Origin of the sequence: Enterobacter cloacae complex sp. P14RS (assembly GCF_014895895.1) — a bacterium.
Lineage (GTDB): Bacteria > Pseudomonadota > Gammaproteobacteria > Enterobacterales > Enterobacteriaceae > Enterobacter > Enterobacter bugandensis.
This window is the reverse complement of the sequence record NZ_JADBQM010000012.1, coordinates 53,938-166,832: the sequence shown is the minus strand read 5'-3', so window position 1 is coordinate 166,832 and position 112,895 is coordinate 53,938. Positions and strand designations below refer to the sequence as shown.

General features: G+C 55.7%; 94 protein-coding genes, 2 tRNA genes and 1 pseudogene (1 of these 97 running past the window's edge). 51 read left to right on the top strand and 46 right to left on the bottom strand.

Annotation, left to right across the window (positions count from 1 at the left end; all coding sequences use genetic code 11):
• Positions 1-309 precede the first annotated feature (309 nt).
• The 5 genes from infA to trxB form a co-directional block, all read right to left on the bottom strand.
• Complete coding sequence (gene infA / locus IM295_RS11650) at positions 310-528, bottom strand: translation initiation factor IF-1 (protein ID WP_002211347.1); 219 nt, start codon at positions 526-528, stop codon at positions 310-312.
• A 284-nt stretch (positions 529-812) separates the two neighbouring features.
• Entirely contained in the window at positions 813-1,517 is a 705-nt protein-coding gene (gene aat / locus IM295_RS11645; RefSeq protein WP_041910636.1) for a leucyl/phenylalanyl-tRNA--protein transferase, read from the bottom strand.
• Between the two features lie 45 nt (positions 1,518-1,562).
• Entirely contained in the window at positions 1,563-3,284 is a 1,722-nt protein-coding gene (gene cydC, locus IM295_RS11640; RefSeq protein ID WP_047362713.1) for a cysteine/glutathione ABC transporter ATP-binding protein/permease CydC, read from the bottom strand.
• Positions 3,284-5,050, bottom strand: coding sequence for a cysteine/glutathione ABC transporter permease/ATP-binding protein CydD (gene cydD / locus IM295_RS11635; RefSeq protein WP_028012554.1), 1,767 nt, complete (start codon positions 5,048-5,050; stop codon positions 3,284-3,286). The genes cydC and cydD overlap by 1 nt, the downstream gene beginning before the upstream one ends.
• 114 nt (positions 5,051-5,164) lie before the next feature.
• Positions 5,165-6,133: a thioredoxin-disulfide reductase gene (gene trxB / locus IM295_RS11630; RefSeq protein WP_028012555.1), complete on the bottom strand. Its 969-nt coding sequence runs from the start codon at positions 6,131-6,133 to the stop codon at positions 5,165-5,167.
• A gap of 544 nt (positions 6,134-6,677) precedes the next feature.
• Between trxB and lrp the strand changes: the two genes are divergently transcribed.
• From lrp to IM295_RS11580, 10 genes are all read left to right on the top strand, one after another.
• Positions 6,678-7,172, top strand: a complete 495-nt coding sequence (gene lrp / locus IM295_RS11625; RefSeq protein WP_000228469.1) for a leucine-responsive transcriptional regulator Lrp — start codon at positions 6,678-6,680, stop codon at positions 7,170-7,172.
• Positions 7,173-7,307: 135 nt separating this feature from the next.
• Positions 7,308-10,997 (top strand): DNA translocase FtsK 4TM domain-containing protein, encoded by a 3,690-nt coding sequence (locus IM295_RS11620; RefSeq protein ID WP_193066718.1) that lies wholly within the window; start codon positions 7,308-7,310, stop codon positions 10,995-10,997.
• Positions 10,998-11,124: 127 nt separating this feature from the next.
• Positions 11,125-11,739 carry an outer membrane lipoprotein chaperone LolA gene (gene lolA, locus IM295_RS11615; RefSeq protein ID WP_028012557.1) on the top strand — a complete coding sequence of 205 codons (615 nt, stop codon included), beginning with the start codon at positions 11,125-11,127 and terminating at the stop codon, positions 11,737-11,739.
• Positions 11,740-11,748: 9 nt separating this feature from the next.
• Positions 11,749-13,092: a replication-associated recombination protein RarA gene (gene rarA / locus IM295_RS11610; RefSeq protein ID WP_028012558.1), complete on the top strand. Its 1,344-nt coding sequence runs from the start codon at positions 11,749-11,751 to the stop codon at positions 13,090-13,092.
• A gap of 92 nt (positions 13,093-13,184) precedes the next feature.
• Entirely contained in the window at positions 13,185-14,477 is a 1,293-nt protein-coding gene (gene serS / locus IM295_RS11605; protein ID WP_063154575.1) for a serine--tRNA ligase, read from the top strand.
• A 211-nt stretch (positions 14,478-14,688) separates the two neighbouring features.
• On the top strand, positions 14,689-17,133 hold the full coding sequence (gene dmsA / locus IM295_RS11600; RefSeq protein ID WP_028012559.1) for a dimethylsulfoxide reductase subunit A: 2,445 nt from the start codon (positions 14,689-14,691) through the stop codon (positions 17,131-17,133).
• 10 nt (positions 17,134-17,143) lie between these two features.
• Positions 17,144-17,761 carry a DMSO/selenate family reductase complex B subunit gene (locus IM295_RS11595; RefSeq protein WP_014883208.1) on the top strand — a complete coding sequence of 206 codons (618 nt, stop codon included), beginning with the start codon at positions 17,144-17,146 and terminating at the stop codon, positions 17,759-17,761.
• 1 nt (position 17,762) lies between these two features.
• Entirely contained in the window at positions 17,763-18,626 is an 864-nt protein-coding gene (locus IM295_RS11590; protein ID WP_193051765.1) for a dimethyl sulfoxide reductase anchor subunit family protein, read from the top strand.
• 274 nt (positions 18,627-18,900) lie between these two features.
• Positions 18,901-20,049: an MFS transporter gene (locus IM295_RS11585; protein WP_045261768.1), complete on the top strand. Its 1,149-nt coding sequence runs from the start codon at positions 18,901-18,903 to the stop codon at positions 20,047-20,049.
• A gap of 122 nt (positions 20,050-20,171) precedes the next feature.
• Entirely contained in the window at positions 20,172-20,702 is a 531-nt protein-coding gene (locus IM295_RS11580) for an anti-virulence regulator CigR family protein (RefSeq protein WP_193066717.1), read from the top strand.
• Between the two features lie 36 nt (positions 20,703-20,738).
• Here the strand turns inward: IM295_RS11580 and pflA are convergent, their stop codons facing one another.
• From pflA to ycaO, 4 genes are all read right to left on the bottom strand, one after another.
• On the bottom strand, positions 20,739-21,479 hold the full coding sequence (gene pflA / locus IM295_RS11575) for a pyruvate formate lyase 1-activating protein (protein WP_028012563.1): 741 nt from the start codon (positions 21,477-21,479) through the stop codon (positions 20,739-20,741).
• A gap of 203 nt (positions 21,480-21,682) precedes the next feature.
• Positions 21,683-23,965 carry a formate C-acetyltransferase gene (gene pflB, locus IM295_RS11570; RefSeq protein WP_023332542.1) on the bottom strand — a complete coding sequence of 761 codons (2,283 nt, stop codon included), beginning with the start codon at positions 23,963-23,965 and terminating at the stop codon, positions 21,683-21,685.
• 51 nt (positions 23,966-24,016) lie between these two features.
• The gene (gene focA, locus IM295_RS11565; RefSeq protein ID WP_028012564.1) at positions 24,017-24,874 is read right to left on the bottom strand and encodes a formate transporter FocA; all 858 of its coding nucleotides are present in this window, start codon (positions 24,872-24,874) and stop codon (positions 24,017-24,019) included.
• A 406-nt stretch (positions 24,875-25,280) separates the two neighbouring features.
• Positions 25,281-27,041 (bottom strand): 30S ribosomal protein S12 methylthiotransferase accessory factor YcaO, encoded by a 1,761-nt coding sequence (ycaO, locus tag IM295_RS11560; protein ID WP_049136587.1) that lies wholly within the window; start codon positions 27,039-27,041, stop codon positions 25,281-25,283.
• Positions 27,042-27,168: 127 nt separating this feature from the next.
• Between ycaO and IM295_RS11555 the strand changes: the two genes are divergently transcribed.
• The 13 genes from IM295_RS11555 (at position 27,169) to IM295_RS11495 (ending at position 42,095) form a co-directional block, all read left to right on the top strand.
• On the top strand, positions 27,169-27,861 hold the full coding sequence (locus tag IM295_RS11555; protein WP_028012566.1) for a DUF421 domain-containing protein: 693 nt from the start codon (positions 27,169-27,171) through the stop codon (positions 27,859-27,861).
• Between the two features lie 162 nt (positions 27,862-28,023).
• On the top strand, positions 28,024-29,112 hold the full coding sequence (gene serC / locus IM295_RS11550; protein ID WP_063449166.1) for a 3-phosphoserine/phosphohydroxythreonine transaminase: 1,089 nt from the start codon (positions 28,024-28,026) through the stop codon (positions 29,110-29,112).
• A gap of 69 nt (positions 29,113-29,181) precedes the next feature.
• Positions 29,182-30,465 carry a 3-phosphoshikimate 1-carboxyvinyltransferase gene (gene aroA, locus IM295_RS11545; protein ID WP_045261765.1) on the top strand — a complete coding sequence of 428 codons (1,284 nt, stop codon included), beginning with the start codon at positions 29,182-29,184 and terminating at the stop codon, positions 30,463-30,465.
• Positions 30,466-30,650: 185 nt separating this feature from the next.
• The gene (gene cmk / locus IM295_RS11540; protein WP_013097305.1) at positions 30,651-31,334 is read left to right on the top strand and encodes a (d)CMP kinase; all 684 of its coding nucleotides are present in this window, start codon (positions 30,651-30,653) and stop codon (positions 31,332-31,334) included.
• Positions 31,335-31,445: 111 nt separating this feature from the next.
• Positions 31,446-33,119, top strand: a complete 1,674-nt coding sequence (gene rpsA, locus IM295_RS11535) for a 30S ribosomal protein S1 (RefSeq protein WP_008499966.1) — start codon at positions 31,446-31,448, stop codon at positions 33,117-33,119.
• A gap of 170 nt (positions 33,120-33,289) precedes the next feature.
• Positions 33,290-33,577, top strand: a complete 288-nt coding sequence (gene ihfB, locus IM295_RS11530; protein WP_008499965.1) for an integration host factor subunit beta — start codon at positions 33,290-33,292, stop codon at positions 33,575-33,577.
• A gap of 214 nt (positions 33,578-33,791) precedes the next feature.
• Positions 33,792-36,056, top strand: coding sequence for a ComEC family protein (locus tag IM295_RS11525; protein ID WP_193066716.1), 2,265 nt, complete (start codon positions 33,792-33,794; stop codon positions 36,054-36,056).
• Between the two features lie 36 nt (positions 36,057-36,092).
• Positions 36,093-37,841, top strand: coding sequence for a lipid A ABC transporter ATP-binding protein/permease MsbA (msbA, locus tag IM295_RS11520; RefSeq protein WP_028012570.1), 1,749 nt, complete (start codon positions 36,093-36,095; stop codon positions 37,839-37,841).
• Entirely contained in the window at positions 37,838-38,815 is a 978-nt protein-coding gene (gene lpxK, locus IM295_RS11515; protein ID WP_193066715.1) for a tetraacyldisaccharide 4'-kinase, read from the top strand. Before msbA ends, lpxK begins: the two co-directional genes overlap by 4 nt.
• A gap of 44 nt (positions 38,816-38,859) precedes the next feature.
• Positions 38,860-40,089: a winged helix-turn-helix domain-containing protein gene (locus IM295_RS11510; protein ID WP_193066714.1), complete on the top strand. Its 1,230-nt coding sequence runs from the start codon at positions 38,860-38,862 to the stop codon at positions 40,087-40,089.
• 45 nt (positions 40,090-40,134) lie between these two features.
• On the top strand, positions 40,135-40,317 hold the full coding sequence (gene ycaR / locus IM295_RS11505) for a protein YcaR (RefSeq protein ID WP_006174474.1): 183 nt from the start codon (positions 40,135-40,137) through the stop codon (positions 40,315-40,317).
• Positions 40,314-41,060: a 3-deoxy-manno-octulosonate cytidylyltransferase gene (gene kdsB / locus IM295_RS11500; protein ID WP_028012573.1), complete on the top strand. Its 747-nt coding sequence runs from the start codon at positions 40,314-40,316 to the stop codon at positions 41,058-41,060. Before ycaR ends, kdsB begins: the two co-directional genes overlap by 4 nt.
• Positions 41,061-41,201: 141 nt before the next feature.
• A complete protein-coding gene (locus IM295_RS11495; RefSeq protein ID WP_193066713.1) occupies positions 41,202-42,095 on the top strand; it encodes a YcbJ family phosphotransferase in 894 nt (297 codons plus the stop codon).
• On the opposite strand, the gene elyC is transcribed toward IM295_RS11495, so the two are convergent.
• The gene (gene elyC / locus IM295_RS11490; RefSeq protein WP_028012575.1) at positions 42,072-42,851 is read right to left on the bottom strand and encodes an envelope biogenesis factor ElyC; all 780 of its coding nucleotides are present in this window, start codon (positions 42,849-42,851) and stop codon (positions 42,072-42,074) included. The two genes, IM295_RS11495 and elyC, sit on opposite strands and share 24 nt — an antisense overlap.
• Positions 42,852-42,975: 124 nt before the next feature.
• Between elyC and cmoM the strand changes: the two genes are divergently transcribed.
• The 7 genes from cmoM to IM295_RS11455 all read left to right on the top strand — a co-directional run bounded on the left by cmoM (position 42,976) and on the right by IM295_RS11455 (position 53,616).
• A complete protein-coding gene (cmoM, locus tag IM295_RS11485; RefSeq protein ID WP_028012576.1) occupies positions 42,976-43,755 on the top strand; it encodes a tRNA uridine 5-oxyacetic acid(34) methyltransferase CmoM in 780 nt (259 codons plus the stop codon).
• 3 nt (positions 43,756-43,758) lie between these two features.
• Positions 43,759-45,081 carry a chromosome partition protein MukF gene (gene mukF / locus IM295_RS11480; RefSeq protein ID WP_015570962.1) on the top strand — a complete coding sequence of 441 codons (1,323 nt, stop codon included), beginning with the start codon at positions 43,759-43,761 and terminating at the stop codon, positions 45,079-45,081.
• The gene (gene mukE / locus IM295_RS11475; RefSeq protein ID WP_008499954.1) at positions 45,062-45,766 is read left to right on the top strand and encodes a chromosome partition protein MukE; all 705 of its coding nucleotides are present in this window, start codon (positions 45,062-45,064) and stop codon (positions 45,764-45,766) included. Before mukF ends, mukE begins: the two co-directional genes overlap by 20 nt.
• Positions 45,766-50,217, top strand: coding sequence for a chromosome partition protein MukB (gene mukB, locus IM295_RS11470; protein ID WP_126300387.1), 4,452 nt, complete (start codon positions 45,766-45,768; stop codon positions 50,215-50,217). Before mukE ends, mukB begins: the two co-directional genes overlap by 1 nt.
• Positions 50,218-50,395: 178 nt before the next feature.
• Complete coding sequence (gene ldtD, locus IM295_RS11465) at positions 50,396-52,222, top strand: L,D-transpeptidase (protein WP_193066712.1); 1,827 nt, start codon at positions 50,396-50,398, stop codon at positions 52,220-52,222.
• A gap of 174 nt (positions 52,223-52,396) precedes the next feature.
• Positions 52,397-52,948 (top strand): YcbK family protein, encoded by a 552-nt coding sequence (locus IM295_RS11460; RefSeq protein WP_028012580.1) that lies wholly within the window; start codon positions 52,397-52,399, stop codon positions 52,946-52,948.
• Between the two features lie 20 nt (positions 52,949-52,968).
• Positions 52,969-53,616, top strand: coding sequence for an MBL fold metallo-hydrolase (locus IM295_RS11455; RefSeq protein ID WP_047368219.1), 648 nt, complete (start codon positions 52,969-52,971; stop codon positions 53,614-53,616).
• Between the two features lie 47 nt (positions 53,617-53,663).
• Here the strand turns inward: IM295_RS11455 and IM295_RS11450 are convergent, their stop codons facing one another.
• The 4 genes from IM295_RS11450 to pncB form a co-directional block, all read right to left on the bottom strand.
• Positions 53,664-54,854: an amino acid aminotransferase gene (locus IM295_RS11450; protein ID WP_116340932.1), complete on the bottom strand. Its 1,191-nt coding sequence runs from the start codon at positions 54,852-54,854 to the stop codon at positions 53,664-53,666.
• Positions 54,855-55,038: 184 nt separating this feature from the next.
• Complete coding sequence (locus IM295_RS11445; RefSeq protein WP_275991486.1) at positions 55,039-56,157, bottom strand: porin; 1,119 nt, start codon at positions 56,155-56,157, stop codon at positions 55,039-55,041.
• A gap of 605 nt (positions 56,158-56,762) precedes the next feature.
• Complete coding sequence (gene asnS / locus IM295_RS11440; RefSeq protein WP_048960458.1) at positions 56,763-58,163, bottom strand: asparagine--tRNA ligase; 1,401 nt, start codon at positions 58,161-58,163, stop codon at positions 56,763-56,765.
• 167 nt (positions 58,164-58,330) lie between these two features.
• Positions 58,331-59,533 (bottom strand): nicotinate phosphoribosyltransferase, encoded by a 1,203-nt coding sequence (gene pncB / locus IM295_RS11435; RefSeq protein ID WP_049136522.1) that lies wholly within the window; start codon positions 59,531-59,533, stop codon positions 58,331-58,333.
• Positions 59,534-59,787: 254 nt separating this feature from the next.
• Between pncB and pepN the strand changes: the two genes are divergently transcribed.
• On the top strand, positions 59,788-62,400 hold the full coding sequence (pepN, locus tag IM295_RS11430) for an aminopeptidase N (RefSeq protein WP_193066711.1): 2,613 nt from the start codon (positions 59,788-59,790) through the stop codon (positions 62,398-62,400).
• 100 nt (positions 62,401-62,500) lie between these two features.
• Here the strand turns inward: pepN and ssuB are convergent, their stop codons facing one another.
• Genes ssuB through ssuE form a run of 5 tightly spaced genes read right to left on the bottom strand, consistent with a single transcriptional unit; the run spans position 62,501 to position 66,741 of the window.
• A complete protein-coding gene (gene ssuB / locus IM295_RS11425) occupies positions 62,501-63,271 on the bottom strand; it encodes an aliphatic sulfonates ABC transporter ATP-binding protein (RefSeq protein ID WP_193066710.1) in 771 nt (256 codons plus the stop codon).
• On the bottom strand, positions 63,268-64,059 hold the full coding sequence (gene ssuC, locus IM295_RS11420; RefSeq protein ID WP_193066709.1) for an aliphatic sulfonate ABC transporter permease SsuC: 792 nt from the start codon (positions 64,057-64,059) through the stop codon (positions 63,268-63,270). The genes ssuB and ssuC overlap by 4 nt, the downstream gene beginning before the upstream one ends.
• A gap of 9 nt (positions 64,060-64,068) precedes the next feature.
• Complete coding sequence (gene ssuD, locus IM295_RS11415) at positions 64,069-65,214, bottom strand: FMNH2-dependent alkanesulfonate monooxygenase (protein ID WP_028012589.1); 1,146 nt, start codon at positions 65,212-65,214, stop codon at positions 64,069-64,071.
• A complete protein-coding gene (locus tag IM295_RS11410; protein WP_028012590.1) occupies positions 65,211-66,173 on the bottom strand; it encodes a sulfonate ABC transporter substrate-binding protein in 963 nt (320 codons plus the stop codon). The genes ssuD and IM295_RS11410 overlap by 4 nt, the downstream gene beginning before the upstream one ends.
• A complete protein-coding gene (gene ssuE / locus IM295_RS11405) occupies positions 66,166-66,741 on the bottom strand; it encodes an NADPH-dependent FMN reductase (RefSeq protein ID WP_028012591.1) in 576 nt (191 codons plus the stop codon). Before ssuE ends, IM295_RS11410 begins: the two co-directional genes overlap by 8 nt.
• A 249-nt stretch (positions 66,742-66,990) precedes the next feature.
• Between ssuE and pyrD the strand changes: the two genes are divergently transcribed.
• Positions 66,991-68,001, top strand: coding sequence for a quinone-dependent dihydroorotate dehydrogenase (gene pyrD, locus IM295_RS11400; RefSeq protein WP_045261711.1), 1,011 nt, complete (start codon positions 66,991-66,993; stop codon positions 67,999-68,001).
• Positions 68,002-68,166: 165 nt separating this feature from the next.
• Entirely contained in the window at positions 68,167-68,709 is a 543-nt protein-coding gene (gene zapC, locus IM295_RS11395) for a cell division protein ZapC (RefSeq protein ID WP_028012593.1), read from the top strand.
• Here the strand turns inward: zapC and IM295_RS11390 are convergent.
• Positions 68,706-69,815, bottom strand: a complete 1,110-nt coding sequence (locus IM295_RS11390; protein ID WP_045261710.1) for a YcbX family protein — start codon at positions 69,813-69,815, stop codon at positions 68,706-68,708. The two genes, zapC and IM295_RS11390, sit on opposite strands and share 4 nt — an antisense overlap.
• A 98-nt stretch (positions 69,816-69,913) precedes the next feature.
• On the opposite strand from IM295_RS11390, the gene rlmKL reads away from it, so the two are divergent.
• The 6 genes from rlmKL to rmf all read left to right on the top strand — a co-directional run bounded on the left by rlmKL (position 69,914) and on the right by rmf (position 77,840).
• Complete coding sequence (rlmKL, locus tag IM295_RS11385) at positions 69,914-72,022, top strand: bifunctional 23S rRNA (guanine(2069)-N(7))-methyltransferase RlmK/23S rRNA (guanine(2445)-N(2))-methyltransferase RlmL (protein ID WP_193066708.1); 2,109 nt, start codon at positions 69,914-69,916, stop codon at positions 72,020-72,022.
• Positions 72,023-72,034: 12 nt separating this feature from the next.
• On the top strand, positions 72,035-73,942 hold the full coding sequence (locus IM295_RS11380) for an ABC transporter ATP-binding protein (protein WP_028012596.1): 1,908 nt from the start codon (positions 72,035-72,037) through the stop codon (positions 73,940-73,942).
• A 12-nt stretch (positions 73,943-73,954) separates the two neighbouring features.
• Positions 73,955-75,208, top strand: a complete 1,254-nt coding sequence (gene pqiA, locus IM295_RS11375; protein WP_100170519.1) for a membrane integrity-associated transporter subunit PqiA — start codon at positions 73,955-73,957, stop codon at positions 75,206-75,208.
• A 4-nt stretch (positions 75,209-75,212) separates the two neighbouring features.
• On the top strand, positions 75,213-76,853 hold the full coding sequence (gene pqiB, locus IM295_RS11370; protein WP_028012598.1) for an intermembrane transport protein PqiB: 1,641 nt from the start codon (positions 75,213-75,215) through the stop codon (positions 76,851-76,853).
• Positions 76,850-77,416 (top strand): membrane integrity-associated transporter subunit PqiC, encoded by a 567-nt coding sequence (pqiC, locus tag IM295_RS11365; RefSeq protein ID WP_028012599.1) that lies wholly within the window; start codon positions 76,850-76,852, stop codon positions 77,414-77,416. The genes pqiB and pqiC overlap by 4 nt, the downstream gene beginning before the upstream one ends.
• Positions 77,417-77,672: 256 nt before the next feature.
• Positions 77,673-77,840, top strand: a complete 168-nt coding sequence (gene rmf, locus IM295_RS11360) for a ribosome modulation factor (protein ID WP_013097261.1) — start codon at positions 77,673-77,675, stop codon at positions 77,838-77,840.
• A 71-nt stretch (positions 77,841-77,911) separates the two neighbouring features.
• On the opposite strand, the gene fabA is transcribed toward rmf, so the two are convergent.
• Together fabA and IM295_RS11350 are read right to left on the bottom strand one after the other, a co-directional pair.
• Positions 77,912-78,430, bottom strand: coding sequence for a bifunctional 3-hydroxydecanoyl-ACP dehydratase/trans-2-decenoyl-ACP isomerase (gene fabA / locus IM295_RS11355; RefSeq protein WP_000227926.1), 519 nt, complete (start codon positions 78,428-78,430; stop codon positions 77,912-77,914).
• Positions 78,431-78,498: 68 nt separating this feature from the next.
• Positions 78,499-80,259, bottom strand: a complete 1,761-nt coding sequence (locus tag IM295_RS11350; RefSeq protein ID WP_193066707.1) for a Lon protease family protein — start codon at positions 80,257-80,259, stop codon at positions 78,499-78,501.
• A gap of 185 nt (positions 80,260-80,444) precedes the next feature.
• Between IM295_RS11350 and matP the strand changes: the two genes are divergently transcribed.
• Entirely contained in the window at positions 80,445-80,897 is a 453-nt protein-coding gene (gene matP / locus IM295_RS11345; protein WP_023332611.1) for a macrodomain Ter protein MatP, read from the top strand.
• A gap of 63 nt (positions 80,898-80,960) precedes the next feature.
• Here matP and ompA read toward each other — a convergent pair whose 3' ends face one another.
• The gene (gene ompA, locus IM295_RS11340) at positions 80,961-82,016 is read right to left on the bottom strand and encodes a porin OmpA (protein WP_108780329.1); all 1,056 of its coding nucleotides are present in this window, start codon (positions 82,014-82,016) and stop codon (positions 80,961-80,963) included.
• A gap of 354 nt (positions 82,017-82,370) precedes the next feature.
• Positions 82,371-82,880, bottom strand: a complete 510-nt coding sequence (gene sulA, locus IM295_RS11335; protein ID WP_193066732.1) for an SOS-induced cell division inhibitor SulA — start codon at positions 82,878-82,880, stop codon at positions 82,371-82,373.
• A 217-nt stretch (positions 82,881-83,097) separates the two neighbouring features.
• On the opposite strand from sulA, the gene IM295_RS11330 reads away from it, so the two are divergent.
• A complete protein-coding gene (locus IM295_RS11330) occupies positions 83,098-83,724 on the top strand; it encodes a TfoX/Sxy family DNA transformation protein (RefSeq protein ID WP_028012603.1) in 627 nt (208 codons plus the stop codon).
• On the opposite strand, the gene yccS is transcribed toward IM295_RS11330, so the two are convergent.
• Together yccS and IM295_RS11320 are read right to left on the bottom strand one after the other, a co-directional pair.
• Entirely contained in the window at positions 83,681-85,843 is a 2,163-nt protein-coding gene (yccS, locus tag IM295_RS11325; protein ID WP_193066706.1) for a YccS family putative transporter, read from the bottom strand. The two genes, IM295_RS11330 and yccS, sit on opposite strands and share 44 nt — an antisense overlap.
• Before the next feature lie 19 nt (positions 85,844-85,862).
• Positions 85,863-86,309 carry a YccF domain-containing protein gene (locus IM295_RS11320; RefSeq protein ID WP_041910601.1) on the bottom strand — a complete coding sequence of 149 codons (447 nt, stop codon included), beginning with the start codon at positions 86,307-86,309 and terminating at the stop codon, positions 85,863-85,865.
• Between the two features lie 123 nt (positions 86,310-86,432).
• On the opposite strand from IM295_RS11320, the gene helD reads away from it, so the two are divergent.
• A complete protein-coding gene (gene helD, locus IM295_RS11315) occupies positions 86,433-88,487 on the top strand; it encodes a DNA helicase IV (RefSeq protein WP_193066705.1) in 2,055 nt (684 codons plus the stop codon).
• A 56-nt stretch (positions 88,488-88,543) separates the two neighbouring features.
• On the opposite strand, the gene mgsA is transcribed toward helD, so the two are convergent.
• Both mgsA and IM295_RS11305 read right to left on the bottom strand, forming a co-directional pair.
• Entirely contained in the window at positions 88,544-89,002 is a 459-nt protein-coding gene (gene mgsA, locus IM295_RS11310; RefSeq protein ID WP_041912035.1) for a methylglyoxal synthase, read from the bottom strand.
• Between the two features lie 80 nt (positions 89,003-89,082).
• Entirely contained in the window at positions 89,083-89,745 is a 663-nt protein-coding gene (locus IM295_RS11305) for a DUF2057 family protein (protein WP_041910599.1), read from the bottom strand.
• Between the two features lie 173 nt (positions 89,746-89,918).
• Between IM295_RS11305 and IM295_RS11300 the strand changes: the two genes are divergently transcribed.
• A complete protein-coding gene (locus IM295_RS11300; RefSeq protein WP_028012609.1) occupies positions 89,919-90,332 on the top strand; it encodes a CoA-binding protein in 414 nt (137 codons plus the stop codon).
• A 38-nt stretch (positions 90,333-90,370) separates the two neighbouring features.
• Here the strand turns inward: IM295_RS11300 and hspQ are convergent, their stop codons facing one another.
• Positions 90,371-90,688 (bottom strand): heat shock protein HspQ, encoded by a 318-nt coding sequence (gene hspQ / locus IM295_RS11295; protein WP_008499919.1) that lies wholly within the window; start codon positions 90,686-90,688, stop codon positions 90,371-90,373.
• Positions 90,689-90,748: 60 nt separating this feature from the next.
• The gene (rlmI, locus tag IM295_RS11290; protein WP_193066704.1) at positions 90,749-91,939 is read right to left on the bottom strand and encodes a 23S rRNA (cytosine(1962)-C(5))-methyltransferase RlmI; all 1,191 of its coding nucleotides are present in this window, start codon (positions 91,937-91,939) and stop codon (positions 90,749-90,751) included.
• Between the two features lie 22 nt (positions 91,940-91,961).
• On the opposite strand from rlmI, the pseudogene IM295_RS23295 reads away from it, so the two are divergent.
• Together IM295_RS23295 and yccX are read left to right on the top strand one after the other, a co-directional pair.
• Positions 91,962-92,193: pseudogene (locus tag IM295_RS23295) on the top strand (helix-turn-helix transcriptional regulator); the annotation flags it as partial.
• Positions 92,194-92,204: 11 nt separating this feature from the next.
• Positions 92,205-92,486 (top strand): acylphosphatase, encoded by a 282-nt coding sequence (gene yccX / locus IM295_RS11280; RefSeq protein ID WP_048999181.1) that lies wholly within the window; start codon positions 92,205-92,207, stop codon positions 92,484-92,486.
• Here the strand turns inward: yccX and tusE are convergent.
• The 6 genes from tusE to IM295_RS11250 all read right to left on the bottom strand — a co-directional run bounded on the left by tusE (position 92,483) and on the right by IM295_RS11250 (position 98,694).
• On the bottom strand, positions 92,483-92,812 hold the full coding sequence (gene tusE / locus IM295_RS11275) for a sulfurtransferase TusE (protein ID WP_028012611.1): 330 nt from the start codon (positions 92,810-92,812) through the stop codon (positions 92,483-92,485). The genes yccX and tusE overlap by 4 nt on opposite strands.
• 69 nt (positions 92,813-92,881) lie before the next feature.
• Positions 92,882-93,433 carry a LuxR C-terminal-related transcriptional regulator gene (locus tag IM295_RS11270; protein ID WP_193066703.1) on the bottom strand — a complete coding sequence of 184 codons (552 nt, stop codon included), beginning with the start codon at positions 93,431-93,433 and terminating at the stop codon, positions 92,882-92,884.
• A gap of 10 nt (positions 93,434-93,443) precedes the next feature.
• A complete protein-coding gene (locus IM295_RS11265) occupies positions 93,444-94,601 on the bottom strand; it encodes a CfaE/CblD family pilus tip adhesin (RefSeq protein ID WP_193066702.1) in 1,158 nt (385 codons plus the stop codon).
• A gap of 1 nt (position 94,602) precedes the next feature.
• The gene (locus IM295_RS11260) at positions 94,603-97,320 is read right to left on the bottom strand and encodes a TcfC E-set like domain-containing protein (protein WP_193066701.1); all 2,718 of its coding nucleotides are present in this window, start codon (positions 97,318-97,320) and stop codon (positions 94,603-94,605) included.
• A 72-nt stretch (positions 97,321-97,392) separates the two neighbouring features.
• Positions 97,393-97,899, bottom strand: coding sequence for a CS1 type fimbrial major subunit (locus tag IM295_RS11255; RefSeq protein ID WP_028012615.1), 507 nt, complete (start codon positions 97,897-97,899; stop codon positions 97,393-97,395).
• Between the two features lie 75 nt (positions 97,900-97,974).
• Positions 97,975-98,694, bottom strand: coding sequence for a fimbrial protein (locus tag IM295_RS11250; RefSeq protein WP_226859478.1), 720 nt, complete (start codon positions 98,692-98,694; stop codon positions 97,975-97,977).
• Positions 98,695-99,025: 331 nt separating this feature from the next.
• On the opposite strand from IM295_RS11250, the gene IM295_RS11245 reads away from it, so the two are divergent.
• Positions 99,026-99,787, top strand: coding sequence for a winged helix-turn-helix domain-containing protein (locus IM295_RS11245; RefSeq protein ID WP_193066699.1), 762 nt, complete (start codon positions 99,026-99,028; stop codon positions 99,785-99,787).
• Positions 99,784-100,260, top strand: a complete 477-nt coding sequence (locus tag IM295_RS11240) for a hypothetical protein (protein ID WP_193066698.1) — start codon at positions 99,784-99,786, stop codon at positions 100,258-100,260. Before IM295_RS11245 ends, IM295_RS11240 begins: the two co-directional genes overlap by 4 nt.
• 56 nt (positions 100,261-100,316) lie before the next feature.
• On the opposite strand, the gene yccA is transcribed toward IM295_RS11240, so the two are convergent.
• Positions 100,317-100,976: an FtsH protease modulator YccA gene (yccA, locus tag IM295_RS11235; protein WP_013097244.1), complete on the bottom strand. Its 660-nt coding sequence runs from the start codon at positions 100,974-100,976 to the stop codon at positions 100,317-100,319.
• 269 nt (positions 100,977-101,245) lie between these two features.
• Here yccA and IM295_RS11230 point away from each other — a divergent pair, with 269 nt between their 5' ends.
• The gene (locus IM295_RS11230; RefSeq protein WP_028012619.1) at positions 101,246-102,874 is read left to right on the top strand and encodes an ABC transporter substrate-binding protein; all 1,629 of its coding nucleotides are present in this window, start codon (positions 101,246-101,248) and stop codon (positions 102,872-102,874) included.
• Between the two features lie 144 nt (positions 102,875-103,018).
• Positions 103,019-103,106, top strand: a tRNA-Ser gene (locus IM295_RS11225).
• A 64-nt stretch (positions 103,107-103,170) separates the two neighbouring features.
• On the opposite strand, the gene IM295_RS11220 is transcribed toward IM295_RS11225, so the two are convergent.
• From IM295_RS11220 to IM295_RS11195, 6 genes are all read right to left on the bottom strand, one after another.
• Positions 103,171-103,575, bottom strand: a complete 405-nt coding sequence (locus tag IM295_RS11220; protein WP_193066697.1) for a GNAT family N-acetyltransferase — start codon at positions 103,573-103,575, stop codon at positions 103,171-103,173.
• Positions 103,576-103,744: 169 nt separating this feature from the next.
• A complete protein-coding gene (locus IM295_RS11215) occupies positions 103,745-104,581 on the bottom strand; it encodes an alpha/beta fold hydrolase (protein ID WP_028012620.1) in 837 nt (278 codons plus the stop codon).
• A gap of 225 nt (positions 104,582-104,806) precedes the next feature.
• Positions 104,807-105,025 (bottom strand): acyl carrier protein, encoded by a 219-nt coding sequence (locus IM295_RS11210; protein ID WP_028012621.1) that lies wholly within the window; start codon positions 105,023-105,025, stop codon positions 104,807-104,809.
• Between the two features lie 17 nt (positions 105,026-105,042).
• Positions 105,043-106,476: an AMP-binding protein gene (locus IM295_RS11205; protein WP_126326533.1), complete on the bottom strand. Its 1,434-nt coding sequence runs from the start codon at positions 106,474-106,476 to the stop codon at positions 105,043-105,045.
• Positions 106,473-107,591, bottom strand: coding sequence for an MBOAT family O-acyltransferase (locus IM295_RS11200; protein ID WP_193066731.1), 1,119 nt, complete (start codon positions 107,589-107,591; stop codon positions 106,473-106,475). Before IM295_RS11200 ends, IM295_RS11205 begins: the two co-directional genes overlap by 4 nt.
• Positions 107,592-107,719: 128 nt before the next feature.
• Positions 107,720-108,856, bottom strand: a complete 1,137-nt coding sequence (locus IM295_RS11195) for a D-alanyl-lipoteichoic acid biosynthesis protein DltD (protein WP_193066730.1) — start codon at positions 108,854-108,856, stop codon at positions 107,720-107,722.
• A gap of 279 nt (positions 108,857-109,135) precedes the next feature.
• Here IM295_RS11195 and IM295_RS11190 point away from each other — a divergent pair.
• A tRNA-Ser gene (locus IM295_RS11190) sits at positions 109,136-109,223 on the top strand.
• A 44-nt stretch (positions 109,224-109,267) separates the two neighbouring features.
• Here the strand turns inward: IM295_RS11190 and IM295_RS11185 are convergent.
• Genes IM295_RS11185 through hpxO form a run of 3 tightly spaced genes read right to left on the bottom strand, consistent with a single transcriptional unit; the run spans position 109,268 to position 112,419 of the window.
• Complete coding sequence (locus IM295_RS11185) at positions 109,268-110,203, bottom strand: PDR/VanB family oxidoreductase (RefSeq protein ID WP_193066696.1); 936 nt, start codon at positions 110,201-110,203, stop codon at positions 109,268-109,270.
• Between the two features lie 11 nt (positions 110,204-110,214).
• On the bottom strand, positions 110,215-111,249 hold the full coding sequence (gene hpxD, locus IM295_RS11180; RefSeq protein WP_049136545.1) for a molybdenum cofactor-independent xanthine hydroxylase subunit HpxD: 1,035 nt from the start codon (positions 111,247-111,249) through the stop codon (positions 110,215-110,217).
• Positions 111,250-111,264: 15 nt separating this feature from the next.
• Positions 111,265-112,419 carry an FAD-dependent urate hydroxylase HpxO gene (gene hpxO, locus IM295_RS11175; protein WP_088204964.1) on the bottom strand — a complete coding sequence of 385 codons (1,155 nt, stop codon included), beginning with the start codon at positions 112,417-112,419 and terminating at the stop codon, positions 111,265-111,267.
• Positions 112,420-112,658: 239 nt separating this feature from the next.
• On the opposite strand from hpxO, the gene uraD reads away from it, so the two are divergent.
• Positions 112,659-112,895: the 5' end (the start) of a 2-oxo-4-hydroxy-4-carboxy-5-ureidoimidazoline decarboxylase gene (uraD, locus tag IM295_RS11170; RefSeq protein WP_193066695.1), read on the top strand. 264 nt of this gene lie beyond the right edge of the window; only the first 237 of its 501 coding nucleotides appear in the window; its start codon is at positions 112,659-112,661; its stop codon lies off the right edge, out of view.

Here is a 112,895-nt window from a genome sequence, read left to right as displayed (position 1 = left end):
TACAGGCAGCTTAGAAATTAACGAGAGCGACGATTTCCCCGATCGAGACGGTGCACTGCCGTACAGACAGCTTAGAAATTCAATCGAATTAACCGACAGTACCGGGAGTAGTGCACTGCCGCACACGCAGCTCAGCAAAATAGAAAATAAGGCCTAACAGTCGTCGCACCGTGCACTGTCGAACAGACAGCCCTGAAGCTGGAACGAACGGCTAAATAATTGTTCAAATAATCAACAGCACCACTAAAAAATAAGGCCGGGAATATCCCGGCCTTATTTAATATTCATCTGCCATTACAGGCGAAAAAATTAGCGACTACGGAAGACAATGCGGCCTTTGCTCAGGTCGTACGGGGTCAGTTCAACAGTCACTTTGTCGCCCGTCAAAATGCGGATGTAGTTTTTGCGCATTTTACCGGAGATGTGCGCAGTTACCACGTGACCGTTTTCCAGCTCTACGCGAAACATGGTATTAGGCAACGTATCAAGTACGGTACCCTGCATTTCAATATTGTCTTCTTTGGCCATCTAATCCTCTGGGGTATCACTACCAAGTTTTGAACCGGCAAGATAATGCCGAAATTCATCAATTAAGTAAAGAATTGCGCGATTAAAACGCAGCAAAACAGTTTCGGCGCATTGCCCAAGCGTCACGGTACAACCGAACAGGAAGCGCATTCGTAAAGGGGAGACAACAGGATAAACGTCAGGACGTTATCTGAAGCGAGGGTCCCAAACGGCGGCGGGGCAACAGGCAGAAGCTACTCTGCGGCATAATTATAACACCCTCACAAAAAATATGCGGAAAACATTTAAGCATTGGGCATAAAGAGCGTTCTGGGGATCCAGAAGTCGCGCGGGAGCTTCTCCTGACGGCAGGCGTCAAGATGCTCAATATACTGTCGTCGCGGGATGTCAACTGCACCGAGAGAGGCCGTGTGCTCGTTGAGCACCTGACAATCGATCAGGCGTCCGCCGCGCTGGGCAAAGGCCTCGCAGAAGACCAGCAGCGCGGTTTTCGAGGCGTTGACCGCACGGGAGAACATCGATTCGCCGCAAAACAGCGTCCCTTGCGCCACGCCGTACATGCCGCCAACCAGTTCCCCCTTTTCCCAGACCTCAATGGAGTGGGCGTAGCCAAGCTCATGGAGCTGGTGATAGGCGTTGACGATATCGCGGGTGATCCACGTCCCTTCATGGCGATCTTCGGCACAGCCTTCTATCACCTGCCCAAATGCGTGATTCAGCGTGACGCGATACGGGGATTTAGCATGAAAACGCTTCATGCTGCGGCTCAGATGGAACTGCGCTGGCCACAGCACGGCGCGCGGGTCGGGAGACCACCATAAAATCGGGTCGCCGGGAGAAAACCACGGGAAGATGCCGCGCTGGTAGGCCATTAATAGCCGCGCAGGGCTAAGGTCACCGCCAAGGGCCAGCAGCCCGTTGGGCTCACGCAGCGCTCCCTCCGGCGAAGGAAACGCGATGTTATGACGAGAAAGCTGGACCAGGCGCATGACAGCAAAACTCCAGTACGCGAGTGAGGACGCTACAAATATAGTCTACAGACGCTGTTTGAACTGGTAGTAGCGACCCTGTTTCGCCAACAGCTCTGCGTGACTACCTTGCTCAATAATGTGTCCGTTGTCCATCACAATTATCCGATCAAAACTTGCCAGCCCGCGCAGGCGGTGCGTCACCATCAGGACGGTTTTTCCTGCCATAACGTTTGCCAGTAAATCAAGGATTTGACTTTCGGTTGTCGCATCAAGCCCTTCTGTAGGTTCGTCGAGCAGCATCAGAGGTGCATCATGCAGCAGCGCACGCGCAATGGCCAGACGGCGCAGCTCTCCGCCGGAAAGCTGACGACCGCCTTCTCCCAGCCAGCTGTTCAGTCCTTCGTCCTCAAGCAGCTTTTGCAGTCCGACCTGCTCCAGTACGGCGCGAAGATCATCGTCCGAAGCCTCTGGCGCGGCCAGCAGCAGGTTATCGCGCAGGGTGGCGCTAAACAGATGCACGCGCTGTGGAACAACGCTCACGGTCTTGCGCAGGGCCTGCTCGCTGAAATCAGTCAGCAACGTGTTATTAAAACGAATCTGACCGTGCTGTGGATCCCAGGCGCGGGTCAGCAGCTGCAGCAACGTCGACTTACCGCAGCCGGTACGGCCGAGGATCGCAATCCGCTGCCCTGCATTAACGGAAAGATTGATACCTTCCAGCGCGTTCTGCGCCTGTTTGTCATAGGCGAAGGTCACGTTATCAAGCGTCAGCGCCACCTGCTCAGGCACGGTGGTTTGCCCGGCACTGAACGTGACTTCAGGCTCCTGTTCGGCAATCTGAGTGATGCGCAGGGCAGAGGCGATCACCTGTCCAAGATGCTGGAAAGCGCCCGTCACCGGGGCCAGTGCCTCAAATGCGGCCAGCGCGCAGAAAACAAAGAGGGCAATAAGAGGGCCTGGCTGGGTATTACCGCCAATCCCGCCGGATGCCAGCCACAGCATGGCGATCACCGCCACGCCGCCGATTAACACCATCAGCGCCTGCGAGAAGGCCGTCAGTTCCGACTGGCGGCGCTGGGCTTCATGCCAGTTCAGCTCCGTACTTTCCATTCGGGCACGGTAGCGCTTGCTGGCACCAAAAATGGTCAGCTCCGCCTGGCCCTGAAGCCAGGAGGTCAGCTGCTGGCGGTAATCCCCGCGCAGCCGCGTCAGGTTTTCCCCGGTGGATTTTCCGGCGCGGTAAAAGAGCGGCGGCAGAATGATAAGCGTCAGCAGCATGATCCCGCCCAGCGTCAGCGCAACGGGAACATCCAGAACGGACAGCCCCAGCGTAACTACCACAATCACCACAAACGCGCCCACTATCGGGGAGATCACCCGCAGGTAAAGGTGGTCCAGCGTGTCGACATCCGCAACGACACGGTTCAGTAATTCGCCCTGGCGAAAACGCGCCAGCCCGGCAGGGGAGAGGGGAAGCAGTTTGCTGAAGGTGTAAATGCGCAGGTGCTGCAGGACGCGGAACGTCGCGTCGTGGCTGACCAGCCGCTCGAAATAGCGTCCGGCAGTACGGGTAATGGCGGTACCTCGCACGCCTGCCGCCGGCAGCATATAGTTGAAGCTGTATAATCCGGCGAACCCAGCTACGGCGGAGGCCGACAGGAACCAGCCGGAAAGCGTGAGCAGGCCGATGCTGGCAAGCAGCGTGACAATCGCCAGCACGATCCCCAGCGTCAGCATCCACTTGTGGCGTTTATAGAGCGCAAGATAAGGCAGCAGAGCACGCATCAGATGTCCTCCTGACGGTTCGCCAGCAGGGCGGCGAACGGCCCCTGCGCGGCAACAAGAGCGGCGTAATTGCCTTGCTCAACAATATGACCGTTTTCCATCACCCAGATCTCATCCCAGTCAGCAATGCCTTCCAGCTGATGGGTAACCATCAGGGTGGTTTGCTGCAGGGAAGCGGCGCTCAGGGCCGCCATGACGCGCTGCTCGCTGTGTGAATCCAGGCTGGCAGCAGGCTCATCAAGCAGCATCAGCTGGCACGGGTTCAGCAGCGCACGGGCGACGGCCACGCGCTGTGCCTGGCCGACAGACAGCCCGGCAGACTGATCGCCTACCACGGTATCGACACCCTGCGGGAGAAGCGGCAGAAATTCACTGACCCACGCGCGGTCGAGAACGGACTGCAGTTCATCTTCACGAGCATCCGGGCGTGCCAGGAGCACGTTTTCGCGCAGCGTGGAAGCAGGTAGCTGAGGGTTTTGTCCGACCCAACTGAGCTGCTTACGCCAGGCGTCGGGATCGAGATTACGCAGTTCAGTTTTGTTTATCCGCAGTGAACCGGTGTAGGCCATAAAACCGGATAACGCATTCAGCAGAGAACTCTTCCCTGAACCGCTGGTGCCGACCAGCACCACGCGTTTCCCAGCGGGCAGGCTAAAGTTCAGCGGGCCAGCCAGTACTTTTCCTTCCGGCGAGAGAATGCAGAAATCGCTCGCGTCGACGGTTACCGGCTCTTTAGCGTTCAGCGCCACGTCACCGCGCTCCGGGTGCGCCAGCGGCGTCTCCAGGAAGGTTTTCAGGCTGTCGGCCGCGCCAACGGCCTGCGCTTTAGCATGATAGAAGGTCCCCAGGTCGCGAAGCGGCTGGAAAAACTCCGGAGCCAGGATGAGCGCGAGGAAACCGGCAGAGAGGGTCACCGCCGTGCCGTAGTGGCCGAAATCCAGCGCGCCGAGATAGGAGAAACCGAAATAAACCGCCACGAGGGCAATCGATAGCGAGGTAAAGAATTCCAGCACGCCGGACGAGAGGAACGCCAGGCGTAACACTTCCATCGTGCGCTGGCGGAAGTCCTGTGATGCCAGGCGAATGTTCTCGGTTTCCGCTTCACCGCGACCAAAAATACGCAGGGTTTCCATCCCGCGCAGACGATCGAGGAAATGTCCGCTCAGCCGGCCCAGCGCCAGGAAGTTGCGGCGGTTGGCATCAGCCGCACCCATGCCGACCATCGCCATAAATAGCGGGATCAGCGGAGCGGTCCCCAGCAGGATCAGCGCCGCCACCCAGTTAACCGGGAAGATGGCAATAACAATCAACAGCGGCACAAAAACCGCCAGCGCCATCTGCGGAAGATAGCGCGCGTAGTAATCGTGCATATCGTCGATCTGCTCAAGGATCAGCGTCGCCCAGCTTCCGGCCGGTTTACCCTGGATCCACGCGGGCCCGGCTTCCTGCAGGCGGTCGAGCACCTGACGACGGATCTCGTAGCGTATATGCTGCCCGGCGTGGAAGCCGACACGTTCACGCAGCCACACCACCCAGGCGCGCAGGACAAAAACCAGGATCAGAACAATAAAGGGCAGCAGGAGCGCTTCGCGGGGAATGTTCTCCATGATCATGTGATTAAGAATGCGGGCCAGCAGCCATGCCTGGGCAACAATCAACAGACCGCTAACGAACCCCAGAAGACGGGAGATCGTAAGCCAGCGGCGGGAAATAACGCTTTGCTGTTTCAGCCAGCGTGTTAACTCTTGTTGACGGGTTTTTTCCATTGCGTATTTTGCAGGTGACGTTATAAGAAATTAGACATCTGCATGTTACACGCGAGCAAAAATAAAGGCGACCTGTGGCCGCCTTTATTTACGTTTGTTACTGACTTGTAAAGGTTATTTACCTTGTTCAGCCAGTCCGTCGAGGTAGCGTTCAGCATCCAGCGCGGCCATACAGCCGGTGCCCGCAGAGGTGATCGCCTGACGATAAATATGGTCCATCACGTCACCGGCAGCGAACACGCCCGGGATGCTGGTCTGGGTCGCGTTACCGTGAATGCCGGACTGCACTTTGATATAGCCGTTTTCCAGCTCCAGCTGGCCTTCGAAGATCGCGGTGTTCGGGCTGTGGCCGATTGCCACAAACAGGCCCGCCACTTCCAGCGTTTCGACGTTATCGGTGTTCTGGGTATCACGAATGCGCAGACCCGCAACGCCCATCTGATCGCCGGTGACTTCCTCCAGGGTACGGTTGGTGTGCAGCACGATGTTGCCGCTCGCCACTTTATCCATCAGGCGCTTAATGAGGATCTTCTCGGCGCGGAAGGTGTCACGACGGTGGATCAGATGCACTTCAGAGGCTATGTTCGCCAGGTACAGCGCCTCTTCCACCGCGGTATTACCGCCGCCGATAACCGCGACTTTCTGGTTACGGTAGAAGAAACCGTCGCAGGTCGCACAGGCAGAGACGCCGCGGCCTTTGAACGCTTCTTCAGACGGCAGGCCGAGATAACGGGCAGAGGCGCCGGTGGCAATGATTAGCGCATCGCAGGTGTATTCACCGCTGTCACCCGTCAGGCGGAACGGACGGTTCTGCAAATCCACTTTATTAATGTGGTCGAACAGGATTTCGGTTTCGAATTTGGCGGCATGCTCGTGCATGCGTTCCATCAGCAGCGGCCCGGTCAGATCGTTCGGGTCGCCCGGCCAGTTTTCCACTTCCGTGGTGGTGGTCAACTGACCGCCTTTTTCCATGCCGGTGATCAGTACCGGCTGCAGGTTTGCGCGTGCAGCATAGACCGCCGCGGTATATCCCGCAGGTCCAGAACCAAGGATTAACAACTTACTGTGTTTGGTCGTGCCCATGAGATCCCCATTGTTGTTGGCAGGCAATGGGCTGGATTGTAGGGAATTTGTTGCCGTAAAAAAAGAGCACTGGGATTTTGCTTTCGATATATGCAATAGCTGCGCCCGATGAATCTAGTGCCGTTACGTCACGTTTTCTACTGAAAACCGCTCGTTTATAAAGCAGTAAAATGAGGATTAATACCCCCCCGTAATGAATATCCGGCATCTTGTACTAAAAAACGATGTTTTGCTTTGACAATCCCCTGCGCATTTGCGAAAACATTCAAGGAAGAAAAAAAACCGCGTTAACCGTATGCCGCATAGGCATGCACGTAAATGCCATTTTTACCGTGTCAGTGAAATCTACGCATGGCGTGGACAGACGCCATACGTGATGTCGGTGACAGCCTTCGGGCAGCGGTCTTCTTACCAACAGAACCCGAATCCGCATCGCGTCTAATACATAACCAGGCGATGTGATGACTAACGGGTACAGGCTCTGAACAGTGATGTGCACAGGGTCCAGGCAGGAGTAGGGAAGGAATACAGAGAGACAATAATAATGGTAGATAGCAAGAAGCGCCCTGGCAAAGATCTCGACCGTATCGATCGTAACATTCTTAATGAATTGCAAAAGGATGGGCGTATTTCCAACGTCGAGCTTTCAAAACGTGTGGGACTTTCCCCGACGCCGTGCCTTGAGCGTGTGCGCCGACTGGAAAGACAGGGTTTTATTCAGGGCTATACGGCTCTGCTGAACCCGCATTATCTGGATGCCTCACTTCTGGTATTTGTTGAGATTACTCTGAATCGTGGTGCGCCGGATGTGTTTGAGCAATTTAACGCCGCTGTACAAAAACTTGAAGAAATTCAAGAGTGTCATCTGGTGTCCGGTGATTTCGACTACCTGTTGAAAACCCGTGTGCCTGATATGTCCGCCTACCGTAAGCTGCTGGGGGAAACCCTGCTGCGTCTGCCAGGCGTGAACGACACCCGTACCTATGTGGTGATGGAAGAGGTCAAACAGAGCAATCGTCTGGTTATTAAGACGCGCTAACACGGAACAGGTGCAAAATCAGCGTAGTTTGATTACACTCCTGTTAATCCATACAGCAACAGTGCCGGGGAGCCCCGGCGCTGTTGTCCGTTTTAGCAAACAGGCAGGATATGCCTGATACCTGGAGAGCCTTTCTTGAGCCAGGAATACACTGAAGACAAAGAAGTCACACTATCGAAGCTAAGCAGCGGACGTCGTCTCCTCGAGGCTTTGCTGATCGTTATTGCCCTTTTTGCCGTCTGGCTGATGGCAGCCTTACTCAGTTTCAACCCCTCCGATCCCAGCTGGTCGCAAACCGCGTGGCATGAGCCTATCCATAATTTAGGCGGCGTACCCGGAGCCTGGCTTGCGGACACGCTCTTTTTCATTTTCGGTGTGATGGCCTACACCATTCCCGTCATAATCATTGGCGGATGCTGGTTTGCATGGCGTCATCGTCAAAACGATGATTACATCGACTATTTTGCGGTTTCCCTGCGCCTGATTGGCGCCCTGGCGCTGATCCTCACCTCCTGCGGGCTGGCGGCGATTAATGCCGATGATATCTGGTACTTCGCCTCCGGTGGGGTGATTGGCAGCCTGCTGAGCTCTGCGCTACAGCCGATGCTTCACAGCAGCGGCGGCACGCTGGCGCTGCTCTGCATCTGGGCGGCCGGGCTGACGCTGTTTACCGGCTGGTCATGGGTGAGCATTGCCGAAAAGATCGGCAGCTTTATTCTTACGATCCTGACCTTCGCGAGCAACCGTACCCGCCGCGACGACACGTGGGTCGATGAAGAAGAATATGAAGATGAGTACGAAGAGGAAGACGATGCGCCGGTGCAACGTCGTGAATCTCGTCGTGCTCGTATTCTGCGCGGTGCCCTGGCGCGTCGCCAGCGCGTTGCTGAAAAATTTGCCAACCCGCTTGGACGTAAAACCGACGCGGCGCTCTTCTCCGGTAAGCGTATGGATGAAGACGAGCAGGTGGAGTACCGCGCAGCGGGTAGTGCAGTCGATCCTGATGATGTGCTTTTCTCCGGCAACCGGGCGATGCCGGGTGATTTCGATGAATACGATCCGCTGCTTAACGGCCATACCGTTACCGCGCCGGTTGCCGCGGCCGCAGCCGCAACGACAGCATCACAGGCGTATGCCGCGCCTGTCGAAGCCGTGATGCCATCCGCGCCGGTTCCGCCTCCGGAATCCGCTATTCAGCAGCCTCAGGTTGCCTGGCAGACCGCGCCGGGTGTCCACACGCCGGAGCCTGTTATCGCGCCGGAACCAGAGAGCTATATCCCCGTGCAGCAGGAGCAGTGGCAGCAGCCTTATCAGCCGCCGCAACCTGAGTATGAACAGCCGCACTATGAGCAGCCTGTGGCGCGGCCTTTTCAGGAGCACGTGCCTGAACCGGTTGAACCTGTGCAGCCTTATGTCGAGCCTCAGCCTGAACCTGAGGTGGTGGAAGAGGTGAAACCGTCTCGTCCGCCAATGTACTATTTTGAAGAAGTTGAAGAACGCCGTGCTCGTGAGCGCGAACAGCTGGCGGCATGGTATCAGCCTGTGCCTGAACCGGTGCAGGAACCTGCGCCAAAAGCCCCGTCGGTTTCGGTTCCACCGGTCGACCCGACGCCTGCTGTTGCCCCCGTAGCGGAAAGCGTGAAGCAGGCTACCGCAGCCGCAGCGGCGGCGGCACCTGTCTTTAGCCTGGCAACGGGCGGTGCGCCGCGTCCGCAGGTGAAAGAGGGAATTGGTCCGCAACTGCCTCGCCCTAACCGCGTCCGCGTTCCAACTCGTCGTGAGCTTGCCTCCTATGGGATCAAGCTGCCTTCCCAGCGGATGGCCGAAGAGAAAGCGCGTGGGACGGACTACGAAGATGATGCTGATGAAATGCAGCAGGACGAGCTGGCGCGCCAGTTCGCCGCGCAGCAGAATCAGCGCTACGGTGAAGACTATCAGCATGATGAACCTATGCTGGAAGACGAAGATGACGCTGCTGAAGCCGAATTAGCGCGTCAGTTTGCGGCAACCCAGCAGCAGCGTTACTCAGGTGAACAGCCAGCTGGTGCGAACCCGTTCTCATTATCGGATTTCGAGTTTTCGCCGATGAAAGATCTGGTGGATGATGGCCCGAGCGAGCCGCTGTTCACCCCAAGCGTGATGCCTGAAGCTGAGCCTGTGCGTCAGCCGCCTGCACCACCTGCCTACGCGCAGCCGCAACAGCCCGTTCAGCAGCCGTATACCCAACCGCAGCAGCCACAACAGCAGCCGCCGCAGTACCAGCAGCCAGCACCGCAGCCGCAGGAGAGCCTGATTCACCCGCTGCTGATGCGTAACGGTGATAGCCGTCCGCTGCAGCGTCCGAGCACGCCGCTGCCTTCGCTGGATCTGCTGACGCCGCCACCGGCTGAAGTCGAGCCGGTTGATACGTTTGCCCTGGAGCAGATGGCCCGTCTGGTGGAAGCCCGTCTGGCAGACTTCCGCATCAAGGCGGACGTGGTGAACTACTCGCCGGGTCCGGTGATCACCCGTTTCGAGCTGAACCTGGCGCCGGGCGTCAAAGCCGCGCGTATTTCTAACCTCTCCCGCGACCTGGCGCGTTCTCTGTCGACCGTGGCGGTACGTGTGGTGGAAGTGATTCCGGGTAAACCGTACGTTGGCCTTGAGCTGCCGAACAAGAAACGTCAGACCGTTTACCTGCGTGAAGTGCTGGATAACACCAAGTTCCGCGATAACCCATCTCCGCTGACCGTGGTGTTGGGTAAAGATATCGCCGGCGACCCGGTAGTGGCAGACCTCGCGAAAATGCCTCACCTGCTGGTAGCGGGTACCACCGGTTCCGGTAAATCGGTCGGCGTGAACGCCATGATCCTTAGCATGCTCTACAAAGCGCAGCCTGAAGACGTGCGTTTCATCATGATCGACCCGAAAATGCTCGAACTGTCGGTCTACGAAGGCATTCCGCACCTGCTGACGGAAGTGGTCACCGACATGAAGGACGCCGCCAACGCCCTGCGCTGGAGCGTCAATGAAATGGAGCGTCGCTACAAGCTGATGTCTGCGCTGGGCGTGCGTAACCTGGCCGGTTATAACGAGAAGATCGCCGAGGCGGCGCGCATGGGTCGTCCGATTCCGGACCCATACTGGAAGCCGGGTGACAGCATGGATGCCCAGCATCCTGTGCTGGAGAAACTGCCTTATATCGTCGTGCTGGTGGATGAATTCGCCGACCTGATGATGACCGTCGGGAAGAAAGTGGAAGAGCTGATCGCGCGTCTGGCACAGAAAGCGCGTGCGGCAGGTATTCACCTGGTGCTGGCGACCCAGCGTCCGTCCGTGGACGTTATCACCGGTCTGATTAAGGCGAATATTCCGACCCGTATTGCGTTTACCGTTTCGAGCAAAATCGACTCCCGTACCATTCTTGACCAGGGCGGCGCTGAGTCGCTGCTGGGAATGGGTGACATGCTGTACTCCGGCCCGAATTCCACCTCTCCGGTGCGCGTACACGGCGCGTTTGTTCGCGACCAGGAAGTACACGCCGTGGTGCAGGACTGGAAGGCGCGCGGACGTCCGCAGTACGTTGACGGCATTACCTCCGACAGCGAAAGCGAAGGCGGCGGTGGTGGCTTTGACGGCGGCGAAGAGCTGGATCCGTTATTCGACCAGGCGGTTAATTTCGTTACTGAAAAACGCAAAGCGTCCATCTCTGGCGTGCAGCGTCAGTTCCGCATCGGCTATAACCGCGCGGCGCGCATCATCGAGCAGATGGAAGCGCAGGGCATTGTGAGCGAGCAGGGGCACAACGGTAACCGTGAAGTGCTGGCTCCGCCGCCGTTTGATTAACCTTCAGCGATTGCAAAGAAGGGTAAATCAGCAAAAATTAAGCATATTCTTCTGTCGCCTGCCTTCGGGCAGGTCCAGAATAGAAACGGAAACCCCATTTCGGGAAGACGTATTTTAAGGAATAACAATGAAAAAAATCGCCATCGCCTGTGCATTACTCACCAGTTTTGTAGCCAGCAGCGTCTGGGCTGATGCAGCCAGCGACCTTAAAAGCCGACTGGATAAAGTAAGCAGCTTCCACGCCAGCTTCACGCAAAAAGTGACGGACGGCAGCGGCAATGCGGTGCAGGAAGGACAGGGTGATTTGTGGGTGAAACGCCCCAATCTGTTTAACTGGCATATGACCCAGCCGGATGAGAGCATCCTGGTTTCTGACGGTAAAACCCTGTGGTTCTTCAACCCGTTTGTTGAGCAGGCCACTGCGACCTGGCTGAAAGACGCTACCAGCAATACACCGTTTATGCTGATCGCCCGCAACCAGACCAGCGACTGGCAGCAGTACAACATTAAACAGAACGGTGATGAATTTGTCCTGACGCCGAAAGGCAGCAACGGCAATCTGAAGCAGTTCACCATCAACGTCAGCACCAACGGTACCATTAATCAGTTCGGCGCGGTTGAGCAGGACGATCAGCGCAGCAGCTACCAGCTTAAGTCTCAGCAAAACGGCGCCGTTGACGCATCGAAATTCACCTTTACCCCGCCGCAGGGCGTAACGGTGGACGACCAACGCAATAAGTAAGAGGCGTGAGTGAGCAACCTGTCGCTCGATTTTTCAGATAATGCGTTTCAACCTCTGGCCGCCCGTATGCGGCCAGAAAATTTAGCGCAGTACATCGGTCAGCAGCATCTGCTGGCTGCGGGGAAACCCTTGCCGCGCGCTATTGAGGCGGGGCATCTGCACTCCATGATCCTCTGGGGGCCGCCCGGCACCGGAAAAACCACGCTCGCTGAAGTGATAGCCCGCTATGCCAACGCTGACGTTGAGCGTATCTCGGCGGTAACGTCTGGCGTGAAGGAGATCCGCGAGGCGATCGAGCGCGCGCGTCAAAACCGCAATGCCGGACGCCGCACCATTCTCTTTGTCGATGAAGTCCACCGCTTCAACAAGAGCCAGCAGGATGCTTTCCTGCCGCACATTGAGGACGGGACGATCTTTTTCATCGGCGCGACCACCGAAAACCCGTCGTTTGAACTCAACTCGGCGCTGCTGTCCCGCGCCCGCGTCTACCTGCTTAAATCCCTGACCACGGAAGATATCGAAAAGGTTCTGACCCAGGCAATGGACGACAAAGCGCGGGGTTACGGCGGGCAGGATATCGTTCTGCCTGACGACACGCGACGTGCGATTGCGGAGCTGGTCAACGGCGATGCGCGCCGCGCGCTGAACACGCTCGAAATGATGGCCGATATGGCCGAAGTGGACGATGCGGGCAAGCGCGTATTGAAGCCTGAACTGCTCACGGAAATTGCCGGAGAGCGCAGCGCGCGTTTCGATAATAAAGGCGACCGTTTCTACGACCTGATCTCGGCGCTGCATAAGTCCGTACGCGGCAGCGCGCCGGATGCGGCGCTCTACTGGTACGCACGTATCATTACCGCAGGTGGCGATCCGCTATACGTTGCGCGCCGCTGTCTGGCGATTGCGTCAGAAGATGTTGGCAATGCCGACCCGCGCGCCATGCAGGTTGCGCTTTCAGCCTGGGACTGCTTCACCCGCGTAGGCCCGGCGGAAGGCGAACGCGCCATTGCGCAGGCAATTGTCTATCTGGCCTGCGCGCCGAAAAGCAATGCGGTCTATACCGCGTTTAAAGCGGCGATGTCGGATGCGCGCGAGCGCCCGGACTACGATGTGCCGGTTCATCTGCGCAATGCGCCAACCAAACTGATGAAAGAGATGGGTTACGGGCAGGAGTACCGTTACGCTCATGATGAACCCAATGCCTACGCCGCCGGGGAGGAATATTTCCCGCAGGAGATGGCACAAACGCGCTATTATCATCCCACAAACAGAGGTCTTGAAGGCAAGATTGGTGAAAAGCTCACCTGGCTCGCCGGACAGGATCAAAATAGCCCTATAAAACGCTACCGTTAGTTCAGTCGTTGCGGTAATGTTGGCAATTGTATCCTTGTGACCGCAGGCTGTGGTCACATTTCCTATTTTAATTCGATAAGCACAGGATAAGCATGCTCGATCCCAATCTGCTGCGTAATGAGCCAGACGCAGTCGCTGAAAAACTGGCACGCCGGGGCTTTAAGCTGGATGTAGATAAGCTGCGCGCTCTTGAAGAGCGTCGTAAAGTACTGCAGGTACAAACTGAAAATCTGCAGGCAGAGCGTAACTCTCGATCGAAATCCATTGGCCAGGCGAAAGCGCGCGGGGAAGATATTGAGCCATTACGCCTGGAAGTGAACAAGCTGGGTGAAGAGCTGGATCAGGCGAAAGCGGAGCTGGACGTTCTTCAGGCCGAAATTCGTGACATCGCTCTGGCTATCCCGAACATTCCTGACGAGAGCGTGCCTGTCGGCAAAGACGAGAACGACAACGTTGAAGTGAAGCGCTGGGGTACGCCTCGCGAGTTTGACTTCGAAGTGCGCGATCACGTGACGCTGGGCGAAATGCACGCGGGCCTGGACTTTGCCGCTGCGGTTAAGCTGACCGGCTCTCGCTTCGTAGTAATGAAAGGTCAGATTGCCCATCTGCACCGCGCCCTGGCGCAGTTCATGCTGGATCTGCACACCGAGCAGCACGGCTACAGCGAAACCTATGTTCCGTATCTGGTTAACCACGATACGCTGTACGGTACGGGCCAGCTGCCGAAATTTGCCGGCGATCTGTTCCATACCCGTCCGCTGGATGAAGAAGCAGACAGCAGCAACTATGCGCTGATCCCAACCGCGGAAGTGCCGCTGACCAACCTCGTGCGTGATGAGATCATTGACGAAGACGATCTGCCAATCAAGCTGACGGCACACTCTCCGTGCTTCCGTTCAGAAGCCGGTTCTTACGGTCGCGACACCCGTGGTCTGATCCGTATGCACCAGTTCGACAAAGTCGAGATGGTGCAGATCGTCCGTCCGGAAGAATCCATGGACGCGCTGGAAGAGATGACTGGCCATGCGGAAAAAGTGCTGGAGCTGCTGGGCCTGCCGTATCGCCGCATGGCGCTGTGCACCGGTGACATGGGCTTTGGTGCCTGCAAAACCTTCGACCTGGAAGTCTGGGTGCCTGCACAGAACACCTACCGTGAAATCTCCTCCTGCTCTAACGTCTGGGATTTCCAGGCGCGCCGCATGCAGGCACGCTGCCGCAGCAAATCTGACAAGAAAACCCGTCTGGTGCATACCCTGAACGGTTCTGGTCTGGCTGTTGGCCGTACGCTGGTTGCCGTGCTGGAAAACTACCAGCAGGCAGATGGCCGCATCGAGATCCCTGAAGTGCTGCGTCCATACATGAAAGGCCAGCAGTACATCGGCTAATTCTTTGCCTCACAACAAAAAAGCGCCTTCGGGCGCTTTTTTTATGCCTCTGAATTGACACGACGCAATACCCCCTCCCTCTAAAGTAGTAATACTCCTCCGAATGAAAGTCAGCATAAGACGCTGATAACGAAGAAATTCGTTATTTACAAAACTATATAGCGGTTCGTGCCGCCTCTTTTTTCTTTGTGAGCAACCAAAGTGAGTCTCTATGAAAATCAAAGCGCCTGAAGCGTTAATGGCTGCCGAGGTCACTCGCCGTGGGTTGATGAAAACCACGGCAATAGGCGGCCTGGCTGTAGCCAGCAGCGCCTTCACGCTCCCTTTTACCCGGCTGGCGTCGGCGGCGGACGCACTATCCGCAGCCGCAGCTCCGGAAAAAGTGGTGTGGAGTGCGTGTACCGTAAACTGCGGTAGCCGTTGTCCGCTGCGTATGCACGTGGTGGATGGCGAAATTAAGTATGTCGAAACCGACAACACCGGGGACGATAACTACGAAGGGTTACACCAGGTTCGCGCCTGCCTGCGCGGTCGCTCCATGCGCCGCCGCGTCTACAACCCGGATCGTCTGAAATACCCAATGAAGCGTGTCGGTAAGCGTGGGGAAGGGAAGTTTGAGCGCATTAGCTGGGACGAAGCCTACGACATTATCGCCACCAACATGCAGCGCCTGATCAAAGAGTACGGCAACGAGTCCATCTACCTGAACTATGGCACCGGGACGCTGGGCGGCACGCTGACTCGCTCCTGGCCACCGGGTAAAACGCTGGTCGCGCGTCTGATGAACTGCTGCGGCGGTTATCTCAACCACTACGGCGACTACTCTTCCGCACAGATTGCCGCAGGTCTGAACTATACCTATGGCGGCTGGGCCGACGGCAACAGCCCGTCCGATATCGAAAACAGTAAGCTGGTCGTCCTGTTCGGTAACAACCCGGGCGAAACCCGCATGAGCGGCGGCGGGGTGACGTACTACCTCGAGCAGGCCCGCGCCAAATCTAATGCCCGCATGATCATTATCGATCCGCGCTATACCGACACCGGTGCCGGGCGCGAAGATGAGTGGATCCCCATTCGGCCCGGTACCGATGCGGCACTGGTTTCCGCGCTGGCGTGGGTGATGATTACTGAAAACCTCGTCGATCAGCCGTTCCTTGACAAATACTGCGTCGGTTATGACGAGAAAACGCTGCCAGCCAGTGCCCCTGCCAATGGTCACTACAAGGCATATATTCTCGGCCAGGGCAGCGACGGCGTAGCGAAAACGCCGGAGTGGGCCTCCACCATCACCGGTATTCCGGTCGAGCGCATTGTTCAGCTGGCGCGTGAGATTGGTTCAGCTAAACCGGCCTACATCAGCCAGGGCTGGGGACCGCAGCGTCATGCGAACGGTGAAATCGCCACCCGCGCTATCTCCATGCTTTCAATTCTGACCGGCAACGTCGGCGTTCATGGCGGTAACACCGGCGCGCGCGAAGGTTCTTATGAAGTGCCGTTTGAGCGGATGCCGACGCTGGATAACCCGGTACAGACCAGCATCTCCATGTTTATGTGGACTGACGCAATCGAGCGCGGTCCGGAAATGACCGCGCTGCGTGACGGCGTTCGGGGTAAAGACAAGCTGGATGTGCCGATCAAGATGATCTGGAACTACGCCGGCAACTGCCTTATCAACCAGCACTCGGAAATCAACCGCACCCATGAAATTCTGCAGGACGACAAGAAGTGCGAGATGATTGTGGTGATCGACTGCCACATGACCTCCTCGGCAAAATATGCCGATATTCTGCTGCCGGACTGCACCGCGTCTGAGCAGATGGATTTCGCGCTGGACGCTTCCTGCGGCAACATGTCCTACGTGATCTTTACCGACCAGGCCATCAAGCCGCGCTTCGAGTGCAAAACCATCTATGAGATGACCTCCGAACTGGCGAAGCGATTGGGCGTCGAACAGCAGTTTACCGAAGGGCGTACTCAGGAAGGGTGGATGCGCCATCTGCACGAGCTCTCTCGTAAAGCAATTCCCGATCTGCCGGACTTCGACACCTTCCGCAAGCAGGGCATGTACAAGCAGCGTGACCCGGAAGGGCATCACGTGGCGTATAAAGCGTTCCGTGAAGATCCGCAGGCGAATCCGCTGACCACGCCGTCGGGCAAAATCGAAATCTACTCCGAAGCGCTGGCAAAAATCGCGTCTACCTGGGAGCTGCCGGAAGGAGATGTTATCGATCCGCTGCCGATCTACACGCCGGGGTTCGAAAACTATAACGATCCGCTGACGGCGAAATTCCCGCTGCAGCTGACCGGTTTCCACTACAAGGCGCGCGTGCACTCCACCTACGGTAACGTTGACGTACTGAAGGCCGCCTGCCGCCAGGAGATGTGGATCAACCCGATGGATGCCAAAGCACGTGGTATCCGTAACGGGGATCGCGTGCGTATCTTTAACGGTCGCGGCGAGGTACACATTGAAGCCAAAGTGACACCGCGCATGATGCCTGGCGTAGTGGCACTGGGGGAAGGGGCCTGGTACAGCCCGGATGCCAACCGCATCGACCAGGCAGGCAGTATTAACGTCCTGACCACGCAGCGTCCGTCGCCGCTGGCGAAAGGCAACCCGTCTCACACAAACCTTGTCCAGGTTGAAAAGGTTTAAGGAGTAACCGATGACAACCCAGTATGGATTTTTCATTGATTCCAGCCGTTGCACCGGGTGCAAAACCTGCGAGCTGGCCTGTAAAGATTATAAAGATCTAACCCCGGACGTGAGCTTCCGCCGCATTTACGAATACGCCGGGGGCGACTGGCAGGAAGATAACGGCGTCTGGCATCAGAACGTCTTTGCCTATTACCTGTCGATTGCCTGTAACCACTGTGAAGATCCGGCCTGCACCAAGGTGTGCCCGAGCGGGGCGATGCACAAGCGGGAGGACGGTTTTGTGGTGGTGGATGAAGATGTCTGCATCGGCTGTCGCTACTGCCATATGGCGTGCCCGTACGGCGCGCCGCAGTACAACGCCGCTAAAGGACATATGACCAAGTGCGACGGCTGCCACAGCCGCGTAGCGGACGGCAAAAAGCCAATCTGCGTCGAGTCCTGCCCGCTGCGCGCGCTGGATTTTGGTCCGATAGAAGAGCTGCGTCAGAAACACGGTCAGCTTGCCGCAGTGGCACCGCTGCCGTCAGCGCACTTCACCAAGCCGAGTATTGTCATTAAACCTAACGCCAACAGCCGTCCGACGGGTGACACCACCGGCTACCTGGCAAATCCGAAGGAGGTGTGAGATGGGAAGTGGATGGCATGAATGGCCGCTGATGATCTTCACGGTCTTTGGGCAGTGCGTAGTGGGCGGCTTTATTGTTCTGGCGCTGGCGCTGTTAAAAGGGAACCTCAATGCCGAACAGCAGCAGCGTTTAGTGTTGAGCATGTTTGGCCTGTGGGTGCTGATGGGGATTGGATTTATCGCCTCTACGCTGCACCTGGGCTCACCGATGCGCGCGTTCAACTCCCTGAACCGCGTGGGGGCGTCGTCGCTCAGTAACGAAATTGCCAGCGGGGCAATCTTCTTTGCCGTCGGCGGGCTGGGGTGGCTGCTGGCTGCGTTGAAGAAATTGCCTGCGGGCCTGCGCAGCCTGTGGCTGATCGTCACCATGGTACTGGGCGTGGTGTTCGTGTGGATGATGGTGCGCGTCTATAACACCATCGATACCGTTCCAACCTGGTACAGCGTCTGGACGCCAATGAGCTTCTTCCTGACGATGTTTATCGGCGGGCCGCTGCTGGGCTACCTGCTGCTGCGCGTGGCGGGGGTAAACGGTTGGGCAATGCGTCTGCTGCCAGCCGTTTCGCTGCTGGCGCTGGTGGTGAGCGCGATGGTCGCCCTGATGCAGGGGGCCGAGCTGGCAACCATTCACAGCTCTATCCAGCAGGCTTCTGCGCTGGTGCCGGACTACGGTTCGCTGATGGCCTGGCGTGTGGTGTTGCTGGCAGCTGCGCTGGCGTGCTGGATCGCCCCTCAGCTTAAAGGTTATCAGCCTGCACTGCCGCTCCTGTCACTGGCTTTTGTGCTGGTGCTGGCAGGGGAGTTAATTGGTCGCGGTGTGTTTTACGGCCTGCATATGACGGTCGGTATGGCTATCGCCAGCTAATTTCATTTTTCGTTATAAAAAGCCGGGACATAGCGCCCGGCTTTTCTTTTTTCATTCATGAAATTTTTCGACTGTCGTTTTGTTTTAATTTCGGTCATTGATAAATAAAAACAGACACATAATTAATATCTATAGCAGGCGCTGCATTAGCAGGATAAGTTTTTTAAATCGACAGGGAACATATTGTGCGAGCCGGTTAAATCTGTGGATTGACTTTGTTTTTGCCAGTGGCATGATGCGCACGAAATCTGAACTTCCTCACGGTTTTTAATCCATGACCACCTATACCCGGCCAGTGCTCCTGTTGCTCTGTGGCCTGCTTCTGTTGACCCTGGCGATCGCCGTGTTAAACACGCTCGTCCCGCTGTGGCTCGCCCATGAAAACTTACCGACCTGGCAGGTGGGTATGGTCAGCTCGTCCTTTTTCACCGGGAACCTGTTGGGCACATTATTAACCGGTAGCCTGATTAAGCGCTTTGGCTTTAATCGCAGCTATTATCTGGCCTCGCTGATTTTCGCTGCCGGGTGCGCCGGGCTGGGTCTGATGGTGGGCTTCTGGAGCTGGATGGCATGGCGCTTTATCGCCGGCGTCGGCTGCGCGATGATTTGGGTGGTGGTTGAAAGCGCGCTGATGTGTAGCGGTACCTCCCGCAACCGTGGACGTCTGCTGGCGGCCTATATGATGGTTTACTACGTCGGTACCGTTCTGGGTCAACTGATGGTCAGCAAACTGCCAACCGACCTGATGAGCGTGCTGCCGTGGGTAACCGGCATGGTGCTGGCAGCGATCCTGCCGCTGCTCTTTACGCGCATTGTTAACCAGAACAGCGAACATCAGGAAGCGACCCACGTCTGGCCGATGTTGAGGCTCCGTCAGGCGCGTCTGGGCGTTAACGGCTGTATTATTTCGGGAATTGTACTGGGCTCGCTCTATGGCCTGATGCCGCTCTACCTGAATCATCAGGGCGTCAGCGATTCCGGAATTGGTTTCTGGATGGCGGTGATGGTCAGTGCGGGTATTGTGGGGCAATGGCCGATTGGCCGCCTGGCGGACCGCTTTGGTCGTCTGCTGGTGCTGCGCGTTCAGGTCTTCGTGGTGATCATGGGATGCCTTGCGATGCTCAGCAACGCCGCGATGGCGCCTGCGCTGTTTATTCTCGGGGCCGCCGGCTTTACGCTCTATCCGGTAGCGATGGCCTGGGCCTGTGAGAAAGTCGAGCATCACCAGCTGGTGGCAATGAACCAGGCGCTGTTACTGAGCTATACCATCGGCAGCTTATTAGGGCCGACGTTTACCGCGATGCTGATGCAGAATTACTCTGATAATTTATTGTTTATCATGATTGCCAGCGTGTCGTTTATTTATCTCCTGATGCTGCTGCGCAAAGCGGGCGAGCATCCAACCCCTGTGGCGCATGCCTGATTAAATAAAAGCCTGTCGATGACAGGCTTTTTTGTCCCTGTCACATATAAGACTTTTACGCATTGTTTGTTTTCCCCGCCTGGCGATAATTCAAATGAGTTCTACCACAAAAGGCAACAATCATGTCTATACGTCGTTTTTCCACTACCGCACTTGCCGTAGTGTTGTCTTTAACGTTTGCAACGGCTCCGGTCATGGCTAATCCTGGAAACGGGAATGGTGGTGGTCATGGAAACAGTGGCGGACAAGGTAATGGCGGCAATCATGGTAACGGGAATTCTGGTAATTCCGGTAACCATGGTAATAAGCAAAATAGCGGAAAGGAAAACCCTGGAAAATCGGATAAGAACTTCAAAAACAGCAAAGATGTCGGTAATGACGTCGACGCTCGCGTGAGTTTCGATCATGCCCGCCACCTGGCACTGAATTATGGATTAACGGGCTATGAGTCTCTGCCTCCGGGGATTGCGAAAAACCTCGCCCGCGGTAAACCGCTTCCTCCGGGCATTGCGAAGAAGACCGTACCAGCCTCTATGCTCGGCCAGCTTCCTTCCTACCCGGGCTATGAATGGCGCGTGGTCGGGGACGACCTGGTCTTAATTGCGCTGAGTACGGCGATTGTGACCTCCGTAATTAACGGCGTCTTTAAATAGAATATAAAAAGGCCCGGTTCTTACCGGGCCTTCTCTTTAATACATGACCTTGTGGCCATACTGCTCAAGAATACCTTTCACGCGTTCCATCGTCTCTTTTTTCGGCGGCTTCACGCCATCAAGCTTGTACTCTTCGCCCATCGCCACCCATTTATGTTTACCCAGTTCGTGATAGGGCAGAAGCTCAATTTTCTCGACGTTGCCCATGTCGCGGGTAAATTCACCCAGGCGATGCGCGGAGTCATCGTCATCTGACCAGCCGGGAACAACAACGTAGCGGATCCAGGTTTTGATGCCTTTATCGGCGATGTATTTGGCAAACTCCAGCGTACGGTGGTTAGAAACGCCAACCAGATTCTGGTGGATCTCATCGTTCATTTGTTTGAGATCGAGCATGACCAGATCGGTCACGTCGAGCAGTTCATCAATGACCGGATCGTAGCGGCGTACAAAGCCGTTGGTGTCGAGACAGGTATGAATGCCTTCTTTATGGCAGGCGCGGAACCAGTCGCGGACAAACTCAGCCTGAAGAATAGCTTCACCGCCGGACGCGGTCACGCCACCGCCGGATGCGTTCATAAAGTGGCGGTAGGTCACCACCTCTTTCATCAGATCTTCCACGGTGACTTCTTTACCGCCGTGCGTGTCCCAGGTGTCGCGGTTATGGCAGTACAGGCAGCGCATCAGGCAGCCCTGGAAAAAGGTAATAAAGCGGATCCCCGGGCCATCGACGGTGCCACAGGATTCAAAGGAGTGAATGCGACCAATAGTTGACATTGCGGTGATATCTCCGAATTTGGCCCATCCGGGGGCCTGTGTAGTTGCACAGCTCAAAGGCTATGTCGAGTCTGTTTTGGCTGTTATCCATAAAGTATAGATAGCGGACAAAAGAGACTGGTGAAGCGAGGGTGTTAAAAAGGCCCCACTTGCGTGGAGCCTTTATTGTACGCTTTTTAACGCGTGATTTCAGTCAATTCCACTTACATGGACTGAGTGAAAGTACGGGTGATAACGTCCTGCTGCTGTTCTTTCGTCAGGGAGTTAAAACGTACTGCGTAGCCAGATACGCGGATGGTCAGCTGAGGATATTTCTCAGGATGTTCCATCGCGTCGAGCAGCATTTCACGGTTCATTACGTTCACGTTCAGGTGCTGACCACCTTCGATGGACGCTTCGTGGTGGAAGTAACCATCCATCAGACCCGCGAGGTTAGTTTTACGCACTTCGTCGTCTTTACCCAGCGCGTTTGGCACGATAGAGAAGGTGTAAGAGATACCATCTTTCGCGTAAGCAAACGGCAGTTTAGCAACGGAGGTCAGAGAAGCTACAGCACCTTTCTGGTCACGACCGTGCATTGGGTTAGCACCTGGGCCAAATGGCGCGCCAGCACGACGACCGTCTGGGGTGTTACCGGTTTTCTTACCATACACAACGTTAGAGGTGATGGTCAGAACAGACTGAGTCGGGATAGCGTTACGGTAGGTAGTGAGTTTCTGAATTTTCTTCATGAAACGTTCTACCAGGTCAACCGCCATGTCATCAACGCGAGAATCGTTGTTACCAAACTGCGGATATTCGCCTTCGATTTCGAAGTCTACGGCCAGGCCGTCTTCGTCACGAATTGGTTTAACTTTCGCATATTTGATTGCAGACAGGGAGTCAGCCGCAACGGACAGACCTGCGATACCACACGCCATGGTGCGGATAACGTCACGGTCGTGCAGCGCCATCAGAGAGGCTTCGTAGCTGTACTTGTCGTGCATGTAGTGGATAACGTTCAGCGCGGTCACGTACTGCTTAGCCAGCCAGTCCATGAAGTGGTCCATGCGCTCCATGACTTCGTCATAGTTCAGCACGTCGCCTTTGATTGGCTCAGACTTAGGACCCACCTGCATTTTCAGTTTTTCATCAACGCCGCCGTTGATAGCGTACAGCATGGTTTTCGCCAGGTTTGCACGCGCACCGAAGAACTGCATTTGTTTACCAACAACCATTGGGCTTACGCAGCAAGCGATAGCGTAGTCGTCGTTGTTGAAGTCCGGACGCATCAGGTCATCGTTCTCGTACTGCAGAGAAGAGGTGTCGATGGACACTTTAGCGGCGAATTTCTTGAAGTTCAGAGGCAGTTTTTCAGACCACAGAACGGTGATGTTTGGCTCCGGAGAAGGACCCATGGTGTACAGGGTGTTCAGGAAGCGGAAGCTGTTTTTGGTAACCAGCGTACGGCCGTCAACGCCCATACCGCCGATTGATTCTGTTGCCCAGATTGGGTCACCAGAGAACAGTTCATCATATTCTGGGGTACGCAGGAAGCGAACCATACGCAGTTTCATGACCAGGTGGTCAATCATTTCCTGAGCGTCTTGCTCGGTGATTTTGCCTGCTTTCAGGTCACGTTCGATGTACGCATCCAGGAAGGTGGATACGCGGCCGAAGGACATTGCTGCACCGTTCTGAGACTTAACAGCGGCCAGGTAGCCGAAGTAGGTCCACTGAATAGCTTCCTGAGCGTTGGTCGCAGGACCAGAGATATCGCAGCCGTATTTAGCCGCCATCTCTTTGATCTGACCCAGCGCGCGGTGCTGTTCAGCAATTTCTTCACGCAGACGGATAGTCGCTTCCAGGTTTACGCCGTTTTCCAGGTCAGACTGCAGGGAAACGAACTGCGCGTATTTGTCTTTCATCAGGAAGTCGATACCGTACAGCGCAACGCGACGGTAGTCACCGATGATACGGCCACGGCCATAGGCATCTGGCAGACCAGTCAGAACGCCAGATTTACGGCAGTTCAGAATGTCTTTGGTATAAACATCGAATACGCCCTGGTTATGGGTTTTACGGTATTCGGTGAAGATTTTTTTCAGCATTGGGTCCAGCTCGCGGTTATACGCTTTGCAGGAACCTTCAACCATTTTGATACCACCGAACGGGATGATTGCGCGTTTCAGTGGTGCTTCAGTCTGCAGACCAACAATTTTCTCAAGGGCTTTGTTGATGTAGCCAGCATCGTGAGAAGTGATGGTGGATGCAACGGAGGTGTCAAAATCAACTGGCGCGTGAGTGCGGTTTTCCAGTTTAACGCCTTCCATTACGCTGTCCCACAGCTTTGTGGTCGCGTCAGTTGCGCCAGCCAGGAAGGATTCGTCACCTTCATACGGGGTATAGTTTTTCTGAATGAAGTCACGGACGTTGACTTCATTCTGCCAGTCACCTTTCGCAAAACCTTCCCAGGCTGTGGCTAACTTTTCATTAAGCTCGGACATGTAACACCTACCTTCTTAAGTGGATTTTTTATTTACTGCCTGAGACAACCATTAATGATGGTCGCCGCCACGCAGGTAAATGACCCAGTATGTCAACCCAACTAACAGACCCCCACCGATAATGTTCCCGATAGTGACGGGGATCAGGTTATCAGTAATGAAATTCATAATAGTCAGGTGAGAGAAACTTTCCGGGGATGAACCAACTGCGGTCCAGAACTCCGGGCTTGCAAAGTTGCGGATAACAATCCCCATCGGGATCATGAACATATTCGCAATACTGTGCTCGAAGCCGCTGGCAACAAACATCGCAACCGGCAGAACCATAATCATGGCTTTATCCATCAGGCTACGACCCGAGTAGCTCATCCATACAGCCAGGCAGACCATCAGGTTTGCGAGGATGCCGAGAGCAACGGCTTCGATAAATGTGTGATGCATTTTGTGGTCAGCGGTTTGCAGGACATTAAGCCCCCAGCCACCGTTGGCGGTCATATACTCGCCAGAGAGCCACATCAACAGAACAAAGAGCAAACAGCCAATCAGGTTACCAACGTAGACGTTAAGCCAGTTGCGCGCCAGTTGACCCCAGGTAATTCTTCCGCTGGCTTTCGCCACAACAATCAGCACCGTTGAGGTGAAGAGGTCGGCGCCGCAAATGACGCAGAGAATCAGACCCAGTGAGAAGCAAATGCCGCCAATCAGTTTGGCCATGCCGAAAGGCATTCCGGCAGTACCGGTGGTGGCGGTGATGTAGAAGACGAAAGCGATAGAGATGAACACACCAGCGGTGATCGCCAGATAGAACGTCTTCATCGGATGTTTCGTTGCTTTATAGACACCCGCTTCTTCGGCAACTTTTGCCATCGCGGCGGGGAGTAAAAGATCAAAAGGGTTGTCAGCTTTCACACTAACTCTCTCTTTATTAAGTCGGCGACGAGATACTAACAAAGCATTATAGAAGAGAAATTGATATAGATCATATCTCGCCTGGCTTATAGGCCCGCAGTATGTATGGTTTTACAACAAATGCGGTGTAAGTATTTGATTATCCGTATAAAAATAAATTTTAAAAGTTATGAAAAGAGTTGAATTTTTTCGTTCGGCCCCCTTCGAAACAGTTAATTAATATGGAGTATTTACCATAAAAAGTAACAATAAAGCCCAGGCAAATATTATTATATTTACCCGTGTTTAACTTTATTATTACAATCAACAATCATTGCCGAAGAGAATAAAAAACGGGGCAATGAAATTGCCCCGTAATATAGCCCAGACGATTGAATACGCCTACTGCCGTTAATGTTATATGCGTTTATTTTGACCAGTAAGCGGCTTTTGCTTTCTGCAGCTTTTCATAGGCCTTCAGCAGAGACTGATGCGCCGGGAAGGCTTTCAGATCGCTGTCAACCGCCTGCAGACCGTAGAACGGCTCTTCACCGCTCAGCGCCGCGCTGGCGGCTTCAACCGCTTCAGCACCGTACATACGTACGAAAGCGTTCAGGTACTGCAGTGGCTCGCGATCGTCTTCCTGTGCAAGCAGCAGCAGGGTTTGCAGGCAGCGGTAATAGTTGGTGCGCTCGGCGGAGAAGACCGACTGGTTAAACTCCATGGTCCATTCTGTCCAGGCCAGAGCCTGATCCAGATCGCCGCCCGCGAGGGCCAGCATCGCTTTCAGTTCACCGATGCGCAGCGTGTACCAGCCGTTGTCTTTCCCGGTCGCCAGACCCAGCAGCTCGCGCACGCGGGTAAAGTCATCGTGGCCTTCATCGTCCAACTGGGCTATCAGGTTGAGATAATCTTCTTTTTCCCACTCGCTGCCCGGCAGGGAGAGTAGGGTTTCACGCAGGTGCGCGCCCATGCTGTTGTTTGCGAGCCACAGATCTTCCGCCGGGTAGATATCGGACATGCCTGGTACGATGATGCGGCACGCGTAAACGCCCAGGTGTTCGTAGTCGGCAATGTAGACTTCCTGATCTTCGGCGTCGAAGATTGCCATCAATGTAGCGAACTCTTCTTCGGTGGTACCGGCAAAGCTCCAGTCCACGAACGGATAGTCCGCGTCCTGCTTGAACATATCCCAGGAGATCAAACCGCTGGAGTCGATGAAGTGGGTTTCGAGGTTGGTGTGCTCGGCCACTTCTTCATCGTCAAACGTTGGCGGCGTAAACACGTCGAGATCTTTCAGGCTACGGCCCTGCAGCAGCTCGGTCACGGTACGCTCCAGCGCCACGCCGAAGTCCGGGTGCGCGCCGAAGGAGGCGAAGCAGGTTCCGTTAGTCGGGTTAAACAGCACGACGCAGATAACCGGATATTTACCGCCCAGCGAGCCGTCATACGCAAAGATTGGGAAACCTTCGGCTTCCAGTTTGGCGATGGATTCCACCACGCCCGGGTAGCGCGCCAGCACGTCTGCCGGAATTTCAGGCAGGCTGATGGATTCGGCAATAATGCGGTTTTTGATATGACGCTCGAAGACTTCAGAGAGACCCTGCACGCGCGCTTCATTGCGGGTGTTACCGGCGGACATACCGTTAGACACATACAGGTTGCCGACGATGTTCATCGGGATATAGACGGTCTGCTCGTCAGACTGACGGGTGAACGGCAGGGCGCAGATCCCACGCTCTTCATTACCAGACTGCAGATCGATCAGCATGCTGGCGGTCAGTTCGTTTTCCGGATCGTAGAAGGCACGCAGACGGCCATCCAGAATGCCTTCCGGCAGTTCATCGTCTTCGGTCAGCGGGAACCATTTTTCGTTCGGATAGTGAACGAACGGGCCGTTGGCGATGGTTTCACCCAGCCAGAAGTCAGCGAAGAAATAGTTGGTGGACAGACGCTCAAAATACTCACCCAGCGCAGAGGCCAGTGCCGCTTTTTTCGTCGCACCTTTACCGTTGGTAAAGCAGAGCGCGCAGTCTTTGTCGCGAATGTGCACGGACCAGACGTGAGGCACCGGGTTCAGCCAGGAGGCTTCTTCGATGTTAAAGCCCAGGTCGGTCAGTTTCTGCTGGAAGCGAGCGATGGAATCTTCCAGAGCGGCGTCTTTGCCGGGGATAAACGTTTGAGTCATGGCGTTCACTTTTATCGTACGTAAAGCGCGCAATGATACGGGTTTTGCGTGACGGGTGCTATCTCCGGCGAAAATAAATGGCTGGGCTATGCTTAGTAGCAGTAACTGACTGTTAAGGCATAGAAAAATGAAAGCATTTGATCTCCAGCGGATGGCGTTTGATAAAGTTCCACCTGAATTTCTGGGCGAAGTGGCGCTGCGCAGCCTGTATACCTTCGTACTCGTCTTCCTGTTTCTCAAAATTACCGGCCGTCGTGGCGTTCGTCAGATGTCGCTGTTTGAAGTGCTGATCATCCTGACGCTGGGCTCGGCGGCGGGGGACGTCGCGTTTTATGACGACGTGCCGATGGTGCCGGTGTTTATCGTATTTGTTTCCCTCGCCTTGCTTTACCGGCTGGTGATGTGGCTGATGTCAAAAAGTGAAAAGCTGGAAGATCTGCTTGAAGGGAAACCGGTCGTTATTGTCGAGGACGGTCAACTGGCCTGGGAAAATGTGCAAAGCGCCAATATGACCGAGTTTGAGTTCTTCATGGAGCTGCGCCTGAATAGCGTTGAACAGCTCGGACAGGTGCGGCTGGCGATCATGGAAACCAATGGGCAAATCAGCGTCTATTACTATGCTGATGACGACGTTAAGCCCGGCCTGTGTATCCTGCCGGATATGTTAGTAGAACGGTTCAGGGTGATACCTGAAACCGGGGAGTATGCATGTATAAAATGTAGTCATGTTGTGGGGATGCATGCGGGCGATCATCAATTATGCCCTCGTTGTGCAAATCCGGAATGGACAAAGGTTAGCCGGGCTAAACGCCTCGTCTGACAGCGATTTTGTCGGTTTTGTGACGACGAGGCGGCAGATTGTTTTGTGTGACGAAGGGCACATTTCCCCGGTCATAAGTTTTAGACATTGCGGCGCGTGTCACTGAATGATAAAACCGATATCCACAGTTATAACTTATGGCTTTTAGCGTGGTGAGGGGAAATGGCTCAAGTTTTTAATTTCAGTTCAGGTCCGGCAATGTTACCGGCAGACGTGCTCAAACAGGCTCAACAGGAGCTGTGTGACTGGAACGGTCTGGGTACGTCGGTGATGGAAATCAGCCACCGGGGTAAAGCGTTTATTCAGGTGGCGGAAGAGGCAGAAAAGGATTTTCGCGATCTGCTGAACATTCCCTCGAACTACAAAGTATTGTTCTGTCACGGCGGTGGACGCGGCCAGTTTGCGGGCATCCCGCTCAATCTGCTGGGCGACAAAACCACCGCTGATTACGTCGATGCCGGCTACTGGGCAGCCAGTGCGGTAAAAGAAGCGCACAAATACTGCACGCCGAACGTTATCGACGCCAAAGTGACCGTTGACGGTCTGCGCGCCGTGAAGCCGATGAGCGAGTGGCAGCTGTCTGACAACGCCGCGTATCTCCACTACTGCCCGAACGAAACCATCGACGGCATCGCCATTCACGAAGAGCCAGACTTTGGCGACAATGTCATTGTGACGGCGGACCTCTCTTCAACCATTCTGTCCACTCCGCTGGACGTCAGCCGCTACGGCGTCATTTACGCAGGTGCTCAGAAAAACATCGGTCCTGCTGGGCTGACTATTGTCATCGTCCGTGAAGACCTGCTGGGGAAAGCCCATAAGTCCTGCCCGTCGATTCTCGATTACACCGTCCTGAATGACAACGACTCCATGTTCAACACCCCACCTACGTTTGCCTGGTATCTCTCCGGCCTGGTCTTCAAATGGCTGAAGCAAAACGGCGGCGTGGCGCAGATGGACAAGATCAATCAGCAGAAAGCCGAACTGCTGTACGGCACGATCGACAAGAGCGATTTCTACCGTAACGATGTGGCGAAAGCGAACCGTTCCCGCATGAACGTACCGTTCCAGCTTGCAGACAGCAGCCTGGACAGCGTGTTCCTGGAAGAGTCGTTCGCGGCGGGTCTGCACGCGCTGAAAGGCCATCGTGTGGTTGGCGGGATGCGTGCTTCTATCTATAACGCCATGCCGCTGGAAGGGGTTAAAGCTCTGACCGATTTCATGATCGACTTCGAACGTCGTCACGGTTAATTTGCTGTTTTTCACCCCCGCAGCGTCCCTGCGGGGTTTTTATTATGTTGAGTTGAGAGTTTAGTTTTCATGGAATCCCTGACGTTACAACCTATCGCGCGGGTAGATGGCACCATCAATCTGCCTGGTTCAAAAAGTGTCTCGAACCGCGCTCTGCTGCTGGCAGCTCTGGCAAACGGCACCACCGTCCTCACCAACCTGCTGGACAGCGATGACGTGCGCCATATGCTCAATGCGCTGAAAGCGTTGGGCGTTCATTACACACTCTCTGACGATCGCACCCGCTGCGAAGTGACCGGCAACGGCGGCGCGCTGCAGGCGAGTGACGAGCTTGAGCTGTTTCTGGGTAACGCGGGTACCGCGATGCGTCCGCTGGCGGCGGCCCTGTGCCTCGGGAGCAATAACATCGTGCTGACCGGCGAGCCGCGCATGAAGGAGCGTCCGATCGGCCATCTGGTAGATGCCCTGCGTCAGGGCGGCGCGCAGATTGAGTATCTGGAGCAGGAAAATTACCCGCCACTGCGTCTGCGCGGGGGCTTTACCGGCGGTACCGTCGAGGTTGACGGCAGCGTCTCCAGCCAGTTCCTGACGGCACTGCTGATGACCGCGCCGCTGGCCCCGCAGGATACGGTTATCACGATTAAAGGTGAGCTGGTCTCCAAACCGTATATTGATATTACGCTGCATCTGATGAAAACCTTCGGCGTTGAGGTTGAAAACCAGTCTTATCAGCGCTTTGTCGTGCGTGGGGCGCAGCAGTACCAGTCGCCGGGCAACTACCTGGTTGAAGGCGATGCTTCATCCGCGTCCTATTTCCTTGCCGCTGGCGCGATTAAAGGCGGTACGGTAAAAGTGACCGGCATTGGCCGCAACAGCGTGCAGGGCGATATTCGTTTTGCTGACGTGCTGGAAAAAATGGGCGCGGTTGTCACCTGGGGGGATGATTTCATCTCCTGTACCCACGGTGAGCTGAACGCCATAGACATGGACATGAACCATATCCCGGATGCGGCGATGACCATTGCCACGGCGGCGCTGTTTGCCAAAGGCACCACCACGTTGCGCAACATCTATAACTGGCGCGTAAAAGAGACGGACCGCCTGTTCGCGATGGCAACCGAGTTGCGTAAAGTCGGCGCTGAGGTAGAAGAGGGCGAAGATTACATTCGCGTCACGCCGCCGGCAAAACTGAACTTTGCTGAAATCGGGACCTATAACGATCACCGTATGGCGATGTGTTTCTCGCTGGTGGCGCTGTCCGATACCCCTGTGACCATTCTCGATCCGAAATGTACGGCGAAAACCTTCCCGGACTATTTCGAACAGCTGGCGCGCATTAGCACCCTGGCATGATGAAGTCTTGCCGCATCACCTGATGCGGCATTTCCTTACGCTTCCTGACGATCTTTCCCGCTCATTTCTTCTACACTCTGCTTCTATCATTCCGTAATTTGCACGCAAAGGTAACAGTTGCGCACGTTGGCGCGTATAATGCGCGGCGTTCATGTTAACGGTATGCCTTATTTAAGGAGAAAAAGATGACGGCAGTTGCCCCGGTAATCACCATTGATGGGCCGAGTGGCGCAGGGAAAGGTACTCTGTGCAAAGCGATGGCGGAAGCATTGCAATGGCATCTTTTAGATTCGGGAGCAATCTATCGCGTGCTGGCGCTGGCTGCGCTGCATCATCACGTGGATGTCGCCTCTGAAGAAGCGCTGGTACCGCTGGCTGCGCATCTGGATGTGCGTTTTGTTTCTACCGATGGCAACCTGGAAGTGATCCTGGAAGGGGAAGACGTGAGCGGCGAAATCCGTACGCAGGAAGTCGCTAATGCGGCCTCCCAGGTGGCGGCTTTCCCACGCGTTCGCGAGGCGCTGCTGCGTCGCCAGCGAGCGTTTCGTGAAGCCCCGGGTCTGATCGCTGATGGACGCGACATGGGAACCGTGGTCTTCCCTGATGCGCCAGTAAAAATCTTCCTTGACGCCTCTTCGGAAGAACGTGCTCAACGCCGTATGCTTCAGTTGCAGGAAAAGGGGTTTAGTGTTAACTTTGATCGCCTTTTATCCGAGATAAAAGAGCGCGATGACCGCGATCGTAACCGCGCCGTCGCACCGCTTGTTCCTGCAGAAGATGCATTAGTTCTGGATTCAACCAGTTTAACTATTGAGCAAGTGATTGAAAAAGCGCTACAATATGCGCGCCAAAAACTGGCACTCGCGTAATCGCGACCGATTTAGCAGTACCCCCGCTGCAATGGATTGACGGCGGGTATGTGAAACAACCCCATCCGGCACGGAGCCAGGTGGACGTTAATATTAACCTGAAGATTAAACATGACTGAATCTTTTGCTCAACTGTTTGAAGAATCCTTAAAAGAAATCGAAACCCGTCCGGGTTCCATCGTTCGCGGTGTTGTTGTTGCTATCGACAAAGACGTAGTACTGGTTGACGCCGGTCTGAAATCTGAGTCCGCCATTCCGGCTGAGCAGTTCAAAAACGCCCAGGGCGAGCTGGAAATCCAGGTTGGTGACGAAGTTGACGTTGCTCTGGACGCAGTAGAAGACGGCTTCGGCGAAACCCTGCTGTCTCGTGAGAAAGCTAAACGTCACGAAGCATGGATCACGCTGGAGAAAGCTTACGAAGAAGCTGAAACTGTGGTCGGTGTTATCAACGGCAAAGTTAAAGGTGGCTTCACTGTTGAGCTGAATGGTATTCGTGCGTTCCTGCCAGGTTCACTGGTAGACGTTCGTCCAGTCCGTGACACCCTGCACCTCGAAGGCAAAGAGCTTGAGTTCAAAGTAATCAAGCTGGACCAGAAGCGTAACAACGTTGTTGTTTCCCGTCGTGCCGTTATCGAATCCGAAAACAGCGCAGAACGCGATCAGCTGCTGGAAAACCTGCAGGAAGGCATGGAAGTCAAAGGCATCGTTAAGAACCTCACTGACTACGGCGCATTCGTTGACCTGGGCGGCGTTGATGGCCTGCTGCACATCACCGACATGGCGTGGAAACGCGTTAAGCACCCAAGCGAAATCGTGAACGTGGGCGACGAAATCACTGTTAAAGTGCTGAAGTTCGACCGCGAGCGTACTCGTGTATCCCTCGGCCTGAAACAGCTGGGCGAAGATCCATGGGTAGCTATCGCTAAGCGTTACCCAGAAGGTACTAAACTGACTGGTCGCGTAACCAACCTGACCGACTACGGCTGCTTCGTTGAAATCGAAGAAGGCGTTGAAGGCCTGGTGCACGTTTCCGAAATGGACTGGACCAACAAAAACATCCACCCATCCAAAGTTGTTAACGTTGGTGATGTAGTGGAAGTGATGGTTCTGGATATCGACGAAGAACGTCGTCGTATCTCCCTGGGCCTGAAGCAGTGCAAAAACAACCCATGGCAGCAGTTCGCGGAAACCCACAACAAGGGCGACCGTGTTGAAGGTAAAATCAAGTCTATCACTGACTTCGGTATCTTCATCGGCCTGGACGGCGGCATCGATGGCCTGGTTCACCTGTCTGACATCTCCTGGAACGTTGCAGGCGAAGAAGCAGTTCGTGAATACAAAAAAGGCGACGAAATCGCTGCAGTTGTTCTGCAGGTTGACGCAGAGCGTGAGCGTATCTCCCTGGGCGTTAAACAGCTCGCAGAAGATCCGTTCAACAACTGGGTTGCACTGAACAAGAAAGGCGCAATCGTAAACGGTAAAGTGACTGCAGTTGACGCTAAAGGCGCAACCGTAGAACTGGCTGACGGCGTTGAAGGTTACCTGCGCGCTTCTGAAGCTTCACGTGACCGCGTTGAAGATGCCACTCTGGTTCTGAACGTAGGCGACGACGTTGAAGCTAAGTTCACCGGTGTTGACCGTAAGAACCGTGCAATCAGCCTGTCTGTACGTGCTAAAGACGAAGCTGATGAGAAAGATGCAATCGCAACTGTTAACAAACAGGAAGATGCAAACTTCTCTAACAACGCAATGGCTGAAGCTTTCAAAGCAGCTAAAGGCGAGTAATATCAGGTTCTCAGCATCATTTGAGCTGTAACGCATTTACAGCGCGAAGGATGATGAGCAGACTTGACAGATTGCAGGATTCGTCCTGTAATCAATAACAAAGGGCGGCTACGGCCGCCCTTGTTTAATGAGCTGTTCAGCTAATTGGTTTGAAAGGAACCGGAGGAATCATGACCAAGTCAGAATTGATTGAAAGACTTGCCAGTCAGCAACCGCATATCCCTGCCAAGGCAGTGGAAGATGCCGTAAAAGAGATGCTGGAGCATATGGCCTCCACTCTTGCCCAGGGCGAGCGCATTGAAATCCGCGGTTTCGGTAGTTTTTCTCTGCACTATCGTGCTCCACGTACCGGGCGTAACCCGAAAACTGGTGATAAAGTCGAGCTGGAAGGGAAGTACGTTCCACACTTTAAGCCGGGTAAAGAACTGCGCGATCGCGCCAATATTTACGGCAACTGAGTTTAGCCAGCCGGTTAAACTGGGTTCGAAAGAAAGCACCTGCGGGTGCTTTTTTTGTCTCCGTCACTTTCATTCTGAAGGTGTCTCGCATTTTAAGTTGCGTTTTCTACAACGCGCTAAAAACCTTGCAGCGCTTGCTGTAGATTGCATTTTTCACACCTGACACCCCGCTCGATCTGCCCGCATACTGCCACCCAGAAACAGGGAGGTAGCAATGGGAATTCCCGCTTTAGGTATCTGCGCCATTCTGGCGATAGCCCCGTTACTCTGGTTACCTGAACTGCCATCGCGTTATACCATCTGGATAATGATGGCTGGCGGGGTTGCACTGGCCGCACGCCAAAACGTACGGCTGAAGTATGTGGGGTTGACGCTGCTATTTTGCGTGTGGGGCATTCTGGCCGCGCAAGAGAGCGTCTGGCCGATGCAGCATTTAACCGCAGGTGCCGTGCAGGCCGAGGTGGAGATCGCCGCGACTGATGGTGCCACTGTGCATCAGGGAAAAATACTCACCGTTGATGGCCAGCGCTGGTGGGCGTCAACGGGCGTAACGCTTTATGGTCATTATCTGCCGCAGAAAGCGTGTGCCGGTCAGCGCTGGGCGATGACGCTCCGGCTCAGGCCTGTACACGGCGAACTGAACGACGGAGGGTACGACCCCCAGCGCAGCGCTATTGCCCGCCATCAAACGCTAAGTGGGCGTTTTACCCATGCAGAACTCATCGATGGACGCTGCAGCCTGCGAGCACAATACCTGACATCGCTGCAAAACCGACTTTCAGTTTATCGCTGGGGCGCGGTTATCCTCGGGCTGGGCATGGGAGAACGTCTGGATGTCCCCTGGGAAATAAAAGACCTGATGCGTGAAACCGGCACGCTGCATCTGATGGCGATTTCGGGTCTGCATATCGCGCTGGCGGCCTCCATCGTCTGGTTTCTTGTGCGCGGGCTTCAGTTTTTATTACCTTGCCATCGGGTCAACTGGCAGATGCCTCTGCTGGCGGGGTTATTCTTTGCTGCTTTCTACGCCTGGCTGACCGGTCTGCAACCGCCCGCGCTACGCACGGTCATCGCACTTTCTGTGCTGGCGGCGCTGCGGATCGGTTCCCGGCAATGGTCTCCATGGCAGGTGTGGATCTGCTGTGTCGCGGCGATCCTGATAAGCGATCCCTTAGCCATACTTTCGCAGAGTCTGCTTTTGTCTGCATTTGCCGTCGCCGCGCTGATTTTCTGGTTTCAGTGGTTGCCGCTTCCTCACTGGCAGTGGGCTCGCCGGATACGTCCGCTGCTGAACCTGGTCTATCTGCAGGTCGGCATGCTGTTACTTCTCATGCCGCTACAGGTTCTGATTTTCCATGGCTTTAGCATTTCATCGTTGATCGCCAACTTCTTTGCCGTTCCGTTGGTGACGTTTGTCTGCGTACCGCTGATTTTACTCGGTATGCTGCTCCATCTGCTGCCGCTGGCGGGGCTGGAAAGCGGCATCTGGTATGCAGCCGATAAAACGCTTGCCGGGTTGTTCTGGTTGCTGATGCGCCTGCCAGACGGCTGGCAGAGCGTGGACCAGCGCTGGCAGTACATGACGTTACTGCCGTGGCTTATCCTCATCGGCTGGCGTTTCCGTGCCTGGAAAACCGTTCCTGCCGTTTGTCTGGCGGGAACTGTCTTGCTGGCTTCTCCCCTCTGGCGGACGGCGAAAAGCGACGCCTGGACGCTCCATATGCTGGACGTGGGGCAGGGGCTGGCAATGGTTATTGAACGACAGGGAAAAGCCATTCTTTACGATACCGGGCTTGCCTGGCCGGGCGGGGATAGCGCACAGCGGTTAATTATTCCATGGCTGCGCTGGCATCATCTGCAGCCGGAAGGCGTTATTCTCAGCCATGAGCATCTCGACCATGCGGGAGGCCTTGTATCGCTGCAAAAAACATGGCCCGAAATGTGGGTAAGAAGTCCGTTGCACCAGACCGGGCATCGTCCCTGCTTTCGCGGGCAAAGATGGCAATGGCAGGGGTTAACGTTCACCGTCCACTGGCCCGCTGAAAATTATCCGGCTCAGGGTAACAATCACTCCTGCGTGGTAAAAATTGACGACGGCGAGCAGAGCGTTCTGCTGACGGGAGACATTGAAGCACAGGCAGAACAGGCTATGCTTAGCCATTACTGGCAGCATCTGATGTCCACCCTCATACAGGTACCTCATCACGGCAGCAATACCTCGTCGTCATTTCCGCTGGTACAGCGGGTTGAGGGAAAGATAGCTCTGGATTCAGCGGCCCGCTATAACGCATGGCGATTCCCGTCGGCTAAAGTCGTCCGGCGCTATCGAAAAGAGGGATATATCTGGCACGATACCCCCCATTCCGGGCAAATATCGGTGACATTTTCGCACCATCGCTGGCAAATCCGGCGCGTGCGGGATCAATTTTTACCCCCCTGGTATCATCAGTGGTTTGGCGCGCCCGTAGATAACGGGTAGAATATGCGGCTATTTCAACAAATGCTGGTTTTTTGAATGCATAACGACAAAGATCTCTCCACGTGGCAAACCTTCCGCCGACTCTGGCCGATGATTGCACCCTTTAAAGCAGGCCTGATCGTGGCGGGTGTAGCGTTAATCCTCAACGCAGCCAGCGATACTTTTATGTTATCGCTCCTCAAACCGTTACTGGACGACGGTTTTGGTAAAACGGATCGCTCAGTGTTGCTATGGATGCCTCTGGTGGTTATCGGGCTGATGATCTTACGCGGTATCACCAGCTATATCTCCAGCTACTGCATTTCCTGGGTTTCCGGGAAAGTGGTTATGACCATGCGCCGTCGTCTGTTCAGCCACATGATGGGCATGCCGGTCTCATTCTTTGACAAGCAATCCACCGGGACGCTGCTGTCTCGTATTACCTACGATTCAGAGCAGGTTGCCTCCTCCTCTTCAAGCGCGCTGATTACCGTCGTGCGCGAAGGAGCGTCGATCATCGGTCTGTTTGCAATGATGTTCTATTACAGCTGGCAGCTGTCGCTGATCCTTATCGTGTTGGCACCGGTCGTGTCCATTGCTATCCGCGTCGTCTCAAAGCGCTTCCGCAATATCAGTAAGAATATGCAGAACACCATGGGGCAGGTGACGACCAGCGCAGAACAGATGCTGAAAGGGCACAAAGAAGTGTTGATCTTCGGCGGTCAGGAAGTTGAAACCAAACGCTTTGACAAAGTCAGCAACAAAATGCGTCTGCAGGGGATGAAGATGGTCTCGGCCTCTTCCATTTCTGACCCGATCATTCAGCTGATTGCCTCACTGGCGCTGGCGTTCGTTCTTTATGCGGCAAGCTTCCCGAGCGTAATGGAGACGCTGACGGCGGGTACTATCACCGTAGTCTTCTCCTCGATGATTGCCCTGATGCGCCCGCTGAAATCCCTGACGAACGTGAACGCCCAGTTCCAGCGCGGGATGGCCGCCTGCCAGACGCTGTTCAGCATTCTGGATTCTGAACAGGAAAAAGACGAAGGTACACGCGAGGTAGAGCGCGCGCGTGGCGACGTGGAGTTCCGTAACGTGACCTTCACCTATCCAGGCCGCGAAACGCCGGCTCTGCGCAATATCAACCTGACGATTCCGGCAGGTAAAACCGTTGCGCTGGTAGGCCGCTCCGGCTCCGGTAAATCCACTATTGCGAGCCTCATCACTCGTTTCTACGATATTAACGAAGGTGAGATCCTGCTGGATGGTCACGACCTGCGGGAGTACACCCTGCAGTCGCTGCGTAACCAGGTTGCGCTGGTTTCTCAGAACGTGCATCTCTTCAACGATACGGTTGCCAACAACATTGCTTATGCGCGCACTGACGAGTACAGCCGCGAGCAGATTGAGAACGCAGCGCGTATGGCGTATGCAATGGACTTTATCAACAAGATGGATAACGGTCTGGATACGATCATCGGTGAAAACGGGGTACTGCTCTCCGGCGGTCAGCGCCAGCGTATCGCCATTGCGCGCGCGCTGCTGCGCGATAGCCCGATACTGATCCTGGACGAAGCAACCTCTGCACTGGATACGGAATCTGAACGCGCGATTCAGTCGGCGCTGGATGAACTGCAAAAGAACCGTACGTCGCTGGTGATTGCGCACCGTCTGTCCACTATTGAGCAGGCAGATGAGATCGTCGTGGTTGAGGACGGCATCATTGTTGAACGCGGAAGCCATGCCGATCTGCTGGAACATCGTGGCGTTTACGCCCAGCTTCATAAGATGCAGTTCGGCGAATGATTGCACGCATCTGGTCCGGTGAATCCCCGCTGTGGCTGCTGCTTTTGCCGCTCTCCTGGCTGTACGGCCTGGTGAGCGGCATTATTCGCCTGTTTTACCGTCTGGGGATCAAGCGTGCCTGGCGCGCGCCGGTTCCGGTAGTCGTGGTGGGTAACCTCACGGCGGGCGGCAACGGCAAAACGCCAGTGGTGATCTGGCTGGTGGAGCAGTTGCAAAAACGCGGCATCCGCCCCGGCGTGGTGTCGCGTGGGTATGGTGGTAAAGCGGCGCACTACCCATTGCTGCTGTCGGCGGAAACCACGACCGCAGAAGCGGGTGATGAGCCAGTATTGATTTTCCAGCGTACCGGTGCGCCGGTTGCGGTCTCCCCGGTGCGCAGCGACGCCGTGCAGGCGCTGCTTGCCGGGCATGCAGTACAAATCATTATTACTGACGATGGCCTGCAGCATTACGCTCTGGCGCGTGATAAAGAGATTGTAGTTATCGACGGCGTTCGTCGTTTCGGCAACGGCTGGTGGCTGCCCGCTGGCCCCATGCGTGAACGCGCTTCGCGTCTGAAGTCCGTTGATGCGGTGATTGTTAACGGCGGTGAAGCAAAGTCGGGTGAAATTCCTATGCGTCTGTTACCGGGAATGGCGGTCAACCTGGTGACGGGTGAACGCCGGGCGGTTGCAGAACTGCCTTCGCTGGTGGCAATGGCGGGTATTGGTCATCCGCCGCGCTTCTTCGCGACGCTGGAGCAGTGTGGCGCCCGGCTGGAAAAACGCGTTCCGCTGGCTGACCATCAGGCGCTGGCGGCAGAGCAGGTTGAGACGCTTACCGCGCCTGGCCAGACGCTCATTATGACCGAAAAAGATGCGGTGAAATGCCGTGCCTTTGCCAAAGAAAACTGGTGGTATCTGCCGGTTGACGCTGAACTCAGCGGCGAACAGCCGGAACAATTGCTTAAGGAACTGATTGCGTTGGTGCAGTAGAGGCTTACGCGGTTCTGGTGGCGCTTTGACTGACAGGAAAACGCATGTCTTTACCGCAACTCTCGCTTTCAGCCGCACGTCATTTACACCTTGCCGCGCAGGGACTGCTCAAAAAGCCCCGTCGCCGCGCGCAGCTTGCCGATATCCTCTCTACCGTCCAGCGCATGTCGCTGCTCCAAATCGACACCATTAACATTGTCGCCCGTAGCCCTTACCTGGTGCTGTTTAGCCGCCTGGGGAGTTATCCTCCGCAGTGGCTCGATGAGGCGCTCTCCAAAGGGGAGCTGATGGAGTACTGGGCTCACGAAGCCTGCTTCCTGCCCCGCAGCGATTTCGCCCTGGTGCGTCACCGTATGCTTGCTCCGGAAAAGATGGGATGGAAATACCGGCAGGCGTGGATGGAGGAACATGAGGCCGAAATAGAGCAGCTTATCAGCCATATTCAAAAAAACGGCCCCGTTCGATCCGCCGATTTTGAACATCCGCGCAAAGGTGCAGGCGGATGGTGGGAGTGGAAGCCGCACAAGCGTCATCTTGAAGGGTTGTTCACGTCAGGCAAAGTCATGGTCATTGAACGGCGTAATTTTCAGCGCGTTTATGATCTGACGCATCGCGTGATGCCTCACTGGGACGACGAGCGGGATCTGCTTACCCAGGAGGTGGCCGAGGCCAGCATGCTGGAGAACAGCGCCCGCAGCCTGGGCATTTTCCGTCCGCAATGGCTGGCAGACTATTACCGCCTCCGTCAGCCCGCTCTGAAGCCTCTGCTGGACACGTGGCAACGCGAGAAGCGCGTCATTCCCGTTACCGTGGAAACGCTGGGCGAAATGTGGCTGCACGCGGAACTCCTCCCGTTATTGCCTCAGGCCCTGGAGGGCAAACTTCAGGCGACCCACAGCGCGGTATTGTCGCCGTTCGACCCGGTTGTCTGGGACAGAAAACGCGCCGAGCAGCTGTTTGACTTCAGCTACCGGCTGGAATGCTATACCCCGGCGCCAAAGCGGCAATACGGCTACTTTGTTTTACCGCTGCTGCACAAGGGACAACTGGTCGGGCGCATGGATGCCAAAATGCACCGCAAGACCGGCACGCTTGAAGTCATTGCCCTTTATCTGCAAGAGGGCATCAGGGTCACGGCGAGCCTGGAAAAAGGGTTAACGTCCGCCATTAGCGAGTTCGCGCGCTGGCAGGAGGCTCGCGACGTAACGCTTGGCCGGGTACCTGACGGGTTATTCACATCCTGTCGAAGTGGCTGGGAAACAGGCACGCCCTGAAAAGGGAATGTGTTAAGCTTTAGCGATTACCCATACGGAGGAACTATGGATCACCGTTTACTTGAAATTATTGCCTGCCCGGTATGCAACGGCAAACTCTACTACAGCCAGGACAAACAGGAGCTGATCTGCAAGCTGGACAGTCTGGCCTTCCCGCTGCGTGACGGCATTCCGGTACTGCTGGAAAATGAAGCCCGTTCCCTGGTGGCAGAAGAGAGCAAACCATGAGTTTTGTTGTCATTATTCCTGCACGTTATGCCTCAACGCGTCTGCCGGGTAAACCGCTGGTAGATATCAACGGCAAGCCGATGATTGTGCATGTCCTTGAGCGGGCGCGTGAGTCCGGTGCCGACCGCATTATCGTTGCAACCGATCATCCTGATGTCGCCCGTGCGGTTGAGGCCGCAGGCGGTGAGGTGTGCATGACCCGCGCCGATCACCAGTCCGGCACCGAGCGTCTGGCGGAAGTGGTTGAGAAATGTGGTTTCAGTGACGATACGGTCATCGTCAACGTGCAGGGCGACGAGCCGATGATCCCGGCCGTTATTATCCGTCAGGTGGCGGAAAACCTGGCGCAGCGTCAGGTCGGTATGGCGACGCTCGCGGTGCCTATTCACCACGCTGAAGAGGCATTCAATCCGAATGCGGTGAAGGTGGTGATGGATGCCGAAGGCTATGCGCTCTATTTCTCCCGCGCTACGATTCCGTGGGATCGCGATCGCTTTGCGCTCTCTAAAGAGACCATCGGTGATTCTTTCCTGCGTCATATTGGGATCTACGGCTATCGCGCCGGCTTTATTCGCCGCTATGTAGCCTGGGCGCCGAGCCCGCTGGAGCATATCGAAATGCTGGAGCAGCTTCGCGTGCTCTGGTATGGCGAAAAAATCCACGTTGCCGTTGCCCGCGAAGTACCGGGAACAGGCGTTGATACGCCGGAAGATCTTGAGCGCGTCCGCGCCGAGTTGCGCTAATCCCGCCTGCATCCCTCCTTTCGGAGGGATGTCCTCTCCCCGCAAATTCCCCTTTCTTTACCCTAATTGATCTCTTCCGGGTGACATCTTCACGCTGTGCGCTCATTATAAAAGCAGTAGTCTTAATGGGGGTAATCTCATATGGAACAGCTGCGTGCCGAACTTAGCCATCTGCTGGGTGAGAAGTTAAGCCGGGTCGAATGCGTGAGTGAAAAGGTCGATACCGCGCTCTGGTCGTTGTATGACGGCCAGGGCAACCCGATGCCGCTGATGGCACAAAGCTTCTCGTCACCGGGCGTGGCCAGGCAGCTTGCCTGGAAAATGTCGATGCTGGCACGGGAGGGAACCGTCCGTATGCCGACCGTGTACGGCGTGATGACCCACGAGGAACATCCCGGCCCGGACGTACTGCTGATTGAGCGTTTACGCGGTGTGCCGGTTGAAGCGCCCGCGCGTACGCCGGAACGCTGGGAACAGCTGAAAGATCAGATTGTTGAGGCGCTGCTGGCCTGGCACCGACAGGATAGCCGCGGGCTTGTTGGTCCGGTTGACAGCACCCAGGAAAACCTGTGGCCGCTGTGGTATCGCCAGCGGGTGGAAGTGCTGTGGGGGACGCTTAACCAGTTCAACAATACCGGTTTGACCATGCAGGACAAACGTATTCTGTTTCGCACCCGCGAGTGCTTACCGGCGCTGTTCGACGGCTTTAACGACAACTGCGTGCTGATCCACGGCAATTTTACTCTGCGCAGTATGCTCAAAGACTCCCGCAGCGATCAGCTCCTGGCGATGCTAGGGCCGGGGATCATGCTCTGGGCACCGCGGGAATATGAGCTGTTCAGGCTCAGCGACAGCGGGGCGGCGGAAGGTTTACTGTGGCACTACCTTCAACGCGCGCCCGTTGCAGAGGCGTTTCTCTGGCGTCGCTGGCTTTATCTGCTCTGGGACGAAGTGGCGCAGCTGGTCAACACCGGACGTTTCAATCGCGCCAACTTCGATCTGGCGGCTAAATCACTCTTGCCCTGGCTCGCCTGACGAGCCTTTCAGCCACTGCCAGAGGCGTCCGAGCGTCTCGTAGCCAACGCGATCGCTATGCATCAACCACATCGGAGAGGGGATCACCCGTTCCCATGGGTTGAGCGGCGCGCTGATGGCCATCTGGTTTGCCGGTGCGGGAAGCGGGTGCAAACCTTGCTTCTCGAAGAAAATCATCGCTCTTGGCAGGTGCGAGGCGGAGGTCACCAGTAAGAACGGAACATCGCCAATCGCCTGCTTCACCGCGGCAGCCTCTTCCTCGGTATCCTTTGGGCTGTCCAGCGTGATGATAGAGGAACGCGGTACGCCGAGCGATTCCGCGATTCTGGCCCCCGCTTCAGCTGTACTCACCGGGTTGGTTTTGGCCGCTGCGCCGGTGAAGATCATTTTTGATCCCGGATTCGCCAGCCACAGGCGAATACCTTCGTTTAGCCGCGGCAGGCTGTTGTTGATCAGGTTCGAACTGGGGGCCCAGTCAGGGTCCCAGGTATACCCGCCGCCCAGCACAACGATGTAATCAACTTTCTGGTTTCCCTGCCACGTAGGGTACCTGTTTTCGATGGGGCGCAGCAGTCCATCCGCCACTGGCTGCAGGCTCAGCAGCAGCAGGACCAGCCAGCCGAACGTAATAAGCGTTTTGCCACTCTTCTGAAAGCGACTAAACCACACCAGCGCCAGCCCCAGCGCGATGATAATAAGCAGCAGCGGAAGGGGAAGCATCATCCCTCCAACGTATTTCTTAAGGGTAAAAAGCATCCTTTTTGGTTCCTTTTTTGACCATACAGCAGATGATTACCGGTGATATTACACCAGAGAGGTTCATTCTCCGCGCGGGTGTGACAAAATAGCGGTTTTGCAGTTAGCGAGTGGAACTCTCCCAATGCGGGATCGCAATTTTGATGACATCGCGGAAAAGTTTTCGCGCAACATTTATGGCACCACGAAAGGGCAGCTCCGTCAGACGATCCTCTGGCAGGATCTGGACACTATTCTGGCGACGTTCGGTGGTCAAACGTTGCGCGTGCTGGACGCCGGTGGTGGTGAAGGGCAGACGGCGATAAAAATGGCTGAACGCGGTCATCACGTCACGCTTTGCGATCTTTCTGCTGAAATGGTCGCCCGCGCGACGCGTGCCGCAGAAGAGAAAGGTGTGAGCGACAACATGCATTTTATACAATGCGCCGCTCAGGACATCGCGCAGCATTTGGAAACCCAGGTTGATCTGATATTGTTTCATGCGGTGCTGGAGTGGGTTGCCGATCCGCAAAGCGTGTTACAAACCCTGTGGTCAATGTTACGTCCGGGCGGTACGCTGTCGCTGATGTTCTACAATGCTAACGGCTTCCTGATGCACAACATGGTGGCAGGGAACTTCGACTATGTTCAGGTCGGGATGCCGAAAAAGAAAAAACGCACGCTTTCCCCGGACTATCCGCGCGATCCGCAGCAGGTTTACGGCTGGCTGGAAGAGATTGGCTGGCAGATCGTCGGGAAGACGGGCGTCAGGGTGTTTCATGATTATCTGCGTGAAAAACACAAACAGCGTGACTGTTTTGACACCTTAACAGAATTAGAAACGCGGTATTGCCGCCAGGAGCCGTTCGTCAGCCTTGGCCGCTATATTCACGTCACCGCGCACAAGCCGCAGATGCAAGGATAACCTATGAGTGAATTTTCCCAGACAGTCCCCGAACTGGTTGCCTGGGCCAGGAAAAACGATTTCTCCATCTCGCTGCCGGTAGACAGACTCTCTTTCCTGCTGGCGGTTGCCACGCTGAACGGCGAACGGTTGGATGGTGAAATGAGCGAGGGTGAACTGGTGGATGCGTTCCGCCACGTCAGTGATGCGTTTGAGCAAACCAGCGAAACCATTAGCGTGCGTGCCAATAACGCAATCAACGATATGGTGCGTCAACGTCTGCTGAACCGCTTTACCAGCGAGCAGGCGGAAGGAAACGCCATCTATCGCCTGACGCCGCTGGGCATCGGCATCACCGATTACTACATTCGCCAGCGCGAATTTTCCACGCTGCGTCTCTCCATGCAGCTGTCGATCGTGGCGGGTGAGCTTAAACGTGCCGCCGACGCGGCCGATGAAAACGGTGACGAATTCCACTGGCACCGCAACGTTTACGCGCCGCTGAAATACTCGGTGGCCGAGATTTTCGACAGTATCGATCTCACTCAACGTCTGATGGATGAGCAGCAGCAGCAGGTGAAAGACGATATCGCGCAGCTGCTGAACAAAGACTGGCGTGCGGCCATTTCCAGCTGTGAACTTTTATTGTCAGAAACCTCCGGTACGCTGCGTGAGCTGCAGGATACGCTGGAGGCCGCAGGGGACAAGCTGCAGGCCAACCTGCTGCGCATCCAGGATGCGACCATGGCGCACGACGATCTGCATTTTATCGACCGTCTGGTGTTTGATCTGCAGAGCAAACTTGACCGCATTATCAGCTGGGGCCAGCAGTCGATCGATCTGTGGATCGGCTATGACCGCCACGTGCATAAATTTATCCGTACCGCGATTGATATGGATAAAAACCGCGTCTTTGCTCAGCGTCTTCGTCAGTCGGTACAGACCTACTTTGATGCACCGTGGGCGCTGACCTATGCCAATGCCGATCGTCTGTTGGATATGCGCGACGAAGAGATGGCGCTGCGCGATGAAGAGGTCACCGGTGAACTGCCGCCGGATCTGGAGTACGAAGAATTCAACGAAATTCGTGAGCAACTTGCGGCGATGATCGAAGAACAGCTCGCCGTCTACAAAACCAGACAAGCGCCGCTGGATCTTGGGCTCGTGGTGCGCGACTATCTGGCGCAATATCCGCGTGCGCGCCACTTCGACGTTGCCCGCATTGTGGTAGACCAGGCGGTGCGCCTGGGTATCGCGCAAGCAGACTTCACCGGACTGCCGCCGAAGTGGCAGCCAATTAACGATTACGGAGCCAAGGTACAGGCGCATGTCATTGACAAATATTGAACAAGTGATGCCAGTTAAGCTGGCACAGGCGCTGGCGAATCCGTTATTTCCGGCGCTGGACAGCCAGCTGCGTGCCGGTCGTCACATTGGCCTGGACGAGCTGGATAATCACGCCTTTTTGATGGACTTCCAGGAGTACCTGGAAGAGTTTTACGCCCGCTATAACGTGGAGCTTATCCGCGCGCCGGAAGGCTTTTTCTATCTGCGCCCGCGTTCCACGACCCTGATCCCGCGCTCCGTGCTCTCCGAGCTGGACATGATGGTTGGCAAAATTCTTTGCTATCTCTACCTCAGCCCGGAACGCCTGGCAAATGAAGGCATCTTCACCCAGCAGGAGCTGTACGATGAACTGCTGACGCTGGCGGATGAGAGCAAGCTGCTTAAGCTGGTGAATAACCGTTCGACGGGGTCGGATCTTGACCGTCAGAAATTACAGGAAAAGGTTCGCTCTTCCCTGAACCGTCTGCGCCGTCTGGGGATGGTCTGGTTTATGGGCCACGACAGCAGCAAATTCCGCATCACGGAATCGGTCTTCCGCTTCGGCGCCGACGTGCGTGCGGGCGATGACGCGCGTGAAGCGCAGCTTCGCATGATCCGCGACGGTGAAGCGATGCCGGTGGAAAACCATTTGCAGCTCAATGATGAGCATGAAGAGAATCTGCCGGATAGCGGGGAGGAAGAGTAATGATTGAACGCGGTAAATTTCGCTCACTGACGCTGATTAACTGGAACGGCTTCTTTGCCCGAACCTTCGATCTGGATGAGCTGGTCACGACGCTCTCCGGTGGTAACGGGGCAGGTAAATCCACCACCATGGCGGCGTTTGTAACGGCGCTGATCCCCGACCTGACGCTGCTTCACTTCCGTAACACCACCGAAGCGGGCGCGACAAGCGGCTCCCGCGATAAAGGCCTGCACGGTAAGCTGAAAGCGGGCGTCTGTTATTCCGTGCTGGACGTCATCAACTCCCGTCACCAGCGCGTGGTGGTGGGCGTACGTCTGCAACAGGTTGCCGGCCGCGACCGTAAAGTGGATATCAAACCGTTCGCCATTCAGGGGCTGCCAACCTCCGTACAGCCGACCGCGCTGCTGACGGAAACGCTGAATGAACGCCAGGCGCGCGTCCTGACGCTGCAGGAGCTGAAGGACAAGCTTGAAGCCATCGAAGGGGTGCAGTTTAAGCAGTTCAACTCCATTACCGACTACCACTCCCTGATGTTCGATCTGGGCGTGGTGGCGCGCCGTCTGCGCACCGCTTCAGACCGTAGTAAATACTACCGTCTGATCGAAGCCTCCCTGTACGGCGGTATCTCCAGCGCCATTACCCGTTCCCTGCGTGACTATCTGCTGCCGGAAAACAGCGGCGTGCGTAAGGCCTTCCAGGACATGGAGGCGGCATTGCGTGAAAACCGCATGACGCTGGAAGCGATTCGCGTTACCCAGTCTGACCGCGACCTGTTTAAACATCTGATCAGCGAAGCGACCAACTACGTGGCGGCGGACTATATGCGCCACGCCAACGAGCGCCGCGTCCATCTCGATCAGGCATTAGAATATCGCCGCGAGCTGTTTACCTCCCGTAAACAGCTGGTGGCTGAGCAGTACAAGCACGTCGAAATGGCGCGCGAGTTGGGTGAGCACAACGGTGCCGAGGGCGACCTGGAAGCCGACTATCAGGCCGCCAGCGATCACCTGAACCTGGTGCAGACCGCGCTGCGTCAGCAGGAAAAGATCGAACGCTACGAAGCGGACCTCGATGAGCTGCAAATTCGTCTCGAAGAGCAGAATGAAGTGGTGGCCGAAGCCGCCGAGATGCAGGAAGAGAACGAAGCCCGCGCCGAAGCCGCCGAGCTGGAAGTGGACGAGCTGAAAAGCCAGCTTGCGGATTACCAGCAGGCGCTGGATGTGCAGCAGACGCGTGCGATTCAGTACAACCAGGCGCTACAGGCGCTACAGCGTGCGAAAGAGCTGTGCCATCTGCCAGACCTGACGCCGGAAAGTGCCGACGAGTGGCTGGACACCTTCCAGGCCAAAGAGCAGGAAGCCACCGAGAAACTGCTCTCGCTTGAGCAGAAAATGAGCGTCGCGCAAACGGCGCACAGCCAGTTTGAACAGGCTTATCAGCTGGTAGTTGCCATTAACGGCCCGCTGGCGCGTAGCGAAGCCTGGGACGTTGCCCGTGAACTGCTGCGCGACGGCGTCAACCAGCGCCATCTGGCCGAGCAGGTGCAGCCGCTGCGTATGCGCCTGAACGAGCTGGAACAGCGCCTGCGCGAGCAGCAGGAAGCCGAACGTCTGCTGGCCGAGTTCTGCAAGCGTCAGGGTAAACATTACGATTTCGACGAGCTTGAGGCCCTGCATCAGGAATTGGAAGCGCGTATTGCGGCCCTGTCCGATACCGTATCAAATGCCAGCGAACAGCGTATGACGCTGCGTCAGGAGCTGGAGCAGCTTCAGTCCCGTTCGAAGGCGCTCCTGCAGCGTGCGCCGGTCTGGCTGGCAGCGCAAAGCAGCCTGAACCAGCTCAGCGAACAGTGCGGCGAGCAGTTCGAATCCAGCCAGCAGGTGACCGAATACCTGCAACAGCTGCTGGAGCGCGAGCGCGAAGCCATTGTTGAACGTGACGAAGTGGGTGCCCGCAAGCGTGACGTCGATGAAGAAATCGAGCGCTTAAGCCAGCCGGGCGGGTCAGAAGATCCGCGTCTGAACACGTTAGCCGAGCGTTTTGGCGGCGTACTGCTGTCTGAGATTTACGATGACGTTGGCCTGGACGATGCGCCGTACTTCTCCGCGCTGTACGGTCCATCCCGCAACGCAATTGTGGTGCCGGATCTGTCGCTGATTTCTGAGCAGCTCGCAGGGCTGGAAGATTGCCCGGAAGATCTCTACCTGATCGAAGGGGATCCGCAGTCGTTCGATGACAGCGTTTTCAGCGTTGACGAGCTGGAAAAAGCGGTGGTGGTGAAAATCGCCGACCGCCAGTGGCGTTACTCCCGCTTCCCGGAGCTGCCGCTGTTTGGCCGCGCCGCGCGCGAAAGCCGCATCGAGAGTCTCCACGCCGAGCGTGAAACGCTGTCTGAACGCTTTGCCACCCTGTCGTTCGATGTACAGAAAACCCAGCGTCTGCACCAGGCGTTCAGCCGCTTTATCGGCAGCCATCTGGGCGTGGCGTTTGAAGCCGACCCGGAAGCGGAAATCCGCAAGCTCAACACCCGCCGTGGCGAGCTGGAGCGCGCGATTGCCAGTCATGAAAGTGACAACCAGCAGAGCCGCGTCCAGTTCGAACAGGCGAAAGAGGGCGTCGCTGCCCTTAACCGCATTCTGCCGCGCCTGAACCTGCTGGCGGATGACACGCTGGCCGACCGCGTGGATGAGATCCAGGAACGTCTGGATGAAGCCCAGGAAGCCGCGCGTTTCGTGCAGCAGCACGGCAACCAGCTGGCGAAGCTGGAGCCCGTCGTGTCTGTACTGCAGAGCGACCCGGAACAGTTCGAGCAGTTAAAAGAAGATTATGCCTGGTCGCAGCAGGTGCAGCGCGAAGCGCGTCAGCAGGCGTTCGCCCTGACGGAAGTGGTGCAGCGTCGTGCGCACTTCGGCTACTCCGATTCGGCTGAAATGCTGAGCGGTAACAGCGACCTGAATGAAAAACTGCGCCAGCGCCTTGAGCAGGCGGAAGCGGAACGTACCCGCGCTCGCGAAGCGATGCGCAGCCACTCCGCTCAGCTGAACCAGTACAACCAGGTGCTGGCCTCGCTGAAAAGCTCCTTCGACACCAAGAAAGAGCTGTTAAACGACCTGCAGAAAGAGCTGCAGGACATTGGCGTTCGTGCCGACAGCGGGGCGGAAGAGCGCGCGCGCATTCGTCGTGATGAGCTGCATAGCCAGCTCAGCAATAACCGCGCGCGTCGTAATCAGCTGGAAAAAGCGCTCACCTTCTGCGAAGCGGAAATGGATAACCTGACCCGCCGCCTGCGCAAGCTGGAGCGCGACTATCATGAAATGCGCGAGCAGGTCGTGACGGCGAAAGCGGGCTGGTGCGCTGTGATGCGGATGGTGAAAGACAACAACGTTGAACGTCGCCTGCACCGTCGCGAGCTGGCATACCTTTCTGCCGATGAGCTGCGTTCGATGTCGGATAAGGCGCTGGGTGCGCTGCGTCTGGCGGTGGCGGATAACGAACACCTGCGCGATGTGCTGCGCATGTCAGAGGATCCGAAACGTCCTGAACGTAAAATTCAGTTCTTCGTTGCGGTTTATCAGCACCTGCGCGAGCGTATTCGTCAGGACATTATCCGTACCGACGATCCGGTCGAAGCCATCGAACAGATGGAAATTGAGCTGGGCCGCCTGACGGAAGAGCTGACCTCCCGCGAGCAGAAGCTGGCGATCAGCTCCCGCAGCGTGGCGAATATCATTCGCAAAACCATTCAGCGCGAGCAGAACCGTATCCGCCAGCTGAACCAGGGGCTGCAGAGCGTCTCGTTTGGTCAGGTCAACAGCGTGCGTCTTAACGTCAACGTGCGTGAAGCCCACGCGACGCTGCTGGAAGTGCTCTCTGAGCAGCACGAGCAGCATCAGGATCTGTTCAACAGCAACCGTCTGACCTTCTCCGAAGCGCTGGCGAAGCTGTATCAGCGCCTGAATCCGCAGATTGATATGGGCCAGCGTACGCCGCAAACCATCGGTGAAGAGCTGCTGGACTATCGTAACTACCTGGAAATGGAAGTTGAGGTAAACCGTGGTTCAGACGGCTGGCTGCGTGCGGAATCCGGAGCGCTGTCGACCGGTGAAGCCATTGGTACCGGGATGTCGATTCTGGTGATGGTGGTGCAGAGCTGGGAAGATGAAGCGCGCCGCCTGCGCGGGAAAGACATCTCCCCATGCCGACTGCTGTTCCTCGATGAAGCGGCGCGTCTTGATGCCCGCTCGATTGCCACGCTGTTTGAGCTTTGCGAACGTCTCGATATGCAGCTCATCATTGCGGCACCGGAAAACATCAGCCCTGAAAAAGGCACCACCTATAAGCTGGTGCGTAAAGTGTTCCAGAACAGCGAACACGTGCACGTTGTCGGGCTGCGTGGCTTTGCGCCGCAGCCGCCGGAATCATTGCCGGAAACCACGGCGGACGCTTCCTGAGGCGTTTTGTTACAAAGAGCGGCGCAGAAGCGCCGCTTTTTTTATTCTCTTAACTTGTGTTCAGGGCTGCGTTATCTTTAAACTTCTTTACATAAGGTAAGGCAACAGAGTTGTCGTCTACCTATAATAAAATAAAGCCCCACCGTGATGGGCATGTCGTGAAAACAGGGGGCAAGGGATGTTGCTAAAGAAAGAATGTGGTCGTCAGCTGTCAGCGCTGAGTTTATGTCTGGCAGTGATGTTTGCTCCACTGTTAACCGCCCAGGCCGACGAGCCTGAAATTGTGCCGACTGACAGCACCGCAACGACAGGCGCGCAGCCGACGTCATTGTCTCAGCCGCTGGAACAGTCTACGGCAACGGCCATCATGGCCGGGATTAAGCCGCTGCCGGAAGGCATCGACGTTGAATCGCTCAGCCAGCAGCTCCAGACAGGCCTGCCTTCAGGCTACACGCCTGCCTATATCAATCAGCTCACGCTGCTTTATGCTGCCCGCGATATGAAACCCATGTGGGAAAATCGTGAAGCCGTGCGCGCCTTCCAGCAACAGCTGGCGGAAGTGGCGATTGCGGGATTCCAGCCGCAGTTTACGAAGTGGGTTGAGCTGTTAACCGATCCTGCCGTCACCGGTCAGGCGCGGGACGTGGTCCTTTCCGATGCCATGATGGGTTACCTGCAGTTTGTGGCGGGTATTCCGGTCAATGGCAACCGCTGGCTGTACAGCGATAGGCCCTATAAGCTGGCGACGCCAGCCCTGTCGGTGATTAACCAGTGGCAATTAGCGCTGGATAACGGCGACCTGCCGCGCTTCATTGCCAGCCTCGCGCCGGCGCATCCACAGTATGCCACGATGCACCAGTCGCTCCTCGCGCTGGTGGGGGGGGACTCGCGTCCATGGCCGCAAATTCGGGGGACCGCAACGCTGCGTCCGGGTCAGTGGAGCAGCGATGTGCCAGCCCTGCGCGAGATCCTTAAACGCTCCGGTATTCTTGATGGCGGGCCGAACATTGCCCTGCCGGGCGACGATCCGCAAAGCGCGGTGGTCAGCCCGTCAGCGCCCATAAAAGAGAACAAGGCCACTACCCTGAGCAATAAGCCCGAGGCTTACGATCGTGAGCTGGTCGCCGCGGTTAAACAGTTCCAGGCCGCTCAGGGGCTGGGAGCCGATGGCGTCATTGGACCTTCAACGCGTGACTGGCTTAACGTATCGCCTGCGCAGCGGGCCGGGGTGCTGGCGCTTAATATTCAGCGTTTGCGTTTGCTGCCGGGCACGCTGTCTACCGGCATTATGGTCAATATCCCGGCCTATTCACTGGTTTATTATCAGGATGGTAGCGAGAAGCTGGCCTCGCGCGTGATTGTCGGGCGTCCGGATCGCAAAACGCCGATGATGAGCAGCGCGTTAAATAACGTGGTGGTTAACCCGCCGTGGAATGTGCCGCCGACGCTGGCGCGTAAGGACATTCTGCCTAAGGTCTGGAACGATCCGGGTTATCTGGAACGTCACGGCTATACGGTCATGCGTGGCTGGAACAGTAAAGAGGCGATCGATCCTTATATGGTCGACTGGTCGACGATCACGGCCTCCAACCTGCCGTTCCGCTTCCAGCAGGCTCCCGGAGCGCATAACTCGCTGGGGCGCTACAAATTCAACATGCCAAGTTCAGATGCTATCTATCTGCACGATACGCCGAACCACAATCTGTTCCAGAAAGATACCCGGGCACTGAGTTCAGGCTGCGTGCGCGTGAATAAAGCCTCGGAGCTGGCCAACATGCTGCTGCAGGATGCGGGCTGGAACGATACGCGTATTTCTGACGCCCTGAAGCAGGGTGATACGCGCTACGTGAATATTCGCCACAACATTCCGGTTAATCTTTATTATCTGACAGCGTTTGTGGGTGAAGACGGTCGCACGCAGTACCGTACAGATATTTACAATTATGATCTCACCGCGCGATCCGGCGCACAAATTTTGCCAAAAGCGGAACAATTAATCAGGTAAATGAAGTAGTTCGGGAAAAATGATTGTCGTAAGTTATGGTGAATCGGGGCCAATATCGCTGTAAGCCGCGTATTCACTGGGGTTGGGCGCCTTGACGTACCCTGTTTTGCCAGTTAAGGTGCCCTTCGTGCGCTAAGCATATTACGATTTCCTTGACCTGTAGACCTGATTATCATGGACAAATTTGACGCTAATCGCCGCAAGCTGCTGGCGTTAGGTGGTGTTGCGCTTGGCGCAGCGGCCATCTTACCGACGCCAGCATTTGCCACCCTCTCGACACCTCGTCCGCGCGTTTTAACGCTCAGCAATCTTCACACCGGTGAGTCGCTAAAAGCGGAGTTTTTCGATGGCAGAGGCTATATTCAGGATGAATTAGCAAGACTCAACCATTTTTTCCGTGATTTCCGCGCGAATAAAGTAAAAGCCATCGACCCAGGACTGTTTGATCAGCTTTTCCGCCTTCAGGGCCTGCTGGGCACCAGCAAGCCGGTGCAGCTTATTTCTGGTTATCGCTCAATTGATACCAACAATGAACTGCGCGCCCATAGCCGTGGGGTAGCGAAAAAAAGCTACCACACGAAGGGACAGGCAATGGATTTCCACATTGAAGGCGTTTCGTTAGCCAATATTCGCAAAGCCGCGTTATCTATGCGCGCGGGTGGTGTAGGATATTACCCACGTAGCAACTTTGTGCATATTGATACCGGGCCGGTTCGGCACTGGTAATAACGAAACACAGGAGCAGTATGAACTATCGTATTATTCCGGTTACCGCGTTCTCCCAGAACTGTTCATTAATCTGGTGCGAGCAAACCAAACTGGCCGCGCTTGTCGATCCCGGCGGTGACGCTGAGAAAATCAAGCAGGACGTTGCCGACAGCGGCGTGACGCTGATGCAGATTTTACTGACGCATGGTCACCTCGACCACGTAGGCGCAGCGGCTGAACTGGCTAAACACTACGGTGTGCCGATTATTGGCCCGGAAAAAGAAGATGAGTTCTGGCTGCAGGGGTTACCCGCCCAAAGCCGCATGTTTGGCCTTGATGAGTGTCTGCCATTGACGCCCGATCGCTGGCTGAACGAAGGAGAGCGCGTTAACGTAGGGAATGTGACTTTACAGGTGTTGCATTGTCCTGGGCATACGCCAGGCCATATCGTCTTCTTTGACGACCAGTCCCGTCTGCTGATTTCCGGCGATGTGATTTTCAAAGGTGGTGTAGGACGCAGCGATTTTCCGCGCGGCGATCACGGGCAGCTGATTCAGTCGATTAAACAGAAGTTATTGCCGCTGGGTGATGACGTTACGTTTATCCCTGGACACGGTCCGATGTCGACGCTGGGCTATGAACGGCTCAATAACCCGTTCCTTCAGGATGAAATGCCTGTCTGGTAACCAGCATAAAAAAGCCTGCTTAACGCAGGCTTTTTTGTGGGCGCAAATTACAGGACGGCGACAATCGCTTCGCACAGTGGCGCCATGTTGTCAGGGGTCATGCCTGCAACGTTTACGCGGCCAGAGGCTACGGCGTATACGCCAAACTCTTCACGCAGACGCAGAACCTGCTCTTTGGTCAGGCCGCTGAACGAGAACATACCGTTCTGTTTGATGATGAAGCTGAAGTCGCGGTCAGCGCCTTTCTCAGCCAGGGTGTTCACAAACAGCAGGCGCATGCGCTGGATACGCTGACGCATATCGTTCAGCTCTTGTTCCCAAATCGCGCGCAGCGCATCGTTGCTCAGAATGGTCGCAACAACAGATGCACCGTGTGCCGGCGGGTTAGAGTAGTTAGCGCGGATCACGGATTTCATCTGGCTGAAAGCGCGATCGGCGGTCTCATCGTTAGCCGCAACCAGCGTACAGGCGCCTACACGCTCATTGTACAGACCAAAGTTCTTGGAGTAGGAGCTTGCAACGATCAGCTCCTGATGCACGGCTGCGAACGCGCGCAGGCCTTCAGCATCTTCTTCCAGACCGCGGGCGAAGCCCTGGTAAGCAAAGTCAAACAGCGGCAGCCAGCCTTTTTCTACGGACAGCTTCGCCAGGTGTTCCCACTGCTCAAGCGTTGGATCGATACCGGTTGGGTTGTGGCAGCAGCCGTGGAACAGCACCACGTCACCCGCCTGCGCTTCGCTCAGGCTTGAGAGCAGGCCGTCAAAGTCGAGAGCGTGGTTTGCCGCATCGTAGTAAGCATATTCGCGCACTTCCAGGCCCGCAGAGTTAAAGACGCTCTTGTGGTTCGGCCAGCTTGGGTTGCTCACCCATACGCGCTTCACAGAGGTGTTTTTCGCAAGGAAATCCGCCGCCACGCGCAGCGCGCCGGTACCGCCAGGGGTCTGCGCCGTGCGCGCACGTTTGTCACTCACAATTGCGCTGCCTTTACCGAACAGCAGCTCCTGGGTGCAGCGACCAAATTCAGGGATACCATCAATACCGAGGTAGTTTTTGGTGGTTTCATTTTCCAGCAGATACTGCTCAGCTTTCTTAACGCTGGTCAGTACCGGAGTTTTGCCGGTTTCATCTTTATATACACCAATACCCAGGTTGATTTTGCCAGGGCGGTCGTCGGCACGAAACAGATCGGCCAGGCCCAGAATAGGGTCGGCAGGAGCGGCGGTAATGTTCTCAAACATGACGAAGTTCCATTGTGATTACAGAAGTGAAATCCGCTATCAGGTTAACGGGAGATTTACAAAATGCCAACCGTTTGCGACGAAAAGCGTGCGGCTTTTCAAAAGTCGCCATTATTTTCTGTCAGGCATAAAAAAACAGGGCCGAAGCCCTGTTCATTATGCATATAACAAAGTGGTGTTCTGATTAGAACTGGTAGGTTACACCCACAGCAGCCATATCGTCGTTGCCGTTCAGACCGCCAACCACTTTCGCGTAGTCGGTGTCTTTGTCCAGCAGGTTGATGTAGTAGTCAGCCCACACGTTGAAGTTTTTGTTGAAGTAGTAAGTCGCGCCAACCTGGATGAATTTAGCCAGGTCTGCATCGCCGCCTGAGAAGGTGCCGTTAGCATTGGTTACGCCAACCAGGTCTTTACCTTTGGTCTGCACGTAAGAGATTGCCGGACGCAGGCCGAAGTCGAACTGGTACTGAGCAACCACTTCGAAGTTCTGCGTTTTGTTAGCAAAACCAGCATCGCCGCTGGAACCGGTACGGGTGGTGTTACGGGTTTCAGCATAGGTGGTTGCCAGGTACAGGTTGTTGGCGTCGTATTTCAGACCCACGCCCCATGCTTCAGCTTTATCGCCCAGGCCGTCAGCTTTCTGATTCAGAGTACGGTTTGCGTTGCTGTAAGATGCGATTGCACCGAAGCCTTCGCCAAAATCGTAACCCAGAGAGTAACCTACGCCGTCACCGTTGGAGGTTTTAACGTCAGTACGGTCGTTTTTGCCCTGGTACTGTACGCCCATGCTCAGACCGTCAACCAGACCGAAGAAGTCGGTGTTACGGTAGGTCAGCAGGCCGGTGCTGCGGCTGGTCATGAAGTTATCAACGTAGTTACCGCCCCAGGTCATCCCGGAGAAGGACGGCGCCATATCGGTGTAAGATTCTACGTCGTAAACGATACCGTAGTTACGACCGTAGTCGATGCTGCCAGCATCGCCCGCTTTCAGGCCCGCAAAGGCCAGACGGTTTTTGTTAGCCTGAGCGGTGTTCTCAGCCTGGTTAGCCATGAAGCGGTATTCCCACTGGCCGTAACCGGTCAGCTGATCGTTGATCTGGGTTTCGCCTTTAAAACCGATCTGCGCGTAAGTTGCGTCGTTGTTGTTAGTGTCATCGCCAGAGGTCACAAAATCGTGCTCGGCGTTAACTTTCCCGTAGAAGTCCAGTTTGTTGCCGTTCTTGTTATAGATTTCTGCAGCGTTTGCTGCACCGGCTACCAGCAGGGCAGGGATTACCACTGCCAGAATATTGCGCTTCATCATTATTTATTACCCTCATTGGTTTTTTTATGACACTCGCCACTGCCTTCAATAAATTCTGTCAATAAATATTTCCGGAACTATTGATGAGAGTTAGGTGTCTTTATGTATCTGACAGGCATCTTTCCATTCACCGAAGCGTTTCGCTAGCCTGAAAGTGCTACAATTCTCAAGATTAAGTTACAGAAAGAAAATATGTGTAACTAAATGTGTAAATTCAGGAACTTTGTGAACCATCTCAAATTTCAGAGTGCCCTGGCGAATTAAGCATCGGTTTGTTTCCTATATATATGAATTCCTTATGTTTAATTTGGATAAAGGCAATTCCTATAAACGAATGTTAAACGACTCGTTTTTTCTTATGACCCAATAAAGACTTCTGGATGGCTGAAAAATTGGTTGAAATTTGTGCTATTACTTCAGGATGTAAAAAGCGCAATAAGAGCAGGGTTTATTTTTTGTGGCTGGATATTTCGCGGAAACAAAACGTAACAGGTAGTGGTTGTGACGGGGGGATGATTTAAAAAGGCTGACTTTACGCTGACAAAAACTGACACGACAGAATAAAATAATGGCCAGCTTGCGCTGGCCATTGATAGTTTTGTAACTCAGAAACTGGCGTTACGTGGCGTACGTGGGAAAGGAATCACGTCACGTACGTTCTGCACGCCGGTCACGTAGGCGATCAGACGCTCGAAGCCCAGACCGAAACCGGCATGCGGTACGGTACCGTAACGGCGCAGATCGCGATACCAACTGTAGTCGGCCGGGTTAAGGCCCATCTCTTCCATGCGCGCGTCCAGCACGTCAAGACGCTCTTCACGCTGAGAACCGCCGATGATTTCACCGATGCCCGGCGCCAGGACGTCCATTGCTGCCACGGTTTTACCGTCTTCGTTAAGGCGCATATAGAAGGCCTTAATGTCTTTCGGGTAGTTTTTAACGACAACTGGCGCTTTGAAATGCTTCTCAGCCAGATAGCGCTCGTGCTCGGACGCCAGGTCAACGCCCCAGTAAACCGGGTTCTCGAACTTCTCACCGCATTTCTCGAGGATCGCCACCGCATCGGTGTAGTCCACCTGCGCAAAGTCGGCAGAGACGAAACGCTCCAGACGCGCTACAGCATCGCTGTCTACGCGTTCGGCGAAGAACTTCATGTCGTCAGGACGCTCTTCCAGCACCGCTTTGAAGACGTACTTCAGCATCGCTTCTGCGAGACCTGCAACGTCATTCAGATCGGCAAACGCCACTTCCGGCTCCAGCATCCAGAACTCCGCCAGGTGGCGGCTGGTGTTGGAGTTTTCGGCGCGGAAGGTTGGGCCGAAGGTATAGATCTTAGACAGCGCACAGGCGTAGGTTTCGCCGTTGAGCTGGCCGGATACCGTCAGGAAGGCTTCTTTACCAAAGAAGTCTTTGTCGTAGTCGACTTTACCTTCCGGCGTGCGCGGCAGGTTTTCCATGTCCAGCGTCGAGACGCGGAACATTTCGCCTGCGCCTTCCGTATCGGACGCGGTGATCAGCGGGGTAGACACCCAGAAATACCCCTGCTCATCGAAGAAGCGATGCAGCGCCTGGGCCAGCGTATGACGCACGCGAGCCACCGCACCAATCAGGTTGGTACGCGGACGCAGGTGTGCGACTTCACGCAGGTATTCAATGCTGTGACGTTTTGCCGCCATCGGGTAGGTGTCCGGATCTTCAACCCAGCCAGTCACTTCAATGGCAGAAGCCTGGATCTCGAAACTCTGGCCCTGGCCCGGGGATGCCACAACCACACCGGTGACGATAACGGAACAACCCGTCGTCAGGCGCAGAACGTCATCATTGTAATTGGGCAGAGAATTATTAATGACGGCCTGTACAGGATCAAAGCAGGAACCGTCATAGACGGCAAGGAAGGAGATGCCAGCTTTAGAATCTCGGCGAGTACGCACCCATCCGCGCACGGTGACCTCCTGGTCAACGGCGACACGGCCCTGGAGTACGTCGGCTACAGGCACAACGCTCATAATATTCTCTCTGTTAATAGTCGGAAAAAATAAACACTTGTCCACCCCAAGACGGGGGGATATCTATGTTACCTGCCAACCGCTATCAGACAAGTAAATTTCGCAGTCAAAAGAGAAGAATTGAGAAATAAATAAGGGAAGGGAGCCCTGAAGGCTCCCGTAAGCGCTTAACTGGCTTTTTTGATCTGAGGGAGATCGAACGCTTTGCGCAATGCGCGAACAAACGCTTTGTCATGGCAGATGGTTTTACCCGGGCTGTCAGAGAGCTTAGCCACCGGCTTGCCGTTACATTCCACCAGCTTTATCACGATATTCAGAGGTTTTACCTGAGGAATGTCGCAGGTCAACCGGGTACCGATCCCGAAGCCCAGATTAATTCTGGCATTGAAATGACGATACAGTTCGACGGCTTTTGCCAGGTCGAGATTATCGGAGAAGACCAGCACCTTGCTCATCGGGTCAATGCCGAGTTTTTGGTAATGAGCAATCGCCTTTTCGCCCCATTCAACCGGATCCCCTGAGTCGTGGCGTAACCCCTGGTAACGCTCAGCGAACTCGGGACCAAAGTCGCGCAGGAAGGCATCCATCGTAATACAGTCGGTCAGGGCGATCCCGAGTTGATTCGGGTACTCTTCAAGCCACGCAGCCAGCGCCGCACGCTGGCTGTTAGCCAGGTCCGGGCTAATTTGCTGATGCGCCTGGAACCACTCGTGCGCCTGGGTGCCCATTGGCGTCAGGTTGAGGCGACGCGCCAAATCGTAGTTGCTGGTACCCACGAACCACGGCTCCTGCTGCAGACGTTCAACGATAGCTTGCTGAACCTCGCGAGAGAAGCGGCGACGGGTACCGAAATCCATCAGGCGGAAGCGGGATATATCCAGCCCTTCGGTCAGCGTTGAGAATGCCTCAAGTTTGTTCTCCAGCGAGGCAACCGCCTGTTCGACGCCCGTTTCAGGCGAACGATAGCGGTGAGCCAGCTCGCTGATGACGGCCAGAAGCGGCACTTCCCACATGATCACTTCCCGCCACGGACCTTCAAGACGAATATCCAGCTTGCCGTTCTCGTTGGTCACGGTGACCTGTTCAGGCTTATAGCGGAAGTCGCGCAGCCAGTTCAGATAGTCCGCTTTAAAGAAAGGCAGGCCAGAAAGCCACTGATATTCGTCATCGGTGAGCGCCAGATGCTGCATCGCATCGACCTGTTCACGAATGGAGTCTGCGTAGATACCGAGCAAGTCGTCACCACGGCAGCGGAATTCCGCCGCGACGTGAACGTCATAGTAATGGTGGAAAACGGCTTGCTGCATATGCAGTTTATACGCGTCGGTATCCAGCAACGTATGCAGAACCGGAGAAGCGAATTGAGTCATAGGTGCGCTGTAGCATCCTCTCACGGGAGCGTTTAGTACAATAAACAACTCCGGAGTATACCTTGTTTAGTGATTTATTGAACCCCGATCACAACATAAGCACACTTTATGGTCGAGAGCATTTCGTGCCCCGTGTTATACAAATGTAGCGAAAAAGGTGTTTAAGCCTGAAAAGATGAACATTCTGCATAGCGCGTTTTACGCAACAGGAATATATTGAAACGTTACTCGACAAACGATGCATAAGGTTTTCTATGACACAACAGCCACAAGCCAAATACCGCCACGACTACCGTGCGCCGGAATACCTGATTAGCGATATCGACCTGACTTTTGACCTGGATGCCACAAAAACCGTTGTGACGGCCGTAAGCCAGGTGACGCGCCACAGCGCGACTGCCGTACCGCTGCGTCTGGATGGCGAAGACCTGACGCTGGTCTCCCTGCACATTAACGATGAAGCCTGGTCAGATTATAAAGAAGAAGGCAACCAGCTGGTCATCGACAACCTGCCGGAACGCTTTACGCTGCGCATCGAGAATGAAATCAGCCCTGCCGCCAACACGGCGCTGGAAGGGCTCTACCAGTCAGGCGTGGCCCTGTGTACCCAGTGTGAAGCCGAAGGTTTCCGCCACATTACCTGGTACCTGGACCGCCCGGACGTGCTGGCGCGCTTTACCACCAAAATCATTGCCGATAAAACCCTCTATCCGTTCCTGCTCTCCAACGGTAACCGCGTGGGTGAGGGCGAGCTGGAAAATGGCCGTCACTGGGTGCAGTGGCAGGATCCGTTCCCGAAACCGTGCTACCTGTTTGCGCTGGTGGCGGGTGATTTCGACGTGCTGCGCGATACCTTCAAAACCCGCTCTGGCCGCGAAGTGGCGCTGGAGCTGTTCGTTGACCGCGGCAACCTTGACCGCGCGCCGTGGGCGATGACTTCACTCATTAACTCCATGAAGTGGGATGAAGAGCGTTTCGGCCTCGAATACGATCTCGACATCTATATGATCGTCGCCGTCGACTTCTTCAACATGGGCGCGATGGAGAATAAAGGCCTTAACATCTTTAACTCCAAGTACGTGCTGGCGCGTACCGATACCGCCACTGATAAAGACTACCTCGATATCGAACGCGTTATCGGCCACGAGTATTTCCATAACTGGACCGGTAACCGCGTCACCTGCCGCGACTGGTTCCAGCTGAGCCTGAAAGAGGGGCTGACCGTCTTCCGCGATCAGGAGTTCAGCTCCGATCTGGGCTCGCGGGCGGTCAACCGCATCAACAACGTGCGCACCATGCGCGGCCTGCAGTTTGCGGAAGATGCCAGCCCAATGGCGCACCCGATCCGTCCGGATAAAGTCATTGAGATGAATAACTTTTACACCCTGACGGTGTACGAGAAGGGCGCTGAAATTATCCGCATGATCCACACCCTGCTGGGTGAAGAGAATTTCCAGAAAGGGATGCAGCTTTACTTCGAACGTCACGACGGCAGCGCGGCTACCTGCGACGACTTCGTGCAGGCGATGGAAGACGCGTCCAACGTTGATCTTTCTCACTTCCGCCGCTGGTACAGCCAGGCCGGAACCCCGATTGTCACCGTTAAGGACGACTACAACCCGGAAACCGAGCAGTACACTCTGACCATCAGCCAGCGCACGCCGCCAACCGCCGAGCAGGAAGAAAAATATCCGCTGCACATTCCGTTCAGTATTGAGCTGTACGACAACGAAGGCAACGTCATCCCGCTGCAGAAGGGCGGCCACCCGGTGCACCACGTGCTGAACGTGACCCAGGCAGAGCAGACCTTTATCTTCGATAACGTCTACTTCCAGCCGGTGCCTGCGCTGCTGTGCGAGTTCTCCGCGCCGGTGAAGCTGGAGTACAAGTGGAGCGACCAGCAGCTGACGTTCCTGATGCGTCACGCCCGCAACGATTTCTCCCGCTGGGACGCGGCGCAGAGCCTGCTGGCAACCTACATCAAGCTTAACGTGAACCGCTACCAGCAGGGCCAGCCGCTGACGCTGCCGGTGCATGTGGCAGACGCGTTCCGCGCTATCCTGCTGGACGAGAAGATTGACCCGGCGCTGGCGGCTGAAATTCTGACGCTGCCGTCCGCGACTGAAATTGCGGAGCTGTTCGACATTATCGACCCGATTGCCATCGTGGCGGTGCGCGAAGCGCTGACCCGCACGCTGGCGACCGAACTGGCGGATGAATTCCTGGCGCTATACAACGCTAACAAGCTTGACGCGTATCGCGTGGAGCACGCGGATATCGGCAAGCGTACCCTGCGCAATACCTGCCTGCGCTATCTTGCGTTTGGTGAGGCCGAACTGGCGAACATGCTGGTGAGCAAGCAGTATCACGAAGCGGATAACATGACTGATGCGCTCGCGGCCCTGGCGGCAAGCGTTGCCGCTGAACTGCCGTGCCGCGATGCGCTGATGCAGGAGTATGACGACAAGTGGCACCAGGATGGCCTGGTGATGGACAAGTGGTTTATTCTGCAGGCGACCAGCCCGGCGGCCGATGCGCTTAGTAAGGTTCGCAGCCTGCTGAAGCACCGTTCGTTCACCATGAGCAACCCGAACCGCGTTCGCTCGCTGATTGGCGCATTTGCCAGCAGTAACCCGGCCGCGTTCCACGCCGAAGACGGCAGCGGATACCAGTTTATCGTGGAAATGCTGACCGAGCTGAACAGCCGTAACCCGCAGGTTGCATCACGTCTGATTGAGCCGCTGATCCGCCTGAAACGCTATGATGCGCAGCGTCAGGCGAAGATGCGCGCCGCGCTTGAGCAGCTGAAAGGGCTGGAAAATCTGTCTGGCGATCTGTACGAGAAGATTGCTAAGGCGCTGGCCTGATGTAAAAAAGCCCGGTGGCGCTACGCTAACCGGGCCTACGTGGGGGCGCGGGGCATCGGTTTTTTCCCTCTCCCTGTGGGAGAGGGCCGGGGTGAGGGCATCAGGCATTGGCCTTTATCCGCTGAATCTCCGCTTCCCCACGTTTCATCACCCGATCCAGCACTTCGGCTTCCAGCTCCGCCAGTCTCGCCGAGCCCACGCGACGAGGGCGCGGGATGTCCACCGTCAGATCCAAACCGATTTTCCCGTTTTCTATAAGCAATACCCGGTCCGCCATCGCCACGGCTTCGCTCACGTCATGCGTCACCAGCAGTACCGTAAAGCCGTGCGCCTGCCAGAGGGATTCAATCAGATCCTGCATTTCTATCCGCGTCAGGGCATCAAGAGCGCCGAGCGGCTCATCAAGCAGCAGCAGGCCGGGACGGTGAATCAACGCTCGCGCCAGCGCCACGCGCTGCTTCTGGCCGCCCGACAGCGCCGCAGGCCATTCACCTGCACGGTTTTCCAGCCCGACGGCGGCCAGCGCCTGACGGGCTTCATCCCGCCAGCTGCCTTTGAGCCCCAGCCCGACGTTATCAATCACCGTTTTCCACGGCAGCAGGCGCGCGTCCTGAAACATCATGCGCGTATCGTCCTGAATATTGGCCAGCGGCGTGGTTCCTGCCAGAATCTGTCCACCGTTGGGGGCTTCCAGCCCGGCTAAAAGACGCAGGAGTGTGCTTTTTCCGCCGCCGCTGCGCCCGACTACAGCCACAAACTGGCCGGCGGGAATGTGCAGATCCAGCCCATTAAGAATGGTGTTTTCGCCGTAGCGTTTGGTTACGCCGTTCAGCAGCAGCGGCGTGCCCTGATTTATTCGTGCGGTATTCATGCTTTCGCCTCCTGAAGGGTATAGGCCGGGTTCCAGCGCAGCCAGCTGCGCTCCAGCCACTGTGCGCTGACGTCGGCGAGTTTGCCGAGCAGTGCATACAGAATGATGGCGACCACCACCACGTCCGTTTGCAGGAATTCGCGGGCGTTCATCGCCAGGTAGCCAATACCGGAGTTGGCTGAGATGGTTTCCGCCACAATCAGCGTCAGCCACATCAGGCCGAGCGCAAAGCGCACCCCGACCATAATGGAGGGCAGGGCGCCCGGCAGAATCACGTGAGCAAAGAGGGAAAAACCCGATAAGCCGTAGCTGCGCGCCATCTCCACCAGACCGCGATCGATATTGCGGATGCCGTGCCAGGTGTTGATGTATATCGGGAACAGCGTGCCCAGCGCCACGAGGAAGATTTTGGCGCTCTCATCGATCCCAAACCACAAAATGACCAGCGGGATCAGCGCCAGATGCGGCACGTTGCGCAGCATCTGGACGGAGGTATCCAGCAGCCTTTCCCCCCAGCGTGAAAGGCCGCTGATCAGACCCAGCACCAGACCGATGCTGCCGCCGATGGAAAACCCAATCACCGCGCGCCAGGAGCTGATCGCCAGATGTTGCCACAGCTCTCCGCTGACGCTCAGCGACCAGAACGCTTCGATAACGCCCTCTGGAGAGGGCAAAATGCGGCTCGACAGCCAGCCGGTGGTCGACGCGAGCTGCCAGAGCGCCACGATGCCGACGGGCAAAAACCACGGGGCGGCGCGCAGCAGCCATTTTTGTGAGGTGGCAGACATGGTCACTCCTTAGCTCTGTGCGGCTTTGCGCGGAATAAACTCGTTTGCCACGGCTTCGCCCTGCAACTGGAGCCGCTGCGGCTGCGGAATTTCCGGAACGGCGACATCCAGATGCGGGAATAACAGCTCGCCCACCCTGTAGGCCTCTTCCAGGTGCGGATAGCCGGAGAGAATAAAGCTGTCGATGCCCAGGTCAGCGTATTCATTAATACGTGCAGCCACGGTTGGCCCGTCGCCGACCAGCGCCGTGCCCGCGCCGCCGCGTACCAGACCCACGCCCGCCCACAGGTTCGGGCTGATTTCCAGATTCTCGCGCTTGCCGTTGTGCAGAGAGGCCATGCGGTGCTGCCCGACGGAGTCGGTTTTGGCAAACGCAGCCTGCGCCTTCGCAATGGTCTCATCGTCCAGATGGGAGATCAGACGGTCTGCCGCCTGCCAGGCTTCTTCATTGGTTTCCCGCACAATCACGTGCAGGCGAATCCCGAAGCGCACCTTGCGGCCATGGGCGGCGGCTTTGGCGCGGACCTGGGCAATTTTCTCTTTCACCAGCTCGGGCGGCTCGCCCCAGGTCAGATAGAGATCGACCTGCTCGGCGGCCAGATCCTGGGCCACATCCGACGATCCGCCAAAATAGAGCGGAGGGCGCGGCTGCTGCACCGGCGGGAAGTAGAGCTTCGCGTCGCGAACGTGAATATGCTTACCTTCAAAGGTGACGGTTTCGCCTTCCAGCAGACGTCGCCAGACGCGGGTAAATTCGGCGGAGGCTTCATAGCGCTCGGTATGGTCGAGGAACACGCCGTCACCCGCCAGCTCCTGCGGATCGCTGCCCGTCACCAGGTTAAACAGAGCGCGGCCGTTGGAGAGCCTGTCCAGCGTTGCTGCCTGACGCGCCGCCACGGTGGGTGAAACGACGCTCGGACGCAATGCAACCAGGAATTTAAGGCGCTGGGTGACCGGGATCATCGACGCGGCCACCAGCCAGGCATCTTCACACGAGCGTCCGGTCGGGATCAGCACGCCGGTAAAACCGATTCGGTCCGCCGCCTGGGCAATCTGCTGAAGATAGCCATGGTCAACCGGGCGCGAGCCCTCTTCTGTACCAAGATAGTGTCCATCACCGTGGGTGGGTAAAAACCAGAAAAGATTCAGACTCATGATTTAGCTCCTTCTTTGCCAGCGGGCTGCCAGATGCGTTCGCGAATATCGACCTGTTTTGGTACCAGGCGGTTTTGATAGAAGAGGTCAGCAGTCTGTTGCTGAAGCGCGGCGACGTGCGCGTCGACAGGCGCAATGGTGGTGGGCGGACGGTGACTGAGGTAGCTCGCGATCACCGGCTCAGGTAAGCCCATGGTTTTTGCCAGCAGGGCGATGCTCGCCTGACGCTGGCTCTGGGTCAGGGCATCTGCCTGCGTAAAGGTATCCAGTACGCCCTGAATAAACGCGCCGTTTTTTTCGGCATAAGGGCGTGAGGCGAGGTAGAACGAACCGGTTTGCTTCAGCGTGGTACCGTCTTTCAGCACCCGTACGCCACCCTGCAGTAATGCCGCGGAGTAGTACGGATCCCAGATAGCCCAGGCATCAACGTTCTTCTGCTGGAACGCGGCGCGCGCGTCGGCGGGCGTCAGGTAAACGGGCTGAATGTCGGTGAACTTGAGCCCGGCTTCCTGTAAGGCGCGCAGCAACAGGTTGTGCGAGCTGGAACCTTTCTGGAAAGCGACCTTACGCCCTTTAAGGTCGGAGACGCTTTTAATGTCACTGTTTTCAGGTACCAGGATGACTTCGGCTTTCGGCTTAGCGGGTTCTACACCGACGTATACCAGGTCTGCCCCGGCAGCCTGAGCGAAAATAGGCGGGATGTCGCCCGTACTGCCCAGATCGATACTGCCGACGTTCAGGGCTTCAAGCATCTGCGGCCCTGCCGGGAACTCCACCCATGAGAATTTGGTGTCCGGGAAGCGTTTTTCCAGCAGCTGGTGGCTTTTTGCCAGCACCATACTGACGCTGCCTTTTTGGTAGCCAATCCGTAAACTGTCCGGTGCGGTTTCTGCGGCATGTGCCAGCGCGGTAAACGCCATCAGGCCAGCCAGTCCGAGGCGGGTTAAGGTTTTAAACATGTGCGACTCCCTGCGGCGGATTAAAAGAAGGAACCTGGATATCCCGGCGATGCAGCGCGTGCCAGAAAGTTTCCAGCGAGGCATCAAGGCGCGTTTGCAGATTCGGCGTGAAGTGCGGCTTATGCTGGTAGTCAATGACCTGCGAATCATCCGCGAAAACGCCGTGAAGGATCTCCTGCGCCTTCAGGGCGTTCAGCACCGGCTTCAGGGCGTAATCCACCGCCAGTAAATGGGCCACCGTGCCACCCGTTGCCAGCGGCAGGACCACTTTGCCGTCCAGTGCGCGCTCGGGGAGAAGATCGAGCAGCGTTTTCAGCGCGCCCGAAAAAGAGGCTTTATAAATCGGGGTCGCAACGATGAGGCCGTCCGCTTCCTTGAGCTGCTCAGTGAGGGTTTTCAGCGCGGGGCTGTCGAAGCGGGCATACAGCAAATCTTCAGGTTCGAAGTTATGCAGATTCCAGTGGCACACTTCCACGTCCAGGGCATTGAGCTTGTCGCGGGCATATTCCAGCAGGGCGCTGGAACGCGAAGGGAATCGTGGACTTCCGGCCAGGGTAATGACGCGCATACTTCCTCCTTATAACTAATTGTTTGCTTTTGTCTAACATTCATAACAATTTTCAGGAGTGTGACACCGCGCAGTTATTCCACTAAATGATTTATCCGCAATTAAACTGCGAAAAACTGCATAAGAAAGAGAGTGGGAGGTAAACGATTGCGTTTTACGCCGATTTTTTTGCCGCAGGTCAATTCCCTTTCGTGACGGGATCGCCCATAATCCCCTCCCGGTTTGCACACCGGGAATCCAGGAGAGTTCATGTACTACCCCTTCGTTCGTAAAGCCCTTTTCCAGCTCGACCCCGAGCGCGCTCATGAATTTACATTCCAGCAATTACGTCGCATTACAGGAACGCCTCTGGCGGCCCTGGTGCGTCAAAACGTGCCGGAAAAGCCTGTGCAGTGCATGGGGCTGACCTTTAAAAATCCGCTGGGTCTGGCGGCTGGTCTGGACAAAAATGGCGAGTGCATTGATGCCCTGGGCGCGATGGGCTTTGGCTCCATCGAAATTGGTACCGTCACGCCGCGCCCGCAGCCGGGTAATGACAAGCCGCGCCTGTTCCGCCTGGTCGAAGCCGAAGGGTTGATCAACCGCATGGGCTTTAATAACCTCGGCGTTGATCATCTGGTAGAGAACGTGAAGAAAGCCCATTTTGATGGGGTGTTAGGCATCAATATTGGCAAAAATAAAGATACGCCGGTTGAGCAGGGTAAAGATGACTACCTGATTTGTATGGAAAAAGTCTACGCCTATGCCGGGTATATCGCGGTGAATATTTCCTCACCCAATACCCCGGGGCTGCGCTCCTTACAATATGGCGAAGCGCTGGACGATCTTCTGAGTGCCATTAAAAATAAACAAAATGAACTCCAGGCGATCCACCATAAATATGTTCCGGTCGCGGTGAAGATCGCGCCGGATCTTTCTGTCGAAGAATTGATCCAGGTTGCCGACAGTTTGGTTCGCCATAATATTGACGGGGTGATTGCAACGAATACCACGCTCGATCGTTCGCTCGTTCAGGGAATGAAAAACTGTGACGAAGCGGGTGGGTTAAGTGGCCGTCCGGTACAATTAAAAAGCACCGAAATTATTCGCGCGCTGTCTGCGGAATTAAAAGGTCGTTTACCGATTATTGGTGTCGGCGGTATCGACTCGGTGATTGCTGCGCGCGAGAAGATGGCGGCCGGTGCGTCACTGGTGCAAATCTATTCCGGCTTTATTTTTAAAGGCCCGCCTTTGATTAAAGAAATCGTTACACATATCTAATCTTTTTTCTTAATCAGACAACCAGGGCTTTATTTCCAGCCCTGGTTGTTTTATATTCCGTCACTGTTGCTTATTTAGACATTATCGTCTTTTATTACTAGTGTTATAAACGAAGCGGCGAACAGGACATTTTTAGTACAGGACGTTTGGGGACGGGAGAGACACATGCGAATTAAACCTGACGATAACTGGCGCTGGTATTTTTGCGACGAGCATGACCGTATGATGCTCGATTTAGCCAATGGCATGTTGTTTCGTTCTCGTTTTGCCCGCCGAATGTTAACCCCGGACGCGTTTTCTCCATCGGGCTTTTGCGTTGACGATGCGGCGCTTTATTTCTCCTTTGAAGAAAAATGCCGCGACCTGATGCTCTCTAAAGAGCAGCGTGCCGAACTGGTATTAAATGCGCTGGTGGCTATCCGTTTCCTGAAACCGCAAATGCCGAAAAGCTGGCATTTCCTGCCTCACGGCATGGACTGGACGCCAGCAACGGGCGATGCGGCCAGCGTCAACCTGAGCGATACCGCCGAAGAGGTGAGTTTGTTAGTGGTTGAGCCGGGCGAAAACGCCGCACTCTGTCTGCTGGCGCAGCCCGGCGTGACGATTGCCGGGCGCGTAATGCAGTTAGGTGATGCGATCAAAGTCATGAATGACAGGTTGAAACCACAGCTGCGCGTCGATGCCTTCAGCCTCGAACAAGCGGTTTAAGCTTCCAGTTGTACCGACGTTTTCGGTACGCAGCTACAGCACAGGATTGTGCCGTCATTTCCAATTGCAGATTTTTTCAGCGCACTCACTTCTCCCTCCAGCAGCTTGATGCGGCAGCATCCGCAAATTCCCGCGCGGCAGGAATACGGTACGCGAATACCGGCTTGCTCCAGCTGTTCGAGTAATACCTGCTGATTGTTGCCACGAATAACCTTGCCCTGCCAGTGAATATCCACTGCAGTGGCGACATTCGTCTCAACCTCGACCATTTCTTCTTCCTGTCCTGAGCCGTACACTCGCGCCGGCCCGCGAGCGAGAATTTCAACCTCATCACCTACGCGGATTGCGCCGCTGGATCGCGGGATCAGGTTCTGGCCGAAATCGACATCGCCGTTGTCCTGCGCGGTACGGAACGATTGCAGCGTTTTCAGCGGCTCGCCGGAAGGATGCTTTTGGCCTTTCTCAGGGCTTACCGTCGTGAAAATGCAGCGGCTGCAGGGTTTGACGACATCAAAGATGACGCTGCCGATGCGGATGACTTTCCAGGTATCTTCATCCCAGGCGTCCGCTCCGGTCACGACCAGATTCGGGCGGAACTGTTCCATCTGTACGCTGGCTTTACAGCGATTCTGTAAATCACGCAGAGACGCTTCGTTGGTGAGCAGGAACGGGAAGCCATCCGCGAAGGAGAGGGGAACGGCGTCGTGGCGCTTTACGCGACGCGTCAGTTCCGGCCCAACCCACCGCAGCTGCACGTCGCGAGAGAAGAAGCCGCTCAGCCAGCGGTTAATTTCATCCGGGGCGATGCGCGCGGTAAAATGGTTGCCCCATACTTCCGTTGGTGCGTCGACAGCCGCAAAATCCGCAAAGCGAATAACCGCGCTGGAACCGTCCGGCGCGGTCAGATGCAAACCGTCATGAAGCGGTGAAGGGGTAAAACGAACCATCTGAGGGAACTGGCGTGCGGTGATAAACGTTCCGTCAGGCTCGGTGACCATAAAAATTCGATCGAAGGCGAACCCGCTCATGTCTGCCAGCGCGTGAGTGACGCCGATGCCGCGCATGGATTTCACCGGATGAATAAAAAGCCTGGATAACGTCGCCACTGCACACTCCCTCGAATGAAAATAAGCCTTCAACTTTATGACATACACGCCATATTAGCTATAATGCGCGACAATTTTCTAAGAGTAAAAGTGACGATATGAATTCTCTGTTTGCCAGTACGGCCCGTGGGCTGGAAGAGCTGTTAAAAACTGAACTGGAAGCCCTGGGCGCGCAAGAGTGCCAGGTGGTTCAGGGTGGTGTCCATTTTGAGGGCGACACGCGGCTTATTTACCAGAGCCTGATGTGGAGCCGTCTGGCGTCGCGCATCATGCTGCCGATGAAGGAATGCAAGGTCTATAGCGACCTGGATCTCTACACCGGCGTACAGATGATCGACTGGACAGAGATCTTCACGCCTAACGCCACCTTCGCGGTGCATTTCAACGGCGTGAACGACGAGATCCGCAACAGCCAGTACGGCGCCCTGCGCGTAAAAGACGCCATTGTGGACTGCTTCACGCGTAAAAATAAGGAACGTCCGAACGTCGATCGCGAAAACCCGGACCTGCGTATCAACGTCTGGCTGAACGGCGACACGGCGAGCATCTCCCTCGATCTGAGCGGCGCGGGTCTGCACCTGCGCGGCTACCGCGATCGCACCGGTATGGCGCCGATCAAAGAAACCCTGGCCGCCGCCATCGTGATGCGCTCCGGCTGGCAACCGGGCACGCCGCTGCTCGACCCAATGTGTGGCTCCGGTACGCTGCTGATTGAGGCCGCAATGCTGGCAACCGACCGTGCGCCGGGGCTGCACCGCGGCCACTGGGGCTTCAAAGGCTGGGCGCAGCACGACGAAGCGCTCTGGAAAGAGGTTAAAGACGACGCGCAGACCCGCGCGCGTAAGGGCCTGGCGGAGTATACCTCTCACTTCTACGGTTCGGATAGCGACCCGCGCGTAATAGAACGCGCGCGCAGCAACGCCCGTCGCGCCGGTATCGGCGAGCTGATCACCTTCGAGGTGAAAGACGTAGCGAACCTGACCAACCCGCTGCCGAAGGGCCCGTACGGGACCGTAATCAGCAACCCGCCATACGGCGAGCGTCTGGACAGCGAGCCTGCGCTGATTGCCCTGCACAGCCTGCTGGGCCGCAATATGAAGGACTACTTCGGCGGCTGGAATCTGTCTCTGTTCAGCGCCTCGCCGGAGCTGCTGAGCTGCCTGCAACTGCGTGCCGATCGCCAGTTTAAAGCGAAAAACGGCCCGCTGGACTGCGTGCAGAAAAACTACCATCTGGCAGAGAAAACGGCGGACAGCAAGCCAACCGGCGTGGCAGAGGATTACGCCAACCGCCTGCGCAAAAACCTGAAGAAATTTGAAAAATGGGCGAAGCAGGAAGGGATCGAGTGCTATCGCCTGTACGACGCCGACCTGCCGGAGTACAACGTGGCGGTTGACCGCTATGCGGACTGGGTGGTGATTCAGGAATATGCTCCGCCGAAAACCATTGATGCGCAAAAAGCGCGCCAGCGCATGCTGGACGTCATTGCGGCCACCATTGCCGTGCTGGGGATTGCGCCCAACAAGCTGGTGCTGAAAACCCGCGAGCGTCAGAAGGGTAAAAACCAGTACCAGAAGATGGGCGAAAAGGGCGACTTTATCGAAGTGGGCGAATACAACGCTCGCCTGTGGGTGAACCTGACCGACTATCTTGATACCGGCCTGTTCCTCGACCACCGCATCGCCCGCCGTATGCTCGGCCAGATGAGCAAGGGCAAAGATTTCCTCAACCTGTTCTCCTACACCGGTAGCGCCAGCGTGCATGCCGGTCTCGGCGGTGCGCGCAGCACTACCACGGTGGATATGTCCCGCACCTATCTCGAGTGGGCCGAGCGTAACATGCGTCTGAACGGCTTAACCGGACGTCAGCATCGCCTGATGCAGGCCGACGTGCTGGGCTGGCTGCGCGATACCGACGAGCAGTTCGACCTGATCTTTATCGATCCGCCGACCTTCTCTAACTCCAAGCGCATGGAGGATAGCTTTGACGTTCAACGCGATCACCTGCGCCTGATGACCGACCTGAAGCGCCTGCTGCGCAAAGGCGGCACCATTATGTTCTCGAACAACAAACGCGGCTTCCGTATGGATCATGACGGCCTGGCAGCCCTGGGACTGAAAGCACAAGAAATCAGTCAAAAAACGCTGTCTCAGGACTTCGCCCGTAACCGTCAAATTCATAACTGCTGGTTGATTACCGCGGTCTGAAAGGAAAAATAAATGTCATTAATTAGTATGCACGGCGCGTGGCTCTCTTTCAGCGACTCACCGCTTCTCGATAATGCAGAGCTGCATATCGAAGATAACGAGCGCGTCTGTCTGGTGGGCCGTAACGGCGCGGGTAAATCCACGCTGATGAAAATCCTCAACCGCGAGCAGGGGCTGGATGACGGCCGCATCGTATACGAGCAGGATCTGATCGTCTCCCGCCTCCAGCAGGATCCGCCGCGTCATGTGACCGGCAGCGTGTACGATTTCGTGGCGGAAGGCATCTCCGAGCAGGCGGAGTACCTGAAGCGCTATCACGAGATTTCGCATCTGGTGATGACCGACCCGAGCGACAAGAATCTCAACGAACTGGCGAAAGTGCAGGAGATGCTCGATCACCACGGTTTGTGGCAGCTGGAAAACCGCATTAACGAGGTGCTGGCGCAGCTCGGGCTGGAACCCGACATGGAGCTGTCGGCGCTCTCCGGCGGCTGGCTGCGTAAAGCGGCGCTGGGGCGCGCGCTGGTCAGCGGCCCTAAGGTACTGCTGCTGGACGAACCAACCAACCACCTGGATATCGAAGCAATTGACTGGCTGGAAGGTTTCCTGAAAACCTTCAGCGGCACCATCATCTTCATCTCGCACGACCGTTCGTTTATTCGCAATATGGCGACGCGCATTGTCGACCTCGACCGCGGCAAGCTGGTCACCTATCCTGGCGATTACGACACCTATCTGCTGGAGAAAGAAGAAAACCTGCGCGTGGAAGAGCTGCAGAATGCAGAGTTCGACCGCAAGCTGGCGCAGGAGGAGGTCTGGATCCGCCAGGGCATCAAAGCCCGCCGTACCCGTAACGAAGGCCGCGTGCGTGCCCTGAAGGCGATGCGTCGCGAGCGCAGCGAGCGCCGCGAAGTCATGGGCAGCGCCAAAATGCAGGTGGAAGAGGCGTCCCGCTCCGGCAAGATTGTCTTCGAAATGGAAAACGTTAACTACCAGGTTGACGGCAAGGTGCTGGTGAAAGATTTCTCTGCGCAGGTTCAGCGCGGGGACAAAATTGCGCTCATCGGCCCGAACGGCTGCGGCAAAACCACGCTGCTGAAGCTGATGCTGGGCCAGCTGCAGGCCGACAGCGGTCGCATACACTGTGGCACCAAGCTGGAAGTGGCCTACTTCGATCAGCACCGGGCGGAGCTGGATCCGGACCGCACGGTGATGGACAACCTCGCCGAAGGTAAACAGGAAGTGATGGTGAACGGCAAGCCGCGTCACGTTCTGGGCTACCTGCAGGACTTCCTGTTCCACCCGAAACGCGCCATGACACCGGTGCGCGCGCTGTCCGGCGGGGAGCGTAACCGTCTTCTGCTGGCCCGTCTGTTCCTGAAGCCAAGTAATCTGTTGATCCTCGATGAACCGACGAACGATTTAGATGTCGAAACGCTGGAATTACTCGAAGAGCTGATCGATGGGTATCAGGGAACCGTGATGCTGGTTAGCCACGATCGTCAGTTCGTGGATAACACCGTGACCGAGTGCTGGATCTTCGAAGGTGAAGGGCGAATTGGCCAGTACGTGGGCGGTTATCACGACGCAAAAGGGCAGCAGTCGCAGTCTCTGGCGCAGAAACAGTCGAAGTCCAGAACAAGTTCTGAACCTGCTGTAACAAAAGCAGAAACTGTCAAGAAAACCTCGGCTAAACTAAGCTATAACCTGCAGCGCGAACTGGAGGGGCTACCTCAGCGTCTTGAAGAGCTGGAGGCCGCGCTTGAGGAGCTGCAAGCGCAGGTTGCTGATGCCTCATTCTTTACCCAATCGCATGACTATACTCAGAAAGTACTGGCTGAAATGTCCGCGGCTGAAAAAGCCCTGGAAGAAGCATTTGAGCGCTGGGAGTACCTTGAGTCTCTGAAAAACGGCGCATAACAGGGATTAAATATGTGTGACCAGCACCATGCCGACAGGCATATATTATGCTCGCAATGCGATATGCTCGTGGCGTTGCCAGAGCTTGGTCACGGACATAAAGCCCAGTGTCCACGCTGTGGCGCGACGTTGACAACCGAGTGGGACGCGCCGCGGCAGCGTCCCACCGCTTACGCGCTGGCAGCACTGTTCATGCTGCTGCTCTCCAATCTCTTCCCCTTCGTCTATATGAAGGTGGGCGGGATGACAAGCCAGGTGGATCTGCTTGAAATCCCGGGCGTGATGTTCTCGGAAGATTACGCCAGCCTCGGCACCTTTTTTCTGCTATTCGTCCAGATAGTCCCGGCGTTTTGCCTGGTCGTCATCCTGCTGCTGGTTAACCGCGTCAGGATGCCGTCACCGCTGAAAATCCGGCTCGCGCGCATCCTTTTTCAGCTCAAAAGCTGGGGGATGGCCGAGATATTTCTCGCAGGGATACTGGTCAGTTTCGTGAAGCTGATGGCGTACGGCGACGTGGGGATAGGCAGCAGCTTTATTCCCTGGTGTCTGTACTGTGTCCTGCAGCTGCGTGCTTTCCAGTGCGTGGACAGGCGCTGGGCCTGGGACGATATCGCCCCGGCACCGACGCTCGCGCAGACGGTGAAGGTCGGCGTGCCGGGTATCCGCCAGGGGCTCCGTTCTTGTCCGTGCTGTACCGCCGTGCTGCCCGCCGATCTTGAGGTTTGTCCGCGCTGCGAAACGAAGGGCCATGTTCGCCGTAAAAATAGCCTGCAGTGGACGATGGCACTGCTGGTCACGTCCGTCATGCTGTATCTGCCCGCTAATATTCTGCCGATTATGATCACCGATTTGCTCGGCGATAAAATGCCCTCGACGATCCTCGCCGGGGTCATACTGCTGTGGAGCGAAGGATCCTATCCTGTCGCCGGCGTGATTTTCATCGCCAGTATCATGGTGCCCACTTTAAAAATGATCGCCATTGCCTGGCTCTGTTGGGATGCAAAAGGCCACGGAAAACGCGACAGCGAACGCATGCATCTGATTTACGAAGTGGTCGAATTTGTCGGTCGTTGGTCAATGATCGACGTGTTTGTGATTGCCGTTCTCTCTGCGCTGGTGCGGATGGGCGGTTTGATGAGTATTTATCCCGCGATGGGGGCTTTAATGTTTGCACTGGTGGTGATTATGACCATGTTTGCGGCCATGACCTTCGACCCTCGTTTATCGTGGGATCGTGAGCCTGAATCAAGCCATGAGGAAGAGTAAGAGCATGGAAAATAAGAGTGGAGAGGCGAAAGTGCAGAAGGTCAAAAACTGGTCGCCGGTGTGGATTTTCCCCATCGTGACCGCGCTGATCGGTGCATGGATCCTGTTTTATCACTACAGCCATCAGGGACCGGAAGTGACGCTGATTACCACCAATGCCGAAGGAATTGAGGGCGGTAAAACGACCATCAAAAGCCGCAGCGTGGATGTGGGCGTGGTGGAAAGCGCAACCCTGACCGACGATTTAACCCATGTGGAGATTAAGGCGCGTCTTAATGCCGGCATGGAAAAACTCCTGCACGGCGATTCTGTTTTCTGGGTGGTTAAACCGCAGGTGGGACGTGAAGGGATCAGCGGCTTAGGAACGCTGCTCTCAGGTGCCTACATCGAACTGCAGCCGGGTGCAAAAGGCAGCCAGCCGGCGCAGTACCAGCTTCTGGATTCACCGCCGCTAGCACCGCCTGATGCAAAAGGTATCCGCGTGATCCTCGACAGTAAAAAAGCGGGCCAGCTCACGGCGGGCGACCCGGTACTTTTCCGCGGCTATCGCGTGGGTTCGGTGGAGAAAAGCACCTTCGATCCTCAGAAAAGATCCATCAGCTATCAGCTGTTCATCAATGCGCCTAACGATCGTCTGGTTACCAGCAACGTCCGTTTCTGGAAAGACAGCGGCATCGCGGTGGATCTGACCTCGGCGGGCATGCGTGTAGAAATGGGCTCGCTGACAACACTGTTTGGCGGCGGCGTGAGTTTTGACGTCCCCGAAGGTCTGGACCTGGGGCAGCCAGTTGCGGAGAACACCGCTTTCCGCCTGTTCGACGATCAAAAAAGCATTCAGGATGCACTCTATACCGATCACATCGACTACCTGATGTTCTTTAAGGATTCTGTTCGCGGCCTGCAGCCTGGGGCGCCCGTTGAGTTCCGCGGTATTCGTCTGGGGACGGTGGGACAAGTGCCTTACTTTGTTCCAGGCCTTAAGCAGATGCTTGATGATGATTACCGTATTCCGGTGCTGATCCGCATTGAGCCTGAGCGCCTGATCAACCAGATTGGTGAGAATCAGGATATCGGCGAGCACATCACCGACCTGATGAATCGCGGTCTGCGCGGCTCGTTGAAAACCGGGAACCTGGTGACCGGCGCACTGTATGTCGATATGGACTTCTATCCAAAAGCGCCGCCGATTACCGGTATGCGTGAATTTGGTGGTTACAAGATCATCCCAACGGTAAGCAGCGGTCTGGCCCAGATCCAGCAGCGTCTCATGGAAACGCTGGATAAAATTAACAATCTGCCTCTGAACCCAATGATTGAGGCGGCGACAGGTTCGTTACATCAAAGCCAGGCGACAATGCAGCGCCTGCAGACCACGCTGGATAACATCAACAAGATTACTGCAAACCAGAGTATGCAGCAGCTGCCGCAGGATATGCAGAAAACGCTGCGCGAGCTGAACCGCAGTATGCAGGGCTTCCAGCCTGGCTCGGCGGCGTACAACAAGATGGTGGCAGATATGCAGCGTCTCGATCAGGTCTTGCGTGAACTGCAGCCGGTTCTGAAAACGCTCAACGAGAAGAGCAACGCGCTGGTGTTCGAAGCGAAAGATAAAAAGGATCCTGAGCCGAAGAGGGCGAAACAATGAAAAAATGGCTAGCGATTGCAGGAGCGATGGTACTCACGGCCTGTAGCTCCGGGAGCGAAACGAAAAGCTACTACCAGCTGCCTCTGGTGACGCAGGCGGTTACGCAAAGTTCCGCCTCGCAGGGCAACCGTCTGCTGTGGGTTGAGCAGGTCGCCGTGCCGGATTACCTGGCCGGCAACGGGGTGGTCTATCAGACCAGCGATGTACAGTACGTTATCGCCAACAACAACCTGTGGGCCAGCCCGCTGGACCAGCAGTTACGCAATACGCTGGTGGCGAATCTGGGCAGCCAGCTTCCGGGCTGGGTTGTTGCCTCCCAGCCTTTGGGAAGCGATCAGGACACGCTGAACGTCACGGTAACGGGCTTCCACGGCCGTTATGACGGTGCCGTTGTCATCAGCGGCGAGTGGCTGTTGAATCATCAGGGACAGCTGATTAAGCGTCCTTTCCATCTGGAGCTGAAGCAGCAGAAGGATGGCTATGATGAAATGGTGAAAGTGCTGGCTCAGGGTTGGGCGCAGGAGTCAGCCAGTATCGCCAGGGAAATTTCCCGACTGCCATAAGTAAAATTCATCGTCAAAAACCGCAATCGGCCTGGTGCTGATTGCGGTTTTTTTTTCGTTTTTGCGTCAGGTTGTTACTTGTGCCGGGTCACAATTTTTGTACAAATGATCTTCTGGCTAGCTCACAAATATGACACCCGTATGAATTTTGAACATTGACGCTGGGACTAATTCGGGGTATTCGTTATCTGTGCCTGCGCATCTGGCGCGGACACTGTTTTCTTTCCACCAGACAAAAGAATGAGGGAAACGAGGCATGAAGAGACAGAAACGAGATCGCCTGGAACGGGCTCATCAACGTGGTTATCAGGCCGGCATCGCTGGACGTTCGAAAGAAATGTGTCCTTATCAGACGATAAATCAAAGGTCACAATGGCTTGGAGGCTGGCGAGAAGCCATCGGCGACAGGGCACTTATAGCCTGATAACGTCTCTTTAAAAAAAGAAACCTCCGCACTGCGGAGGTTTCGCCTTTCCGGGGTCGCTTAAAGCGATATCAGAACGCGGAAGTGTCCTGGAACAGACCCACTTTCAGGTCGTTCGCGGTATAGATCAGACGACCGTCTACCAGCACTTCGCCATCCGCCAGGCCCATAATCAGGCGACGGTTAACGATGCGCTTGAAGTGAATACGATAGGTGACTTTCTTCGCCGTAGGCAGAACCTGACCAGTGAATTTCACTTCGCCCACGCCCAGCGCGCGGCCTTTACCTTCACCACCCAGCCAGCCCAGATAGAAGCCAACCAGCTGCCACATGGCATCCAGGCCCAGGCAGCCAGGCATTACCGGATCGCCAATAAAGTGGCAACCGAAGAACCACAGGTCCGGGTTGATATCGAGTTCTGCTTCTACGTAACCCTTATCGAAGTTGCCGCCGGTTTCGGTCATTTTCACGACACGGTCCATCATCAGCATGTTCGGGGCCGGTAACTGTGGGCCTTTCGCGCCAAACAGTTCTCCGCGACCAGAGGCAAGAAGATCTTCTTTTGTATAGGATTCGCGTTTATCTACCATGTTCTCAGTAAGCCTTATTTTAGTGAAGGACGCAGGATAGCTAACACGTGTACGCTGAACAAGTCCGATCAGTTCGAACTGAACCAGCCCAGCCAGCGTAACGGCCATGGATAACGATGGCGAGCATCCTGCTGCGTCGCCTGAGCAATGCGCTCCTGGATAGTCTGCATCAAAGTTGTCTGACCTTCGCCATCCCAAACCAGGTTTGTCAGTAAGGGTAGTGCATCCTCAATCCCTTCGATGGCCCAGATGGCGAATTGTTCCTGTTCAACCGCGTCCAGAATATCCTGGCACAGGCTGAGATGGCGTACGTTAGGCGCCGGAATAATCACACCCTGTTTGCCGTTTAAACCGCGCTGCTGACAGACAGAGAAGAAGCCTTCAATTTTTTCGTTCAGACCGCCAACGGGCTGAGCACGACCAAATTGATCGACCGAACCGGTAATAGCAATGTTCTGGTTGATCGGAACGTCCGCCAGGGCGCTGATTAAGGCGCACAGCTCCGCCATTGAGGCACTATCGCCATCCACTTCGCTGTAGGACTGCTCAAACGTCAGCGAGGCGGAGAAGGGGATTTGCTGCTCAAGCTGCAGTTCAGACATCAAAAATGCCTGCATGATCATCATGCCTTTGGCGTGAATGTTGCCGCCCAGTTCGGCCTTGCGTTCAATATCGGTAAACTCGCCGTCGCCAATATGCACAACGCAGCTGATTCGCGAGGGTTCACCGAACGCGCGCGGATGGCCAGGAAACTCGATCACCGAGAGGGCGTTGATCTGCCCAACGCGTTCGCCTTCTGTCTCGACCAGAATTTGTTCCAGCAGAATTTCATCCTGCATGCGGTCAGCAAGATAGCCTTCGCGCCACTCTCGCTGCGCCAGCATCTGCGTGAGCTGTTCGCCAGTAAACGCACCGTTACCGCTGATCGTACCCACTTCACGCAGCTGCTTGCCGATCCAGAGCGGGCAGAGCGGCAAGGTTTCCTGGTCACCGGTATAGCGAACGGCTTCGCGGATTAAACCCGGCCACGCGTCGGCGGCAGGCGCTGGCAATGCAAAACGTTCCGCCACGGCCATCACCCACTGACACCACTGCGCCATGTCGTCCGCATCGGCAATCTGAATGTTGTCTTCGTATTCGCTGTAAACTGCCTGTTCGGCCAGTTCCGGCTCCATCTCCTGGAAGTCCGCCAGCGATTCGCGGTCACCCATCAGCACGACGGTCAGCGACAGCGGCATTGACGGCACGGAGACAGGAAGAGGACGAGACTCGTCGTAACCGACCCAGTCAAAGCGCTGTTGGGTCACAACGGTTTTCAGACGCATCCACAGCAGCGGCTGCGAGAGCAAAGTGCGCAGAGAGATGATGAGCACGCCGCCGTTTGCGCGATGCACCAGCCCCGGCTGCAGGGAAAGCTCGCCGTTAAACTGGCGCAGACAGCCAAACAGCTGTTCAGCCTCGACCCAATTAGCGGTAATTACCTCGCCGTTAGCAGCAAAACGACCGTCGGCCTGGTCCGCCGGTCCGAAGGTAATAGTATGCCCCGCGATACGATACTGGCCGCCAAATACCGCGGTGGTGTCTGGCCGCAGCTGGCGCGTGGCATCCCCAAGCAGCGACAGATATTCCGCTTCTTCCGGGGCTTTCAGCAGCATGAAGGGCGATGTCGCCCACGGGCTTAACGTCTGCTCCAGCGCATAATGTAAGCGTGGTTGCGTATCGCTAAGGAGGAATTCGTGTTCTTTTGCGAGATCGGGCTGTGCAAACAGTTCCTGATAGCTCTCGGCATCCGGAACAAGGTCACGCCATGCTAGTTTCGTAATGGTCAAAGTTGATGTTTTTTAGTCAGATGTAAAAGCGTGGAGTATACCGTAAGCGGGGGGCTCTACCCAAGCAGGATTGGTATTTCAGCAGGCGGATTGGCTGCAGTCACTCACAGGATATGATTTCTTTTCAGCAGATTGCTAAAAAACTGATATTCTGAACAGAGTTACGTGGTAACACTGAGATCGCAATGAAATATCAACAACTGGAAAATCTCGAAAGCGGCTGGAAATGGAAGTACCTGGTCAAAAAGCACCGTGAAGGGGAGCTGATCACCTGCTACATAGAAGCCAGCGCTGCGCAAGAAGCCGTGGATATTTTGCTGACCCTCGAAAATGAACCGGTACAGGTCAATGGCTGGATTGAGAAGCACATTAATCCTGCGTTGTTAAATCGGATGAAGCAAACTATCCGCGCGCGACGTAAACGGCATTTTAATGCTGAGCATCAGCATACCCGGAAAAAATCCATCGACCTGGAGTTCGTGGTCTGGCAGCGTCTGGCCGGGCTGGCACAACGGCGTGGTAAGACCCTGTCGGAAACTATCGTGCAGCTGATTGAGGATGCCGAACATAAAGAGAAGTACGCCAACCAGATGTCGTCGCTGAAAAATGACCTTCAGGCGTTGTTGGGCAAAAAATAGATTTTTGTTTTCTTCAGACAATAAAAAACCCCGCATGGCGGGGTTTTTTTATAAGACGATAACTTATGCCGCTGGCTGAGTTACAACGTCTTTAACGCCTTTAACTTCGATCTCTACGCGACGATCTGGTGCCAGGCAGTCGATCAGTGCAGCGCGAGCTTTAACGTTGTCACAGGTGTTGCCAGTAACTGGGTTAGATTCGCCCATACCACGTGGGGAAATCTTGTTAGCTGGGATACCTTTAGAGATCAGGTAATCAACAACAGACTGAGCACGTTTCTCAGACAGTTTCTGGTTGTAAGCGTCAGAACCGATGCGGTCGGTGAAGCCCAGAACCACTACAGAACCGTCTTTAGGATCCAGGTTGCTCAGCTGGGTGTACAGCTGATCCAGTGCCTGCTGACCTTCTGGTTTCAGGGTCGCTTTGTTGAAGTTGAACAGAACGTCAGACTTCAGAGTGAAGTGCTTGGTCTGTACTTCTGGAGCTGGAGCCGGCGCTGGAGCAACAACTGGTGCTGCATCTTCCTGCTGGCCGAAACGGTAGGAAACACCTACGCTCAGCATGCCGTTGTCTGGACGAACGCCAACGGTAGCACCGTCACCGATGTTGTTAACCCACTGGTATTCCAGACGGGTAGCGATGTCACGGGTCATAGCCCACTCAACGCCACCAGCGAATACTGGGGAAACGCCAGTGTCATGGTCGTCGCCAGCGATGTTGTTGCTGGAGTCTGCACGCCATACCATGCCGCCCAGACGGGTGTACACGTCCAGATCGTCAGTTACTGGGTAACCCAGTTTAGCGGTCAGCTGAACGCCCTGAGCTTTGAAAGCGCCATTGATGGTGTCGCCTTTGTATGGCATACGACCTAACCAGTCGTAACCCATTTCAAAGCCAACATACGGGTTAACCTGATAGCCACCGAACGCACCTGCACCAAGCTGGCTCTCGTGAGTAGGGCCATCGTTGTTCAGGCTGCTGTTGTACCAGCCAGTGTCATGGAACTGAGACCAGCCCAGTTTACCACCTGCATACCAGGTATTATCTTTCGGAGCGGCCTGCGCTACGGTAGCGAAGCCAGCCAGTGCCACTGCAATCGCGATAGCTGTCTTTTTCATTTTTTGCGCCTCGTTATCATCCAAAATTCGCCATGAAGGTCTCAAGAGAGAATCACGGTTAAATCCTTCACCGGGGGGCGTGGTCAAATATAAATCTACCGATATCTTCGGCTTAGGCCGAGCACCCCTGGCGATGTAAAGTCTACAACGTAGCTGAAAACTTACAAGTGTGAAGTCTGTCAGGCATATGAAAAAAAAAGTTCCGTATACCTATTATTTAACATTTTTAGAACGAATTTTGTGCAATAAAATTAAGGAGAACCGCACCAGACAAGCCTTGCCGCAATTTTGAGGCCGGGAACTAAAACCGCATCCTGCGGTCAAAAAAAATTCCAGGAAAAATCTTAATTTCACTCAATGATACAAATTTGAGTGAATTTTTAGCCCAGAAAGTTGTCCTCTGCGATAAGTATCTGGACGAACCGGGCGCATGATAAACCCGATCGCATTCCCTTCTTCAGCCGCTTCGGTCAGACGAAAATGTTCCTCTTCCGTCAATTCTTCCGGTAACCACCCGATCACCACGCTGTAATTTCCGGTGCGTAACGCGCGAATCATCGATTCGACGGTATCGCAGGGAGAAAGCTGGTTGATCTGCATAACCTTTGCCAGCGGCAGGCCCGCAGACTGCACCCATTGGCGGCTCAGTTTTTGCTGTGGCGTCAGCCAGAGCTGCCAGCGTGATTGCTGACCAAGCTGCTGTAATAACGGAAGCAGCAGGAGTTGGGTCAACAGAGGCTGGTCTTCACGGTAAACCACTTCACTAATAAGCCCCGTCGAAGCACCCCCAACGGTGTTCTGCGCGACAGTGCCCGCGGTAGAGGAGAGAGAAGTTGAGCGATTTGCATAGCCTGAAGTGTACATATTCATTCCAGCCCTGTAGTTACTGTATGGATATACAGTAACCCCTGTATGCATAAAGATCAACCTCATTTTCGGAAAGCGACTCGCAAAATTCATTCAATGTTGATGCCCTTCGAAAAATCATCTTGCTCAACGACGCTAAGTTGCCTATTTTCCTGCTAACGGATCCGCTAGTAAGAAATTTCGTTGTTACTTTATGATTTTGAAGGGAAATATCATGAAAAAGATATCTTATGAACGGATTTATAAATCCCAGGAATACCTGTCACCACTGGGTGAAATTCATCATCGCGCACTGTTCGGCGGCTATACCCTGGCAGTGGATGATGCGGTTTTTGCCATGGTGTCAGAAGGTGAGCTCTACCTCCGTGCCTGTGAAGAAAGTGCGAAATACTGTGTGAAAAATGCCGCGTCTTTTTTGACCCTGATGAAGCGGGGCCGTCCGGTGCTTCTCAACTATTACCGGGTGGATGACGGGCTATGGCAGGACAGGGAGCGTCTGCTTCAGCTCTCCACTTTCGCACTTAATGCGGCAAGAAAAGAGCGTTACCAGCGGCATCAGCGCAATCGACTTAAGGACCTGCCAAACCTGACCTTTCAGCTGGAAGTGTTGCTCTTTGAAGCGGGCATCACCAACGAAGAAACACTGCGGGCGCTTGGCGCAAGGGAGAGCTGGCTGAAGATGCGGGCGAAAAATAAAGCGCTGAGTATCAAAGTGCTATTCGCGCTGGAAGGGGCGATCGAGGGGCTGCATGAGGCGGCACTCCCGGCCGGCATTCGCCGGGAGTTGACGGAGTGGTTTAATGCGCTGCCTGAGCCACAGGAGAATCACTCCTCCAGCTAGCGATTTGCTGTTGCAGCCGGCAAATTTCTGGCAGCAGGGCGATAAGCAGGCCAATCTGCTGCAACACCAGAGGCGCTTTGCTGTCGTTTCCAGGCTCAAGATGCGCAATACGTTGGGTAAGTTCATCCAGCGCCTGTCTCACGCGCGGTTCATCGGCTGGCCGGTGATGCAGTGCATCATCGACATAACAGACCGCGTCATCCAGCAGATTGAGGATGCCCGGGTTGGTGAGTTTTTCGCGGTGGGCGCCCAGCGTGGAAATATAGCTGGTGAAGGTATGGTTCAGGCAGAGCAGCCGGAAAGCCGTCTCACGAATTTCGGCCGTGGCGCGAGGCTCCGTTGACATGTTAGAGACCACCGAGGCCAGTTCCGCATCGCTGTTGTGTGCATCGCGGCGCGCTATCCGGTAAGCCAGGCGGTTATCGCGGCCCTGATGATACTGCTCAAGGATGGCATCCAGGTATCGGCAGTTGGCGTTCATAGCCCTGTCTAACACGCGCGGTAGATTACGGAAACGCCAGTCCGGCCAGATAAAGCTGACGGCGGCCCAGGCGATAGCGCAGCCAATCAGGGTATCGAGTACGCGGGGCAGGGCGACCTCGAACCCTTCACCCAGCAGGTTAAAGCAGAGCAGAACCAGCAGCGTGATGAACATTGTGGCATGGGCGTACTGCACGTTGCGAAACGCGAAGAACAGCACGCCGGTGATCACGATCAGGATCAGCTGTCCTTCAATGGACGGCACGAAATAAAGCACCGGAAGGCCAATGGCGACGCCGACCAGGGTGCCGATAATACGCAATGCCAGGCGGTGTCGGGTGGCGTTATAGTTCGGCTGACAGACAAACAGGCTGGTCAGCAGGATCCAGTAGCCGTGGTGCAAACTGGTTATCTGGATAAAAGCATACCCCACGCATAAGACCAGGGACATTCGCACCGCGTGACGAAACAGCGCCGACTCCGGCGTGAAGTTGCGGCTCAGCCTTAGCCACATATCGCTCACGCTGTGCACGCTGTCATCTGCAAGCTGGTTATCCATCTCGCTGCCCGGCAGTGCCATCGCCTGCTCGGACTCAATCGTCGCCAACTGAGCATCAATCGCCCGCAGGTTGTTGAGCAGAAAACCCAGCGCTTTGATCTGTTCCGGTGACGTTCCGCTGGCCTGCACGCGGTCGAGCGCCGCATCAAGATGGCTAAACACGCGTTCGAAGCGGGAGTCGTGCTGATAGGGCGTGCGCAAAAGAATGGAGCGCGCGAGCTGCTGGCATGCCTGTGACTGCATGGACAGCAGGCGCTGAAAGCGGAACATGACGTCGCTGTAGCGGAACTTCTCGCGCAGGGCGGCATACTGAACGTGCGAGGAGCTGGCGCGCTCATGAATGTCCTGAGCGGCAAAATAGTAGTGCAAGGTTCTGCGCGTGCCGCGCTGGCCGCGATCCCCGCGCAGACGGGTAAGCAGCGAGGCTTTCGTCTGGTTAAGGGTGGCGACCAGCTGGCCGTTTGCCAGCGCCAGATCGTAAAGCGGCGCCTGGCTTTCTTCCTCAATATCCGGGTCGAACAGCCGGGATTTCAGTTCCAGATAATGGGCTAGCTGCTCATAGCTGCGGGCAAGGTTATCCTGCAGAGGACGAACCGGGAAGATTAGGTGGCCGGTTAACGTCAGCAGGTTATACCAGATGGCGCCCAACAGCAGCAGCACAGGCTGCTGATACCACTGGTCGTACAGGGAAACGCCCAGCATGGTGTAGATGGCGATCAGCAGGGCCCCAAAGGCGATAGTGGCATAGCGCTGCCCCAGACCGCCCAGCAAAATAAACCCGCTGGTGGAGAGTGTAAGGCCAAGGGCAAACAGCCACGGCCAGGGGAAAAGTAACTCAACGGACGCGGAGGCGATAAAAAAACAGACGAGCGTAATGACCAGATTCCGCAAACGCCCGGCCAGGCGATCGTCCAGATCCGCCAGCGCTCCGGCCACCACCCCCAGCGTGAGGGGGATGGTGAGCTTGACATCATTCAGCCACCACGGCAGGGCAGCCGTGCCGCAAAGCGCGATAAATATCCTGACGTTGTAGAGCCAGGCGCTGTTCCAGGTATAACGGCGAAGCAGTGGACTTAGCATAAACGCGGCCAGTCCTTATTTACTGAAAACGACGACGTGCGTTCGCTTCACGCGCCGCCTGGGCCACTTCGACCGGAACCACCCTGCGCCCGACGGGCCAAAGGGCGATGGCGGCGATCTTAAAGTTCGCGAGCCCGACCGGAATACCAATTATTGAGATGCACTGCGCAATACCGGCAAAAATATGCATGATGCACAGCCACCAGCCGAAGAAAATCAACCACAGAATGTTCAGCAACGTTCCCCCCGTATTCATCAGGGCGCTCTTGCTCTCCGGGTTCAGCTCGTTAACGTGGATAGCTTCATTACCGTAGGGGATGAACGAGAGTTTCGTGATTTCCCAGCAGGAGCGGGTCAGGGGAAGGGTGAAGATCAGGACGATGCTCACCAGCGTGGCAAAAAGCCAGGAAAGGGTGGTGGCAAAACCGCCCAGCACAAAATTCAACACATTCAGAACGGTACGCATAAACCCTCACTTCCTTTCGATAAAATTAACGCCCAATGATTGTAACGTTTTTTTAGGCTGGAGCACCTTAAAACTGGCAGTTAAACTGTCAGGTAAATTATCTCTTCGTGGATTTGGCGGGACATGGAACTGAAAGCAACTTCTTTAGGCAAACGCCTGGCGCAACACCCCTATGACAGAGTTGTTCTGCTCAACGCCGGGGTTAAAGTCTCCGGAGAACGCCACGAATACCTTATTCCGTTTAATCAGCTTCTGGCTATTCACTGCAAGCGCGGGCTGGTGTGGGGCGAGCTCGAGTTCGTTCTGCCTGACGACAAAGTCGTGCGCCTTCACGGTACCGAGTGGGCGGAAACCCAGCGTTTCCACCATCACCTGAACGCGCTCTGGCAGCAGTGGAGCCACGACATGAGCGTGATTGGCGCTCAGGTGCTGCAGCAGGTGCTGGACGATATCGCGCAAAGCAACGCGCAGCAAACGTGGCTGACGCGCCAGCAGACCGCCGGTCTGCAGCAAAAGATTCGACAGGCACTTTCGGCTCTGCCGCTCTCCGTGACGCGTCTTGATGAGTTCGACAATTGTCGCGATGCCTGGCGTCAGTGCCAGGCCTGGCTGAACGATATGGATAAAAGCCGGCTGGCGCATAACCAGGCCTGGACGGACGCCATGCTCACCCAATACGCCGACTTTTTCAGTACGGTGGAGTCTTCACCGCTCAACCCTGCTCAGGCGCGCGCGGTGGTGAACGGAGAGCAGTCGCTGCTGGTGCTGGCGGGGGCTGGAAGCGGTAAAACGTCGGTGCTGGTGGCGCGTGCGGGCTGGCTTCTCACCACCGGGGAGGCCGTTGCCGATCAGATCCTGCTTCTGGCTTTTGGCCGTAAGGCGGCACAGGAGATGGACGAACGCATCCAGGAACGGCTGCACACCCGGGATATTACCGCCAGAACCTTCCATGCCCTCGCGCTGCATATCATTCAGCAGGGCAGTAAAAAAGTGCCTGCCATCAGTAAACTGGAAAACGACGCGCAGGCGCGACAGGCGTTGTTTATTAAAACGTGGCGTCAGCAGTGCAGTGAGAAAAAGGCGCAGGCGAAAGGGTGGCGTCAATGGCTGGAAGAGGAACTCAACTGGGAGGTACCGGAGGGCAGCTTCTGGCAGGATGAAAAACTGGCGCGTCGGCTCGGCTCGCGTCTTGACCGCTGGGTCAGCCTGATGCGGATGCACGGCGGCTCGCAGGCAGAGATGATTGAAAGCGCGCCGGAGGCGATCCGCGATCTATTTTCAAAACGGGTCAAGCTGATGGCTCCGCTATTGAAAGCCTGGAAAACCGCGCTGAAAGAGGAAAATGCCGTTGATTTCTCCGGTCTTATCCATCAGGCGATCGTCATTCTGGAGAAGGGGCGCTTTGTCAGCCCGTGGAAGCATATTCTGGTGGATGAGTTCCAGGATATCTCACCCCAGCGTGCGGCACTGCTCTCGGCGCTGCGGGCGCAAAATAAACATACCTCGCTGTTCGCGGTGGGGGACGACTGGCAGGCCATCTACCGCTTCAGCGGGGCGCAGCTCTCGCTGACGACCGCCTTCCACCACTATTTTGGCGAAGGCGACCGCAGCGATCTGGACACGACATACCGCTTCAATTCACGGATTGGTGAGATCGCCAACCGCTTTATCCAGCAGAACCCGCACCAGCTGGCCAAGCCGCTAAACAGCCTGCGGGCAGGGGATAAAAAAGCGGTCACCCTGCTGGCGGATGACCAGCTGGAGCCGCTGCTGGACAAGCTCAGCGGCTATGCGAAACCCGATGAACGTATCCTGGTGCTGGCGCGTTATCATCACCTTAAGCCTGCTGCGCTGGAAAAAGCCGCTACCCGCTGGCCGAAACTGCAGCTTGAATTTATGACCATTCACGCCAGCAAAGGGCAGCAGGCCGATTATGTGATTGTGGTGGGGCTGAAGGAGGGCAGCGACGGATTCCCGGCTCCGGCCCGCGAGTCGGTCATGGAAGAGGCCCTGCTGCCGGTGCCGGAAGACTTCCCGGATGCCGAAGAACGGCGTTTGCTGTACGTGGCCATCACCCGCGCGCGTCATCGCGTGTGGCTGCTGTTCAATAAAGAGGAGCCATCCGTGTTTGTCGATATTCTGAAGAGTATAGACGTGCCGGTGGCGAGAAAGCCATAACGGCGTCAGGCAAGATTTCCAGGCCGGGTAGACGTAGCCGCCACCCGGCAAAAAAGCTACTTCAGTCTCTCGGAAAGATAGCGCTGATAGTCCGGAATAAGGATCTCAACCGGCGAGTTAAACTGCGGTGATTCAATGATGAAATCCGCCGTTGACAGGTTCGTCGCCACCGGAATATTCCACACCGTTGCCAGACGCAGCAGCGCTTTGACATCCGGATCGTGCGGAACCGCATTCAGCGGATCCCAGAAGAAGATCAGCACATCAATTTTCCCTTCGGAAATCTGCGCCCCGACCTGCTGATCGCCGCCCATCGGGCCGCTCAGCATCGCATTCACCTCCAGACCCGTTTCGCGCTGGATCAGGTTACCGGTAGTGCCGGTCGCCGACAGGGCGTGCTTTTCCAGCAGCGGCTGATGGCGGCGAACCCAGTTAAGCAGCATTTGTTTACAGTGATCGTGCGCCACCAGCGCAATATGTTTGCGTTCAGGCAGCGTGCGTGTTGTCAGTTCCATAATCATATCCATCAGGTTAACTGACTACACGATGACGGGAACCGTCTGACGCTGCAAGAGAAAGGCGTAAAAAATGTGGCTTAAGATGAAGGTTGTTGCTTTGCCCACTGTAAAAACCGGGCCCGCGTGTCGGGATCGGCCTGCTGGAACCAGAATTTAAGGCGCTGTTCCGTCAGGCTCTGGGACTGCGGCGGAATGACGTCCAGTTCCGAGACGCCGGATAGCAGCGTACTGTCGTCCGCCATCATGGTGGCAAACTGCGGAAGGGAGGCGCGTTTGCCGGCTTTGTTATAGACCTGCGTTGCGGCCTCGTAGTCCGGGCTTTTTGTGGCGCTGGTCAACGCCAGAATATCCAGCTTGACCGGGATCGGCATTGCATTCCCGTCCAGCAGCTCAACGCGTGGCGAGGCGTCGAAGGCCGCTGATTCCTTCTCCGTTTCAAGGCGAGGCAGGGTAATGTTCACCTGGCTGATTTGCCGGGTATTAAAGCTGACAATCAGCGGCGGAGAGATGTACATCCGCTGCTCATGGTTAGTCAGGCCGATCGCTTTTTCGACCCGGAACACCAGCTGATGCGGCCCGTTATCTAACTCAATGCTGTCAGCCCCGCGCAATAACGAGCTGGAAACCTTTTTCCCGTCCAGAACCAGAAGATCAATGTCGCCAGAGAGCCGAAGCGTGGTGGCAAAAACGCAAACCGGCATCGCTAACGCAATCAGAGCAGTGGCAAAACCGGTTTTCATAGAAGGCTCCTGTCAGAGATACTGTCGCCGCATTAATGTATCTAAATCTTTCGATAATCACGTTTACTAACATATAGACATATTTTGCCGTTTTGCCCTCATACATCTGTATGGGATGGATGGTTGAGATGTGCGCTTTGGCGTACACTTTTAAAAAAGCCAGGAGAAAAACCATGAAAGAGAACGATATTGCCGAGATTCTGACATCCACGCGTACCATTGCGCTGGTGGGCGCGAGCGATAAACCCGACCGTCCCAGCTATCGGGTGATGAAATACCTTCTCGATCAGGGCTATCACGTCATCCCGGTCTCACCAAAAGTGGCGGGGAAAACCTTACTGGGCCAGCAGGGTTATGCCACCCTCGCTGACGTGCCGGAAAAAATTGATATGGTCGATGTCTTCCGTAATTCCGAGGCGGCGTGGGAAGTGGCGCAGGACGCGATTGCCGTCGGGGCGAAAACATTGTGGATGCAGCTGGGCGTGATTAACGAGCAAGCTGCCGTGCTGGCGCGGGATGCGGGATTGAAGGTGGTTATGGATCGCTGTCCGGCGATCGATATCCCCCGTCTGGGGCTGGCGAAGTAATAAAAAAAAAGCCCGTTCATCGGGCTTTTTTTACACGCTTAGTTCCGCAGGCGCGGAGCCTGTAACTGTTTGCGGATAGTCTGAGCAAGTTCATCCATCGTGGGTTGTTCCGGATGCTCTTCCTGCAGCTCGCTACTTAGCTGCGCTTCGGCAAGGTAGGTATGTACGGGTTGTCCGTCGTCACCTTCCATCACTACATGGTACCAGGGTGCAGCGCGAAGCTCTGCGTTCACCGCCAGTTCGTCCGCTGACGGTTCATCAAGGGAATACTCCGGGTCGATATCCACGACCACACCCAAATACCCAAGCAAAGTGTGGCGGACCTGCTGGCCGATACCGAATTTGCTGGCAATCATAGTCACCTCCCGGGAAATACGACTTACACATTAAGTGCGGGCAATATTTCTCTTTTCAAGTTACATGACGCGACAGGCAAACCCTTTCAGATACAGTCCTTCCGGGTAGGTAGCAATCACGGGGTGATCGGCTGCCTGACGGAACTGCTCTATAAATTGTACATCACGACCAGCATCTATTGCGGCATCGGCGATGATTTTTTGGAATAAATCGGTGGTCATCAGCCCGGAGCAGGAGAAGGTGAGCAGCACCCCGCCCGGGTTCAGCAGCTGGATCGCCAGCATGTTGATATCCTTATACCCACGGCAGGCGCCCATCAGCTGGCTTTTGTTTTCCACAAACTTTGGCGGATCCATCACGATGACATCGAACTTCTCGCCCTGATCGCGATATTTACGCAGCAGCTTGAAGACGTCGTCGCGTATAAATTCGGCTTTGCTCAAGTCCAGTTTGTTCAGCTCGACGTTCTGTTTTGCCACGTCCAGCGCTTCCTGCGAGGTATCCACGCTAACCACTTGGGCACAGCCGCCCATCAGCGCCGAAACGGCAAACCCACCGGTGTAGGAGAAGCAGTTGAGCACGCGTTTGTCGGCAACGTACTGACGCGTCGCGAGACGGCTGTCGCGCTGGTCAAGGTAGTAACCCGTTTTGTGCCCGCCCTGAATATCCACCAGCAGCTTCATGCCGTGCTCTTCAATCGGCAGCAGGGCAGGCGGCAGTTCACCCGTGACCGGCCCCTGAGTCAGCTCCATGCCTTCTTTTTTGCGCACCGCCACGTCGCTGCGGTCGTAAATGGCGCACTGTGGGAACAGGGTTTGCAGGGCGCTAATCAGCGCGGCACGCTGGTATTCCGCCCCGGCGTTGAGGAGCTGCAGCACCAGGAAGTTGCCGAAGCGATCGATGGTCACGCCCGGCAGGCCGTCGGACTCACCGGCAATCAGGCGATAGCTGTCCAGCCCGTCGCGCTTTGCCAGCCACTCGCGCCACTGCTGCGCCTGCTGCAGGCGGCGGACGAAGAAGTCGATGTCGATGGTTTCGTCTTTATCGAAGGTCCAGACGCGCGCGCGGATCTGGGAGGCGGGCGAGTATGCGCCGCGCGCTAACCATTTCCCCTGATGGTCAACAATATCAATGGTTTCACCGAGGCTGGCTTTGCCTTCCATACGGGCAACTGCGCCGGAAAAGACCCAGGGATGACGGCGCAGTAATGATTTCTCGCGCCCTTTGGCTAACACTAAACGTACACTCATAATTTGCTGTTCTGTCGATTTCAGGGAAATGGCGCGTAGAGTAGCACATTCAGCCAGGCGCAATCATCTGCGGATGTCGTTGAGCGTTTCGCCAGATCGTGGAGGAGGTGAGAATGGCCGTGGCGCTGTCACAGTTACAGTCGACTCGCTTACCGATCGGTGAAATCGCATTACAATGTGGGTATCTTTCCAGCTCTCGTTTCACCGCCCGTTTCCGGCAGCACTATGGCTGTTTACCGAAAACGCTACGTTAAGGAGAAGAAAAATGTCAAAAGTCTGCACCATTGCCTGGGTCCACGGCCTTGTTCAGGGCGTCGGGTTCCGCTACAGCACCCAGCGCGAAGCGATGACGCTTGGGCTAACGGGATACGCGCGAAATATGGACGACGGCAGCGTTGAGGTGGTCGCCTGCGGCGACGCGGAGCAGGTTGAAAAACTGATGGCGTGGCTGAAAGCAGGCGGGCCGCGCAGCGCCCGGGTTGATAAGGTCTTAACGGAACCGCATCAACCCGGCAGGGAATATGTGAACTTCGGTATTCGGTATTAAATACACTTCACCGGTTTAGGAAGGCCGGCAATTTTGGTGGCCTGTTTTGCCGGGCCCTTCGGGAACAGGCGATACAGATAGCGGCTGTTGCCTTTTTCTTCGCCAAATTTGTTGGCCATCGCCTTGACCAGCATGCGGATGGCCGGAGAGGTGTTGAACTCGAGATAAAACTCGCGCACAAAACGGACCACCTCCCAGTGTTCGGGGGAGAGGGCGATACCTTCGTTTTCGGCGATTTTCTCCGCCAGCGGCTCGCTCCATAGCGTGGTGTCTTTCAGATAGCCTTCGCTATCGGTCTCAATTTCCTGGCCTGCAAAAATGAACATAGTGCTCTGTCGATAAAGTAAAAAACGCCCCTAGTCTAGCAAATAAGGGGCGGCGTGAGAAACCTCGACCTACAGAAGAAGCTGGAGCAGATTATTGGCATTAAGCTTTTTCAGCGCGTTGCATTTATACGTCGACACCTGTTTTTCACTCATCTGCGTCATATGCGCGACATGCCGTACCGATTGTCCGTTCACCAGCCTGTCGAGCACGTTGAACTCCATGCCTGTCAGGCAACAATTCAGGGTGCGCACCCGGCGGGGCTCTCTGGCAAGCAGATACGCCGCATCCGCAACGGCAATCCGGTCATCAATGATATATAAGGTCAGCGTGGCAAACCGCTTTCGCAGATGGGTAGCCAGTGCCCAGCCTTTTTCATTGCACACCAGATACACCGTTCCTTCCCAGCGCCTGGCTTCCAGCTCCAGAAGAATGTCGACCAGCGCCAGGTGCGTCCCCGCGACGGAAAAGCGGCAGCGAACAACGAGGGTGTCGCAGGCCAGCAGCGAACGGCACCACTTTACCGTACCGCTCGAAACCTGCGTCTGAGCGTTACGGCGCAGAAGGGCGTAGCGCAACCCTTCGGCATAAAAACTATTGTTGTCGAGGATGGCGTAACTCACAATGGGCTCTTTATAAGGTACTGGGCGTATAGATAACGCGTAGGGTGCCGGTGTAATCCCCGGCATTTTTGCTGCTGGCAGCAAACGCGGGCGTTTTCAGAATGATGGGGGCGGGGACACAAAGTACGCTCTCCCGTCCACCCGGCAGCACAACCTGACGCAGATATTGCGGGTCATTAGTGCCCTGCCAGATCAGCGTTTTGCCATTCGCCGCGGTTTCTGCTGCGCCCGTGACCGGGTTGATCACCGTAACCTGATAATCGAGCCGATCCCGTGCTTCGGTCTGGCTTCCACCGCGTCGTCTGACGGAAAACGCTCCCTCAGTACGGCCCGTGGCCGCTAAACCGTCATCCTCAAAGCGCAGATAGACGCGCGTGCTGGCGCTGTTTTTACCGTCATACAGGCACATATCCAGCGCGCTCTCGCCCTGGATTTCGCTGCCGCCGGGCCGCCCCGGAAAATTGGTCAGATTGAGGTTAACCATCGGGGTTGAGTGGGGGAACGCCGGCAGATAAATCTGCTGGTTACCCGGATCGACCACCTCAATGCGTATCGTCGCCTGCCAGCGGGCTATGGTGAGGTAGCCCGGACATCCGACGTTGACATCGTTAAAGTTGCCCCCGCAGTCGGCGCTTCCCCATTCGCGCAGGTTCTGCTTCAGCGTTGCGGTCCAGATGCCCGGCTGGGCGAGCTTATCCAGTTCGCCTTTAACGATGTAAAAATCAAAATAGGGTTCCCGGTTCCAGGCCGAGAGATCGGCGGTACCGCCGCTGACAAAGCTGGCAAAGGTGAAAATTTTGTTGTTGATAAACATATGTTTTTCCCCATAGACCTTCACATCTGCTGTTTTATTTGTCGACGTGTGGGTAAAACGCAGCGTAATGGCGTAGGGGGCGGCCGGGTTCGCGGTAAACCAGACCGGCGCTGTCATACACGCTCCGTTCGTCGGGTCGGTGCGGGACTCGCAGGTCAGGGTGTTGCGTCCCCACTTTTGCGGGTCGATAGTGTCGTAACCGCTCGGTTCATGGACCCAGATATCAAAACGCGCAGGCGGCACCGCGCGATCGTAGCTAATCCCTACGCTGGAATTTCTTCCGGCAGGGACGCCCGCCAGCGTCTGACAGCTCCACAGCGTCAAAAAAAGTAAAATAAAGAGGTAGTTGTTCACATCATTTCCCTTTGGTGAGGTGCTCTGCATTCATGGCCGTTGGCCCCGTAGGCACGTTCCGCCCGGCGAGCATCAGTTGCGCCTGGTGCTGGACCGAATCCGGCAGGGCGGAGAAAGTGAGTTCCCGACACGGGATAGACCCGACATAACGCACCACGTCGCGCATGCTTTTCACGCTCAGTTCACACTGATAAAACTGCTGCTGACGCACCAGATAAAGGTTGCGCAGCAGGGCGTCGCTCTGGGCGCTGAAACCGCCATTGCCGAGATCGTTCCAGCCGTTCACGTTCAGCGGTACGCCGCCCACGAACGGCGAATGATGTTCGTCAGTGAGCAGGCCGAGCCAGGTGTAGCGGGTGGTGGTTTGCACGTCCCGGCGAAGCATTTTGCCCGGCACCATAAAGAGCGTCCGGCTCCCGGAACCCTGCGTGATTTCACTGCTTGCGCCTGATGAGACGTTCAGCGACTCATTAACCGTCAGCGTTGTTGGCTGATAACCCGGCACCGCAAAAAGGGCACGGCTGTTGGCCGGGATATCCGCGGTACCGCCGTTATCCAGCGAGACGGCGACGCGTGAATCCCGGGAATCCTCAGGCGTAGCCACGTTTACCGCAACGGCAGAAGCCGGGCGTCCATCGCCCCAGCGGCCAAGCCACAGCCCTGAGCGCGACAGGGCGAGGGTGGAGCTGTAGTTGCCGCTGCTGCTTAACGTATGGCGCCCATCCTGGCGGTCCCATGCGTCGCTCACCGTCAGGCTGGCGTTACCAAAACGTCCGCCCTGGCGCGTGTACGCCGAGGCATTGAGCGAATCGCTGTTGATCCCCGACGCGCTCAGCCCGTATTCATTCTCGCCGCGCGCGTCGGCATACCAGTTGTGCGCCACGTTGTAGCTCAGCTGGTTTTTCTGATGCTGCTGGTGCTGCCAGGTTGCACCAAGCGAGGTATAGCCTGACGCATCGCCCTGACGCTTATGCGCCAGTGAGAGGCTAATGCTCAGATAGCCGCCTTTGTCTTTTCCGTCGCGAGAGTGGTCGTTGCGCATAAACAGGTTAATGCTGCTGTTGATGTTCAGACCGCGCGCGCTAAAGGTATTACTCAGCCCGCCTTGCCAGGCCTGCGTGCGGGAGCGGGTCATATACACCGGCTCCCACGGCAGGCCGGCATCGTGACGATCGTCATGGTCAGGCAGTTCCCGGCGCGTAACGTAGCGCCCTTCGTTGCGGTTATCCGAATACCCCAGGTTGGCGTACCACGAGCCGACAGGCACGGAGAACATGACCGAGAGGCTACGATAACAGCCGTTGACGGCGTCAAAACCTGCGCTGCGGGTATCACAATTTTCTGCGGATAACGCGTTGCGGTAGAAGCTCAGCGAAAACCCGTCGTTATAGCTGATTTGCTGAATATTGCCGCGTTGGCCCTTGCTGCCGTAGAGGTAGCTAAAGCGTGTGCTTAATACCCCGTCGATCGGGCCCGCGTTAAAGCCGCGGCTCCAGTCGAGGGCATTTTCCAGGAAGTGCTGCCTTTTCATGACGGTTGCGCCGCTGGTCAGCGCCAGCGTCGGGGTGACGGGCAGGCGTATACCCGCCTGTGCGACCGGGCTGCGTTCATCATTGCGATCGTTATTAGCCGTTTCCCCTGCCTGCATAAACCACTCGACGCGGTCGAATGGCGTAATGCCCGTACGGGTAAACGGAACCTGCTCGGTACGCGTCAGTCGGTTGTTTTCGTAAACTGACAGCGTCACGGTATAGCTTCCATCCGGAAACGCGCGGGTATCCAGAGTTTGTGCCCCGGCATTGAGGTAAAAGCTGGCCAGCAGCTCCTTGCCGCGGCGCGCGTCGATACGCGCATCGTGCGAAAGCAGCACCGTAATGGGCGTGCCCTTCGATTGCTGAACCGGGTTGATCCATGCCCGGGTCGAGCCCGTGCGCAGGCCACGAATCTTGCCCAGCGGCAGCTGGCTGAGGTTAATATTCCCCCCGGCGTTGCTGAACAGGTCGCGGGTATCCATCTCGCCTATCTGTAGATAATATTCACGCCATAAATCCTGGCGGAACCAGGCATTGTTAACGGTCATTTCCTGCTGCTGCTGATGACGCGAGCGTTGTCCCAGCCAGGTCCAGTCGAGGTTAAGATAGCCGTCCTGGGTCAGCGCCAGCGCCCCGTTGCCCTGAACGGTGGCAGACTGATAATCCCTGTCGGCAACGAAATTGATATTTTGCTGATGAATCAACGCGTTTTCGCTGTCCTGGGTGGGCTGATACCACTGGTTTTCCTCCGAGGGCTTTGGCAAAAAGCGCTTATCAAAAAACAGGTTTATGCGAGCATTGTTTTCGTCATAGATGATGGCCGCACGGCGGGTTTCGAGATAATCACACCCCGTCGCGGAGCCGTTGCTGCTGCAGGCCAGGTTGCCGTTACGGGCAAGCGGAACGGCCAGCGCTGCGGAAACGGAGCCGATAAGGGCAGGATCGTCGTTAAACTGACGTTTGATGGCCGCGACCACAGTTTCAGGCGCGACAAAACTGACCGTTTCAAGATTGATATCGGTTTCGAAAAGGCCAAGCGACTCGCCGTATAAGCTCACCTCTGTCCACATGCGCTGCGTTTTCGCCAGGTCTTCGAATCCGGCCGGGACGGCCATCTCAGCGCAGGCGAGGTGGACAGATGCGGGTAATAAAGCAACAAAAAGGAGAGTATTTCTGTGAAACGCCATGAACGAGCCTCGACATCATCCTGACGTCAGAGGGCGGGCGCCCTCTGACGTTATTCCTTAGGTGCTATGGTGTTACGCACCGCCTTCCGTGGTGGTCGCCTGAGTCAGCATCAGGCTTACAACGCCGCTGTACTGGCCGGTTTTCAGAATGCCTTTGGTGGTCTGGGAAATGGTCAGAGGCAGAACCGCAGAACCGTTTTCAATGCTGCCCGGGAACAGTTCGGTTCCGGTAAATTCGGCATCGGTGGTGGACAGAGTTTTATCACCCAGAAGAACCGTCATCGGTACAATCTGATCCCCATCCGTGTTGGTGAGCTTAGCTGCGCTAACGAGGCGTACTTTGACGTTACTGGTAGCGGAGTTGGACCATACCTTGGTGTTCAGGCGGTAGCTTTCCAGGCCCCGACCCGGCAGATACTGCATGTCGATGCTGGCTGGCAGCGGCGTGTTATCGGCCTGGGTCATATCCAGCTGTGAATCAACGCTGGCGTTGACGGTAATATCTTTCTGGATCGCCAGCGCGCTGGCAGATGTGGTCATCGCGGCAACGATCATCAGAGGTTTAATAAATTTACGCATTGATATCTCCATATTTTACAAATGAGCACCCTGGCTCTTTAAACAAACCACAAGGGTTTTTACAGTGACGTCGTGTTATTGCACGACGGGTAAGTCAGCTTCTTCAGCGGTTTTTTTCACCCAGTTGAAGTAGCGGAATTTGTATTTCTTGCCGTTTATCTGATTAAGCGTTTTTAATTTCCGCTCGGTATCCGGATAAATCGTGGCGTCTTCTTTAATCCATTTACAGACGTCGTCTGACTGACAAATACCGATCTCCCTGAGCGGCACGCGCAGGGTGCCGGCGTTGGTGACGGTCCCCCGTGCGGGATCGATATGCAGCGAAACGCGCTCCGTGGCAGGGGCCAGATGTACCAGCGCCCCCCAGATAACATTGACCCCAAGCTTTGCCGTCGCTGCCGTGCTTTCAGGCTGGCCGGGAATAATGCTGTCCGGCTGTTTCACCCCTTCAAAATAGACTCGCCAGGTGGTCTCTTTTTCCGGCGGCGTCAGTGAAACAAGGCGCACCACACGCATTGCGCCTGCAGCCAGGGCAAATTTATCGGGCGTCACCACGACGCCGCCTTCTTTCCACGAAGCAACGTCAATCTCTTTTTCCTGGGCCGTTCCGGGGTTAAGAATTTTCTTTTGCCTCACCCGAATGAACTGAATATCATCCGTTTTCGATGCCACTTTTATTTGCGCTGCGCCGGCGCTATCCACGTTAAGTTCCATTGGATAGACGCTCATATTGGCCATTGTCATTTCTGAGAAAAATGACAGCGACAGCGCGGCGACATAAAACGCGGTTGTCATATTCACTTTTTGTTTCTGTTTCACATTCAGCCTGCCTGCTCTGAGTTCTTGTGCGGTTTTTAACACCAGGACACCGTCTGCTTTCGTATCGCTTCAGGGCAGGGAAACTTTAACCAGAACAGCAGGTTGTGAAAATTTGTATTAGTTAACCGCTGATATACAGTGATTTATCCTGATTTGCTGGGCTTAAAGTTGTATAGTTAAAAGAAAATGCCGCTACCCAGGATGGGAAGAAAATTCCTGTTGATGAAAAAAGAACCAGCTCAGGAAGCGATTTTCTTGCCGATGTCACAGGGATAAAAAAGCCTGCGGTAATAGCTGAGAGTGAAATATGTTTTTTATATGCAATAATTCGTTGTTATTTGATCCTGAAGCACATGCAATTAGCCTTGTTGGTCAACCGGAGTCTGTATTAACGCTCTCGGCGCCAGCCGTTCGCCTTTTACAGGAGTTTATTCGTCATAAAGGGCACGATCTGAGTCGGGAGGAATTAATTACGCGCGTCTGGGAGGAGTATGGCTTTACGCCGTCTGGAAATAACCTCAACAAAGCGGTCAGTGAATTACGCAAAAGCTTCCAGTCTCTTGGGGAACATCATAATTTCATTGTGACGATACCCCGGTATGGATTCCGTTTTGTTGCCGATGTGATTTGCCAGCCTGCGCAAATTGTTCAACCCGCTGAAGCACAGCCGTTCTCTTCCGTCGTGCCGCCAGAGGCAAAACGTCAGCGTATTTCCCTTAAATGGGGCGCCGCGGCAGCGGCATTGTTAGCATCAGCACTGGGGTTAGGCCTGCTGTTTAACCAGCAGCAGAAGATCGCTATACCGATGACGCCAAAGCCCGTCGCGCAGAAAATAGCGGGCTGTAGCATCTTGCTTATTAACGATCATGGCCGGCCGCTGGTGCTCTCGAAACTGGCGGGGCTGCTGGAGGCGAATAACGTGGCGTGCGCGCGCGAAGCGTACAATATCTACTATTTCAGCGCCCGCTTTAACCTTGCAGTTGCGGATGAAGTGTTCATTGGTGCATGCCCGGTCAATAAAACCAGCCTGTGCAAAACAATTCGCTATAAAAGCGGGGCAGAAAAATGAAAATGAGACTTCTGTTTGCTGCGGGTGGGGCGCTTGCTGGCGGCGCGCTGGCGCTCTTTATTTATTCCGGGGGCATATATAAGCGTGATGCGCTGGCCTGCAGTACGGAATTTAACTTTACGCGTAACGAGGGAAAAGCGAATGAGGTCCGGGTCAATACCATGGCCCAGTTCTATTTTCATCGGGACGGCACCGGCTTAACAACGTACAAAGGTGCAGCTATGGCTGAAGGCCGGGGCATGATCGTTGACAGAGATGTGGATTTTACCTGGTCGCGACGGGATGATGATAACGTTATCGTGTTGAGCTACACCAAAACCTGGCGTCGGCATAATGACAATACCCCGGACGAAAAATGGGGAGGCTTTGCGAGGCCGACAGCCCGCTATTACCTGACGATCTCTGAGCTTGCGCCCGCCGTGTGGCTGATACAGGACCGGCTCTATCCCACCTATATTTGCCGCGGTGACTAGGGCATAAAAAAAGGAGAATGCCTGAGGCATTCTCCTTTTTGTTTCAGCAGGTCTGCTTAATCGCGGCTGGCGAAGCCCAGGATGCTCAGCAGGCTGACGAAGATGTTGTACAGCGACACATACAGGCTCACGGTCGCGCGGATGTAGTTGGTCTCACCGCCGTGAATAATGTTGCTGGTTTCATACAGGATCGCGCCGGATGACAGCAGGATAAACACCGCGCTAATCGCCAGGTGCAGGGCAGGCAGCTGCAGGAAGATGTTTGCCACCATACCAATCAGCACCACTACGATACCCGCCATCAGCATACCGCCAAGGAAGGACATATCCTTGCGCGTGGTCAGCACGTAGGCCGAGCAGCAGAAGAACACCAGCGCGGTACCGCCCAGCGCCATGCCAATCACGTCACCCATACCGGCAGACAGATACGCGTTCAGGATCGGCCCCAGGATATAACCCAGGAAGCCGGTGAAGGCGAACGCGGAAAGAATACCGACCGGTTTATCAGCGGTTTTGTAGGTCAGGAACATCAGACCGTACATCCCCACCAGCGTCAGGATCAGGCCCGGAGACGGCAGCATCAGCACGGTACTGGCGGTAGCGGTGATAGCCGAAAACGCCAGCGTCAGGCTGAGCATGAAATAGGTATTGCGCAGCACCTTGTGGGTGCTGAGTAGCGATGTGCGGTCGCGTGAGGAAGTAATTATACGATCCATGAGTCACTCTCTTATGACAGATGTAATTAACGGAAAGAATAGGAAACGGCGCGCCAGTCTCAAAGTGGTTTTACCCATCTTTACTCAGCACGTTAGCGCTGAAGGTGGTTATTTCTTCTGCAAAAGCATGTGTAACCAGTATGAACGGCGGTTTAAAAGTATTTACCAGATCAACCTCTTATAGGTTACTGAAAAATATTGCGTTATTGCATTTCGGGCGCTAAGAGTTATCTCCGGATCGTCATAAAACAGACAATAAGGCGAAGGATATGAAACCACAAACACGCACGCGCTTTACGCTCTCTTTACTCACCGCCGGGATCCTGTGCGCCAGCACGGCGACCTGGGCGGCTAACGTGCCAGCAGGAACAGCGCTGGCCGAAAAACAGGAACTGGTCAGAAACAATGGCAGCGAACCGGCCTCGCTCGACCCGCACAAAGTCGAAAGCGATGTCGAATTCAATATTATCAGCGATTTATTCGAAGGGCTGGTGAGCGTCTCCCCGTCAGGAGAAATCCAACCCCGGCTGGCTGAAAAATGGGAGAACAAGGACAACACCGTCTGGACGTTCCACTTACGTCCGGGCATCACCTGGAGCGACGGGACGGCCATTACCGCAGAGGATGTGGTCTGGAGCTGGCAGCGCCTGGTTGATCCAAAAACCGTTTCACCGTACGCCAGCTATCCCGGCAACATGCATATCGTCAACGCGGCCGATATCGCTCAGGGGAAAAAATCCCCCGACACGCTGGGCGTAAAAGCAATTAACGATACCACGCTGGAAGTAACGCTCACCCAGCCCAACGCGGCGTTCCTGGCGATGCTGGCGCACCCGTCGCTGGTGCCGGTGGATAAAGTGCTGATTGGCCGTTTCGGCGAAAAGTGGACCAAACCGGAGCATTTTGTCAGCAGCGGAGCGTATAAGCTGTCCCAGTGGGTGGTCAACGAACGCATTGTGGCGGAGCGTAACCCGCGCTACTGGGATAACGCGCATACCGTTATTAACAAAGTCACCTATCTGCCGATCACCTCCGAGGCCTCGGATGTGAACCGCTATAAAGCGGGCGAAATTGATATTGTGTATACGGTACCTATTAACCAGTTTGCTCAGCTGAAGAAAACGCTGGGCAGCCAGCTGGACGTCTCCCCGCAGCTGGCGACCTATTACTACGAATTCAACACCACCCGTCCGCCGTTCAACGATGCCCGCGTGCGCAAGGCGCTGAACATGGCGCTGGATAAAGACATCATCGCTGAGAAGGTAATGGGGCAGGGGCAGCGCCCGGCGTGGCTGATTAGCCAGCCGGACATCGGCGGTGTCAAGCTGCAGAATCCCGATTACGCCAGCTGGCCGCTGGACAAGCGTATTGCTGAGGCGAAAAAACTGCTCAACGAGGCCGGGTATAACGAAAGCCATCCTCTGAGCTTCAACCTGCTCTATAACACCTCTGAATCGCACCAGCGCATCGCGATTGCGGCCAGCTCTATGTGGAAGAAAAACCTCGGCGTAGACGCGAAGCTGCAAAATCAGGAGTGGAAAACCATGCTGGATACCATGCACACCCACAACTTTGACGCGGTGCGCTACGCCTGGATTGCCGACTACGACGACGCGGCGACCTTCCTGAACAACTTCCGTACCGGCGACAGTGAAAACACCAGCCAGTACAGCAACCCGGACTACGATCAAGCCTTGATCAACGCCGCAAAGGCCAAAACGCCGGCAGAGCGGGGTAAGTTCTACCAGCAGGCAGAGGATCTGCTTGGGCGTGATGTGCCTGCCATTCCGGTTTATCACTACGTCCGTACGCACCTGGTGAAACCGTGGGTGGGTGGCTTTACGCCGGATAAGCTGGGGTACTATTTCACAAAAGATATGTACATCAAAAAGCACTAAGCGAGAGGGCTGGATTTTATGCTGAGAAAATCGCCGATGTGTTGTCAGTTCAACCGATTAAGCACATTTTGGCTAATTTTAAAGCGAACGATTGCAGCCACTCTTTACAGCATGCGGTGAGGTGTTTATAGTTCGCCTCACTCAGGAAGTGTGGCCGAGCGGTTGAAGGCACCGGTCTTGAAAACCGGCGACCCGAAAGGGTTCCAGAGTTCGAATCTCTGCGCTTCCGCCAGATATAAACCCCAGCTTACTCGTTAAGCTGGGGTTTTTCTTCCGTCTTATCTCAGAGTTGCCTTTTACCAGATTCTGGCCATTCCTTCGCTTGCCGGGCGAACGAGAGTGAAGCCAAATTTAGAATACAGCTCGGGGACATCCGCCATTAAACAAACGTAGGCCCCTCTACAGGCATTGTTATCCAGCCATGCCACAAGCGTTTCCATGATGAGTCTACCGAGCCCCTTTCCCTGATGAAGAGGGTCAACGGCGACGTCGACAATATCAAAATTCAACGCACCGTCTCCCACGATTCGCCCCATACCCACGAGTTTTCCCTCACACAAAATATGCATGCCATAACAACTGCCAGGCAGCGCTTTGCGTGCTGCCTCCAGCGGACGAGGGCTAAGACCCGAGATTTCGCGCAGGCGGCAAAACGCTTCTGCGGAGGGGACGGTTTCAACTACGGTATAGTTTTCATGCATAAAAAGCTCCAGTCAGTATCTCTCGGTGTGTAATCCCCTCGGGCTAAACAGCGTTAGCGCCCGGCGGCGTTTCGCTGGCACAGGCTTACAATGAAACGTGCAACGTATTAATATTATTGCAGAATGTAGGCCGGGTAAGCGTAGCGCCACCCGGCAAGAAAGGCGAGGTTTATGAACGGATAAAGGCCAGAATGTCCGCGTTAATGGTATCCGCGTGGGTGGTATGCATCCCGTGCGGGAAGCCCGGATAAATTTTCAGTACGCTGTTCGCCAGCAACTTATCCTGCAGCAGGGCAGCATTCTTATACGGCACGACCTGATCGTCGTCGCCCTGCATCACCAGAACGGGAACCGTGATGGTTTTTAAATCTTCCGTCTGGTCGGTTTCTGAAAACGCCTTAATCCCCTCGTAGTGGGCCCTGGCGCTGCCGATCATGCCCTGACGCCACCAGTTCTGAATGGTGCCCTGTGAAACCTCGGCCCCCGCCCGGTTAAACCCATAAAAAGGACCGCTGGCGACGTCGAGGTAAAACTGGGCGCGATTCGCGGCCAGCGCTTTACGGAAGCCGTCGAAAACCTCTACAGGTGTCCCGCCAGGGTTGTTTTCTGTTTTCACCATCAACGGTGGAACGGCGCTCACGAGCACCGCTTTGGCAACGCGCCCCTGCGGCTGGCCGTACTTCGCAACATAGCGGGCCACCTGGCCACCGCCGGTAGAGTGGCCGACATGCACCGCATTGTGCAGGTCCAGGCTTTCAACCACGGCCGACGCGTCAGCCGCATAATGATCCATATCGTGCCCTTCGCTGACCTGGTCCGAACGCCCGTGACCACGGCGGTCGATTGCGATAACGCGATAGCCTTCCGCAAGGAAGAAGAGCATCTGGTTATCCCAGTCATCGGCACTCAATGGCCAGCCGTGATGGAAAACAATGGGCTGAGCCTCTTTCGGACCCCAGTCTTTGTAGTAAATATTGACGCCGTCTTTCGTTGTTACGAATGCCATACCGCAGACTCCTCTGTTAAAGACGCAACGATCGCTGGCTGAGCGCAGAGCGAACCATTATTGTCTTCATGATGTTGGCTTGTTTTGTTTCCCGTACCGACAGTACCCCTAAAGTGTAGGAGAAATAGTAAAACCGGTGGGTTTCATTCGTGTGAATGGTATCCAGAAGGGGAAAGCGAATGATGGGCTCTGGAGTGAGTCCCAGAGCCATCAGAGGAGGAGGCGTTAACGGTTCTCTTCAATATAACGGGCGAGATCGGCCGGGGTTTTCAGCACCGTCGCCACGTCGGTAGGCGGGATCATACAGCCGTAAACGTCCTGCACCTCCAGCACCATGTCGACTGCCAGAATGGAATCGAGAATGTCGGATTCAATCAGCTCATCGTGAAAGCCAACCTTGCGGGATAACACTTTTTCAAACAGGGCGAGAATATCGTGTTCCATCATTTTTCCTGGGATAATTAATGTGTGCGGGCGTAAGCGTCCAGCAGCTTGCGGTCAATTTTGCCGTTAGGATTTAGCGGCAAAGCGTCTTTTACGATAATTTGTGAAGGCACCATGTAGTGGGGCACCACGTTTGCCAGCGAGGTTTTGATTGCATCCGGTGCCAGCTCCGTCACGCAGAACGCGGCGATGCGCAGCACGCTGCCGCAGGGTTTCATCAGCGGCATCACCACCGCTTCGCTGATGCCGGACATGGCCAGCAGGCGGTTTTCAATCTCGCCGATCTCGATGCGGTAGCCATTCAGCTTGACCTGGCTGTCGTTGCGGCCCTGGCAGTAGATGAGCCCGTCTTCATAACCCAGATCGCCGGTCCGGTAGCCGCGGAACGCATCATTTTCCCGACGCAGCAGTTTAGCCGCGTTCTCCTGCGGCAGGCCGAGGTAGCCGCGCATGACGTTTTTGCCCCAGATAATCAGCTCGCCCTCGGCGGAAATTTCCATTCTGCTGTCCGGCATCATCACGCCCACCGGCAGCACCGCGCTGTCGCTGTTAAGGATCTCATCCGTGATCTCAACCACGGTTGTCGCAATGGTCGCTTCCGTTGGGCCATAGGAGTTGATGATTTTGGCCTGCGGGAAACGGCGGCGGAGCTGTTTCACCAGCGCTTTATTGAGCACTTCGCCAATGAAGATAAAGACGTTAAGTGCAGGCAAATACTCGCTGTTAAAGTGCGGAGAAAGCAGTTGCTGGTAGGCAAAAGAGGGGGTGGAAACCCAGGCGGAGACCGCGTTGCTTTGCAGTCGCTCGAGCCAGTTCTCTTTCTGGATATCCTCTTTGGCATTCAGCACGATGTGGCCTCCCATCGCCAGGTTCGCCAGCAGAGGGATCAGGGAGAGATCAAAGCTGAACACCGCGTGGTTCATCAGCACCGGTTTTTCCGGCAGCGAAAAGTCCTGGCTGACCCACTTCATGAAGTGCCATACGCTTTCACGTCCAATCTGCACGCCTTTCGGTTTTCCGGTGCTGCCTGAGGTAAACATGATATAGGCCAGATCCTGCTCCTCCAGCACCTTGCCCGCCTCGCCGGTGGCGATGAACTGCCGCGTCGCCACGTCGTAGTAGTAAGGGGCGCCGGTCAGGTTGCAGATCTCGCGAAGCCGCTCCTGCGGGTAAATGCAGTCCACCGGGATGTACGGAATGTTGTGCAGCAGGCAGCTATAGATCGCCACGGCGAACTCGGCCTGCTGATGGCCGTACAGCACGATCGGCGTACCGTCTGCGGGCTGGCAGCGTCGATAACGCTCTGCCCAGTCCGTCACGGCAGAGGAAAGCTGGAGCCAGCTTAAGGTTTCGTCGCTGCCGCTGATGGCCAGCTGCTGCGGGGAGGCGGGATCGCGCAGTGCCGCACGCAAGAAATCCTGCAGTTCCTGAAGATCGGAGTGATTTTTCATAGAGGTGACATTCCACTGAAGATGTAAAGGGATCCTGCGGCGCTTCCCAGCGTCAGAATTCGTCCCAAAAACGCAACGGCCGGATACTGCAATCCGCGGTGTAACGATGGGCTGCGTTTGGCTGACCACAGCAGCATGTTGTGCGCGACGGAAATCGCGCCAAACAGCGCGCCGCTGATTACGTAATGGCGTTCCAGGCCATTCCACGCCCCCATGCAGAACAGGGTGCAAAAAATACCGATATTTTGCGCCAGCGTTTTGTTCTGGCGGAAAAAGTTAAACTTCATCAGGTTCATATAGACGGGCATAAAGACCACGTCGCGCAGCCATTCGGACAGGCTGATGTGGAAGCGGCGCCAGAAATCCTGCGGGTTCTTTGCAAGAAGCGGCATGTTGAAGTTTGCCGGAATATTCAGCCCAAACAGCCGGCCCGCGCCGATGGCCATATTGCTGTAGCCCGCGAAATCAAAGTACAGATAGGCGCTGTAGGCAATCGACATCACCACGCCCACGGTCAGGGTAAACGGCTTATGGCTCCAGGGCTGCACGACGAGCGAATCGATCAGCATGGCAAACAGGAACTTCTGAATGATGCCGGTAATAATTTGCTCCAGCGCCGTTAAAAACTGCTCGCGGTTCAGGACAAATGCCGGCTTATTCACATCGCTCATCCATGTCCGCCAGCGATACATCGGGCCGGCCAGAATAATAAAGGGCATAAAGAGATAGCAGAAATAGTGCAGGAAATTCTGGCCCTCTTTTTTACTGCGATACAGCAGTACATCCACAGCGCGGAAGGTCATAAAAGAGAGACCGATTGTGCCGAGGTGATAATTAAAATGTAATTTCACCAGAACCAGGGGCAGCAGCGTTAAAACGACCGCCTGCCAGGTTTTTAATCTGCCTTTTTCTTTTAACGTGGCGACAAGATAAAACCAGCAAAAGACGGCCACGGGAACACTGTAATTGCCCTGAAATATATAACCCCAGCCTAATGCTGTCACCACGGATAAGGAAACTAGCCAGGTCAGACGGTGGCGTAAAACACGATTAACCATCGCAAACACCAGCGCGGATGAAAATAAACAGACAAAAAACATTCCTGAGCTGTACATCATTTCGCCTCAGAATTTTTGATATTCAAAATGCAACTGCATACTCATGCTGTCATCGACAGCGGTCCATGCAACGACGGTGATCGCCAGCAGTAAATAAAGGCAAAAAAGACGGATCGCGATTTTCATTATTTAAAACTCTGTGCAATAAAGCGAAGCATTGGCACCCAGGCCAGTTCGGTAGGGTGCAGACGATCCCAGTTCCAGCCGTTCTGATACGGCATGGCGTACATATCCAAATACGGGATCTGGTTCTCTTTCAGAATGGTTTGAATCTGCTTATCGAACGGGCGGAAGGTGTCGGTATTGTAAAGCGCCCAGGGGTTAACCGGGTCGACGATAGCAATCACCTGCACGTGATGCGCTTTCAAAAGCTGAACGGTTTTCCTGAACGCGGCGAACTGCCCCGGCACCACCGGCGTGTCATCCCACTGCTGCGGCTTACCGTCCTCGTCGTAAATCGTTTTGTCCATCCACAGCGTGGCCGCGCTCTGATGGCGTTTTTTATTCAACTCCCGGGCATTCGCCAGCGCTTTATCCCAGTCAGGGGAAAGACGGGCGGTTGGCTGCTGAGGCCAGGGCTGCGCCGTCTGTGGCCTGATGTTGAGTAGCGACAGCCAGTCGTTTTTAATCAGGGTGCAGAAGTTTGCAAACTGAAAACTCAGCTCGTCCCACATCAGCGCCGGATGCCAGCCATACACACGCATTTGCCCGAAGGTTAAATGGCTTATCTCTTTCGCATCAATATGCTTCAGGTAATTAACCAGGAACGGGCGCGCCTGCGGATCCTTCATCAGGGGATTAAAAATCGAGCCCGGAAAATTATCCGCATAGATAGCGGGCGGCAGGCCTTTTGAATAAAAACCGTCAGGCGCCAGAAGCAGCACCACTTTGCTGTTTGCGTTAAGGCTATCTTTAAAACGCGAGAGAAGTAAAAATTGCGTTTCGTCATCGACAAACGCATCGCCATAGGCCACGACGGGCTGGTGCAATTGCTTATTAAAATAATTAAATACGGCGTAATGTTCCTCTTCTGAGGTGGCGACCTCAGACGCACCAAGGAAGAAAATAGCATTCCCTTCTAAAGCATGGGAAATAGTGGTTATTTTTTCCGCCTGTTCTTTTGTCGTCCCTGCCATGGACTTGATCAGCGGCTGGAATTTAAGCGGCGGATCAAAGCTTGTCACCAGCGGGTGAAAACTCAGGACTAAAATGGCCAAAACGGCCATCAGGATATGTAAGCAAAACGTATTTTTGATTTTCATCATCAACCAATAAGGCGCTATGACAGTAATGCGTTAAAACCCGCATTACCCGGATTTATTACCATTACAAAACACATGGCCGTCTATTTTTTTTGGCATTCTATACCACGGTGATTTAAAAGGATGAGCGTTGCTGTGTAACGGTATGTACAAGGGGAGAAGGGGGGAGGGCTGGTAAGCGTCCGGGTGACTTTTTGCGCAGTCAAACGCCTGCAGGCAAAAATAGAAAAATTCCTGCTTTACAAGGCGCTAATAGATGTTTATAGTGCGCCTCACTTTGGAAGCGTGGCCGAGCGGTTGAAGGCACCGGTCTTGAAAACCGGCGACCCGAAAGGGTTCTAGAGTTCGAATCTCTACGCTTCCGCCAAATTCGAAAACCCTGCGATAGCAATATCGCAGGGTTTTTTCATTTTACAGCGCAATTACCAGCTCCCCGGAGTGACTCCGCGAACAGCAGAGCGCCACCTGCTGGTCAGCCGCGCTTTTTTCTGCCTCCGACTGCACGCTATCCCTGTGGTCCACCACGCCGTCAATCACCGGCGTCAGGCATGCGCCGCAGATCCCCATTTCGCAGGACAGCGGCACGTCCACGCCGTTTTCCTGTAATACCTGAGCGATGGTCTTATCCGCAGGCACCGGCCAGCGCTCGCCGGTAGAGGCAAGTTTGACCGTAAAGATCTCGCCTGCGACGCCGCTTGTGACAGGGGGAGCGGGCTGAAACGCCTCGCTGTGGATATGGGCGTCATTCCATCCCTTCGCCGCCGCCACATCGCGCGCTTTCTCCATAAACCCCGCAGGTCCGCACACCCACGCGTGCAGCCCCGCTTCAGGTGCGGGGAAATGCTCCGCCAGCCTGGTTCGTGGGGTGGTGGTATGAATAATGCAGTCACCGCACTGCGAGAGTTCGCGCGCAAACGCCGCGTTTTCCCGGTTTCTGACGTAATAGTGCAGCGTAAACGGCGTTCCGGTCGCTTTCAGCTGCAATGCCATCGCATACAGCGGCGTAATGCCAATCCCTGCTGCCAGCAGCAATACCCGCTCAGCCTGATGCAGCGGAAACAGATTGCGCGGGGCCGAGATTGAAAGCCTCTGGCCCGGACGCAGCGTTTCGTGAACGTAGCGCGACCCGCCGCGCGAGGCGGCTTCTCGCCCCACGCAGATAAGATAGCTCTCGTCGCCACATGCCCCGGTCAGAGAGTACTGGCGGACCACGCCGCAGGGCAGGTGGACATCAATGTGCGCGCCGGGTCGCCACGCCGGTAGCGCGTCGCCGTTTTCGGCCACCAGCCTGACGGCGAGGCTTTTATCCCCCTCGCGCCACAGCCCGTCAACGATCACGTTCAGCATATTGGCCTCCGTCATACCAGGAAAAATTCGCCAAAGCCCATTTTTTTCAGTCCACGGCGGTAGGCAATCGAACTCTTATCTGCCGGAATATGGGCTTCCAGAGTGAGATCCAGCGGCAGACTTTCCGGGCGCTGGGTTTCGACCATCAGGCGATCCTCTTCAAAAATGCGCAGGTTAAAGGCATGCACGTCCTCCACCGGAATATGCAGATCAAAATTGCGCGCGATGGGCGCGAACATGCGGGTCACGCGTGACGAGACGGGCGAGGCGGCGTTCATAATCACCAGCCGCGATTCACCCGGAAAATGAATCGTCAGGGTGGCGGTAAACGGCAGATGCATTTCAAAATGGCGCAGCCACTGGAACCCTTCTGGCGCCTGCACGGGTGAACTGGCGGGATAGTTGCTCACGGAACTCCAGTAATCGGCCACGAAACCGAAGGCCGTCTCCTGCGGCTGATAGATAGGGACAAGCTGATTATTGGGATCGGCAAAGGTATCGGTATGGATCCACGCAAAGTGGGCAACATCCAGAAACCCTTCCACCTGGCGCCCGGCGAAGCCGTTCACCTCAAACGCCGGGCAGTTGATCTGCTGAAATCCGTCGTCGCTCCAGTGCGGCATGGTGGGCAGCGGCACGGGATTGTCCGGGTCAAACGCCAGGCAGGTCCAGATCAGGCCGAAGCGCTCTTCCACCGCGTAGTTAATCAGGTTCAGCTTCGCCGGAACGGGCTGGTCGGGGCTGGACGGAATGCGGTTGCAGCGGCCGTCTTCACCAAAGCGTAAGCCGTGGTAGGGGCAGATAATCCCGTGATCGTCGTGAAAGCCGAGCGTCAGCGGCACGCCGCGGTGCGGACACACGTCCCGGGCAACCACGACCTGGTCGTTAATTCGGTAAATCACCAGCTGTTCATCCAGCAGGGTGGCCTTGACGGGGGCCGGGCCGACGTCGCAGGCGCGCGCAACCGGATGCCAGCATTTCGCCAGGCGCAGCCAGTCCTCTGGCTCAAACGTGCAGTGGGCGGGTGGTGTCGGTTCTCTTTTCATCGTTGTCCCTCTTGTTCAGCCTAACGGGCCGCCCTGAATGGTCTCGCACAGACCGTTGATAATGCGTTCCCCGGTCTCCTCTTTGAGCTCCTGATACCAGGCCTGCGTCAACGCCATATCTTTCCCGTGGGTGACGTCGCAGCGTTTACGCGCTTTCAGCACCAGGTCACGCACCCGGTCGCAGCGCAGGGCTTCGTACTGCCGCAGCGCCAGCGTAATGTTGTGGTTTTCACGCAGGCATTCGCCCAGCACCACGGCGTCCTCCATGGCCGCGCAGCCGCCCTGGCCGATATCCGGCGTGGTGCTGTGCCCGGCATCGCCGAGCAGCGCGACGTTGCCGCGTACCAGGCTGTCGAACGGCTCGATGTCATGGATTTCAATGCGGTTGGTGGTATCGGGATCCAGCGCGGCGATAAGCTTCTGTACCGGCGGCGCCCAGCCGCGGAAGTAGCCCGTGAGATCGGCGCGCAGGGTGGTGCGATCCTCCGCCAGGCCCGCGGGCAGCGGCACGTCAAAAAAGAAATAGAAGCGTCCGTTGGAGACGGGCATCAGCGACACGCGTTTACCCTCGCCAACGAAGGTGGTCCACTGGTGCGCCGGGGCAATCTCTTCATCAATCTTCACCAGCCCGTTCCAGTTCACGTATCCGGCGTAGCGGCGCTCCGGGGTATAGCCCAGCACGTACGGACGAACCGCCGAGTGGCTGCCGTCGGCGGCAATCACAAAATCGCCTGTTGCCGTGGTGCCATCGGTAAAGGTGACGCTTACGCCCGCGTCGTCTTCGTGAACGTGTTCCACGCGCTTGCCGAACTGCACCTTGTCGCGACCCCAGAAGTCCAGCATTTCGCGCTGGAGTTCAGCGCGCGAGACGGGGCAGGGACGCCCGCCGGTACGCTCAACCAGCGGAGCGAGGCTGAAGCGGGTCAGGGTGTCGCCGCGCCGGTAATCCTTGTAGGCCATAAAACGCATTGGACCGCCGTAGGTTTCGATAATGTCGCCCATGCCGAGGTGCTGCATACACTTCACGCCGTTAGGCCAGATGGAGATGGCCGCCCCGACGGGCCGGATCTCTTTTACGGCTTCGAACACGGTACAGTCGATGCCCGCTTTCTTTAGCGCGACGGCAGCGCTCAGGCCGCCAATACCCGCGCCAATGACGATTGCTTTCATGCTTCTCTCCTTTTGCAGGGTGTAAAAACATTCAGCAATTTGCGTACCAGGCTGCAGAGTGGCGAGAACGGCGTTGTGGGAGGTGAGTTTGCACTGCTAAGGTGCGCAAACACGGTGAATATGCCTTTTTATGAATCAATAATTTCCTGTCCAGCCATACAGAATCGACTGTTTCACATCGGCGACAAGAGTGGCGTGGTTTGTGCAACAACCCGGAGGAGGACAATAAAGGAGACACTATGATCGCACTGCACGACTTCAATCATCTTCCTGAGAAAGAGGCTCTCGCGCTGCTCACCCCCTGCGTGGCGCTACCCGGCTGGGCTGAGGCGCTGGTTTGTGGACGGCCTTACCCGAGCTGGAGTGAATTGACGATCGCGGCGCAGGCGCTGATGCAGCGCTGGGACGAAGCGGCGTTAGCGCAAGCCCTGAGCGCGCACCCGCGCATCGGGGAAAAGCCCGCGGGTGCACAGGTG

Excerpts from the sequence above, each read along its gene's own strand:
- infA (WP_002211347.1), bottom strand. The coding sequence starts at position 528 with ATGGCCAAAGAAGACAATATTGAAATGCAGGGTACCGTACTTGATACG.
- aat (WP_041910636.1), bottom strand. The coding sequence starts at position 1,517 with ATGCGCCTGGTCCAGCTTTCTCGTCATAACATCGCGTTTCCTTCGCCG.
- cydC (WP_047362713.1), bottom strand. The coding sequence starts at position 3,284 with ATGCGTGCTCTGCTGCCTTATCTTGCGCTCTATAAACGCCACAAGTGG.
- cydD (WP_028012554.1), bottom strand. The coding sequence starts at position 5,050 with ATGGAAAAAACCCGTCAACAAGAGTTAACACGCTGGCTGAAACAGCAA.
- trxB (WP_028012555.1), bottom strand. The coding sequence starts at position 6,133 with ATGGGCACGACCAAACACAGTAAGTTGTTAATCCTTGGTTCTGGACCT.
- lrp (WP_000228469.1), top strand. The coding sequence starts at position 6,678 with ATGGTAGATAGCAAGAAGCGCCCTGGCAAAGATCTCGACCGTATCGAT.
- lolA (WP_028012557.1), top strand. The coding sequence starts at position 11,125 with ATGAAAAAAATCGCCATCGCCTGTGCATTACTCACCAGTTTTGTAGCC.
- serS (WP_063154575.1), top strand. The coding sequence starts at position 13,185 with ATGCTCGATCCCAATCTGCTGCGTAATGAGCCAGACGCAGTCGCTGAA.
- dmsA (WP_028012559.1), top strand. The coding sequence starts at position 14,689 with ATGAAAATCAAAGCGCCTGAAGCGTTAATGGCTGCCGAGGTCACTCGC.
- IM295_RS11595 (WP_014883208.1), top strand. The coding sequence starts at position 17,144 with ATGACAACCCAGTATGGATTTTTCATTGATTCCAGCCGTTGCACCGGG.
- IM295_RS11590 (WP_193051765.1), top strand. The coding sequence starts at position 17,763 with ATGGGAAGTGGATGGCATGAATGGCCGCTGATGATCTTCACGGTCTTT.
- IM295_RS11585 (WP_045261768.1), top strand. The coding sequence starts at position 18,901 with ATGACCACCTATACCCGGCCAGTGCTCCTGTTGCTCTGTGGCCTGCTT.
- IM295_RS11580 (WP_193066717.1), top strand. The coding sequence starts at position 20,172 with ATGTCTATACGTCGTTTTTCCACTACCGCACTTGCCGTAGTGTTGTCT.
- pflA (WP_028012563.1), bottom strand. The coding sequence starts at position 21,479 with ATGTCAACTATTGGTCGCATTCACTCCTTTGAATCCTGTGGCACCGTC.
- pflB (WP_023332542.1), bottom strand. The coding sequence starts at position 23,965 with ATGTCCGAGCTTAATGAAAAGTTAGCCACAGCCTGGGAAGGTTTTGCG.
- ycaO (WP_049136587.1), bottom strand. The coding sequence starts at position 27,041 with ATGACTCAAACGTTTATCCCCGGCAAAGACGCCGCTCTGGAAGATTCC.
- IM295_RS11555 (WP_028012566.1), top strand. The coding sequence starts at position 27,169 with ATGAAAGCATTTGATCTCCAGCGGATGGCGTTTGATAAAGTTCCACCT.
- serC (WP_063449166.1), top strand. The coding sequence starts at position 28,024 with ATGGCTCAAGTTTTTAATTTCAGTTCAGGTCCGGCAATGTTACCGGCA.
- aroA (WP_045261765.1), top strand. The coding sequence starts at position 29,182 with ATGGAATCCCTGACGTTACAACCTATCGCGCGGGTAGATGGCACCATC.
- cmk (WP_013097305.1), top strand. The coding sequence starts at position 30,651 with ATGACGGCAGTTGCCCCGGTAATCACCATTGATGGGCCGAGTGGCGCA.
- rpsA (WP_008499966.1), top strand. The coding sequence starts at position 31,446 with ATGACTGAATCTTTTGCTCAACTGTTTGAAGAATCCTTAAAAGAAATC.
- ihfB (WP_008499965.1), top strand. The coding sequence starts at position 33,290 with ATGACCAAGTCAGAATTGATTGAAAGACTTGCCAGTCAGCAACCGCAT.
- IM295_RS11525 (WP_193066716.1), top strand. The coding sequence starts at position 33,792 with ATGGGAATTCCCGCTTTAGGTATCTGCGCCATTCTGGCGATAGCCCCG.
- msbA (WP_028012570.1), top strand. The coding sequence starts at position 36,093 with ATGCATAACGACAAAGATCTCTCCACGTGGCAAACCTTCCGCCGACTC.
- lpxK (WP_193066715.1), top strand. The coding sequence starts at position 37,838 with ATGATTGCACGCATCTGGTCCGGTGAATCCCCGCTGTGGCTGCTGCTT.
- IM295_RS11510 (WP_193066714.1), top strand. The coding sequence starts at position 38,860 with ATGTCTTTACCGCAACTCTCGCTTTCAGCCGCACGTCATTTACACCTT.
- ycaR (WP_006174474.1), top strand. The coding sequence starts at position 40,135 with ATGGATCACCGTTTACTTGAAATTATTGCCTGCCCGGTATGCAACGGC.
- kdsB (WP_028012573.1), top strand. The coding sequence starts at position 40,314 with ATGAGTTTTGTTGTCATTATTCCTGCACGTTATGCCTCAACGCGTCTG.
- IM295_RS11495 (WP_193066713.1), top strand. The coding sequence starts at position 41,202 with ATGGAACAGCTGCGTGCCGAACTTAGCCATCTGCTGGGTGAGAAGTTA.
- elyC (WP_028012575.1), bottom strand. The coding sequence starts at position 42,851 with ATGCTTTTTACCCTTAAGAAATACGTTGGAGGGATGATGCTTCCCCTT.
- cmoM (WP_028012576.1), top strand. The coding sequence starts at position 42,976 with ATGCGGGATCGCAATTTTGATGACATCGCGGAAAAGTTTTCGCGCAAC.
- mukF (WP_015570962.1), top strand. The coding sequence starts at position 43,759 with ATGAGTGAATTTTCCCAGACAGTCCCCGAACTGGTTGCCTGGGCCAGG.
- mukE (WP_008499954.1), top strand. The coding sequence starts at position 45,062 with ATGTCATTGACAAATATTGAACAAGTGATGCCAGTTAAGCTGGCACAG.
- mukB (WP_126300387.1), top strand. The coding sequence starts at position 45,766 with ATGATTGAACGCGGTAAATTTCGCTCACTGACGCTGATTAACTGGAAC.
- ldtD (WP_193066712.1), top strand. The coding sequence starts at position 50,396 with ATGTTGCTAAAGAAAGAATGTGGTCGTCAGCTGTCAGCGCTGAGTTTA.
- IM295_RS11460 (WP_028012580.1), top strand. The coding sequence starts at position 52,397 with ATGGACAAATTTGACGCTAATCGCCGCAAGCTGCTGGCGTTAGGTGGT.
- IM295_RS11455 (WP_047368219.1), top strand. The coding sequence starts at position 52,969 with ATGAACTATCGTATTATTCCGGTTACCGCGTTCTCCCAGAACTGTTCA.
- IM295_RS11450 (WP_116340932.1), bottom strand. The coding sequence starts at position 54,854 with ATGTTTGAGAACATTACCGCCGCTCCTGCCGACCCTATTCTGGGCCTG.
- IM295_RS11445 (WP_275991486.1), bottom strand. The coding sequence starts at position 56,157 with ATGATGAAGCGCAATATTCTGGCAGTGGTAATCCCTGCCCTGCTGGTA.
- asnS (WP_048960458.1), bottom strand. The coding sequence starts at position 58,163 with ATGAGCGTTGTGCCTGTAGCCGACGTACTCCAGGGCCGTGTCGCCGTT.
- pncB (WP_049136522.1), bottom strand. The coding sequence starts at position 59,533 with ATGACTCAATTCGCTTCTCCGGTTCTGCATACGTTGCTGGATACCGAC.
- pepN (WP_193066711.1), top strand. The coding sequence starts at position 59,788 with ATGACACAACAGCCACAAGCCAAATACCGCCACGACTACCGTGCGCCG.
- ssuB (WP_193066710.1), bottom strand. The coding sequence starts at position 63,271 with ATGAATACCGCACGAATAAATCAGGGCACGCCGCTGCTGCTGAACGGC.
- ssuC (WP_193066709.1), bottom strand. The coding sequence starts at position 64,059 with ATGTCTGCCACCTCACAAAAATGGCTGCTGCGCGCCGCCCCGTGGTTT.
- ssuD (WP_028012589.1), bottom strand. The coding sequence starts at position 65,214 with ATGAGTCTGAATCTTTTCTGGTTTTTACCCACCCACGGTGATGGACAC.
- IM295_RS11410 (WP_028012590.1), bottom strand. The coding sequence starts at position 66,173 with ATGTTTAAAACCTTAACCCGCCTCGGACTGGCTGGCCTGATGGCGTTT.
- ssuE (WP_028012591.1), bottom strand. The coding sequence starts at position 66,741 with ATGCGCGTCATTACCCTGGCCGGAAGTCCACGATTCCCTTCGCGTTCC.
- pyrD (WP_045261711.1), top strand. The coding sequence starts at position 66,991 with ATGTACTACCCCTTCGTTCGTAAAGCCCTTTTCCAGCTCGACCCCGAG.
- zapC (WP_028012593.1), top strand. The coding sequence starts at position 68,167 with ATGCGAATTAAACCTGACGATAACTGGCGCTGGTATTTTTGCGACGAG.
- rlmKL (WP_193066708.1), top strand. The coding sequence starts at position 69,914 with ATGAATTCTCTGTTTGCCAGTACGGCCCGTGGGCTGGAAGAGCTGTTA.
- IM295_RS11380 (WP_028012596.1), top strand. The coding sequence starts at position 72,035 with ATGTCATTAATTAGTATGCACGGCGCGTGGCTCTCTTTCAGCGACTCA.
- pqiA (WP_100170519.1), top strand. The coding sequence starts at position 73,955 with ATGTGTGACCAGCACCATGCCGACAGGCATATATTATGCTCGCAATGC.
- pqiB (WP_028012598.1), top strand. The coding sequence starts at position 75,213 with ATGGAAAATAAGAGTGGAGAGGCGAAAGTGCAGAAGGTCAAAAACTGG.
- pqiC (WP_028012599.1), top strand. The coding sequence starts at position 76,850 with ATGAAAAAATGGCTAGCGATTGCAGGAGCGATGGTACTCACGGCCTGT.
- rmf (WP_013097261.1), top strand. The coding sequence starts at position 77,673 with ATGAAGAGACAGAAACGAGATCGCCTGGAACGGGCTCATCAACGTGGT.
- fabA (WP_000227926.1), bottom strand. The coding sequence starts at position 78,430 with ATGGTAGATAAACGCGAATCCTATACAAAAGAAGATCTTCTTGCCTCT.
- matP (WP_023332611.1), top strand. The coding sequence starts at position 80,445 with ATGAAATATCAACAACTGGAAAATCTCGAAAGCGGCTGGAAATGGAAG.
- ompA (WP_108780329.1), bottom strand. The coding sequence starts at position 82,016 with ATGAAAAAGACAGCTATCGCGATTGCAGTGGCACTGGCTGGCTTCGCT.
- sulA (WP_193066732.1), bottom strand. The coding sequence starts at position 82,880 with ATGTACACTTCAGGCTATGCAAATCGCTCAACTTCTCTCTCCTCTACC.
- IM295_RS11330 (WP_028012603.1), top strand. The coding sequence starts at position 83,098 with ATGAAAAAGATATCTTATGAACGGATTTATAAATCCCAGGAATACCTG.
- yccS (WP_193066706.1), bottom strand. The coding sequence starts at position 85,843 with ATGCTAAGTCCACTGCTTCGCCGTTATACCTGGAACAGCGCCTGGCTC.
- IM295_RS11320 (WP_041910601.1), bottom strand. The coding sequence starts at position 86,309 with ATGCGTACCGTTCTGAATGTGTTGAATTTTGTGCTGGGCGGTTTTGCC.
- helD (WP_193066705.1), top strand. The coding sequence starts at position 86,433 with ATGGAACTGAAAGCAACTTCTTTAGGCAAACGCCTGGCGCAACACCCC.
- mgsA (WP_041912035.1), bottom strand. The coding sequence starts at position 89,002 with ATGGAACTGACAACACGCACGCTGCCTGAACGCAAACATATTGCGCTG.
- IM295_RS11305 (WP_041910599.1), bottom strand. The coding sequence starts at position 89,745 with ATGAAAACCGGTTTTGCCACTGCTCTGATTGCGTTAGCGATGCCGGTT.
- IM295_RS11300 (WP_028012609.1), top strand. The coding sequence starts at position 89,919 with ATGAAAGAGAACGATATTGCCGAGATTCTGACATCCACGCGTACCATT.
- hspQ (WP_008499919.1), bottom strand. The coding sequence starts at position 90,688 with ATGATTGCCAGCAAATTCGGTATCGGCCAGCAGGTCCGCCACACTTTG.
- rlmI (WP_193066704.1), bottom strand. The coding sequence starts at position 91,939 with ATGAGTGTACGTTTAGTGTTAGCCAAAGGGCGCGAGAAATCATTACTG.
- yccX (WP_048999181.1), top strand. The coding sequence starts at position 92,205 with ATGTCAAAAGTCTGCACCATTGCCTGGGTCCACGGCCTTGTTCAGGGC.
- tusE (WP_028012611.1), bottom strand. The coding sequence starts at position 92,812 with ATGTTCATTTTTGCAGGCCAGGAAATTGAGACCGATAGCGAAGGCTAT.
- IM295_RS11260 (WP_193066701.1), bottom strand. The coding sequence starts at position 97,320 with ATGGCGTTTCACAGAAATACTCTCCTTTTTGTTGCTTTATTACCCGCA.
- IM295_RS11255 (WP_028012615.1), bottom strand. The coding sequence starts at position 97,899 with ATGCGTAAATTTATTAAACCTCTGATGATCGTTGCCGCGATGACCACA.
- IM295_RS11250 (WP_226859478.1), bottom strand. The coding sequence starts at position 98,694 with ATGACAACCGCGTTTTATGTCGCCGCGCTGTCGCTGTCATTTTTCTCA.
- IM295_RS11245 (WP_193066699.1), top strand. The coding sequence starts at position 99,026 with ATGTTTTTTATATGCAATAATTCGTTGTTATTTGATCCTGAAGCACAT.
- IM295_RS11240 (WP_193066698.1), top strand. The coding sequence starts at position 99,784 with ATGAAAATGAGACTTCTGTTTGCTGCGGGTGGGGCGCTTGCTGGCGGC.
- yccA (WP_013097244.1), bottom strand. The coding sequence starts at position 100,976 with ATGGATCGTATAATTACTTCCTCACGCGACCGCACATCGCTACTCAGC.
- IM295_RS11230 (WP_028012619.1), top strand. The coding sequence starts at position 101,246 with ATGAAACCACAAACACGCACGCGCTTTACGCTCTCTTTACTCACCGCC.
- IM295_RS11220 (WP_193066697.1), bottom strand. The coding sequence starts at position 103,575 with ATGCATGAAAACTATACCGTAGTTGAAACCGTCCCCTCCGCAGAAGCG.
- IM295_RS11215 (WP_028012620.1), bottom strand. The coding sequence starts at position 104,581 with ATGGCATTCGTAACAACGAAAGACGGCGTCAATATTTACTACAAAGAC.
- IM295_RS11210 (WP_028012621.1), bottom strand. The coding sequence starts at position 105,025 with ATGGAACACGATATTCTCGCCCTGTTTGAAAAAGTGTTATCCCGCAAG.
- IM295_RS11205 (WP_126326533.1), bottom strand. The coding sequence starts at position 106,476 with ATGAAAAATCACTCCGATCTTCAGGAACTGCAGGATTTCTTGCGTGCG.
- IM295_RS11200 (WP_193066731.1), bottom strand. The coding sequence starts at position 107,591 with ATGTACAGCTCAGGAATGTTTTTTGTCTGTTTATTTTCATCCGCGCTG.
- IM295_RS11195 (WP_193066730.1), bottom strand. The coding sequence starts at position 108,856 with ATGAAAATCAAAAATACGTTTTGCTTACATATCCTGATGGCCGTTTTG.
- IM295_RS11185 (WP_193066696.1), bottom strand. The coding sequence starts at position 110,203 with ATGCTGAACGTGATCGTTGACGGGCTGTGGCGCGAGGGGGATAAAAGC.
- hpxD (WP_049136545.1), bottom strand. The coding sequence starts at position 111,249 with ATGAAAAGAGAACCGACACCACCCGCCCACTGCACGTTTGAGCCAGAG.
- hpxO (WP_088204964.1), bottom strand. The coding sequence starts at position 112,419 with ATGAAAGCAATCGTCATTGGCGCGGGTATTGGCGGCCTGAGCGCTGCC.